Below are 115,343 nucleotides of genomic sequence, written 5' to 3'. Positions count from 1 at the left end.
GACAGCTTTAAGTTCCTTTACGAGTTGAATGCCGCTCCGACACCGCCGACCCTGCCTCTGTCGTTCGATACAGCGCTGGAGAGCCAATTGTGCGTCGTCGGAACGCCGGCTTCCGCCCGGCAGCGGCTTCTTAACCAGATGGAAGAGGCAGGTACCAACTACCTACTCTGCCAGCTAGCATTCGGGAACCTTCCGCTCGACATTTCACTATACACCGCGAGCACGATCAAAGCCGAAATCATCGATAGCTTTGGCTGACATACCTTTGGCTGACTTGTTCAACTTCGCTACTCGGGATGCCCGGCCGCTTCTTGGCATGCCGTACGCGCCGATCGGCGTACGATCAAGGCGTTCTTTCTTGCTCGACGGGAGATCCCAAACCCATAAGGATATAGGCGCGACCTCATGCATCACTTTTCCGGCCGCGCAGCCGATGTCGTCGGCGGCGAAATGATCAGCTTGAACAGTTGGTATGACAAAGTGGCTCAATCCGAATGCGGGTTAGTTTTATGCGTCGTCCAGAGCACGTCGAGGATACCCGCGCGCGCTATCGGCGGACTGGATGCATCCCATCAAAACTTTCGATTTTACGGATTTCGGCCAAATGCACCATAGTCGCTCACCGATTTCCGGCAAGCACCTTTGACGAAGCTCGTGTGACCATGGATCCCCTTTGCTTTCAGCCGAGTCGCAGGTCGGCTCACGCCTTTCGCGCCAACAACGAGATCCGTCAACCTCTGAAACCGTGCCACCAGCGGCCTAGCTTCGGCCGGATGGCCCGCCGAAACGTATGGCCTTCATTCGAAGTCGCCGACAGCAATTTCGGCATCCTAAGGGTGGCCCTCAAAATCAGGTGCTTTGCACGCGCATTGGCCAGGTTCAATGCGTGCGCCGCATAGAAGCCGGGCAGTCGAACTGCCTCTTGCGCCGAACTCGGCAAGGCTTGTCGGCCTGACCAGGTGGACAACGCCGTTATTTCCACGATGTTGCGATTCCCATGCGATGCGACTTCAGGTATCCGATCTCCTCGGACACGAGAAGGACGTGCTCGTGTCAGCGGCGCCTATCGACGTCGATTCCGGCGACGCGAAAGGCTGTGCGGCAGCACTAGCCGCCCACTTACGCCCTTTGATCGCGGGGTTCTCATGCCGCCCTTCCGCTCCACGCTGTTTGGTGGGCTCTGCCTATGCCAACGGCGTTCCAGCGAGGTCCCCCAGCTTGGAGTGCGCCGGCTCGATAGCTCAATCGAGGACGGGCGTTCTACCACGCAGCGCACAGCGCTCTATAGCGTCCATACCTCCCTCCGGTCTTTCTGCGGTGCCTGACTCTCCCTTCCTTCGGTTGCACAGACGCGAGTTACCTTGTCCTGCGGCAATTCGGTCACGCACCGCATCGGCTGCCTCGCAAACCGGAACGCACACAAAACCTACACGTCAATCTCGCTGAATTAGTCTGGAGAAACACTGTGGAACTTGACCCTTCGAATTCACGCATGCAGGAGCTTGAGGATCGCATCGACCTACAGCTCGACATCGTGGCAACTCTCGTACGCGAAGGAAGCAACGAACTCGAGGCAATCCAGCTGCTCAACGCACTCACGAACGAAATGATATCAGCGGAACTGGAGCTCGGCCGGCTCGGCGATACGAGCACCGGTGACCATCCCGGCGACGGGCGAGCAGCGCGAATGAGACGGGACCCTGGCGTCTACAATCCAGAAGAGCTTCAAATCTTGGGGCGCCTTCTCGATCAGGCAGTGGCCGCCTTACCGCCCGCACTGCGCACTCCGGCCAACCAGATGCGGATTGCCAGATTGATTCTGGCACGTGCAGCGGGCTGAGAGCCGTTTTGATCTTCTCAGATTGACGGGCTTCATCGCTAGGCTGACCGTGGCTGTGCACCCCAAACACTTGATCATGGCAGCTTACACGCTCGCAATTTACTCCAAGGCAGATAGGGAGAAGCACGATCCGACATATTCTGGCGCGACACCGCACGGTTGGCCGCGCCTTCCGATATTCGTGTCTTGACAGAAACGCTGCCCCCGGATCCCAGCCGCCGTGTTCTATCGTTGCGCGCCGTCTGATATTTCGTTGCCAGAACGAGCTCCAGGCAGATCAACGCAATTGCGCGATCACTTGTCCCATTTATTTGGTGCGCCCCACCCGAAGCAGCATCGTATCGCAAACGTGGGGCGTGCGAAGGAGCTGGCGGATACGACCAGGTTGTTGACGCATGTCGGGAAGCACACGAACGATTGTCGAGAATGAGCCACACCGCTGGACGCGACATAACCAGCGCATGCGACATCCCCCCGAACACTTCTTAGCCTTGAAATCCGGAAGGTGGCGAACGGCCCGCTCCGCAGCACGGCTTCAGTGCGACTGACGCTTGGAAGTATGGGTGCGGCGAAGGACCAACGCCAGGCAACAAGATGCGCGGCGCAACGAAGCAAATTTCAACGCAGGTCCCTTCAGGCAACTCAGAATCGTTCGACTTGCGCTCGCACTTCGACATTCGGTCATCCGGACTTCAACAAGCGGCATTATAAAGTTCGCTGTAGCGCCGCGAGCAGATCGACACACATTTTTGGCTGTGGCTTCGATTTCTTGGCGGTCACGACGGGCCGCAGCTCGCCGATACGCTGCGGACGAAACGTTTAACTTGTGTCAGGAGTCGAGGAGTTTTGAGATGGATCAGGTCATATCCGACCAGGTGCAAGCGCCAGAGGCTATCGTAAGCATCGCATTTGAAAAAGCGTGGAGCTTTGTCGAGAAGGACCCAGTTCTGGCGCATCATCTCAAGACGTTCCTTCACCGCCGCTTGCGAGCATTACTGGAGTGTTCGATCAGGACCGGCGAACGAAATACCCTGCATCTGGCAAACGAAGCGATACGCAATTTACGAGCGGAACTGGCGTCGCCGAGCAAACAATAGGAGGGTTCGTTCCTCTAGCTCAGCAGTACCCGTGTTATCGACAGAAACGGGATGGTGTCGTCGGCTCCCGAAGGGCCAAGTCGTGGTCGAGCTGAGTTTCTCTGCTCATCTTCTTCTACACCGACGACTGCGTCAGGGAGCCTGCTTGTGTAGCTCTCGTGGCCCCCACGCCAGTAAGGCGACAGGCACGCTTTGCCCCGACGTGACACAATGCGCACCGGATCTGGCAGATTGGTACGCCTCCGAGCAATTTCGATGCGAGCTTCGTCCAGCGCGGTGACCAACATTTTGCGGTAGACGATGTTGGCGGCGCACCGTCGATTGGCTCTCCTGTTGCGGCAAGAGAAGTTACAGCTCGCGCGGATTTCAGGGGATGTCCGGATTCAGATCGATCAATACCTCTGATGGCCCTTTCCGACGTTACCACAATGTTAAGTCGCCTCATGACTTCCTGACCCTAGAAAAATTCCAATCCCACTCCCGATTGGGGCACTTTCATCTTTGCGCTTCATGACGAAACCCGCGGAACGACGCGTAGCCGGACGTATCGCCGAGAACCTGGTTGTAGCGGTGCTTCAGCAAATGCTCACAGCATTGCGTCGCATAGTGCCATCGCGATCGGATCGCCTTCAGATAGAGGCGCAACGAGGCGCCCCTATCAATGTCGTTGCATCGACGCGTCGCAAGCTAGGAGCCTCACAACCTGACGCACCGTGCGTTTCGACCCATTTCTTGCGGAGGAATGTTGTGCCTCAGTTACAGCAATTCGCAATCATGTTGTTAAGACGCACGGCGCCGGGGGGCATCAAAAGGAATGACACTGGAATGAAGAATTTTCTGATTCTGACCGTAAGCATCGCGCTCAGCGCTGCAGCTCCCGCATTCGGCGCTGACCTCGCCGGGCAGCCTGTCAACATCAAGGCGCCCCCATTGCCGGTCGTAGCTCCGATCAACGACTGGAGCGGCTACTATATCGGTCTCAATGGAGGTTGGGGATCGAGTCACAATTGCTGGGACTTCAACGGCGTCACTCCCGAGGGCTGCCATAATTCGACCGGCGGCACCGTCGGCGGCCAGATCGGCTATCGCTGGCAGATCTTCAGAACTGTGTACGGCATCGAAGGTCAAGGCAACTGGGCCGACTTCAATGGCTCCAATGTCAGCACCGCCCTCCCAGCGGACACCATTGGCACCAAGACAGATGCATTTGGATTGCTCACCGGCCACGTCGGCTACGCATTCAATGCCGTTCTGCTTTACGCCAAGGGCGGTGCGGCGGTGACGAGCAACACCTATCACGTCAACTCAGTGGCTGCTGGCACCGAGCTTGGCAGGAACAACGATGTTCGCTGGGGTGGGGCGCTCGGCGCTGGCGCCGAAGTCAGCCTGACCTCGAACTGGTCGGCTGGCCTCGAGTATAATCACTTGTTCATGCAAGGCACTAACGTAAGCTTCCCCACGGCCGCTGGCTTCGATCGCGTTCACCAGGACATTGATCTTGTCACGGCACGGCTCAACTACAAGTTCGGCCCGGCGTTTGCAAAATAGGACCGCGCGCGCCTTGTTGATCGAGAACCCCGACCAATGGTCGGGGTTCTTTTTCCGAAACGCTGCCCCCGCGCGCCCAGCCGGCTGCACTGGCTCGAACTCGTCGAAGCTTAGATCGCTCGCTGGCGGAGCAGACCGCAGGCACCGTCCGTAGTCAACGACCCAGTCGGCTTGACATGCGCCGACGAACTCCAGAACCTCACGCAACGTTAGGTTTACCCTCGCCTGTCTCAACCAAGCACGGCTGGAATAATGGCATGAGCCAGCCAGAGCTTGGCGTCAATGGCTTAGCCAATCAGTCCGTCACTTCCTTGCAGTGAGGATCTCAAAGAATATTGAGGCGAATGGCGATAGCGGTCGCTTGGATCCTGGTGGTCGCACCCAGCTTTCGCATTGCATTCTTGATATGAAAATTGACGGTATTATCGCTAATTCCTAGAATCCTGCCGATTTCCCAGGACGATTTCCCCTCTGCCACCCACCGCATACAGCTGATCTCCCGTTGCGATAATGCAATTTTTTTCCTACAGCCGCTATTAGAGGGTCGAGCAATCTCGCCATAGGCGCTGTGAAAAAGCGAAGCCAGGGCGTTGAGATGACCGATGCGATCCTGAGGATCAGCATCGTCGGACGGAGACGCAAAGGACACTACAGATACTTGGCCCAACGGGCCAAATAGGGGCACGCTCATGCCATGCTTCAGGCCGGCCTCTCTGGCCTCATCCAATACGCGTCTCTCGTCCGGTTGTAGCTGATAATGGTCAGCGAGTTGGTCCCACAGAAACGGACGCGCATGCATCGGCGTCCGCCGGACCACCGGGTCGATGGTGTGGTACTTGTGTTTGAAGTATCGATCGCACCAGGCCGGCGGCCAATTCACAGCGACAGTCGGCGGCGGATACTCAGCCAACCGAAGCGGCTCGACGAAGTTGAGGGCTCCGTAAGCAACTTCACTGAATCCTTCCTCGGTGGCACGGTTTACAAGAAGATCAAACAACGCTCTCAGCGAATGCGTCTGGTTTGCGCATTCGGTGAAGCTAAAGAGATCCACGATGGGCGCATCTGCACGCCGATCCGGTTCGCCATCGCTGCGTTCGATTACGTTTGTTTCAAGCGGAGCCAAATTCCGTTCCATGAGCTGAACTCTTAGGTTGCTCTTCGAGAAGTCTAGAGCGCGCGCTGCGTCAGACGCCATCCCGGGTTTTTCGCCTTCCGCCGGCTACGGCGCGATAATCGTCCTGTCAAACGCCGGGATCCCGCTCGCCGATGACGCGCTGGCCAAGCAGGCGATCACCGCATTGTCATTCGTCTGATGGTCTGTGTCGGCTGCAGCAGCCCCGATGGCTCGTGGTAATCCAGCTGGCGACGCCAACCAGCTATGAATGACAATATCTGCCCTGCTCAGATTGAACGGTGAGGAGCGACCGTGCTGCCCGAAAGACGCCTGGCTTTGCCTCACGGTCGAGCACGACGATATCCTGAACGTTGAACTTTGCGGTTCAAGCGAAACGGAGCACGTTGGCCAACTTGGCGGCGCCGAACTCGACCTACGCAGTTCCGACATTGGCCTTCTGCTTTCTGCGGACAGGAGGGTGACTGTTTCTTCCCCATCTTGCGAATTGCTGTCGCGAATTCCGTCCTCCGTCTTTCGACGGCGTCGGGAACGCGGTCTGCGAGCAACACAGAAGAGCCGCGCCAGCAGGTGACCGCGTGATATGACGGCCCGGGGCCTGATCAGGCGCGTTGAAGAGGTCCAGCGCACCTGAATTGAAGGCACAGATGATCGGCGCGCCAGGCGAGCGACGGGAGATACGCGCAGAAACGAAACCTGCCGGCCGCGGAGGACACCTTGCATGCGCATCTCCAAAAGGGAGAGGACCTAGGCGCGGATCAGCAAGTGTCGTACCAACTGGCGGCCTCACAAAAATCAATCCTCGATACCAGGAATCCAAGGCAAGAGCCCGGTTTCGGCGCACGAGCGCTTGAAGCATTGGCGACATCTGGAGGAAACGCGACAGCGCCACTTGCGCAAGGCTCCCACGGCCTGGAATGAGTGCCGCTCGGCGCGGCGGCTCCCAAGCGCCTTTCAAACAGCCGAGCTGCTCGCGTACTACTTTCGCATCCTGGTCAAGTACCAATGCTGGCAATTGAAGAAGCCGATCGACAAATGGCAATGCTCTAGGAACCTTGGCCGGTGCCAAATGCGGCGTCCGGACGCGCGGCATCCGATTAAGCGCTCGCTTGGACTTCTTCCCTCGCGGAAAGACAATTGGGACTGCATGCAGTTAGTGCAAGACAAGCGAAGAACCTCTCGCAGGTTGGTGAAGTATGCTTTCCCTGTTCTTCGCGGTTATCTCCCTGCTCTATGCAATGGTTGGCCAAGCGGGTGGAACCGCATTCCTAGCGCTTATGGCGTTTTCTAGCTTGCCCTCCACAGAGATGCGCCCGACGGCGCTTGGCCTCAACATTGTTGTCGCGAGTTATTCCACGTGGTTCTTAAACCGCAACAAAGCGATCGACTGGATAGCGCTCCGGCCGCTTCTATTGTCATCAATGCCAGCGGCACTTGCCGGTAGCTTGCTGGTGCTCGGGGAGCACGTTTACAGGACGTTGACCGGTCTTGTCCTCCTTTTGGCGAGCGCTGTGATGATCGTGCGGCGCGGCCGCGTTGCCCATCGTGTTTTCGAAGCTCCGCTCTGGGGAAGCGTCGGCATTGGATCGGTCATCGGGTTGGTTTCGGGTCTGACCGGCGTGGGCGGCGGAGTATTCCTGGCGACCGCGCTCGTGACACTGAACTGGGCGTCCGCCAGACAAGTCACCCTGCTGTCGCCTCCGTTTATCCTAGCGAATTCCATGGTGGGCTTCGTCGGAGTTCTTTTCACCGGCCAGTTTCCGTGTTCGGATTCGGCCATTTACGCAATCGCCGCACTGGGAGGAGCCATCGCAGGAACAGTTATCGGCCTGAAATGGCTGAGCCAAACAGCTATTAGGTTCATCCTTGTAGCGGTTCTGCTCATTGCCGGCGTGCAGTTGGTTCGCACCTAGATGCGGTCCGAACTGCCTTTGCTGCGGCTGTCGTTGCGGTCATCGTGCACCAAACGGGGGCCAGGACAATAGCCGGAACGATTCCAAAACGAACGACCTGTGGCCTTGAAGCAGAACAGACGCGTATCGTCTGACTTGGACGTGCCAGAGAGCGCAGAAGCTGACAATGCCCACGCTTTGCGATTCCGGCCCAGCCTGGGGCCTGGTTGGGAATTGGTGAACTCGCAGCGCTCACAACAGCACGGCCGAATCAAAGCGCCCCGACGCACCTGCCGGGGTGGAAGTGCGCCGGGGCGGCCCCAACATCATCAGTACATCCGTGACGATGCTTGGCTGCAATGAAACAAGCGGCGTGGCGGAATTGAGGCTCATCTATACTTATGAGGCGGAGTGCAAAAATGTTTTTTAGCCGGTTCGACGGCTATTGAAACTCACGTTGCGTCACGTTGTACCATCTCGTACCCTGTGTTTCATCAACCGACGCTGCCTGACTGACAATCCCAGCTCGGAGAGCATTCTACTCGTTGCATCTCGAGGCACCGCGCTAAATACTATCCCTATCTTCGTTCGCGTATGCCATTTTATCCTGCACAACCCCAGTCAGCTCGGACGCAACCCGGAGCACTCCATGGCGTGCCAAAGCGTCTCGCGCCCACGTCGCTGAAAGCATTGCGAACGGGCTCAATCCCGTCTGCGCGGGTTTGAAACGGCGTGACTGACAAAGATTGTGCAGATTCAGTGGCGCGGACTACCAATCGGACTTAGCGTGATTTTCTGACTCGATCGAACGTCTGGGCATCCACATCAGCTTTTCCACTGAAGCCAGTCTGAAAGGCTGAGGCCGACTGGTTCGCCGCCGACAACGCCTTGGATCCTGTCTTTGTCGCAAAAGCCCCTGCGTCGGAGAATGCAGGCGCAATGGGCGCTCCGATAATGATTGTTCCTGCGCATAATGGCTGGGCGTATCGAGCCCGCGCGGCCAAGCTTATGTGGGACATTTGTTCTTTCACCGGGGTGCAAATGATGGCTAGCACCTGACTTCCTCACCGCTCCCAGTTCGTAGGCTGTCCTGGCAATTACATCGAGGAAGGGTCTCGAGCTTCGGGATCAGAGCAGCGCCTTTTGACTTAGCGCAAAGACACAGCAGAGGATATGCATCAGCCTCATACCGTATCAGCGCGGAAAGGTAAGCGTGCAGACCTCACTCCTAAACAAATATTGCGATGCTCGCCTGCCCTGGTACACCATCTACCCAACCGTACCGGATTTCTCTGATGCGGTCGGCGCCACGACCTATGAGGCGTGGTTGCGCCGGCTGCCGCCTGACGAATCCGTATCGCTCTACCTTCACGTTCCGTTCTGCCGTTCGATCTGCTGGTATTGCGGCTTCCCAACAAGCCTCACTCACAGCGAGCGGCCGATTCGCAATTACCTGCTGACGGTACGAGAGGAAATTCGTCTGGTCACAGAGCAAGCGCCTCACGGTCTTCCAGTGAGCGACCTGCATTTCGGCGGCGGCACGCCGACTACCATCCCACCGGTCGATTTCTTGGCTCTGATGGAGCTGCTGCGCCGCTGTTTCGCGTTCAGCAAATCGACCGCGCTCGCCGTCGAGATCGACCCCCGCGCGTTCACGGCCGAGATGGCGGAAACCTTGGGAGCAGCGGCCGTCAGCCGCGCGAGCATCGGCGTGCAAAGCTTCGATCCCGTAGTTCAAAGGGCGGTCAACCGTCTCCAAAGCGAAGCGCAGGTCGCTTTGGCCGTCGAACGCCTTCGCCAGCATGGAATAAGCCGTATCAATTTCGACCTGCTCTTCGGATTGCCGCATCAGACCGTGCAATCCTGCGTGAACTCAGCGCAGACGGCCTTGACCATGCGGCCCGACCGCCTTGCGGTGTTCGGCTATGCCCATGTTCCCTCCTACATGAAACGCCAGCGCCAGATCGACGAAGCGGTGCTCCCTGACAATGTTGCGCGCGCCGAGCAAGCAGCAGCCATGGCAGATACGCTGGTTTCCGCCGGATATCGCCAAATCGGGCTCGACCATTTTGCCCTCCCGGACGACGAACTCGCGCACACGCAGAGAACCGGCCGGCTGCGCCGCAACTCGCTGGGCTATTCGGCCGATACGTGTAACACCGTGATCGGCTTTGGTCCGTCAGCCATCGGCCGTCTGCGCGATGGCTACGTGCAGAACGAGACGGCAACCATTTCCTATAGCAGACAGATTAGTGCTGGCCGTCTGGCAACCTCAAAGGGCCACTGCCTCACCGCCGAAGATCGCCTTCGGGCCGCAATCATCGAGCGGCTGATGTGCGACTTGCAGGCCGACGTGCCGGCAATCTGCTCCGCCCACGGCTTTGCTCCGATGCCCTTTCTCGATTCAGCTGACCGTCTGGGAATGCTTGCCAAAGACGGGATAGTTGACATCGAGCAGGGGTTCATCCGAGTCAAATCAGAGCACCGTTTTGTCATTCGCGCTGTCGCTGCCGCGTTCGACGCTCATCTCGACCGCACGCCCTATTGAGAAGTGACGCATGCGAGCAGATCTCTAATATCAACGCGCATCGCAAAGGAGCAATCGACGAAGCGCCTGTGGCAGCCAGGCCAAATGGTCGTTATGAGGCGGAGCAATCAATCCCTATAACTGACGCCGCCACCTGAAGTAGCCGAACTCCCTTGCCCGCACAGATCAACCGGCGAATACGATATTCCCACGCTGTGGAATCGAACTGCTGTGGCGCTTCTGCTCCTGCTAAGGCTTACTGACAACGGCGCGCCGAGTTGACGAGAGACGCAAATTGCGGGGTCTTGCCGCGGTCGTCAGTAGTACGTTGGCCTCATCTTTTGCAGATGTCGTAGGGGCATCGGCTGCGTGATGCCCCTCCCTTCAGATCTGCCCGAACTGGCAATGATCTGATGACAGACCGTCCCGCGGATATGTCGTTCACGACCTGGTACGCGGAACGCGCTCCGCGACCTAGCAAGAATACCTTCAAAAATCTGGCCCCGTCGAAGCCTTTAGATGATCCCACGGCGACAAGCGGCATCGCGAAACCGGGCCCAAATAGTGGGACCGGTTGGGAGGCTGGTCACGCCTGTAGCCAATCGAAACATCAAGGTGCGCCTGCCATGGGTGCTGCGATCACTGGGGCGCCTCCAACGGAAACAGGTCCTTGTGGTGTGGACTGACCGCGCCGTTTCTTGGCCCGGCTCGAAGCAGCCTGGGCGGACGGTGGGGCAGAAACGGAAGGCGTGGAAGTATTCTGCAGGGACTCGATCCGCGAAGTCAGCACGCTGATCTGATCTAATATCCCCTTGAGGTCCTCCCGCGTGGCATGGATGCTACGGTTCAGTTCTGCGATCTCATCGCTAGCCTTCAGCTGTGCCCACTTTATCTCGGACAGGGCAGCTCTGTCATCCAATGACGACCTCACGATTGGATCGACTCGGTGGCTTTCCGACGGCCCGACAAGCTCTCCGAGGCCAGCCCAAAACCAGGCGCCAGCTGCACTAAAGCTGACGATCACAAGGAGAAGCACCAAAACCCGGAGGATGCATCGTGACGGCTCTCGCAACAGCGGTCGCAAATCCGAACCGACCGCATCGTCGATCATCGCCATCGCTCCTCGTCCAGCGTTCTTCCTTCGAGCGGTCTGTTTCGCCGATCCGAGCGCTTGCGGCGTTCGCGCGGTCCAAAGGTCCCGACTGCCGGCAGCTTCACTCAAGACGCACCGCTTAAGTGACGGCTGATTAAGTGACGGCTGAGCCCTCAATTCCTCATAGGGAGGGCAACCATTGCGCTCGATCAACTACCAATGTCAGCAGGTTGATCGAAATCATGGGCACATGCCAAGCGGGACTAACGAAAGCCGCGCACGGGAAGGACCCATTATGCAAGACAGATTCGGCCGTCCCAGCGGTCCCTACCGAGCGAGCTGCTCGCCCGCCTCCACCAAAGCGGCCCGAAGGCTGTTTCGTCCATTCACCTGGGATGACCAGTATGGGCGTCGTTGTGCGATCGTCGAGCACACGCATTCCAGAGCCGGTCCCAGATCCTGTCGATTGTCTGGCCCAACAGCATCACAAAACTCCATGAACCCGTGGCTCATGCCCCGCGGGATTTGCTTTCTGGCGCCTGCCACTTCGTCAGTAAAGGGGTCTTTCAGCAAGGGCCCCGCCAACGTCGTCCCACTCTGCCCCACTGCGAGCAGCGAGGCTGTGTTCATAAAGTGACAGCGAGGGTAACGGTACTCGTCATGAACCTCTCGCCGCACCAGCGCGCGCTGCTCTCTTTTCGGCCTCCGGCCTGAAGCGCAAGTGAATTGCAGAGCAGATCATCTGCTGCCTCCTCGGGAGCGAAGATGCTGGGATGCCACTGTCGGCCATTCAGGCGACAGTTCGTCGCGTTCATGACTGACTGACACGGACCTGAAGTACGCCATGCGTGATTGGTTTCTTGCGGCGACGTCGCTTCGAACATCTACCGCCGCCTTGGCATCTGCGTTCACGTTTCGGCCAATCCGCAAACGATGTAGACGGGCTATCGCAGTTTCTCTGGCGGCCTGCCTGCTCGGCAACTCCGCGCAGGCACAAACCGAGGACGAGCTCGATTCCGGGAACGACACTGTAGATCAAGCCAGCGAAAGCAGACGAGCTTCCGGTCGGGCGACAAAGTTGCGGACCGGGATGATGCGTCAAGCAATCCAGCCTCGGCGCCCATGGTCTGCGGCACGCGCCGATGCGTCTGGCGAAAAGCGCCGCGGTGTTGATAGATTTGCTCAGACGCGAACGCAAAAGCCCATGGATCCCTTCGCCAGGTACGACAATCTGCGTGAAAAAGGGTTGTGGCTCGCCATACCTGGCCCTGCAGATACGATTGATCAGGAAAATGGCGGCGTTCGGTCTGCGCTGGCAGATGTCGGCATTGGCTATATCGGCTGGACACACAACATGCTTGTAGATAATCAGCTGCCGAATGCAGCGAGAAGCCCAATCGCAAACCAGCTTTACATGGGCCAGAATCCGACCTTCGCTTCGGCGAACTTCTTGATCGTCACTTACGATCTCAGCCGATTTGGCATCCCCGATGGCCAGATTGTCGTCGGAGCGGAGCAGCAATACTGGACGTGGGATCGCCCGGGGCCTGACAGAGTGGGGCTCAACACGCTCGCCTACTACCAGACTTTCCTCGACAGGAAACTCGAACTGAAACTTGGTTACCTGAGAAACCAAAATGAGTTTACCGGCACATTGTTCGGAGGGATGACCGGATCGAACATGTTCGCCTTGATCCAGGCCGGGGTGAGCACCAATGCTGCGCCCACGCCGGCGGTCAACCTGAAGTACAATTTTAACGATCGCTTCTACAACAAGTTCTCACTCCAGCGCTCAATCAGTCCGGATGGCCCCTATGTCGAGATAAGGGAGAATCCCGCCGGCTTGAACTGGAGCACGGCCAATTCGGGCACGCTCTTCATCGATGAAATCGGCTACAGGAGCAAGGCCGCTCCTGGAGCGCCCGACACATGGCTGCGGGCCGGCGCTGGTTTCAACACCAGCCGCTACAGGAATTTGGCAGACCCGGATCAACAGCGAGTTAGCGGCAACAATTTCCGTTACATCGCAGCAGACCGGCAATTCTGGCAAATTGATGCCAATGGGTCGCCGTCTCGCGGGCTCTATGGCGGATTCTCTGTCATGGCAGCTCCGCCTGACCTCAACAGGATCAGCCAGTATTACGAGCTTCGTCTTTATACGAAAGGGCCGTTTGATAGTCGCCCCAAGGATCTGGTTGCTCTTGTCGCCAGTAACACGACCTGGAGCAAATTCGCCGTGGATGCTGCCCTGGCTAAAGGCCAACTTGCGCATCGCGATACCTTGGCGATCACGGGCACATATACTGCCCATCTCGCCCCTGGCATCTATGCAAGCGCCGGACTGTCATACATCCACAACCCGACAAGCATCACACATACGCTTCACACCGAGCACGCCCTCAATCTGCTGGTGTCTACGCTGGTTTTTTTCTGAGACTGGCAAGCGCCGTTCTGCTGCCCTCTTCGCGTGCCCCCGGGGAGCGGAACTCTGCGATCTGCTTGCGGGATCGATCCTGCATCTGCGTTTGATGCGCCGGTTACACCACATGTAAAGGGACACCAGCTGTAAGTGATTACGCAAAATGGACGTCGTTAGGTCTGTAGGGACGATCGAAGGGTTGTCGAGAAGAGGCTGAGACCGAACGCCGTCATTTGCGAGCTTGTCCGCGCGAATAACTGCCCACCACGGAGCCTTAACCACGTCAGGTTCTCGAAAGCTTGCCCGACTAGGCAGACTTGTTCAGGTGATCCTGCAGGAGAGGTTAGCGTGGACCCGCGAGATTTCGACCCGTCTAACGTGCCAGCTTGGCCGCAGGTGCAGCACGACGTCTCGCAAGAGCCGCAGACGAGCCAGGCCGGACAAGAACGCTTTGAGCAGCACTTGGCTGAGACAAGGCAGTCCGAAGCCGCGTCCATCGGCGCTGGAGGCTCCTATCCCCATCTATCTACAGAAGACCGGGACCTTATCGACAGGGCGATTGCTCAATACAAGCCTCAGAAGGACCCACAACCGAACACGGTCAAGCTTTATACTCAGGCACTCCGTCGACTGGTGAATGATCTCCGCAGCCGTGGCCAAACGACGGACCTAAGTGACCACCAGTCCCTGGTTGTTCACCTAGATACTTACTTTCCGAAAGACGCGCTCATGAAGACGGGAGTGAGTGTACTTCGTGCGTATCATGGTTCCGGTCATTCGGTTTCTCGCGGGCGACCGCGCGCGCTCCCCTCAGCGAAAGACGCATCTAACGATGGCCAGCAATCCCCAGACGAAGCGATGGGTCCATGTGCCCCAAGCGAGGATGTCCCCATCAATCATGAAGCTGGCCCAGCTCAACCGAGAGCAGCGAAAAGAAAGAGGACGCCGAACGATCTGGAAGAAGTTCAGGTATATAGGAAACCGAACGCAAGCGCCGCTGCGGGAGGAAGTGGCGGGGCTATGCCGGTCGCTTCAACGGGCGTCATAATCCGGGGTCAGTGGGACAGGCGGCCTCTCTATCCCGAGGATGCTGCCGATATCTTCAGGCTTGAGGAGGCGCTTATTAAGGGGGGCGCGGCCGCCGCAACGGCGAAGCAGCATGCAGGTTCTCTTATTGGCTATAGCCGTTGGCTCTTCGCAAAAAACAAACCAAGCATTGTGGCTCGGCTAGACGGCAAATCGCTGAGCGATGGCAGTGACATGCGCGAGTTCAGCGGTGCCTCTGATAGCGACAGACTCGCTAGAGCGTTAGAGCATCTGCGGACCTTTCGATCGACGGGGGCGGTCGTGCCCATCGTGCGTCCAGGGCGTAAGCGCGCTAAGCTCAACCCTTCCGTTCAGAACGTGGTGCTCATCAATCCCGAAGGCGCTTTACTGACAGAACCGATACGCATCGACAGCGCCGCCGCGCAGCACCGCGGATCGTGCGAAGCTGATCGGCGAGCGGAGCATCAGGAGGGACACGGCAATCAGCCGGTCCCGTCGGCTCCCCTCGAAGGACAGGTCGCGGTCGAGCCAGAGCAGCTTCCTCGGGAGCAGCTTCGGCGCCTGCGAGACCATCTTGATGACCAAGCTATCCTCTCGCCAGTTTCCTTGCCTTCAGAGGAGCTTCAGCAGCCGGAAAAGGAATTGCGTAACGAGCTTCAGCGGCAATCGGAGAATCCCCCTGCTCCCTCGTTTTCCTTTGACCCAGTAGAGCTTATCATTGATCCAGACCAGTTCTCTCCAGCGGAGTTTCGGCGACTGCTCGAGGATGAAGACGCACAGGAGCTTACCGAGGGACGAGATGATCAACCCGCCACTTTCGTCCAGGAGCAAGTCACATCCGATCCAGAGCAGTTCCCTCAGGCAGATCTTCGGCGAGTACTGGATCATCTCGATGATCAACCCAGCGGCTCGCCAGTTTCCGTTCCTCCAGAGGAGCTGCGGCAACTGGAACAGGGCTTGCACGACGCGCTTCACGGACTACGGGATGATCATCACCTCGCTCCTCCTGTCTCCATTGATCCAGACGAATTTACCTTCGAGCTCGATCAGTTTTCTCCAGAGGAGATTCGGCGACTGCTTGATGATGAATAACCAGAGGAGGTTCAGGAAGGGCGAGACGTCAGCTTTCGTGCCAGGCGCATCAGCGCCGCTGCGACAAGCCCCCCCAGGACGCCAGGCTCGACCTGGAGGCACGCGAAGAAGCTGCTCGACCGGGTGACCTTGCTCCCGGAAAGCCGGAGACCCAACAATGCGGCAACATGCCTGCGGGTCAACAGGGGTTTGAGCACCGGCTAAAGCGAGCTACAAATCGATTCCTCTGATCAGCGTTCCGCAAAAGTGGATGGACCGATCCGGCGCCCTGACGTCAGTGTTTCGATGAGGATGATGTACCGACCAGCTGCGAGGTTACCGCTTGGGAAACTGACAGAGCCAACATCGCCGTCGAAATCAGGCGTGTACTCACGCCCCACCTCTGCGATCTGCATCGATTGGGTGTATGGCCGGTCAAGCGCACGCGCGATGGAACGCCTCGCGCGCGCTGCCCGACGAGCATTTGGAATTGCAGCCAACTGTTTCTTCACCGAGGTTCGGGATAGATGCGAACGCGCTGGCGTCCTTCGCTTTCCTCCAACTCGCCCCTATAAGGCATTCCTCGGATCTCGAAATAGCTCGGCCGCCCGGGCGCAGGCATGATGCGCTCGCCTTCCAGAACGCGGACGAGATAAGGCGGAAGGAACCGCTCTCTGTGCTCCCAGCCGCCCCGGATCAGATGGCCAAGATCAACTACACCTTCCCCGGGTCGTCTTGCGCTTACGATCGGCGCTGGGCGGTGTAGCGGCCGGGATGGCCCGGCTTCGTTCATCCCGCCAATGCGCGGGTGATGGATCAGGCGAATATCCCTGCGACCGCCCGCTCCAAATGTCGCCGAATAGCGCTCCCCATTAATCGCAAATTGACTTGGCCCGAACTGGTTTGGCAGCAGATTGATGTTGCCCAACACATCGATCAACACCTCTGAGGCCGCCTGGGAGCCGTGGCGCCAATCCACCCCAACGATCGCTCCGATGTCCCGCAGCTCCGGAGTCGCCCCCGGTGGACCCGCGAACGACGAAGCTGCTGCAAATTCAGGTGGCGCAGAGCGCGCATCGTCGCGCAAATCATGCGGTGTGGGTGGATCCAGATCAACGAAGGACTCGAGACCGCCGTAGATGTTGGACGATCGAGGCCTCAGGGACGAAGGCGATGCAGGTTCTTGCATCTGCTGCCCAAGCCAGGCCCAAGCTCCCTGGCTTGGGGTGGCCGGAGTGGCAGGAAGCTCGAATGGCGGATGAGCCTGCGCGGCCCAGTGCGGCGCAGGCATTGGTGAGGCGGGCCCGTGGATCTGTTCACCAAGCCAATCCCAGGCTCCAGCACTCGGCGTCGCAGGCGTTGCGGGAAGCGGTTGAGATGAGCTGGTCTGCCGACCGCTGTGCGGCGCCGGCGTCGATGAACCGGGCCCGTGCATTTGCTCTCCGAGCCACTGCCAGGCTCCTGCGCTCGGCGTGGCTGGCGTTGCAGGAAATTCCTGTGGTGAGTGGGCCTGTGGAGTAGCCCCCCCAGAAGGCTGACCTGCGTCCTCAGGAGGCGGCAACCCAAGAGCCCTGTTCGCCTCGAGGATTTGCTGGTAGTGCCCAAGCCTCACCAGATCAGCGTTGATCTTGCCGTCCTTGGTTTCTTGCTTGTATTCCTCGACGTCTTGAACGAGTCCAGGGGTAGAAAGTCGGCCGGCGATCGGCTGTCTGTCGTGCGTCTGCAGCCACTCACTCAGCCTGAACATACGGCGAGTTTGCCTATCGATCGTCTTGGGATCGATCCTGCCGGTTGCCTTTTCCGCCGCCGCCCACATGCGGATGAAGCTTGCGTCCTCAGCACGAGGGGCCAGTCGGCGGACATCGGCTGCCAAGGTGTTTCCGGCGCCTACTTCACGAAGCTTCTTCAGGGCCGCCTTGATGCGCCTGCCGCGGTCCTTTGCGTAGGTGTCGACGTCCTCATCGAGCTCAGCTTCCAGCTGGTGGTTTTCCACATCGGGATTTTCCAGCTGCGCATTCTCCAGTTCGCGGCGAATTCGATCGGCAAGCGAGAGCCTGCCGGCGTCGCTCAGGCGCGCGCTCAAATGGCGCAAATCGGCTGCCGCGTTCTTGATCGTGCCGTCGCTGAGATTACCCGCCGCCTTGTTTCGGAAATCCTCGATGAGCTCCTCATCGGCCCGCAAGACCCCACGGGTCCGGCCTGGCTGCCTGGCGTGATCAATTCGTAGATTCGTCGAAATGACGTCAGACTGCCCCGCGTCGCGCGACGACTTTGCGCTGCTGCTCCCGCCAAGGGCCTTGCCAAGTCCCGACTTGAAGCGCGACCATAATCCTCGGCTTTTTCCACTCTTGGCCGACGCGGCAGACTCAGCCTCCGGAAAGCTGTAGCGTGCGCTGCTGAACAGATCATCTCGCAAACTAGACTGCGGTTGCGCCGAAGCGGGAAGCTGAACGCTGGGAATGTCTACGCTCCGGCGCGTGCCGCCTAGCGCGCTCTCCCTAGAAGTGGAATGCGGCGGCGCTCGCATCGAACCGCCGAAATCGTCCCTCCGCACTGCTCGACCACCTGCTGCGGGAGGCCGATCAGGCGAAGTTGAATTCCTTCGATCAGACGGATCGAGGGTCAAGTCATGCAGCCGCCCTTCAAAGTCACCCTGTTCGCTTGGGCTACCCGCCCGTTGCCCAGTCCGCCCCTGAAGGGCGGCGTACTCGCGCATCCAGGCTCCTGAATCGAAGAATGGGTCAACCGGATCCATCCTGCTCTCCTCATGTTTGCATGGACCCTGCAACAACCCGCACATCCTGGATTACAGCCAGGTAGCAGTTCGTTCAGCAAGGGTCGGATTATCTGATTGTTGTAGCCGCAACCTTTCCAAAAGCTGACGAGATCAGGATATTGCTGCGCGCAACAGCGCCTTCGCATCGTCACCCGCCTGACGACAGGACGGTTCGCTCCGGTTTTGCCGAACCTCTTCGCCGGCCGCGAATTGGTCGACGGATATAACAATGGATCGCCTGTCGATCGTGCGCCGAATTCAAACATTACGGCGGGATTTACATAGCCTATACCAGTCTCCGACAGATAATACGTGACGAGTATCTCGTCGTCCGTGGCATCAACTTTGGCGGCGAGCTTGTCCTATTGCAGGCGCTCATTGATGACGGACAACGTCTTTTAGATGACGCAGTTTTGACTGAGAACCGCAAGGCTTCCCGTGCAGTCTCGAGACTGCCCCACTGGAGCGCGCGCACGACCTCACCTGCACGAGGGCTTGTCCATCGTAAGCTGCCGACGCGGCGCATGCTTGAACCGCACGACTTGCTTGCCATGATGGAGCAGGCGGGAGGCGCCCGAAGTCAAATAGACCTGCCGAACAGTTAGCTGCCTCGTCAACCTGAGCCCGTTGGCTGGGCAGCGCCTCCGGAACTGATGATTTCACCGCGGCGCCTTGGTCTCTCAACAGCTTTTCGACCGATGGAGCTCTCGTCCCATAGCGGCTTTCGGCCGTACGCCCTCCCCCGCCTCGCGCGCGGGATTTTCGTCGCTCGGCAAAACCGAAAGGCCCAGATCGACGGCCGCGCACTTTCCAAGGTGCAAAAGCACGTTGGCAGCGATGGAGGAGGCTTCACGATCGATCTTTACGTGCCGCCGCAGAGCAATGATAAACAGCTCTGCGGCGGTCGGAGCATCATAGTTCGAGGCCATGCTCTGCCAGCACGCGCTCCATGACCTCGCGTTTGATCTCGCCAGCGATCTCGTTTCGGACTTGCGCTCCAAGCACCCGCTCGGCATCCGCGTCGCCCGGCAGACCATGCTCGGCCAGTCGCTGACCGAGGCGGCTTTGAAACTCCTCGCCCATGGCTTCGAGCACCCGGTCTTGCATCGTGGCATGTTCGTCTGGAGAGATGCGCTCCAGCACCGTCTCCCAGGGTTGCCAACGGCTTGCCAAGTAGTCGCTGAACTCGCTTGCTTCGCGGCTCCGGACCAGGTCCAGCGCCTCCGTCGCATCATCCTCGCTTACGTCCGAGACCGCCAAGAAGCGCATGTCAAGAGCGACGTGACTGAGCTCCAGCGGCTCGCGCAGCCGATGTTGATAGGCCAAGTAGACCTCGACGTCGTCTACGTTCGGGTTGACGCTAGCAAGCAAGTTGACCCTGTCGCGCGCGATCTCGTCCAGCGCCTCCAGGCGAAACGCGAGACGGCCGCACTGGACCAGTTCGCCAAGCCGGTTGTCATATAGCCCATTCTTGACCTCAGCGTTGATGCGCGCCGTCTGCATACCGTTCCAGTGCAACGTAACACGATCCTCGCAGCTGGTGTTAGCCTCGGAAGCCTGTGCAAAGAACTGCTCGCGCAATCCCTCATTGGCGGCCGCCTGCCGCAGATCATCAGCCACGGCCTGCCGAAACGCGTCATTACCGTAGTTCACAGTGCCACGTAGCCTTCCCAGAAACTGTGCGTAGTCCTGGGCGCCGGGCTCATCGGCAAAGTGCTGCCATTCGGCCAGCGCGTCCGGGTCGTCTGCGAGCCAGTGTGCCGCAGCCTCATGCAGGGATTGCTGCGCAAGCTGGGGTGGTGGCGCTTCAGCCGCCGCCAGATGACCGAGGACGTCGTCCGGCAGCGGGTTATCCCCGAACTCGGGGCTCTGCAGATGCGGGTAGTAGAGGCTATTCATCGGCACGAGAGCATCTAAAAGACCTTCAGGCAGGCTGGTCAGCCGGTTACCGCTGACGTTGAGCGACTGGAGCGTGCTCGGAAGTGGGGCGGGAAGGCTGGCCAATTGATTGCTGCTGACATTGAGTTCAATGAGCCGCGACGGGAGCGACTCGGGCAGATCGGTCAACTGATTGCCGCCGACCGCAAGCGAGGTGAGCCCGCTCGGGAGAGCGTCCGGCAGGCTGGTTAGCCGGTTGTCGTTCGCGTTCAGGATTTCGAGCGCGGCCGGAAGGTTGGCCGGCAGACTGCTCAATCTATTGTCGGCGACCTCCAGCTCAGTGAGGGTCGCCGGAAGGTCGTCCGGCAAACTGGTCAAGCGGTTATGGCTGATGAAAAGACGCCGGAGACCGGGTGGGAACATGGTGGGCAGGCTGCTTAGCTCGTTGTGCCTGGCGCGCAGTTCCTGCAATCTTGGCGGCAGGGCGGCGGGCAAAACGGTCAGCGAAAGCGAGGACAAATCCAGCGAGTGCGAGCCTGTGTTCTCCGTATTCCTGATTCGTGTGCGCCCCTGCCGCCGATTCTCGGCCCCGCCCTGCCCCACTTCGGCAACCCAGTTGTCGATGACCTGCGCGCGCGCGGAAGCCGGGATCCGATAGCCCGTCAAGCTTTCGACCAAATTCGCCACGGCGCGGTTGAAGCCGCCGAGGTAGCTTTCCTGGTCCGCCTCTTCGGAAGGCGCCGAGGAAGAAGAACCTGCGTTCCACTGTGCCCGTACCGCGTCCATCAATTTCTCCATCATCAGAAACAAGAATGCCCCCCGCGGAGCGGGCGGTTGCACCGCGCGAATGTCACTTGATAACCGCTATAAGTGCTCTACGGCCCCGTCCGAGTGGGTACGGGTTCACACGAGTCCAAGCGCGGCAAATGGATCGACATGGATCGGCGCTGCTGCAAGTTTTGCCGCCATTTCGTTGACCAGATAAGTCCGGTAGGACCCGTTCCTGGGGCAGCGTTCCGCCGTTAACAGCCCTACCTGTCGATCAGCTGACGAGTGTCGCTGCAGAACCTCTGGATCGCTCGTTTGCCACTGGGATGAGCGCAGCACGTGTAGGTTGGAGATAACAGCCCTCGGCGGAGATCGAGTCACTGTTCCAGAATCGTCGCAGCGGCAGTCATTCGGCTTCGATGTCGATCGTTGTCACCTGACGGTGAAAGTCTGTCAGCTTATCGAAAGCTAAGTGTCTTAGGTACAAGAGCAGGTCACCATGGGCTGAGTCTGCTCAGTTTCATAAGGAGGGTGAGTTGGATCCTTTTGAGGCAGGACAGATTCAGCGCGGCGGAGGCGTCCCTTCTGCATCTTCCGGACAAGAGGGCGGGCAAAACGGGGCGGCGGCGCAGTGGAACGCAGTCGTGACCGGCTACGCCGCAAACTCCGGGCACTCAGTCCATGCAGAGAACGACGAAGACGAGGTGCTCGAGAATTGGGCTGCTGAACCGCAGGTTGGCCCGCTCGAGGATCGGGACGAAGCAGTACGCCGAGTGAATGCTCTCGGTGAGGCCACTACACTGAATCTTGAATCGCTGTCCCTTACAAGCCTGCCTAGGCTTCCGAGCGCCATCGTTTTGCTTGACCTGCCGTTCAACCGGCTGACCACTCTGCCCGATAGCCTCCCTGCTTCGCTCCAGCGTCTTGACGTCAGGGGCAATCAGCTGACCAGCCTGCCCGCACTTCCGACCGAGCTCAGAGCCCTCGACGCGAGCTTCAACCGGCTGAGGAGCCTGCCTGAGGTCCTACCTGCTGCGCTCGAGCTTCTCGGCCTCAGCCACAATCAGCTGCAGGATCTGCCCGAGGTCCTCCCTGCTTCGCTCCAGTTTCTCTACGCCAACCACAATCAGTTGACGAATCTGCCGGCGGTCCTTCCTGCCACGCTCCAGTTTGTCGACGTCAGCGAAAACCAACTCACGCGTTTGCCAGAGACCCTTCCTGCTTCAATTGAGTTGCTCGATGCCAGCCAAAACCAGTTGACGAGTTTGCCCGAGGACCTGCTAACGCAGTTTCGAGCAAATGGCACGATAGGTCTGACTGAAAATCCGTTGCCCGAGCAGGTGTTAGCGAATCTGGGTACAATACTTAACGCCGGTGACTATGTCGGTCCGACCGTCTACCTTTCGCGCGATGACGAGAGTGAATCGTCCGGGATGGAAGATGAGGCGGCCGATGCTCTCATCGAGAAAGTCGCAGACTGGCTCCGCGGCAATCCACAGGAGGCTGATCGAGAGGTGCTGGCAGCTTGGCAGAGCCTTGCTGAAGAGCCGGGCGCCCGGGAATACACGCTCTTCCTTGGCAAACTGTTCGACTCCGTGAACTCAGGTAATGAAGAATTCCGCCAGTCGGTCGCCGATGATCTGCGGCAGGCGGCGAACGACCCGCAATTGTGCAAGCGCTACTTCCAACTGGCCCTGGACGCCAACCAGAGCTGCGAGGATCGCCGAACTTTGACTTGGAACGGCATGCAGACCGCACGGCTCATCGCAGAAGTCGAGAACGGCGCCTATAACAACAAGGCCCGGCTTCCCGATCTCATCGATCTGGGGCGGGTCATGTTCCGCCTGGACGCGCTGGAGAGAATTGCGCGCGAGAAGGTTCACTCGCAAGGCTCGGGCAACAACGTCGAAGACGTCGACGCCATTGAGGTCTTTCTTGCTTATCAAAATAAGCTCCGCGAGCGGCTGGGATTGCAACACGTCGCGCCGAACATGCGCTTCTTTGAAGTCTCCGGCGTCACCGACGCAGACGTTGATAGCGCAGAGACATCCGTGCGGGACAGGGAGGCGGCGGAATTCGCCGACTATTTGGCGGTGGACTGGCAACCTTGGGACGACGTTGTGCGTCACATCGCCCCCAAAGACCATGCCACGGCGCACGACGAGCTCATTGCTGCAATGGGGCCGGAGTTCGCCAGGCGGCTGCAGCAACAGCTCACCGACAAAGGTTTGATCGGGGTCGAAGCTGACCTTGTCGAGGATGCCAAGCTGGAGTTGGGTGCCGCAGTTCGTAGGGAAATCGCCCGTGAGATCAAGGGCGCTCTCAGAGACAAGGTGCTCAATGATCACGGCCTCAAACTGTAAATCGGCTTTTGCTGCGGGAAGCTGCTAAGTCCCATTGCAGTTTCCCTCTGGTGGATGTCCTCGGCCGCTACCCCGAGTGCCGCATGGATAGAGCGAATTGCCGAAATCACAGAGAAGATGCGCGCCTTTGTAGGGCTCCCGATCCAGGATGGATGAACGTCTTACTCCAACGTAGTTGCCTCGCGGTATCGGCTGACCGAGCCGACCGCTACTGGCTAAGCTACGATGGCCCTGAACATCACCGGCCGAGCGAAGATAGCCGCGAAGCATCAGATCACTTCGTTGTCCGTAGCGCTTGCCGACACTGATCCGCCAAGAGGAACAAGATGATCTGCGAGCTGAAGCGGGCGCATGTGGGCCGACCGCGAACCGATGAGATCGTCGCGTCGGCCCCTTTCTATCGGTTTGACCGCGGCACCAGTGGGTTGCTGTACAAGACTCTCCATGACAACTAGGCTCTCCTCCCGTCATTCATCCGAGGATCACCGTCGAAGCCCTTCGCCCTGAACGCTGCTCTGTGTTCTATCATGATGGTTCGTTGGCAGCCAATCTGTGGCGCCTCCGAAGAACACGCTCAGCGACCATCGCCCAGCTTCGCCATCTGTCAATTGATGGGAGTGAGGCTCGCGGCCTGAGGGGTTGGCCCCGACGCCGAAGGATCTGTATTCAGCATAATAGCTTGTCTTCAACGTATTGGTCTTACCGGGCGTCCATTCGCGCCACCCTTCCGCGATCACGGGGGCATCTATTTTCGCCGACAGGAAGACCACTGTGGCGTAGGGGCGCCAAGGGCGGCCAAGTGCGATATAGCCCGCAACAGGGTCGGCAGTTAGCCTGCAATGATCAAAAACATAGCCACTGTCCTCATCCGGCGCTGCCTTGCTCTGAGCGGTATAGATGACCGCTTGATTGGCGATGCCGTGCAACTCACATTGCCGAAACCAGGCCTTGGCGTTGCCGAATATAAAATCGACATGCCCCTCGATGTAGCACTTCGAGAAGAATTGTCGTGACATTCGGCCGTTCGGTCCCTTGCCGGCAAACAGCGTGTCCTGGGCGCCGAGCAGGCGGACGCGCGTAATGACGTCCCGGTCTCCGGTAACTGACAGCGCTACTGCTTGGGAGGGGGGATTGGCTGGATTGAGGGCGTAGTCGTTCTGGATGGTCAGATTTTCGAGCCGGAAGTCATCGCCAGCGGCATCCAGTGTGGCCGAACGCGCGGTTCCTCCCGCATTGATCGCGCCGTCGCCATACACAATGACCGTATCCTCCGGCTTGTTGCCAGTCCCCACGATATGAATACCGGATTTTGAGGTGTTGACCTTCTCGCGATAGGTCCCCGGCGCGATCCGAACATCCCCGCCTAGCGCCGGCAACGCGTCGATGGCTTCCTGCACGGAGTGATAGTCAGCATTTGCGGCATGCGACACCAATAATGCCTCGGCGTATGCTGCCGGGACACAGAAACATCCAGCCAGAAGCGCGGCGAACATCAAGAACATTCTCATTTGATCTTCCCCTTGGTCGCGTTTGCGGCGCCTTCGCTGCAGTCGATGTAACGCGCGGCCGCGAGCTAACCCTGAGGATCCTGAGCGCAACTCTCTCAATGTCCGCCCTTGCGAACCAGTCGCGCAGCGGGGCGCGCGCCATGAGGCTTTATGCCGCCAATATCGGCAATCCAAGCCCATCGATGCGGCCTCTCCGCTCCGACGTTCCGCACCGGAGTCGTAGGCTTACCGGTCGGTGTCTCGGAATGCGCTGGAACAAGCGTCCGATCCGCGCGACAGCGGTTCTGCAGTTCGCCCCGGCAGCGGCGGCGATACGTCAGAGTGATCGGCGGTCACCTTTGCATGTTCGAGCTGCCAGGTCGCGGAACTGGCAAATCGGACATCCTCGAGTGTTACGTCAAGGGCATGCCGCTCGTCTACGCCACGCATCATCAGCGCGCCATTGTCGCCACGCACATGGCGCAGAACAATCTGCCGATAGACCGGAATCCGCGAGCCCTGTGCACGTGGATCGTATTTCGCATCGAACGCCAGCGGCCACCGGTTGCCCCTCAGGCAGATGTTTTCATAAGTCACGCGCTCGACCAAACCGCCTCGACTGACATCGCTCTTGATGCGCAGACCAGACGTCGTTCCGTCCAGCGTCAGGTTACGCACCATTATGTCGCTGGCCCCGGAATTCACCTCACTACCGATCGACATGCCGTGCCCCCAGCCGAAATAATTATCAATGATGGAGATATGGCTGCTTGAGCCATTATCGCCGGCCTTGATTGCGACGTTGTCGTCTCCCGTTCGGATGAAGCTGCGGGTGATGGTCACATCCTGGCTCGCGCCAGGGTCGATGCCGTCGGTATTGCGGGCGTCCGCCGGGGCATCGATCGTGAGACCCCAAAACGTGGCACCTTCGACCCGGTTCATCGCGATATGAAAATTGGGCGCATTGCGCAAGGTGACACCCGCGAACGTGATGTCTTGCGCATGATCGATCTGGATCAAGCGCGGGGCGTTTTGGTTGCCGCCTTCGGCTTGGGCGCGGCGGGCCAGCTGCCACCAGGTTTCGGCGCCGCCGACCATTGTTGCGCCGCCCTGACCATCGATGATGCCGTCCCCGTAGATACCGCCGCCACGGGTTTTGGAAAAGCTGATGAATGGCCGGCAACCATCGCCCTTGCCCGAGATGCGACCACACTGTCCACGGCCCTTGTCGTAAGCAGCCGGTTCGGGGATGGCGATGAGCTTGGCGCCTCGTCCGATCCATAACGTCACGCCCGATTTCATCTCGATAGGACCAGACCGGAACTCGCCCCGTCCTAAATAAACGGCGGCCCCCGACGGGCATTGGTCGATGGCATCTTGCAAGGTGACCGTATCTTGCTTGCCGGACGGCACGGGCCGGTCGCACACCGTCTGAGGTGCAATAGGTTCGGTAACGATGCGACGATCTTGTGCGTTGGCCGCCGGACAAAGAATGATCCAGGCGATGATGAATAACAGACTGCATGCTCGAAAAGGCTTTGTCATCGACCTCGTCTCTTCGCCGCGTGGATCGGTGCGGCCCTATTGTCTCACGTGCGCGACCTGGTCCGTCGCGGCTCGCCTCACTCGCCGCGCAAGATGACATTTATAAGACGCAGAGGATGCATAGACTTTCACGAGCTCGCAGCAGCATTGCTGCAAGGGACGATGAACGGTCCTGCAAGGGCCGCGTAGGATTTCCAGCTTCATAGCGGGGAGAGGCTTGCACGCCCGTGCCGCCTTGCAGGAAGACTTGCAGGTCGGCCAATAATCCGCTGCCGATGTTTTCAGTCATTGATTGAGAGCCGGTCAGGTGCCGACACAACACTCCCTAGGCTACAAATGCATCTTTATCCAAAGCTCCAAGAGCACTGTGCGCGGAAGCAATCCATTTATCGAAGCAAAGCCGGCTGAAGCCAAGGTGGCACGCTCGATACCGACTAGACGTGCCGTGGCGCGCCGCGAATTAAACAGGCCGCCATAGAGAACTCGGGGCGTCGGCGGCGATGCCTCGTGGTGTCCAATAGCCGGTCGGCAAGCGGCGAGGCGGTTGATGATCCGCGGCTCAGGATGCCGGCTCATCGTCAAGCAATCGCCGAAGCTCTCCTGGTGGCATCTGCTCTTGGTTCAATATGAACCGATCTGGATCCGCGGAGACCGGCAAATTGCCGCCTGGCTGATTTATAGCAATCGGCGCGGGGTGATCATCCAGCAGCGCGCGGAGCTCGCCTGGTGAGAAGGGCATGTCGACAGTGTCGGAACCAGCAGCACAATTGGGCGACTGGCCGGTGAACGGGTCTGCTCTGCCGGGCGCGGGGGCAGCATCAAGCAGTCGACCAGGCTCGTCCGAAGAAAGCGGCAGGGAAGCGAAATTGAAGACATCTGAATTGATCGGGACTGAGAACCGATCTGGGGCAGACGTCATGGAGTCATCATCCAGCAGACGCCAAAGCTCCCCAGGCGAAAACGACGGTGGAGCGATGACAGAGGCTTTTGCATCTGCCGCGCCTGCTGCCTCGTCGGCGAGTTGATTTGGCTGTGGCGGCATGGGTTCATTATCTAACAATCGCGACAGCTCCCCCGGTGAAAGCGGAAGGGTTGCGAAAATAAGCGCCTCCGGATCTATTGGGCCTGCGGCGTCGTCGGCGAACGGAACCGGATTGAACCGAGCGAGCTCATCCAGCAGTTGCGGACGCTCCGCCGGAACAAACTGCCAGGGGCTTAGGGCCAACCGCCCTGGATCGATGGCCGTCAGCGAATGCGGGAATTGACCATCCAGCACTCGTCTTCGCTTTTCCGGCCGCCTGGCGGAACCCTCTGGATATGACCTCAATTCTTCGCCCAGGACGGGAAGCGGCAGGGAGGTCGATTCCGGTCCGACCGCAATTTGCTCCCGAAGCTCCTGCTCCTTGCTCAGAAGTTCTGGAGTCTCGGCTACGACGGACGACTCGTCGAGATCATTAACCAGCAGCTGGTAAAGCTCATTGGGAATGAGATCCGAACTTGACGAGCCGGCGGCGGCCATGCTTTCGGCCCGCTCAACGCCGTCTGATGCGAAAGGCCCGCCCTCCAAAGCTCTCCCCTCTCTTCGATGCTCGCGGAGCGCCCCGAGCGAACCCGTCATTCTCTTCCAGTTCTCTGGGAAGGCTTCCTGAATATATTCGTGCAGCGCATCATCGCTTGTTCCGGCAAGCGTCTCGCGCCGCGTGGCGAGACTCTTCGACAGCTTGCGAAGGGTCGTGTGATGATGCTGGGCGGTAGGCGGCGTCCAGTGCTTGCGCTTGATACCTTCGTTTATGACGCTTTCGATAAGCGGCGCATCAGCCTCAGTGGCAGCAATAGGTGTGCGCCCGGCCCCCGCTGGAGCTGCGGCACGCACGCGCCTGACCCTAACTACCGATGAACCACCGCGCTGTTCTTGAAGCGCCCGCAAAGCGATACCTACGTGCTTGTTCTCCTTGAACACCGTGTCCGAGAGCTGATTGAGTGCATTATCGTCGCTGGCTTCGAGCGACTGGCCGCGCTCGCCGAGGTAATTCGCCACCTTGTAAAGCATTTGAACATACTTTTCGGCCGTCAACGGTGCCAGTTTCCGGCGAGTACTGACACCGCTCATCATCTCGTGAATGTAATGATAGTCCGCGCGCGAGACATTCGGCGGCGGCTTGCGGCCGGGGCGTCGGGCAGGCCCAGCGGGAACGGCCACACGCGCTGCATCCAATTGCCGCTCGAAGGCGTATTGTTCCCCCTGGTTGGGTTGCTGCTCATCTCCAACAGCATGCTGTACCGATGCCGGAGGTGCTGCATGGAATATGTCGAAATTGCGCGAGTCCACGCCAGCCTCTCATCCCGAATCAGTAGGTTAGTCCTTAATCGAGTAAGCTTTCGAGAAGCTGACGAGGCTACGGCCGGCGCCGGGTCGCATTCGCCTTGAGACCCCCTCTTCCTGCGTCTCACGAATTTACGTGACTGCCGCTTACCCGCTCCCTTCCGGATCGCATTGTGATCGCTTGCAGCGACTTGATCATCGACGCGATGCAGGACGAGGCATGGGCGGCATCACCGGTCAGCACCGCCCGGGACATCGTAAGCCTTGCCCCACGGCCGCGGACCATCGTGATCATTGAACGCCCGCTCCAGACACGTCTACCCGCAATTCGAACGACCCGAAGACGAACTAAGACGACCACTCGCCGTGTGTGCAGGTGGAGAGCTTTCAACATCCGGCGAAATCTGCGTAAGCCCCCGAAACAGGAGGCTTTCGTCAAAACGCTACGATACGGTCCTCTACTCCCAGCAGCGCCACGCTTCACAACGTCCGAGCCTAGCGCAGGGCCGCCCCCGTTGCGCAGTTCGCCTCCCGGGTTCGCAACACGATGCATCCAGAGGTCTTCGCCAGGTCCATGACAATACCTCTCGTCCGCGGCGGCAGCTTCAACGGTCCCATGACCAGCTCGAAAACGCCACAGCAGCATTCTGATCAACAGAATCATCGACGCTTCGGGATTCGCGCGGTCGCGTGTTGGGTATTGAACTATTGACTGCAGAGTCGCGCTGGCGTTCATCGATCGGCGACGAGACCGATCGACCCTCAAGTCTCCGCTCGAGCTCCGCCAATTCGGCCTTACATTCGGCTATAACCGATTGGGCACAAAGCATCTTGACCTTGAGCTCGTCCTGTTGCCTGAGAAGTTGCTCAGGATCCCAATCGTCCTGCATCGGCTCATCAATCCTTTGCCAGCGCAAGCTCCGATGCCTCGTCATCGCTCAGCTTCAAGCGAAACGGCTCGGCCTCTCGCCGTCGATCGATGCTCGCGCCTGCGATGTTGGTGAAAGGTCAGGCGGTAGATCGCCTTCGAATGCAACACCTTCAATCTGGTATGCACATTCGTGCCGCGCACCTTGCAAGGTGTTGGTCGCGGCCGTCAAATCTAACCGGGATCTGAAGGTGACAAAACGTCGCCATGCAGGCGCGCGCGGTGGAGCGCGGCCGGTAGGACCTCTGAAGTCGAACGAATCCGGAAAACTTCATTTGAAAACCCGTATGAGTTACTGGAGATACATCATGGCCGCATGAATCTTCTCACATCTTTCAAGCAATCGACATGCCGATGGTGCTTGAGAGTTCTTCACTGAAGAATGATGCGCCTGTCGCAGCATTTGCTCGCTGTAAAGGTCCTGTTGTCGCGATTGAGACAGACGGCGTCTGAAACGCGACAGCCGAAGTCGCAAGCACAACGCTCATAACAACGACTGCTTTCCTTGGCGGCCAAACGCTCTCACCATTTTTGAGCGGAGCGTCATCAATTGAGAACATGCTATCAGCAATGACAGTGCTGATGACCCGACCGTCATTGCAGCGCGAATGTAGTATCAGCAAAGCAATTGGCTGAAGCGCAGAATCCGGAGCGGTGTCATTCAATGAGAAAGACGGGGGACGACACGCACCGATCATCCTGGCGTCACCAGTTGGCCAAATGGGTGACCCGCCATCGCCTCAGTGGCGAGCTCGCCGCAACGGCGACACTCGCGACCCCAATCGCGCTCACGCAACTTGCGCAGATCGCGATGATGGCGACGGATCTGGCCTGGATCGGCCACATCGGCACCGAAGCCCTCGCGGCAGCCGCGCTTGCCGGCATGATCTTATCGGTTGGCCTGACCTTCGCAGCTGGCGTGATCTCGGCAGTGGGGCCACTCGCGGCGCAAGCACGTGGCGCGGCAAACACAGCTCTGGTACGGAGCTCGCTGCGCATGGGGCTATGGATTGCACTCATTCTATGGGCGCCGATCATGGTTTTGCCGGTGCAAGGCGAGCAAATCGTGCTTGCGCTTGGCCAGGAGCCAGCTATCGCGCGCTTAGCTCGGCAATATCTGCTCGGGCTCGCCTGGGGCATCTTGCCTGCGCTGTGGTTTTTGGCGATCCGCAGTTTCATGGCAGCGGTCGATCGCCCGGCGCCGGCCTTGTGGATCACACTCGCCGCCATTCCGACCAACGCACTGCTGGCCTATCTGTTGATCACCGGCAAATTCGGCTTGCCGCAACTTGACTTGTTCGGGGCCGGCCTTGCGACCAGTCTGGTGAACAGTGGGACCTTTCTGGCCGGCATTTGGTTCGTTACATACTGCCGTCCTTTTCGCGACTACCAGGTGCTCCGATATCTTTTGCGTTTCGATTGGCCATTGATGCGGGAGCTCCTCGTGGTCGGCACTCCGATTTCGGTCGCTATTTTCATGGAATCGGGTCTTTTCTCTGCGACCGCCCTCCTGATGGGTGTGATCAGCACCACCGCGGTCGCCGCCCATCAGATCGCATTCCAGGTTGCAGCCGCCCTGTTCATGATCCCGTTTTGCATCGGAATGGCGGTGAGCGTGCGCATCGGGCACGCACTCGGCCGCAACGATCTATCAGCTATCAGACAAGCTGGTTTTGCCGCCATGCTGCTTGGCGTCCTGATCGCGGCGGTCGCTACGATTGCGGTGGTCGGCACGCGCTTTGAAATCGCCGAGCTGTTCGTCGACCGATCGGCCAGCAACGCGGACGCCACGATCAAGCTGACGGCAGCTCTCATCCTTGTCGGAGGGAGCTACTTCATTACAGATGCGCTTCAGAGCATTGCCGCTGGTGGCCTACGCGGCTTAAGGGACACGCGTGTGCCGCTGCTCTTCGCAGGCATCGCTTACTGGCTGATCGGCCTTTCGGTCAGCTACGTGCTCGGCTTGAAAACTGGCCTCGGTTCGATCGGTATCTGGATCGGCTTGTCCATCGGCAAGGCCGTTTACGCGGCGCTCCTTGTGATACGTTTGCGTCTTTTGGCGAACAGGCCTCCTGTAGCAGCCATGAGCCAGGCTTCAGCTCGAGCGGTGAGCCAGCCATGAGCCGAAGCTATGGCCCGCGACCAGAAAATGCGCGTGAAGGACAGGCTCCGCAGTCTGTGGAGCGCCACGGAGCGGTTCCTCATTCTCTTCGGACAACACAGGCAGCCGGCTCCTAGCCTATTCCTGTAGTCAGGCTTCGAGATCCGAATCTCCGGCCCTCTTGTTCCTGAAGTAGAAGAGCCCCTGCCGGACACGGGGGCCTCGAGAAGGAGAGGCTCCAGCCCTATGGCGTCGGCGGCTGAAGCCCCGCCGAAGAGACCCAATCGTCAATGTCTGCTGCAATTTCCGCGGTGCGGGCTCGCTTCAGCAGATTATCTCGCTCCGCTCCCGCAGGCATGGTCGCCGCCATTTCGGCAAGACCTCTTGCGAATATGGCCAGGCGGTCCTGCAGTGACGTTGTTTGCCTCGCATGATTTCGCTTTTTCCTCATTGAAGCGCTTCCTCGTTTCAAGCGTCAGCGTCGTCGCTCTGCGAATCTTCGAGCAGCATAGCTTCCGACGAGATTTTGCGGACGCGATCTCGCTACCGTTTCTGATGCAAAAGACAGGCCACTCCATATTGGCTAGGGTTTTCGAAGTGACTTACCCCATTTGCTTCTTGGGCTAACATGCAGCCGGGGCTTTGGCTTGAGGTGATCGATTGACCGGCATCGCCCATATCGACAAGATCTTTGCCTTCCTGCTTGCCAATAGCAGCCGGAGCAAAGGCGTCGGCTGAAGGATGAACGCGCCTTGATTGACCACATTCCGCCTGCGAGCTGAACCCTTTGTTCGACGGTGAGTCCCTTTGGACGGGATGAAGCAGCTATGGTGTGTTTCTCAGCAGGCGGTCGCGGTCGACGAAAATCCATCCACGGCGAATGCAATGCGCCGCTGCCCCCCGGCATTCAGGACACCCGGGCCGCACATTGCACGATCTCCTGTGCTGGAGCGGGCGATCACAGTACGGCCCCCACGGAAAACAAATGCAAGGATCGGTGCGCCACTTTTTGTAGCCGGGAGGAAGGCCGCCAGCTTCTCGCAAGCTTGCCGGCGTAGCTGTGCTGCCACCGTCCGCGGAGCGAGAAGATCATGGACAATCCTTTCCCATCCAGTCCGGCAGCTTTGATGCAGGTGCAACGGGCCGCCGCGGAAGATCGAAGCGGGCGAGGCGTTCGAGCAGCAGTTGACAAGCGCCGGCGAGCCTCACGAGGAGACCGCGCTGTACGCCGGACCAGTCAGTTTCCCACCAGCAAAACGGTTCAAGGTGACCTGCCTCCGAATATTTCATCCGGATGGAGTTATGGTCCGGCCTGAGCAGCAATCTCGAGACCGATGCAGCGAATATGGAATTGAAATATTTGAGCAGCTGCGCAACGGCGCAGAATCCTCACCGAGCGAATGAAGAGTAGCTTTGCAACCGTTCATGGCGGATGACCTGACGCTCGTCAGCTTATCGACAGCTGAGCTTCGTAGCATACGGACGTCTCGATCTAGCCGACAGAACTGCCTCATCGGCTGAGTCTAAACATGTCATGGAGTTCAATGAATACCGAACGGGCTCAGCCTGGCGCTGGCATACCTTCCGAATCCGAAAGCACCGAGCCAGCGTCTGCGGCCGCCGGGCGCTGTCCCTCATGCCTGCCCCAGTGAGCGTCAGCCTTGACGCGGTGGGCCACAGGAGCGGCCGCCGCCGACCTCGTCTCGTCGCAGGATCGCGTCCTGGCGAGCTGGGCAGCGGAAGAGGGGCAGGGCGAAGACGAGAATCGGCAAGCGGGGGTCAACCGGACGAGAGCATGGCGGGACGAGGGTGATGTCAGAGACGAGTTGGATTTGTCGTCATTGTCCCTGACCGCCTTGCCAGCCTCACTCCCGCCCAGGCTCCGGGCCCTCAACGTCATCGGTAACCAGTTGGGCAGCTTGCCGGCCCAGCTTCCGGGCGGACTCCGGGACCTCTACGCCTCTGACAACCGGCTGACCAGCCTGCCCGCTCTTCCGAGCAGGCTCCGGCACCTCCACCTTATGGCCAACGAGCTGGCCAGCCTGCCGGCAGAGCTGCCATCCAGGCTCCGCAGCTTGACTGTCGATGGCAACCAGCTGACCGATCTGCCCGCCCTTCCGGCAACGATCGAGGAGTTCTCCGCCTGCAATAACCAGCTCACCAGTCTGCCCGACCTTCCAGCCAGGCTCCGCCGCCTGGACGTCAGCGAAAATCAGCTGACGAGCCTGCCCGATCTTCCGGCAAGGCTGCAATACCTGGACGCTGGCAACAACCAGTTGACAAGCCTGCCCGACATTCCGGCCAGACTTCGATACCTGGACGTCAGCGAAAATCAGCTGACCAATCTGCCAGAGACGCTCCCGGTCAGCCTTGAAATGCTCGGCGCCAGCAATAACCAGCTAACCGGCCTGCCCGCGACCGTGCTGACGCAGCTCGGCAGCGCGTCCAGCATCGACCTGCGGTCGAATCCAATACCGGCCCCGGTGCTGGCCGATTTGGCGTCAGCCACGCGAGGTGCGGATTATGCCGGCCCGCAGGTCTTTCTGTCCGGGCCGCTACAACCGGTGGGACATCAGCCGCCACTCCTGCACGAGGTTGTCGCGGATTGGCTCGCGGACGAGCCCGGCGCAGTGGACGCGTGGCAAGGCTTCGCCGAAGAGCCGGGTGCGCAGGACTTCGCACTGTTTCTCGAAAGGCTCGCGGGCACCGTGAACTATGGTCATCAGGGGTTCCGCGACCAGGTGGCCGAAAATCTGCGACAGGCCGCGATGAGGCCTAACCTGCGCGAGCAGTATTTCGAGCTGGCCAATGGAGCGACCGCATCCTGCGAGGACCGCATCACCTTGACCTGGAACGGCATGCACACGGCACGCCTGAACGCTGATGTCAAGGACGGGCTCTATGACAATCGGCTCGACCAACTGGTCCAACACGGCCGTGTCATGTTTCGTTTGGGGGCGCTTGACGACATTGCACGCGAGACGGTCAGCTCGCTGCGTCGTGCCGACCCGGAGGCCGATATCGACGAGATCGAGGTCTATCTTGCCTATCAGACCCAGCTACGGGACCGGCTTGAACTGCGCCACATCGCCCCCGATATGCGCTTCTTGAATCTCGCTGAGGTCACGGCGGACGACATTGCCAGGGCTGAGGCGTCGGTGCGGCAACAGGAAGCGACGGGTTTTGCGGATTTTCTGGCAACGCGCTGGGAGCCCTGGGATGCGGCGGTGAGGCGGATCGCCCCCGATGATCATGCCGCGGCGCGGGATCGGATTGCCGATGCGATCGAAAATGAGTTTCCGGCCCGCTTGAACGAGCGACTCGCGGAGCATGGCCTGAGCGATGATGTCGATGCCCAGAGGGTGGTCGGGGCCCAGATCCTCAGCGAAATCGCTCACGAGATCAAAGGCGAGCTGATGCATAAGGTTCTCCGGGAGCACGGCCTCGAGCCCTGATCGATGCGACCGTGCCCCGGATCAGGCAGTCTCGCTTAATCGCTCCAGGATGAGCGATTGTTCAGATTGAATGGACACGTGCAGTTGCCGTCTGCTGACCGCCTCCGACCACCACTTCGGTGCATTGTTCACTCGCCGGCCGTACCCAGGAACCTGCAATTCTCAACTTGTAAGCGACGCCAGAGTTCAAGGCCATTGCCCGCCTGGATTTCGACGAAGAGACCTTATTCGTCAGGTGCGAATACAAGGCTGTGCCAGGTCACGACTGGCATAGCCCTGGTCGAACTTGATCACGCGCAGGATACTTCGGCAGTGCGGCCAACGAATCTTCTTTCCCGTTGGCGGAGGGTTTCACAGCGCACTCAATGCCCAACGCGATCGTCTGGCGTCGGCTTCGCGGCACACGGCGCTCACCGTAGGTCTGCGACCAGGATCGCTAGTGCACCCGCCGCACAGCTACCGGGCCGGAAGGCTGCCACTGATGACCATCCAATCGGCCCCCGTGCGGCTCGCCATCAGAATGTCGATGATCCAAAGTCACTTCGGCGCTCGGTGCGAAGCCATGCCTGCTGGAAGGCCGATGACGTAGGCGTAACGGACGATCGCAGCCAATGTCGTCCCGTACGAGTGCCAGCAGCAACGTTGCTGCTTCGTCAGCTTTTCGAAAGCTTGTTCTGGTAGAATGTCTGTTCAGGTGAACTTGGACGTGAGGCTACGTGGACCCGCACAATTGTGACCCATCCAATGTAACAGTTTGGTCGCAGGTGCAGCATGCCACCTCGGAAGAACAGCAAGAGGGTCGGCGAGGCACCAGGCGTTTGAGCCGTACTTGGCGACGGCACTCCCAGCCGGCAGCGGTCCATGTCCTCATCAGTCTGAAGAAGACCGGCTCCGAATTGATGACGCGACGAATAACGCAGCAGCTCGGGCTCAGTAACATGCACACATTAAGCCTGCATACCACCGAACTTGGCCGATTGCGGGCATGTTCTCCGCTTTCGACGTCGAGCGTTTGATCTGCGCAATCAGCAATCCTATCGCTCACGTCAACGAATTCCAATAGCCGAAGGATGAAGGCGCCGTTGAGCAATCTTCGCGATTGCTGCGAGCCCGCCGCTCGCTGTGGATTCCACCCAGGCCCCTCAGAAAACGACGAGAGTTTCATTGAAATGATGACGCGTGCCAATCGGCGCAGCGAGGCAGCCCTTGACTCGTATCGCCCCGCTCTGCGCAGATTCTCCGAGGCGCTTCTTTTAGAGGGCCAGACGATATCTGGACTGGACCATGACGCGCGGGTCAAGTCCGCTCGGAGGCTGTTCCCGCACGACAAGAATCTCATCTCCGCGCTGAATTTATTTCGTGCTGCGGAGCTCCGCGATAAATTTGGGTCGTGATGCGGAGCCCGCCTCAGGTCCAAGCGCTTCGAGCAGGCAGATGAGCATTGCAGCTTGGCGGAGTAGTCCTCCATAGTCATTTGCCAGCTTCGGTTGAGTTGGGCGACGCGACACGTGACCACTTTTTGCCTTCAAGAGCATGTCGCTCTGTGGAAACTCGCTCGTGCCGTGGCGTTGGCAATGAACTCACCGTCCGACCTAGCAGGGGCCGATCGGCTCGCGCTGTCCGACAGATGACGGACGATATCCAGGTACGGCGCATCGGCGCCGACGAAGTGGATAAGCGTTTGGAGCGTCTCGCCGACATCCTCATTGACTGCGTCGCCCATGGCGACTCGGTCAGCTTCCTGCCACCATTAACTCGACGACGTGCGCTGGTGTACTGGCGTAGCGTCGCAGACGCGGTCATCAGCGATGGATGCGCATTACTAGCTGCGGAAGATGGCGCAGGTCAGATTGTTGGCACAACCCAAATGATACCTGCCGCGTCTGAGAACCAATTGCATAGCGCCCGAATCGTCAAAGTCCTGGTTGACGGAAGTGCACGCCGCCGCGGCATCGGGCGCCGGCTCATCTCGGCTGTCAGCGACTTAGCACGAAAGGAGGGAAAGACGTTGTTGACGCTCAGCACGACAACAGGTTCTGCCGCCGAGCGTCTTTACGCCAGCGAGGGATGGCAGCGGGTAGGTATCATACCCGGGTGTGTGCTCGCCCCTGACGGAACATATCGCTCGGCGACCTTCTTTTACAAGCATCTCTAATGCCGCGTCGTAGCTGAATTCAGCGTTTGCTATTCACGGCCAAGATCTGTCCGGTCCCGTCCTGATAAATCATCATCGTCGAGGAACATTACTGACATTACCGCGGTATTTTATGGTTTTGTGAACAACGACGATTGGGCTCTCGAGATAAGAAATCGAACGGATCAGACGGTAGATCGTTCAACTGCCGCGCGGCCTGTTCATCACCATGCCGAGCCGACGATCGGAAAGTGACCTCGAATTTCCGCTCTCGATCTCATTCAACGTGCATAGCGCAGGGGCCGCGGAGCCTGTAGCAATCCCTATTGTGAAAGTCACTCCAAGTCGTCCATCCAGAGCGTTTTTGTGTCCATTTGGTTCAACCTTGTATGCCATTGGAACAATCTTCTAGTCGGCAGGAGTCACGACGGGTGCGGCGACGAGCAACTCCCCCCTAATTAAGCGGCCTCTACTTTCGTAGGGCGACGCGCCACACCACCACCGGTTTCGGCGGCCGGTTCAATGACCACAATGCGGCTCCCTACTCCGGTTGGGAGCCGCGCCTTTCCCGGCCTTCTAAGTGCCGGCAGTGATGGCAAAGGTTCGCGGCGGGCTTCGGCTTCGCCGCGAAAGTGTTCCGCCTCTTATTCGTGAAAATCGATGACGCAGCTTGTAGACGTCGGCATCCTGACCATCTGCGACGACGAGTTCGTTGCGGTGCTGGATGCCTTTTCCGGACGAGCCGCGGATCCATAAGAGCCGTCACCGCGAGTACGCGCCTCGCACCGCGGATGTGGACGATGGCCGGCGCTATCGCCTGACTATCCTGCGGCAACTCGAGCAGGGCAACGGCGAGGCGCAAGAAGCCGCTCGCGATGTCTTCGACGACATGCAGCCGTCCCTGATCCTGGTGGTGGGCATCGCCGGCGGGTTACCGTCGGACGACGTCACGCTGGGCGACGTCGTCCTCTCGACGCGCATGCATGATTTCAGCCTGGAAGCCCGGCGCTTCGAGGAGGCGACGGTTTACAACGTCGGAGGCGGGCCCATCGAGAGAACGATTGCCGCCGGCATCGCGAACCTGTCCGCACGCGGCGCGGACATGGGAGATTGGGCGGTCGATCTGCCTGCCAAGCCGGCCGTATCCTTCGGCACGGGCAAGCTGTACGGGCCCAAGGCTTGGCAACGGGATCTTCGAGCGAAACTGCAATCGGTCTACGGGAAGAACGTGGCGCGTCGCGCGCCGCGGTTCGTCGCCGGATCGATCGCGTCGAGTGACCGCCTCATCAAAGACCCGCAGGTCCTCTTCCCTTGGATCGCCACGGCGAGATCGATGCTCGCGGTGGAGATGGAGTCCGCGGGGGTCCTTTCGCTTCGTACGCATGGACGACGATTCACTCACGCCGCTGGACTCGCCGATTGAACGGCCATCGAGCGACCAGGAGATCGAGTGATAAGACTCCAGTTCATCGACGAACCGGCGTCGGCGTTCTTTCAGAACAACAGCGACGTCGACATTCGCGCCGGACTGACTTCGTTCGGCGTCTTCGACAAGGGCAGCCCCACGATCCAGGCCGATCCGCTTGAGAGTGGTCGGCACGACAGCGACCGTCGACCACGTCCGCGACTGGCTTGAAGACTGCAAGAACGGTGTCGCGTCCCAGGAGACGAAGCTCACGACCCTTCGCCCTTCGTTCCCGGGGATGACCACTCAGGTCTTCGGGACGACTCTGGAGCTTTCCGACCTGACGACGCGCGCGGTTTCGCGTCACGAGCTTTCGGCCGCTTTGGCCGGCGAGGAGCCGCTGACCCGCCTGGTCGAGACCTTCATGGACCACGCGCGAGATCTGGCGGCGAAAGCGGGCTCCACGTTCCCATAATCGCGCCGCCTCACGAGGTCTTCGCGCTTGGAGACGGACCTCGCATCTCCGAGGTCGACCCTCCGATCGACGAACTGCAGGAACCCGCTCCGGCGCAGCGGCGACCGACGCCATCGTCGCTGAACTTCCACGATTTGTTCAAGGCGCGTGCGGTAGACTTACCCCTTCCGTGTCAAGTCGTGCGTCCGGACACCTGCGGTTTTTCGCTCGATGGCCGCGCGCGCGACATGAAGCTGCAGGACAAAGCCACGACCGCCTGGAATTTCCATACCGCGCTCTACTACAAGACGGGCGGCATGCCTTGTCCTGATGCCTTCGTGGCAACGACCGCCGCACACCAACGAACGACAGTGTGGTGCTACTGCCGATAATGGCGCCGTGTCACATTCGAACCCACTCTAACCTGGAGACCATTGGCGATTTATAGGCTTGTCCGGGCTCGGACAGCGCCGGGGGCCGCACTTCCAACATGCACTAGACTAGCGATGTCGATCTCTGACTTGCCGCCGCTGCTCGCCAAATGCCGCGCGTGGGTTGAGCCCGCACGTCACGTTTCGCCCGGACGCGGACGCGAGGCACTGCGCACGTGTCTGGTACATGCAATCGCCGGGATATCCGACGCCTCTCCCCTGCACGCACCATGGAAAATCCCTAGCGCTCGCCGGAATACCAGTTACGTACCACGCGATCCCAAACGCCAGAGCGGCAAACAACAGAGACACACGCATTGGTGGCTCCTCAGCTCGAAGCCCGATTGTTCCAACGGAGCGAACGATCCGTAGTTCCACTTAGAAGCTCATTAAAGATGGCTCGGGCCGGCTGCGACTCTCAGCTCTAAAATTCCCGGGTCGGCATGTGCATGCAGAATTCCAGGCGTTCAAGTGCGTGCTCATGCCAATGTCACGATACCCTGCCCGACGCGCCGCATCGATCATCCAATACACGAGCGCATCACATCCATTTGCACTCGACGTGCTTCCCCAGAGCCTTTTTCGGACTCCAGATCCTCGTCCCTCACAAAATTCCGCGACTGCTCGCCGATAGAAGAGGACAAAAACGGGTGTCACTGCATCAACTGTAGCTTGGGGCCCGCCGGCGACTCGCCTTGGCGCAGTCGCTTCCGCGCGTCAGGTCAGGCCATGCTCGGGGCCAGGGCACCAGATCCCCAAAAGATAGGCGAGCGGCAAGTCGTCGACCGATGGGCGGGCGGGCTCGGAGGGCGCCGCGAGCCGAGCCCGGCGAGCTCCCCGGCGGCCATGGTGATACGTATCCTCGGCGGCCACGTGGCTGACGGGTCGCTCGAGACCGTAACCAGGTTCCACATTTTTAATGGTAATCCCTATAATGGGTTGATTATTAATTTCTGGGACAATAGATAGCCCTTAAAGGGGTCGATTGTGAAGCTTACCATACAGACGTTTTTGGGCGGCACATGGCATGACGCCGCCGTCATAACGCTTGCCCAGGCCGAGAGTGGGATCGGAAGCCGGTCGTCGGCCGGCTACGAGATGAGCTATTTCTATGAGCACGGAACGACAAAGAATCCGGTTCGCGACCTACGGGCATACTCGGTAGCCGCGCCAATCGACCTCGAGGACCGGACGGCGGATACTTGGCCGGCCTTCCTGCTGGATCTGATCCCTCAGGGGAAGCAGGCAGACCGTATCGCCGCGTTTCTCGCTCTCAATGCAAGCGATCCAGCGACCCAGATCAAGCTGCTGCTGCGATCGGCGGGGGCTCCAGTTGGCAATCTCCGCATAAAGGAGGCACATGAGGAAGAAGTCCAGCGCATCGAGAAGATGGTCGGGATCGGCGTCTCAATGGACGACGTTCTAGCGCGTACAGACCATTTCCTCGCGATGGCGGACGACTTTGCCCTTATCGCCTCCGGCTCCAGCGGTCTTCAGGGCGACTGGCCGAAGGTCGCGCTCACAAAGTCGATGGCGGACGGACTCTGGTATCCCGATCCGATGGTGGCCGACGATGATGCCGGGGACCATGTGATCGCCAAGTTGCTTCGAAGCGAGGAAGGAATCGATCAGCGGATTCTTCAATCAGAGGCCGCCTATGCGAAGGTCGCAAAGGATTTCGGGTTGCATGTCGAGCGGACCAGCATACACGGCAACGGCGTGCTGGTCGTGCCAAGGTTCGACCGCAGCAGGGATGCCAGCGGACTGATCCGGTACGGTCAGGAAAGCCTCGTATCCGCGATCGGCGTCGCGGCGTTCGGGCATCTGGAGAAGCACGAAACCTATGTCGCGAAGCTCCAAGAGGTCTCCTCTGACCCGCTCGCGGACACGATCGAATATTTGCGGCGCGACATGCTCAATCTCGCGATGGGCAATCCGGACAACCACGGCAGAAACACCGCGTTGCGCAAGTTTCCCGACGGCCAGGTGCGCCTGTCGCCGCTATTCGATTTCGCACCGATGCGCATCTCGCTCGCGGGGATCGTGAGGTCCACGAAGTGGGCCTGCATGGTCTTTGCCGGCGGCAGTGACATCGAGCCGGATTGGCGCCTGATCTGCGACACCGTTGCGAGGCCCGGCGTGCCGGCGGACGATCTCATGGCTGCGCTCGCCGAGAAGGAGGACTTACTTCGCGCGCTGCCTGAGGCGGCGCGGACGTACGGTGTGCCGGACAGCGTCATTGCCAGCGCCGTCGTGCGCGGCGACGATATGGCCGACAAGGTCGCAAGGCTGCGGAATCGACCGACTTACGGATAGACGATGCCGAGAACACGAAAGCCCACTCGGGAGGAGATCTGGGATCGCCGCGCCGCGATCAACGAGAAAGCGCGGAGCGCGCAACTGCGGCTGCCCGAAGGCATCGCCGAAATGCGGCATGCTCTCGGACTTTCTCAAGCTGAATTCGCGAAGGTATTTTCACTCACCACTCGACAAGTCTCCGAGATGGAGCGGGGCGGCGCCAATCCGACGGTAGCGACCCTCGAGCGCATCGGTCGCGTATTCGGTTTCCAGGTCGGCTTCGTACCGCGCGCGACGCCCGGTGCTCCGTGAGAACGTCTTCGACCTCGTCTTGTGGTGGTTGCGAGCGACGACAATCCAAAGATTCTAGCCATTCAATACGAAGATGATGTGGCCTTTGCTCGATTTGTTTGCTGCCCGCTTGGATGGTGAGCGCTGAGGCCCGTTAACCTCGCAATTTCGGCAGTCGTCAATCAGCACCACTATCGCTACGCTTGGTTGCGAGTTTCACTTCGAGAGCCGATTGGCTTTGGCCCAGGCAAGCCAGAGACCAGAGGCACCAAGGCCAGTCGCCAGCGCGACCATTATACTGTCTTTGCGAATTTAGTATAACATCGACTTCGCCTCGAAGATCCGCCACCAAACACCTTGATGGTCATTTCGCTGCCAGCAGATGACTTTGCGTCGGTCCAACCAGCCGCGTCTGCACCGCAAGAAACTGATCATGCTTCTGCAACTGCTCGTACAGCAGAGCGTAATCGGCCGCGATATCGTCATCTGGCAAATCCCTGGCCCCGTCCACGACGCCGGCATCGGCCAGGGCTCGAGGGTACAAACCACGATTTGAAATGTTTGACATCACAAGTCGTGCGGTGTCGACGGAAAATCGAGCACAGATCCGGCACTGCGATGGATATCTGACCGGGAGTCGCAGCAGTCGATAGTGACGTGGGTCATGGCATCTGCTCCTGCGCAACCGAGTCTCGCGCCCCCGCGGCGCTTGAAGCAGCGGGCTCCTCCTTAACCGAGCCAGATTGCCCGGCGTCTAGCCCGCCACCGGCGCAGAGATAGCCGTGCAGCACGCTAAGACAAGCATCCGCGCTCTTGAGTTCCCGCCGGTCCTGTGGGGTAATCGTGAGATTGGCGAGCTCATACACAGGATTGCGCTGCTCCATCAGCTTTGTGATCATTTCGTCCCGGTCTGCGGTTTGTATTTTCGGGCGGTTGGTGTCATGCCGCAGGTTGCGCCTGATCACGTCCCCGTTGGTATTAAGCCAGATCGAAACCGCCTTCTCGCCGACACGACGTCGGACTTCTTCGGACATGAACGCTCCACCACCGGTTGCGAGCACCAGCGGCCCGCGGTCGAGCAGCCGGCTGATTTCATTCGCCTCGAGATCCCTGAAATGCGCCTCGCCGTCCTCCGCGAAAATCTTGGTTATGGACTTGCCAGCCTTCGCCTCGATCGCTTTATCGGAGTCGACGAACGTCAGCCCCAGCTGCTTTGCGAGTGCAGGTCCCACAGTGGATTTCCCGGCCCCCATCATGCCAACGAGCACGATCGGGCGGTTGTCGAGGGCGCCCACAATCTCTGTTGCGCGCGCCGACCGCGCTGCGCGTGTGGGCCGGGCCACGTTCGACACATGAACAGGCCTAGCACCAACGCTGTTGCTGGCTTTGGCTTCCCAATGGGGGATCTCCGTGGCACCCTCTGGGATCACAACCTCGGTGCACGCCCGTCGCACGCGCTCCAGGAGTTGCTCGGCTATAGATTCATCCCGAGGCTCTTCGCTCCCTCGCTGTAGCCGTCTGAGCTTCTGCAGCTCCTTGTACGTCTCATGATTGTCGAGCTTGGCCTTGTAGCTGTCTGCCGTGTGAAACTCGAGCTCAAAACGGTAACCGCCGGGCGTGGCGAGCACTGTCTTGATGCCCGCGAAGGTCCGCGATCGCGTCCTGAACCAGTTAGTCGTGCTGACCTCGCTATACCCGCTCTCCTCGAACGCTAGAATGGCTTTCTTGAAGGCACGTGTAAAATCCCTGTCAGAGAATTCGAAGACATGCCGCACAGCGTTGTTGAAGAGCTGGACGCCGGCCTCAGAGCTGGCCTGGATTCCGGTGAGCTCGTCTGTCATTGAGCTTTGCGATCTAAGACGCTTAGCCAAATGGGGCATCTTCACCTCGATGCCGGCCCCCTTAAGGGCTTCGGCAACCGACATTGCCGTCCGGGTGATGTCTTTCTCTTCGGCTTGAGCGCGGGAAGCCTCCATCTGGGCGCGCTGTGCCGCCTCCTCGCGAGTCAACGTGATTGTGGTGGCGACATCTTCGGCAGCAAGCGTTGGAGCCGAGGGTTCGCGCAGAATCCCCCGCTCGGCGGCAAGCTTGATCGAGGCTTGCATGACCGAAGCCGCCAGCGTCGGATTGTCCTTGAGATCCTCCAAGGCCGCATCGACGTCGAAACGGCCTTGGTTGAGGGTAGCCGCCAAGCCCTTGGTGTATGGAGCCGATTTCAACCCGGGTGTCTGTTGCAGCAGGCGCTGAAGCTGCCTGCTCTTGATCATAAAGGCGTAAGCGCCAGTGTCGGATTTGTAGGCGTCAGTTCCGACCTTGATGCCGATGCTCAGCAGGTTTTTTGCACTTTGCACGAAGTCGTGCGGCCTGTAACCATCCGGTCGGGGGTCGATGCGCGTAGGGTAGCGATCGACCAGAATCTGGACGCGGTCCCGTGGGTGAGCCGTTGCCGGATAGGTCTCGGCTAGCGGCGGAAACAGCTCGCAAAGCTCTTGGCTCATTGCGAGCTGTCTCTCACTCGCAGTGGCGGCAGGTTCGGGCAGGAGTTGAGGCGGAACTTGCTCGTCGAGACCAGCCGCCCACGCCTCGAGTTCGGTGAGAAGCAACTCGACCGTCTCGCGCGCGACGGGATGGTGCGCCAGCTCGATATCGCGCCGCGCCTTCTCGACCTTGTCCCGGACGTCGCGAGCACTAACCTTTTCCTGCTCCAGCAGGCCGCGGATGTCTCGCTTGAGCTCTCGGTCAATGCCTTCGTACGTGCCGAATATGGCACGTTCGGCAAACCACTGCCGGGCTTCATCTGATTGAGCCAGAAAGCCTCGCTGCAGGCCGGTATAGGTTTCCAGAACGTTCCGCGTGGCGGCGAGAATCTGGCTGGCGCGACCGAAATTATAGCGACCGTCCTCAATCGCCGGGGTATGGGATTTTGGCGGCTTGAGCGAGCGGAGGCCGCGAGCTTGCTCCTCTTGGTCGAATTGCCTGACATGCTCGTAAAGCTGCGGCCGGTCGGCAATGATAATGGCCGTATCGCCATCGAAGTCGCCGTCGAGTTTTTTCTGTTCATCAGGCGGGATTGCAACCAGGGACCCCGGAGCGAAGATCTCAGTGGCCTGCAGGATCCCGATACAATCGAGCGCGCTGTCCGCCGTTACGCGGTCCTTGCCCTTGATCCAGCTCGAATGGCACTTGACGTCCTCGGCGGACATCACCAGGCCACGGTCGGCGAAGTCGGCCGGCCATATTTCATCCGGCACCACGATCAGAAGCCCCTTGGCAAAGAAAGTCGGATCATCGACTGCCAGCTCCTCCCCCGACTTCTGGGCGACGTTGAAGCTGTATTGTATGGTCACGCACTGATCGAGAAACGCCGCAGTCGGGTCCCCGTCCGCAGCTGACCTGACGCGATCGGGGGCGAACGGGCGGAGGTTGGGTTGGTCGTAGGGCGATCGCCCGATCAGCACGCCACCACCGGTCAATGTTTCGCTCTTGAGCCTCGGCACGTGCAGACAGCCATCACCGGATGGGATAGCGACGGCGCCCGGACCATTGATGTTCGCGGCTGTTACGACGCGAAACAGCTCCTCCGACGTCAGCTCTTGCTTTACCCGACTCTCAAGCCAGCTCATCGCCTTCTGCCGGGCCTCATCCGCTACTTGCTCGCTGCGCGGATAATGTTGCAAGGCCGATGCTGGCAAGGATGCTCTCGTTCCCTCGGCAAAGGCAGGCACGCGGTCAGGACCTTCCTGCTCGTCGGCGCGGCGGACAGCTGGCATAAGCTTGGCCAGCGAGGCCCGGATGAAGCCGCAGCCGTCGTGCGGTCGCAAAGCGATGGGGCCGTCCGGTCCCCTCAGCTGGAAGGGATGCTCCTCGTTGGCAGGGCGGTCCGGCAGCAGCCCCAGTTTGAAGGCGCCTTCCAGCGCGGAGTCGTGGGGTGATAGGCCTTTGATCGCCGGAGGCGCCGCAAAGCCTCTGCGCTGAGTATAATAATAGGCCTCTTTGAAAGGAGCCCACGCGCGCGACAGCTGCTCGAATGCTGTACCCGGCGCGGTTTCGGCATAGGGAATCGCCAGCAGCTTTCCCCCCGAAGGCTTTGCTTGCACGTCTCGAGCGCGGGTCGCAATTTGAGACACAGTCAATCGTGGCGGCTTTAACCTGCTGCCGCCGAATAGGTCCATCCGGTATGGGATACCGTTTACATTTACCGTACGCGCTAGCATGAAGGCGCTCGGGGGTCCCGGCAGTTGCACCGCGACAACGGGCAGGACCCCCGAAGTCAGGCGATGGAAAATCGAGTATCGCGTCTCCGGCTCCGTGGCCAACGGCCGCCCATGCATGTCCACGACCGGCAACTTCATCCGTCCCGCCTCACCCTGCGGAGGCCGTGGGGCGTGGTCCATGGCTCGCAATAACTGATGCATGTCGAACACCGACGGAGGATGTTGCGCCTGGATCGCCGCCGCTTGCTGCTCCATGAACAAGTCCAGCGCATCCACTGGACTGTCCGCCTCGATCTGCGCAATCAAATTCCAGCTCATGCTGGACAGATCGCCTTGAATCAGGTCGCGAGCGCCCGCCAGGATCTCTCTCGTGCCGCGCTGCAGCTCTTTCTGCCTGGCCCGTAAATCTGCCCCGTTGCCCTCGACATAGGGTGACCTGAACAATCTCTCCAGCGCCGCACGGGCCTTGAGCGTCTGATAGATCGATAAAGCGGGGCTCCGGCTCGCAAGGGGCCCACGGCTCCGCTCCGCATCGTCCGCATTCAGATGCGCTTTGATTTTTTGCTCGAGCAAGGGCTGAAGATCGTTGAGCACGTTGAGGGCCTGCCTGCGGTGCCAGCGCAGTGGCTTCTCTGGGCTGCGCGCGAGCGGCAGCAGAGCAGCACTCAGATTACCCATGGTTTCCAGGTTGTTCTCGGCGGAAAAACCAGGAGCTGAACGCAATTCAGAGAGCCGACTCAAGCCTGTCGGCGCGAGCAAACCGAGATCATCGAATAGGCGAGCCTTACCCAGCGCCTTGAAAATGTTCGTGATGCTCAGAACCTCAGCCTTCAACAGGCGATCATTATCATAGTGCAGGTAGTGGGCGAGCTTGTGCAACCGATCCTTCGGCAGAGCGGCATCCGTTATCTCCCCACTCTCCTCCGCCCTCATGATGGTTCGGGACAGAGCGTTGGCGAGCATAGCCAGCTCAGGCGTGGTGAACACACCAAATCGCTGCGCCCCAGCCCCCAATTCGCGCGCGATGTCCATCGTGGACTGCCCGCATGTCGGCTCCTCAGGCCACTTGCTGAAGCCGTTCAGAAGGTTCGCCACTGCTTGTGGAGGGAAATTAGAGAGCTGATGCTGACGGGTTTCCCCCGCGATTGCCATCGTGGCTTTGAGACAATCCTCATTCTCCGGCCATTTGCTGAAGCCGTGTACGAGGTTCGCCAAGCCCTGCGCAGTAAAATCAGACAGCCGGACATCGCGGCGAAGGACCTCACCCGCAATGGCAAACGCAGCCTTGCGACAGTCCGGCGCCTCCGGCCACTTGCTAAAGCCGTTCACCAGGTTTGCCAATCCCTGCGGGGTAAAATCAGAGAGTTCGGCGCGGCGAAGGACCTCATGCGCGATCGCACACGTCGCGCCGCGACAGTCCGGCGCGTCCGACCACTTGCTAAACCCGTTCACTAGGTTTGCCAGTGCCTGCGCGGCAAAATCGGAGAGTTCGGCGCGAAGGACCTCACGCGCGATCGCAAACGTGGCCTCCGGACAGTCCGGCGCGTCCGGCCATTTGCTGAAGCCGTTCACCAGATTCGCCAAGTGCTGGTGGCTAAAATGCCGGGTACCGCGACGAAGGACCTCACCCGCGATCGCAACCGTGGCGCCGCGGCAGGCCGGCGCATTCGGCCATTTGCTGAAGCCGTTCACCAGGTGCGCAAAGTCCCGACGATTGAAACCAGAGAGTGCGAACTCACCGCGCGCGCCGCGGCGAACGACCTCGCCCGCGATCGCAACCGTAGCGTCACCACAGTCCGGCGCGTCAGGCCACTTGCTGAAGCCGTTCACCAGGTTCGCCAGCTCCTGCGGAGTAAAATGAGAGAGTCGGGCGCCGCGGCGAAGGACCTCATGCGCGATCGCAAACGTGGCCTCGCGACAGTCCCGCGCGTCCGGCCACTTGCTGAAACCGTTCACCAGATTAGCCAGGTGCTGGTGGGAAAAATGGGAGAGTTCGGCACGACGAAGGAGCTCACCCGCGATCGCAAACGTCGCGTCACGGCAGTCGGGCGCGTCCGCACACTTGCCGAAGCCATTCACCAGGTTCGCCAGTTCCTGCGGAATAAAATGAGAGAGCCGGGCGCTGCGGCGAAGGACCTCACCCGCGATCGCAACCGTGGCGCCGCGACAGTCCGGCGCATCCGCCCACTTGCTGAGCCCGTTCACCAGGTTCGCCAGTTCCTGGTAAGTGAATTCAGAGAGCCGGACATGGCGGTCGCGGCGAAGGACCTCACCCGCGATCGCCACCGTGGCGTCGCGCGTATCCGCCTCGTCCGGCCACTTGCTAAAGCCGTTCACCAGGTTGGCCACTTGCTGGTGAGTGAGTTTAGAGAGCCAGGCATAACGGTCGCGGCGAAGGACCTCACCCGCGATCGCAAGCGTAGCCTCACGACAGTCCCGCGCGTCCGGCCATTTGCCGAAGCCGTTCACAAGCATCGCCAGGTGCTGGCTCTCAAAATGCCGAGCACCGCGGCGCAGGACCTCGCCCGCGATCGCAAACGTCGCATCGCGCGAGTCCCGCGCGTCCGGCCACTTGATGAAACCGTTCACCAGACTTGCCAGTTCCTGCGGTTTAAAATGGAAGAGCTCGTCGCGGCGAAGGACCTCACCCGCGATCGCAAGCGTAGCGTCACGACAGTCCCGCGCGTCCGGCCATTTGCTGAAGCCGTTCACCAGATTAGCCAGATTCTGGTGATTGAATTTCGAGAGCCGAGCATGGCGGCCGCGGCGGAGGACCTCACTTGCGATCGCCAACGTGGCCTCGCGCGTGTCCGCCCCGTCCGGCCACTTGCTGAAGCCGCTCACCAGATTCGCCAGTGTCTGCGGCTCAAAATCGGACAGTCCGAACTCACGGCGGCGAAGAACCTCAGACGCGATCGCAAACGTGCCGTCGCGACAGTCTGGCGCGTCCGGCCATTTGCTGAACCCGTTCACAAGCATCGCCAAATGTTTCTGCTCAAAATCAGAGAGCTCGCTGTTGCGGCCGGCACGACGGACCACGCGAGCGATAGCTTCCGTGCCCTCACGAGTTCCCGCCTCCTGCGTCCACTTGCTGAAACCGTTCACCAGCAGCGAGAGATTTTGGCTATTTGCCGCGCCAAGTACCTTGGGTTCGTCACGACAAAACTCGGCAATTCTGATGACTCCATTGCGGCATGTCTTCGACTGCAGTTGCCGACCGAATGATGTCGCGAACAGCGCAAGAGCAGGGGGCTCAAGTTCGCGCAGTAACGAATTGGAAAGCTGCGACACCCGAGATGCCACCGCCTTGCAAGCTTCGAGGCCTTCCTGACCGCCGGCCTCGCGACTCACAGCGTTGCAAGCCGTGGCGTAGCCCCAGGATTTCCTGCGGCGGATATCGTCTTCGAAGTGGGTGATAAATTGGCTTCTGAACCGGGCAGCAGCCTTTTGCATAAAGGCCGCATGGATCTTCTCGTCCACCCGCTGCAGCCGCTTGTCGTTTTCCACCACTGCACGTGAGAATTCGACAATGTCGTGAGCGAAATAAATGGCGTCCAGAGCGGCGTTACATTGCTGTTCTGAAATCGCAGCTTGCGTGCCCTGGGGGGCGACAAAATCCAGGCGCCGCCGCTTTGGCCCTACCTCCAGGCCCGATACAGATTGCCCGTGCAAGGAAGAGGCACCTCGTGAACTCCTGGACTGATCGGCACAGCGGCTCTCGGCACCGGAACGCGACGAACTTTCTTCCCAATTCGGCGCGCCGCGATGCGCCAAATACCGCAAAGCTGGCTCGTCGACATGCGTATTAGGGGAAGGATCGGTTGACGTGCGGCGTCGGGCATCGCTGGCCGAAGTCGGCCTTCGGGCCGAGCCCGCAGCCAGATCCTGATTCTCAGAGCGCAAGCCCTGCAAGACAGAACTGAACTTCGAGCGATCGTCTCCGCCGCCAAGATCTGCTTCAGGGCTGGACCAGTCCATCTCTGATCCGCGGGCTTCCTTCGCGCTCCAGTCGGTTCTCGTCAAAATCAATCTCCCCTGCGAGCTAGAATGCGCCCAATAAGACGGTGGCTGAGAGGCCTGCGGCGCCGGTCTCAACGATTTTTGTTTCAGAGCGGAGGCCCTTGGCCGCGTCGACAGGACCTCACTCGCCACAAACCTGACGTGCGAGTCAGTTTTGTACGATTGTGTGCTCTAGTGCCGAAGATATGCCCTGCACCTGACGTTAGTCTGACTAGTGGTTCATCTCAGTGATTTTGGCTCTTTGGCGGTTGCTGGATAGGCGCGGCCGAGTTTGGCGCGTGCTTTGTCGGTTGTGAACGTCCACCCTGGCGCGCAACGGTGACCCGGAGGCGCCCGACCGCGGTTTCCGCCGCACCATCGCCGCTGCGGCCTATCACCTGGCCGGCTTCTCGGCCGTTGCCTATCGCCCTTCAACGAAACGGCGGAAGACCTCAATGCTTCGCCGGGCGAAACGGCGATCCGACACCTGATCCTGCGCAACCTTGGCCAGTTGCGCGGCTTTGTCCGCGGGTGGCTGGACGATGGGGCGCACGGCGGCCTGGCTTGGGCAACAAATGCAAGAACCCGCATCGAGCATGGTCTGCTGGGCGACGCGGATGCCGAGCGCGATATGCGGGGTAACTAGTCATCTGGAACGTAAGTTCGTCACATTAGTTGACAGGCTCGAATCTCTGTAGAAGAGAGCGTTTGTGGCGAATGCAGGTGGTAGAGGCGGGCCGATCGAGCCGTTGATGCTGAGTAGATCAGGTTGCTGAGGTAATCGAGCGGACATTGCGTACGACGCCACCCCGACGCGACGCACTGGTCGATCCGCTCGATGGCTGCGGAAACTGGCTTTTCTCACACTACGATCCGCCGGATGTGGACGGCGTTCGGCTTGCAGCCGTACCGTAGCGAGAGCTTCAAGCTGTCGAGCGATCCGCTGTTCGTCGATAGGGTGCGCGATATCGTAGGCCTTTACCTATCCCCACCGAACCCGGGCGCTTGTCCTCAGCTCAGCATCGATGAGAAAAGCCAGATTCAGGCTCTCGATCGAGAGCAACCGGTCTTGCCAATGATGCCCGGTGTACCGGAACGTCGCACGCACAGCTACGTGCGGCATGGTACGACCACGTAGTCATCCTGTGGCCCGGTCGCTATCTGAACGCTGCCGTGCGATCCTACGGTGTGCAGATGGCTTGCCAAGCAAGTCTGTGGCTGCCGAACTCGGCATCCATGAACACACCGTTGGCAAGTGGCCCGCCGATTCTTGACGGATGGTTGTGACGGGTCTGCTTGCCACCGAGCGGTCGAGCTCTGGAAGTTTCTCAAAGAGATCGATGTTCAAATCCCTGAAGGGCTCGATGTCCAAATCGTCATGGACAACTACGCCACCCACAAGATACCCAAGATCAATGCGTGGCTCGCTCGCCGGCCGCACTACCGTGTCCACTTCACGCCGACTTCCGCGTCCTGGATCAACCAGGTTGAGCGCTGGTTTGCCGAACTCACCGGGAAGCAGATCCAGCGAGGCGTTCATACCTCCGCCAGGCAGCTCGAGGCCGACATCCGCACCTTCATCGAACTCCACAACAAAAACCGAAGCCATTCAAATGGACCAAGTCCGCCGACCAGATTTTAGATCTACAATCGCTTTGTGCGCTGGCATTATACCCGGTGCTGAAAAGCGGCTGCCGCTGATCCGACTGACCCGAAGTCTACTGGGTAAGGCCGTATGTCCGCCTCTTCCAGTGAGGTGGCTCGCCCTACACTGCGCGTCCGAGGGTTACTCGGGCGTACCGAGCCGATCCTCATCACAGGAGGACGAGCCGTGGCAGATTATGGGGAAGCATTTGTCGGAATCGATGTCGCGAAGCTGAAAAACGCCATCGCGATCGCGGAAGCAGGCCGGGAAGGAGAGGTTCGTTTCTTCGGTGAGGTCGACGCGTCGGCGACCAGCATGCGCCGGGTCCTTGAACGGATCGCCAGCAGGTTTGGTGATGTGCATTTCTGTTGCGAGGCCGGTCCGACTGGCTATGGCCTTTATCGCTCGATCCGGTCGCTCGGCCATGAATGCACCGTGGTTGCGCCGTCCCTGATCCCGAGGTAGCCAGGCGATCGCGTGAAGACAAACCGCCGGGACGCTGTTTCTCTCGCCCGGCTGCTGCGCGCCGGCGAGTTAACGGCGGTGTGGGTTCCCGATGAAGGCCACGAAGCGATGCGCGATCTCGTCCGCGCCCGGGCGGCGGCGGTTGAGGCGCTGCGGGTCCACCGCCAGCAGGTCAAGCACGGTCGCACCTATCCCCGCAAGAAGGGGTGGACGATGCGCTAGTCGCGACGAGACCGGTCGACTTCCGCAGGGGTGCCGACGGGCTCGCCGCGCTGGTCCGCGAGCAGCTCCGCCATGATCCGTTCTCGGGAACGATTTTTGTCTTTCGCTCGAAGCGAGCGGACCGCTTGAAGATTTTGGCGTGGGACGGGTCCGGACTGGTGCTGCTGTGGAAACGTCTGGAACATAGCGCGTTCCGCTGGCCGCCGATCAGCGATGGTGTGATGCGGCTCTCCGCCTCGCAGCTCGCCGCGCTGATGGACGGATTGGACTGGTCACGTCTGCATGTCCACGACGTTGCGCAGCCAACAGTGACATCGTGAGCCGTTGCGACCACTTGAATCCGGCCACTCTTCGCATGCTACAACGTGCCGCGAATCAGATTGAATGGTTGATGTGGACGACATCACGGATCAGCTTCCGACCGACATCGACGCGCTGCAGGCGCTGATCGCGGCAGCGCGCGCGGAGCGCGATGCTGCGATCGCAAAGTGCGACGCTGCGATCGCCGAGCGAGACCACGCGCTGTCGCAGATGGATCGGCTGCGCCACCTCTTGCGGCAGCTGCAACGTGCGCAGTTCGGCCGCCGCTCGGAGAAGCTTGATCCGGAACAACTGCTGCTGGCGATCGAGGACATCGAGCAGGCCGTTGCCGCCAACGAGTCGGCTGAGGATAAGAAGGACCCTGCGGGCGCACGCAAGCGCGCTGATAAGCGACGCGCCGATCGTGGTGCGCTTCCGGCCCATCTGCCGCACATCGATGTGACGGTTGCCCCGGAAGATATCAACTGCCCGTGCTGCCGCGCGCCAATGCATGTGATCGGCGAGGAGACGTCGAAGCGGCTCGACGTCGTTCCGGCGCAGTTCCGCGTGATCGTCACGCATCGTCCCAAATATGCCTGCCGGGCCTGCACGGATGGCGTGGTTCAAGCACCGGCGCCAGAGCGGCTGATCAAGGGTGGACTGCCGACCGAGGCGATGGTCGCCCATGTGCTGGTCGCCCAATATGCCTGGCATCTGCCGCTCTATCGGCAGGCCAGATGCTGCTGGCGCAGGGCATCGATATCAAGCGCGCGGTGCTTGCGTTCTGGGTGGGCTATGCGGCCGCGGAGCTTCATCCGCTCTGGCTGCGGCTGCGCGAGATCATTCTGACCGCGGGCAAGATCGCGGTCGACGAGACCACGGCACCGGTGCTGGATCCCGGCCGTGGCCGCACCAAGAAGGGCTTCTTCTGGGCGATCGCGCGCGACGATCGGCCGTGGGGCGGGGCCGACCCGCCGGCCGTGGCCTACACTTATGCCCCCGGTCGTGGCGCCGTCCACGCGCTCAAGCTGCTCGACGGCTATCGCGGCATCGTGCAATGCGACGGCTATCGCGTCTACAAGACCATTGCCGAAACCGCGCCTGACGCGGCAATCGCGCTGGCGTTCTGCTGGGCTCACCTGCGCCGGCGCTTCTTTGACGTTGCCCAGGCCGGTCCTGCCCCGATCGCCAGCGAGGCGCTCGAGCGTATCGCCGCTCTCTATGCCATCGAGAAGACGATCAGGGGCCGCAGCGCCGATGAGCGCCGTGCCGTCCGCCAGGAACGCAGCAAGCCCCTCATGCTGGCGCTCAAGGCCTGGTTCGAGCAGCAACTCACCCGCGTCTCGGGCAAGGCAACGATCGCCGAGCACATTCGCTACGCCTTGAACCACTGGGACGGGCTCACGCGGCTCCTCGACGATGGCCGCATCGAACTCGACTCGGACATCGTCGAGCGAAGCATCCGCCCGCTTGTCCTCAATCGCAAAAACGCATTGTTTGCGGGGCATGATCAGGGCGCGGAGAACTGGGCCTGCATCGCTTCGCTGATCGAGACCTGCAAGCTCTGTGGCGTCGAGCCGCAGGCCTATCTGACCGACGTCCTCACCAAGCTGGTCAATCTCTGGCCGGCCTCCCGTCTGGACGACCTGATGCCTTGGGCCGGGCCGCCGAGCACGGAAGAAGCCTCGCCGCTTGACGAACTGCGATCCTGGATCGCGCTCGAACCTGAGGGCCTGGTTGCCACCAGCTCGCTCCCATCCGGCAGCTTCAACACGCCGTCGCGGGCCGCGCTGCGCCAGGCAGAAAGCTGCTGCGGCAAGATCTCGTGCCGACGCGCGACCTCCGAGACCACGGCGCCCGGCGCGTAGGACGCCGCTACTACCTGCGCCTTAACATCGTCGCTCCAACGACGGCGCAGGCACCGAGGCTGTGACGCGTCAACAACATTCGAAATTGTGTTGCGATCCGCTCTCTTCATGACGGAACGCATATTGCAAGTCAGCCCGCATACGCCAAGGTGGGAGAAAATAACCGCTTACGCTCTATTTCCGTGTTCGTCAAACCAATCAACGAAGCCCTCGCACATGGCCTTGACTGCATGAACGATTACCGCCCATCGGCTGGGCCGCGGCGCTTCCAGTCGCAGGAAACCGTGCGACCATTTCACTACGCTGGCAACGCCGATCTTAAAGGTCGCAGCCACTGTCCGGCAGCTCTCCCCCGCCGCCACCGCAGCCCCCCCCGCGCAAATCAAGCGAAGAGGCGCGTCCCATGGGATGCTGGCCTCCAGCCCAGCCTGGATCTTCAATCAGAACCCGCCTGATTCGGGAAATCCCAATCGATTCAGCCCCAGACAATCACGCGCTAGGAAGCCAAACGCCGCCAGTTGACTAGTTGACTGAGCCGGCAGCGGCCTGCCCAGAGACACAGTCCCAAAGCGTTATGTCTTCAAGCACCTTCCCGGCGCCCTGAGCTGCAGCCATCGTGCAACAGATCCCTACGTGATCAAATGCAAAGACGACATCTTTGGTTTGATACTTCAGTTTATGCGCTGCACGGAGCACTCCTTCGGCACCAGTTTGAAACGTGGCGTTAATCGTCCAGTAGTCTTGATTTGCGACAGCAAACGCGTGGAATGCCTTCCTGATATCCCAACCAGAGCGCTTGGATAAGATACAAAACACCTTGTTATAAATTCCACTGGAATGGTGTACGTCCAATCTATCATTGTATTTGGAGACGTGGTCTATAGAGACGCCATCCTGTGGCGGGTCGCACATATCTCGGAGGGCCGTGCCAGCTTTTTTCGCAACATCCGCCGCCACCCTCCAGTCAGACCCCGATCTTCCGAATGCATTGCCATACTTCTGGAAGAAATAGTACTCAGCAGCTTCTCCTGCCATGTCGGAAAACGATTCGTTCATTCCACCTGACTGGTACTGATATTCGAGGTTCGAATTCTGCTCTGTGAAACCATGCGACACTTCATGGGCAACAACATCCAATCCGACGAGAGGGTAGAAATACCTTTCCCCGTCGCCAAACGTCACAGAGCTGCCATTCCACGATGCGTTCTCGAAGTTCCTAAGATAGTGTACGCGCAAATGCAGTTTCTGCTTCAAAGGACTGACGCCGTACCAGTCCTTATACATGTCCACAACGACCTTCCCGAAAAATTGGGCATCATTGAGCGGCGAGAACGCGCCATTGGTACCATCCCCAGCGTTGTTGTAACACCTAAACTCAAAGGGCTTGTTCGTAGCTTCTTTTTCTCCAGAGTTGTGCATGTGCTCGGTGAAAACGTCTGGGCTATCCATTTGGCAGGTGGTGCCCTGCTCGCTAACTTCGAAGGGCGGAACCATTTCACTTCCATAAGTGTACTGGCCAGTCTTAGCATTTCCGCCAGGCCCTGTTCCTTTTTGTGCGTGTTGTATATTCTCATACGAACTCACCGTTTCGCCTGTGACAGCGTCGATAAAGAACACAGGACGTGTCTGGCGTGGCCCGGCGGTACCGTTCTGAACAGTTGTATAGAACGAGGTGCGGTACACAAGCCGGACCTCGCCGCTCTTTTGAACGAGATACACGAGCTGGGCCTCTTCATTCTCGTAACTGCTCGCGCGAAGCGTAGGAGCAGAGGAGAGCACAATTTCCTTAGCTTTTTGAAGCGCCTGCTGTTTGGTGATCTTCGCGGTGAGGGCCGGACCTAGATTGTAGGCCGCAGTTCCGCTTACGGCAACAATTCTCGTGCCATCAGCGGATCTTTCGAGAACGATCTGCTGGCCCCACACGGGAATTCTGTTGTGATGCTGTTCAAGGCGGAGAGTGGCGCCGGAACGGTTAGCCAATGGCTTAAGCGAGGAAGACGTATCGAGCTCAAGTAATCCGGCAACAGAGGCCTCGAGCGGTATTCCCTGAGGCGTTACACTTACGGGAGTGTTTTGAGGTACAACCTTGTTCACCTCTCGAATCTCTGCGGCGGTAGCTGACCCTAACGAGGCACTCAATAAAAGGCACGCCAGTCCTTGGGCACGGTTGTGACGCATGACACTGTCCTCAAGCTCGATTGATTAATCGCTTCGCTGCATTGACAGCAGCGGACGTAATTGCCGCCACCTGATCCACCCAACTGATCCGATGTGGGAGCACGAAAAAACAACGGACGCGCCACATCAAAGATGTGGCTTTGCAGGTCCTTTGCAACCGCGCGCGTTGCAGTTGGCATTGCCGGCGGATGGACAGACTCTCATGGCGCACAGACTCAATCCTCGTCTACCCGGCGCGCGCCCATCTTTCGGCCGTCGCTTATGAACTCTCGCTCGAACGTCAATTGCCCGATCTTGGCTTAGAGCTTCACGACCTCATCTCTCTACGCTGAACGAGTTCTAGCCGTTGCAGACGTCGTCTGATGCGCGCTCCACGGTGAGAGACATTGCTGCCAGCTCCGAGACGCCAGACGGGTTTGATTGTCAGACTGTGACAACGCCCCCGCGTCTCAGAACCCGCACTTTGCAGCCGAGGTGCTAAGGCGTTTCGCTGTCGCCGCGCAACCATCAACCAGCACCGCGGTGACACTGCGCTTCTCCTGTTCATGTGGCTGGGTTGAGATTGATACGAGCACACCAACGACGGTTCGATGCTGATCCACCGCGATGGCACGACGCTTTCGCGGCTTTCAATGACATTCTTAACCTGCATATCCAATGTCATCTCTCCCATCATCAGTTGCTATAGCTTTCGCGACCATCGACGCCTTTTGCTGTTTCGATCAGAAATTCAACTGCGAGCTTTGCGAAGCGGACGGCTTTCGCCGGATCCAACTTGGAGACCAAGTCATCCGACGTGTGAATGTATGGATTGCTCCGCTCGAGCGGAGACTCGAACGGCCAGGCTGCGCGGATGCCATTACTCGTCCACGAGACATGATCAGAGCATGCGTAGCAGCCCTCAGTTTCAGCGTGAGTAATCGCATGAGCACCAGAATGGTTGTATTCCTTTAGGAGCTTAGTGAGAAAACCATTTAGTTCGGCGCTGGCTTGATCGTTTACCAGGTAAATGTCCCGGGTGTCCTTGCCTGGATTGAAGCCGGTCATGTCAAACTGCAAGGCCGCAATTATCTTTTGCCCGTCTTTGCTTTTGCTTTCGGCCGCGTATCTGCCCGCGATTTCTGCGGAACCTCGAAGCCCTACCTCTTCTGCCGAGTAGGCCATAAACTTAATAGTCCGCTGCGGTTTGAACCCCGTTTCCATCAGCACACGAAGCGCCTCTGTGACGACCGCGACTCCGGATGCGTCGTCGTCAGCACCAGGTGCGCTCTCTTTGGGGTTCTCTTTATTCTTCCAATTAATAGAGTCGATATGCGCGCCAATCACCACCACTTCATCCGGGCGGGACGCGCCCCGGATTGTTCCGATAACCGAGTTCTGAACCCAGTCGTGCGAAAATAACGCGACGGTGAAGTCTGGACGCTCCTGTCCCAGGCTCTGCCATTCTCTACGAACAAACTCAGCCGCTTCTTGCCCTTTAAACGTTTGGTAGTGTCGCGTCCCGAAACCTTGAAGCATTGTGATCGTGCTGACGATCTTGTCGCCCTTAACCCGGTCAAGAGCGCGGCCAACGGTACTCTGCTGATCAAGCGCCTCCGGAAGGGGAGCTAAGTAGCGAAATCCGGGCTTATAAGCTGGGTTGTCCACCTCCTTGAGGGCTGCCTCACGCGAGGTGTGGACAGTGAAGCCGCCGCAGCGCGGGCATGCGCTGTGCAGCCAATTAGAAAACCTGTCTAGATCTGTTTCAGCGATGTCAGCAACCGACATGCCGTTGACCACTTGAAAGGTGGGAACAACAAGATCGTCCGCATCTGATTGCCGACCCACAAGAGACCGCTGCGCGGCAGCTGCCACATTGTCGCCAGCGACAACCCAAAGCCTTGAGGATTGTGCATAAGTACAGGGACCGCCCACCAGCAACATGGCTAAAGCAGTTAGGATCGTCTTTGAGCGGCTCATTCTTTTCATGTCCAGTTCCTTTAGCCAACGCATGAGCATCTTGATGACGCAACCGCGCTACGCATCGTCACAGTAGCCGCCGGACAACCAGTCGTTCGGCGATGACTCGCGGCGCGTTCGCTTGAAGATGATGTTCTCTGCGAGAATTGTTGTGGTCGCACGAACAGAGCAAGCGGCGTGCCAAATCGAAATTCCAACATTACTGGTGCTTCGTAGCATCTGGGTGGTGTCGCAGCTCGATATTGGCCTAATCCTGACAATCAGCACGGTTAGTGACCGGCAATTTGTTGCAGAGTCAGCGACAAAATCACGACTATTCCGATACTATGCACCGCAGCCGCTGAGCGCACCGAATTGCAGGACCGGGAGCCGACCGTGGGGATCCGGCGCCATTGGGTCTGTCTCAATGGAGAACCGCATCAGTCCTGGCGCCATGTTAAACTCACGCAAATAGCTAGTTTTGTGCTCGAGTTGGATCGTTCGGAACAGGCCGGCGCTCACGGTGGGTTGCGACCAGCGCTGCAGCAATCGAACGCCAGCGGGCGCTTTGTAATGGCCGGGCGGGCTGCGGTCAGCTTTGTCCCGCTCAGCCGCATCGGATTGCTGCTGGTTCAACAGCACCGTTCGCATGAGAGCAGCCCGATTAAAAAACTACTCGAACTCGGACAGCTGCCGGCGTTGCCGGAGCGACGCGGATCATATTTTCACTGCGGCATATTCTGCTAACGCCAGGACCTCGTTGTAAATGCGCGTGCGTTCAATAGATGATCCCCGCAGATCGCCCTGCCAGCGCTACATTCTCCAGACGCGCCGCTTGCGGGGGAGGAGGATAAAAATTGCAATGCGGCACTCCGAGCTCCTGGATCGCCGTTCGCGGCCCATGGCCTGCAGAGCGATCGAGTGAATGTGTCGCTGATGTCGAAATCCTCGTCCGGACTGCCCCGTGTTCGGTCAAACCAGGCAGCCGGACCCGCAGTTAGCTTGCTTGTATGTGGCGAAACCGCCGGCCGCCTCCAACGCAAAGGAGCCGAAACAGGCGATGAGCGGAGATGAACGCCTGATAATGCCTTTGCTCGGGTTGCTGCTCGCAACGGCGTTACGCATTCCCTCGCCGCCGCTGCGCGCGGGGTACCGTCACCCAGCCTTTGCCCCTTGCCGACAGTGCAAGCAGTGTCGCGCCTCAAATTGATTGCATGCCCGTTACGGCCCGGCTAAGCTCTTAGCCTGCCCATGTGCATCCCAATTATACACGCCTGGCACTCTAAGTTCGTCCGAACCGATTTCCCATGGCAACGCGCGCGGTCCCCGGCGCTGGGAAGTTGGGCGGCCGCTTGCCACCCCTCGCCCAGATTGTGAGACGGCGCTCCGTGTCGTCGTCATGCCGCACCCTTCATGACAAATTTGACCAACACGATTTGCAACACGCTGCTGCTATTTGCGTGTGGCTGGCTGATCTGGACGGATCTCCGCCATGGCATCATCCCTGATTGGATCAACGGCTTGATCGCGGCGCTGGGACTTGCGAGGACGTTTGCGATGGAGGGGGCTCTTGCTCCACTGATCGCGGGCAGCCAGGGCTTGATAATAGCTGCCCTGCTCCTGCTGCTGAGAGGACTCTACTTCCGTTGGCGTAGCATACAAGGGCTCGGCCTTGGTGACGTCAAGTTTCTGGGCGCCGCTACGCTTTGGACTGGACTATTCGACTTCCCACTTCTGTTGCTTGCCGCAAGCGTCACGGCGCTGGCCGCTGTCCTCTGTCTCCATGTTGTCGGGCAAGGCGTCACCGCTCGAACGTCGATCCCGTTCGGACCATTTCTGGTCGTTGGCCTATTCGTCGTGCTTATTGTGCAGGGGAGTGTTGCAAGTATCCTTTTCTAGATTTACTGACCGTTTATTCCCGCGAGGCAAATAGCTTGTCGCACATTCACAGCGCACAACGATTGCTTCAGCAGCCGTGCTGCCTCGCCTAGGCGAACGCTCTGTCGCAAGAGAGGTCACGCAATCACGAAAATTGATGTCAACGGCGGTTGTGGCATTCATTGGAATATGAAGGTGCTTCACGGATCCCGAGCAACAACATGCTCGCGAGTAGCTCCTGGATATTGACGAATTAGCGCACTTACCGGAGATCCGACCGAGAACGTCGTCAAGGACTGGCGAGCCGAAGCCGCCGAATGCCCTCGGACATTGAAGCCGCGCAGCGGAAAAGCGCAAAGACGACACTCATTCGTTCCGCGACTTCGCGGATTGCAGTAAGAGAGAACACAGGCGCTGTTGGAGGACCGGATGTTGCATCGGACCACTACTGCAGCTGGCGACGTCCCAGCTCCTGTTCGGCGGGCGTCGACTTCAAAGGCAATAACTGGATATCTCCCTCACTTCCTTTTCCAGGCTGGGGCATAGACATGATCGCCTTGTTGAGAGCCTTTTCCAACATCACCTCCCGGGCTTGCACCTCGCGTAGCAACCAGCCATCGTGCTGTTCGCCGACCCTCATCCGAAGCGGCAGCTTGCTGGATTGGTCGACGAATATCCCGAAGCGCTCGAAACCTCCCACAACGGTTCCAACCAACGAGAGCGCCGGCTTCTCTGGTCTCTTGGAGGACAACGGAGGCACGGGCACAGCGGCAACGGACGTCGATGGGGGAACCAGCGCCCGTCGTGAGGGCGAGAAGATGGGACGATCTCGGGTGGGGGACAGCGAGGTCAATGGAATGCTCCACAAGGGATTGGCACTGGGTGCAGGCTCTTTCGGCGCCGACACCGAGTTGACGTTCAATGAGGGGGGCTCAGGCTTGTCGGCTTCTGCCCCACCCTCCCGCTGCACTATCGGCCCCGTGTCCGTCACTTCCTCGCTTTTCAGAGCCGCCACGGCCGTGCAGACCGACAGGTTTGTCGTGCCCGCTATGATGGCGGCCCAACGGATCATTGCGAGAGGGCGCATCATTCGCCTCCCCGCCACTGCCCCGACAATGTGAGCGAAACGCGCAGCTTTCCTGGCGGGGTGGTCGTGACAGTCAAGAACGTCTCGACCAAGAGCTGCTTCACAAAGAGGAATGGAAGACCGGCTTCCAGATCATAGAGCAGTTGCTGTAGGGCTGGTTGTTCGATCTCGCAACTCGTCGCTACACTAATGAACCCTGCTTTCGAATCGTCGCCCTGCAGTTCGACCTCAGTCGACAGAACGTGGCCCCCAGCTCTTGTGACGGCGCCCACCACCCTTTGCACGAGCGCAGCGCCTGCAACGGTCACAGTCTTTCCTTCGACAAAAGGGGAGCCTCCAGGCGCGGTCAGATTAGGCTCCTCGCGGCGATCAGGCCGAACCGCTCGTCCCTCGAACTGAGCCAATAGCTCTCCAGCGTCGCGGAGCTGGTCGTATCGGGCAAGTAGATCGGTGATGGCGCTTGCGATTACCCAGAGAAGAGCGAGAACTACGATAGCATAGCCTGACGCGGCTGCGGCGGGTGATGACCGAAATGCCACGCGAAAGAGAGCGGATCCCCTCATGTGCTTCCCTTGAAATAGGCATTCACACGAACCTCGATGTGAAACCGCTCGCCGGGCTCGTTCGATGATCTGGTGGTCGGTGCGAAAAATGCGGCTCGGCTGAACTGCGGTGACTGCTCGATCAGCTGGATCAGCGTCGGGGCGTCCTGAGTAAGACCAATCAGTTGCAGCCGTTCTCCCTCGACACGCAGTTTGGTGACGTAGGTACCATCGGGCAGAATGCTCGATAGATGATCCAGAACCAACACCGTCGCTGGCGTAGCCTGCTTACGCCGAGCGAGCAGCGTCTCGGCGGTTGATGCAACATCGCTCGGATCGCCCTTCACTGCTGCCGGCTGACGCGCGATCGTGCTGCGCAGTTCTTGCAATGCTCCGTCTGCTTTGGTGCCGAGCACCATGGTTATTATCAGTACCAATGCAGTCGCAATCCCAGCGCCGAGCAGAAAACACTTCAGGAGCTTCGCGAGGTCTCGGCGACCGCAGATTGCCGAACGAAGGCCTGCGCTGAAAAGCGTAATCGGATGCGGCGACAGCTCGCGATGTGTACGGATCGCGACTGTGGCAGCTCCGACATGATCCGCGAACTGGATTAGCGGCTCTACCGTGGCACGCGACACCGCCGCTAAAATGAGGCTGATGCGCTCATTGGGTACCGACTGAGGCTCACTAAAGCCAAAGAGCGCCTGTTCGGCACTCCAGGGCGTCAGTCGATCGATCCGTGAACGGATCATTCCGTTTAGAAATGGTTCTGCCTGCTTTGGAAAGTCGAGCTGCCGAACCAGAACTTGGTTCGGCGCGAGGTAAATGTCCATTACGCACCCGCGCAGTACCCCAATCCAGTTGCTGGGCAGGGCATGTTCGCTGGCCATCCGAACTTGGGCATTCTCTGGCTGCAGCTTGCGTGCAGAGTATTGCAGCAGCTGTAGCGTCAACCCGTCCGCTCCGTCGTGGCAAGCGCTTACCCGCCGGCGCCGGTGGACACGGTTCGCGATCGCCTCAAGAGCGCTAGCCACCGCCGCACACCACGCTGTAAGCACCGCTTCGATCTTACTTGCCATCTTCATGCCCGACGGCGCACGCCGCGCGCGTCCCGTATTTGCGCGCCCTCATCCTCGTGCGACAGAACTCGATAAGGCGATTTCCCTTCGCCCAATTCAATTACGACCACCGACGATCGTCGCCGACCATCGGCTGCCTCTAATGACACACGCAACCTCCACGCCTTGCTCTTGCCCGCGATGACCCTGGCACTTGAGGGCACCAGCGCCTGCGCAACAGCAGCCGGATCGGCCGATAACGTTTCTCGGGACGCGAGGAAATCCTTCAGGATCAGCGGCGTCATTCCCGGAACTGAAGCGACCACCTCCGCCGGGGCGGCCAAGATGTCTATCCCAGGCGAGCGGCTGAAGACCGTGACAAACGGCATCACTCGGTCAAACAGCCAGGACGGTGGCCCTAGCACCAGGAGTAGCTCGTCGACATGGACGAAGGGCGCCAGCCTCGGTCCATATTTACGTCCCGCCGCTGCATAGAGCGCCTCTTCCGATTGCGCAGCCGCCTTATCCACCGGATTGGTACGCCAGGACAGCACCCTATCAGCATAATCCTGCGCCGCTTCGGCGTCTGCTCCAAGGATATTGAAGAGATTGGCAATCATCTCCTTCGGCGCGGCATTGAGATCGACTCGGGCGGCCTCGGTTAGGAACGAGACCGCCACAATGTCGCCACCGATCCGGATGCTGAATCCACCGCGCCTTGGCCGCTCGTCACTTTTCGCCATGAGCAATTGATAAGCCGCTAGCTCAACCCCGGCGGCGACCAACGCTTCTGCTTGCAAGGCGTCATCATCAATCCGCAAGAGTCGCGCCGAGCTCGAAAGGTACTGTGAGAATATCACGACGAGCGCTGCCAAGCCTGCTAGAAACCATAGCGCCGCCACCAGAATAAAGCCATCCCGAGGGCCACGCTTGCGCGATAATTGCCCTTTCGACTGCAACATCAATCGCTCCGCGCGCCACCGAAATCGGCCTTGAAGGTCGGCTGCGGCTCGTCCGGCCTCGAGCTAACGCAGTCCCTCTCATTTTCAATACATCCCGCGGCCGGAGCATCGACATGAATGCGCACCACTCTCGACATTATGACGACTCCGCCCCGACTACGATCGTGAATAGTCAGGCGAACCGCGGTGGGAAGCCGGCCCGCCTCATGCCAATCCGGCCACCAGGCAAGGCTCGAATCCGCATAGGCAAAGGACAGTCGGAAGGGAGAAGTAAGCAGCACCACTCGATCGGAGAAATGCAGAGTCTCGGAAAGTGAAACGCCGATGGGCAAAGGAGTGAAGGGGGTTCGCGAGCGCACGAGCGCAACATCTGGCCGGTTAGCGGTTTCGCCGATCTGGACGATGTCAAGACCGGGTCCGACATTCGGTCCAATCGCCTTGCGGACAAACGTCACCCCTAGCTCGCCCCCTTCAAACAGCGGCTGCGTCCGCTCGCGATTGGACGGGACAAACTCCGCCGCAGAAAGATCGTTAGCTATTCGGCGCAGTGCCAAACCGAGCATCTCCGCACGTTGAACACGATTGACGCCGCGATTCCACGCTGGAAACCATTGCGAGGCCATCGTCGCGAGCACCGACATCACGAGCCCCGCGACAACAAGCGCAGCCAGCGCCTCAAGCAGGGTGAATCCCGCTCGATCGTCACGATATTCTGATGCCGCACACATCAGCCTGCAGTCCGCGCCAGTCGCACTGTGCGCACATCGACGACGGCGCCCGATGCCGAACGGAGACGCAGCTCTACCATGCGAGGAATCCAGCCCGCCTGACCGGCGGCGACGTCCCAACCCGGCCCGATCGGCGCAATCAGAACAGTCCACTCGCCGGAGTCGGACGCACCGCGCAATGTACCCGGTAGCAGCCGATTACGGTCGGGAACCGCGGTGACGAAAGCTGCGCTCGTCTCCTGGATGATTGAGACCCTCTCCTCGAGCTTACGAATGGCGCGTATATTGGCTGATACGACAGTGCCAATCGACCCAAGCGACAGGCTGAGCACCGAGAGAGCGACCACCACCTCTATCAGGGTGAAGCCAGCGTCACCCTTTTCAGCGATTGACGAGGGAACGAGAAGCAACCTCAATCCTCCCAGTCAGCCAGTCGATCCTGATCTCGAGACGCAGGTCAGCCCGCCAGAGCGCAATCGCACCACCGCAGGACATGCCGTCCGGAAAGAAACTGATCGTCGATAAGACCGGACGTTGGTTGCAGCTGCGTGGCAATATCGCCTCGAATTTGATGTCGTCCGGTACTTGGAAGACGGCGGAACTGGCGACCGAACGAATCGCCCGGCCTGGCAGATCAACCAGAGTATCCACCCTGACGCCACCGGCGACCGACATCGCGCGGTCGCCTTTTAGAATTGAGGCAGCCGCAAGAGCATAGGCCTGCAGCCTTGCCTTGGAGGTCTGCCGCGGCACGGACGGCAATAGCACGGCCACGATCATTCCGGTGATCGCGAGCATGCAAACCACCTCCAGCAATGTGAAACCGCGTTGACCATCACTCATTGCGTGCACTCATCTGCGCACCGAGCGTAATGTCGGCAGCCGTACCGCTGCCTCCCTCGTGAGCGTCGGCGCCGTAGGATTTAATCTCGTATGGGCCACGCTCGCCGGGGGAGCGATAAACATAAGGCGTATTCCAAGGATCGGCGGGGATCGCGCCACCTCTCAGGTACGGGCCATTCCAGGCCGTAATGCCGGCGGGCCGGTTCGCCAAGGCTCGCAACCCTTCTGATGTCGAGGGATAACGACCGGCGTCCAGATAAAAGAGGTCCAGCGCGCTTGCGAAGCTCTGCAACTGGATCTTGGCTGCCTTGACCTTGGACTCACCGAGATAGTTGAGGACTCTTGGCCCGATCAGCCCCATGATCAGGCCTATGATGGTGATCACTACCAGCATCTCAGTCAATGTAAATCCTCGCTCGCCGTCGAAGGCCTCCGCCGGAATACGACATATAAGTCTCGAGCGGTATGCACGACGTTCCACGACCCTCTGGCATTCTGTTGTCATGCTGATCTCCTTGCGCCTCCTCAGTCGACGAGCTGCGTGACGGAAAGCAGCGCCGTCATGATCGAAACGATCAGGCCTCCGACGACAATGCTGATCGTCAGTATTGCGGCTGGCCCGACCATGCCTAACACGCGATCGAGGCTGCGCTGGAGTTTCGCTTCATAGAATTCCGCGATTCGGCCGGCGAGCACCGGCAATTCGCCGGTCTCCTCGCCCAGCCGTAGCATGCGAACCGTCATAGGCGGGAGGACGTTGGACGCGGCCAGCGCTTGCGACAGCTTGCCGCCGTAGCGAACGCGATCAGCCGCTTCGATCCACGGGGCAGGAGACGAGGTCACTGACATCACGTCGACGAGAATGCGCTGCGTTTCGGTGAGACTAACGCCACATCCCAACAACAGTCCCAAGTTCCGACAGAACAGGCTCGTGCGGTGGAAAACAAAGACTCTGCCAATTCCAGGCAGTGCTGAAAGCGCAGCGACGATCGACGCTCGTACCTTGGCTTGCCGCGTGAGCCACCAGCCCCCGGCCAAGAGGAAAGCGCTTGAGATCAGCAGCAAAGCGCGATTGTCTCGCATCAGACCAGAGGCTGCCATGAAGAAGCTAAGTGCCGGGTCGGCCCCGCCGCCAAAATCGCGCAGCACGGATGAAAATTGTGGCAACACAGCCAGAACGAAGAACAGCATAACGCAGCCCGCTGCAAGCAACACGAAGGTCGGATAACGCATGGCGTCGCTGAGCTTCCGCCGAGTTGCCTCAGCCCGATCACGTTCCGCGGCCAGAACCTCAAGAATTTGGCTCAGCGTACCAGAGGCTTCACCGACCTTCATGAGTGCGCCATATATTGACGGAAACAGATCAGGTTGCGCTGAAACTGCATCGCTGAAGCTTTCGCCGCCAAGCACGGCTAACCTCAATCGTCTAATCACCGAATGCAGCCGGCCGACATCGCAATCTCCCGATAAAAGATCAAGAGCGTCATCAAGGCGTGCCCCAGCCTTTAGAAGCAGCGCAAGATCGCGCGTGAAACTTGTGATCTCCGCGTATGAAGGGCGGCTAGACCAAAATCCGCTGCGAAATACCGAAGCGGAACCGATCTCCTCCACCGCTTCAATCGGCAGCAGATGCATATATGAAATCCGGCGCTCGGCCTCTGCTTGCGTCGGTGCGTCCAACGAGCCGACAACGATCTTTCCGAGATGGGTTAAGGCTCGATAGCGGAAACTTGGCATAATCCTGACTCAGCGTGCAGCAACAACACGAACAATTTCAGCCGGCGCTGTGATTGCAGCTCGGCATTTCGCAATCCCATCGTCAAGCATCGTCGTCATCCCCCCACCGATCGCCGCCTTTTCGATTGCCAGCCCATCGGCATTATCTGCGATCAGCTCACGCAAACCGCTGATGAGTTCGAGGACCTCAAATACTCCGATTCGACCGCGATAACCGCTCTGACCGCAGCGTGCGCAGCCCCGCGGCTGCCACACCGTTTTCCCTACAGATAGTCCGAGGCGGCTCACTCTGATGTCCTGGGACTGTTCATCCTCGCCGAATGGCGTCGGCGCCTTGCAATGATCGCAGAGTTGTCGCACCAGCCGCTGCGCGATGACGCCTCGCAAAGTGGATCGCAAAAGATAATCTTCCACACCAAGATCAAGCAGTCGCGGCACGGCCGCGGCGGCCGTTTCGGCGTGCAGCGTCGTGAGCACAAGATGTCCCGTGAGCGCGGCATGAACGGCGACATTCGCCGTCTCCGAATCTCGGATTTCACCGACCATGATCACGTCGGGATCCTGGCGAACAAAGGAGCGGAGTGCGCTCGCGAAAGTAAGGCCGATGGCAGGCTTGATTTGCGACTGATTGATCCCGGGAATGTCGTACTCTACGGGGTCCTCGACTGTCAGGATTTTCCGTTCCGGTACATTGAGCATCGACATTATGGTGGCGAGAGTAGTTGTTTTTCCGCTGCCAGTCGGTCCTGTGACCACGATCATTCCGTGCGGAGCCGTGATCAGCCTGCGCAGAACAGCCTCATCGCGCTCAGAAAGCCCGAGACGGTCTACTGCAAGCTGGGAGCGATCCTTCGGCAGAAGGCGCAGAACCGCAGACTCGCCATACTGCGTCGGCATGATAGCAACACGTACGTCGATCTCGCGGCCGACCCGAATTCGCGCACCTCCGTCTTGCGGCAGACGACGTTCCGCGATGTTCAATCCCGCGATGATCTTGATGCGAGAGATGACTGCCTGGGGCAGCACACCCGCTGGCGGCTGAGTGGCACGAAGCAGCCCATCGATCCGTAACCGAACCGTAAGCCCGGCTGAGAACGGCTCGATATGAATGTCGCTCGCGCGCATTTCGAGGGCTTTTTCGATCAAATCATTGACCGCGCGCACGACTGGCGCGCCGCTCGCCAGGTCGCGCAGACTTTCGATGTCGTCCTCGCGTAGCTGCTGAACGGCGGACTGCCCCCCGTCTTCCGCAACCCCGAGCTTCTGATCGAGAAGGATCCCAATGTCCTCTATCGAAGCTACCTTAAACGAGGTCGGTACCCCGAATACGAGCTCCGCGGCTCTACGCGAGGGCTGATCGGTGGGATCCGCCATGGCAAAGACGGGTGTGCCGTCCGAAAGGCGGTGAGGAAAAGCGGCCGCTTCGCGAAGAAAGGCCGACGCAAACTGGTCGGTTGCAGGAGCGGCGGCCATCATTTCCGGCAGCGCAATACGTTCGAGACCAGAAAAGCGGGCGGCTTCGTCCGCAAATGACTCTGCCGATAGGTCAAACATCTCCCAAGTTCTCGTCGGCCGCTCACCGGTTTGAGCGACACGCTCCGGGTGCGCCGAACATACCCGCCGGAGATGCTCGATGAATTGCGCAGACGATGTACCGCACATAACGTGATCCGCTCGCGCCCAGGGGTCGGACTCGGACCCGAGCCGACTTGTCAAACATCTCTGGCAAGCCACATGCCAAATTGTGAGAAAAGCGCGTAGTTTGTTTAGACAGATCGTCCGAGGGGGTGCTGCGTTATTCATCGGCTCGAATGCGCGAATGTGGGATTCGAACAAAGAAGGGGAGCAAGGTCTTTAATCCGCCAGCTCCGTCGCGAACGCGACATATCAGAAAAGTGCCATGCCGCCCTGCAGATTGGTATAGTGCTTGCAGAACTCCTAAAGCTGAATCGGCCCTGAGACTCTGAGCGATTGGCCGGTTTGACTTGGGCCGCCCCGCAGAAACCGACAGAGGAGAGAATGACGCAGAGCACGAGACGAAAGATTGCGCTGAATAACGAACATCGCGCTGAAGGAGCTGCAGAGGCATGCGAAAAAGGCCAATCTGGCGCAGCGCTATCGGCTGCATTCGGGCCAACTAAAGCGGCAACTTCTGAAGCAGGTGGCACGCACGTTCGAGAGCGGCGGTGGCGAGTATGGCCGAGCTATTATGGAACGCCGAAGGTCGCTGTCGTTGCAAGCTGCTCGGTCTTGTCCGCTCAAGCGTCTATGGGCCGCCACGCATCGCTAGCCAGGCGATAATCCGGCGCTGATGCGGCGGATCGATGAACGTTCGCAAGTTGGCCACGGTTACTCCTGGGCGACATTGGCGCTTGCGTTGAGTCTAGAACGATGCTGGTGACCGCGGCCGGCGGGCGGGACGCGTTGTCAAACCAGCAAAAACACGGAACGCGGTCCGCTCGATGGCCCTCGTGTCGGGAAGGCGTCGAGTGCTACCAACCCGCCGGGCGCGAGCGCCAACGACAGCGTTCCTATAGCCGCGCTTCGATACGTGCTCTCCGACTGTGGGAGCCACTCAAACGATACGAGAAAATGACTGTGACGAACTGCACCCGCAAACTGGGCACTAGCCGCAACGGTGATCTCATTTGTGACCATTGCGCCTCTTCACGGTCGCGATCCGGCTATTCAGTAACGTAAATGTGGGCGAAACGACTTCAAGCGAGTCATACTGCAACCGGCAAACAGGTCATCCGTTCCTCCGCACTCCGAAGAAGACGTGGCCGGCTATCGATGACGGGATGAGTCAGCCGATCATAAGGGATCAAACTCGTGCTTCGGCGAGAGAACGTGGTGGCGAGATCACCCACCCGCCGGCGCAATCGGCTTCAACTTCAAACAATTGGCTATCGACATGGAAGTGGTTAATCGCGGCGGACCGGCGCACCGAACTTGCCGGCTTCTCGAACGTGGGACAGTAAATCTGCCGCGGAGCTCCCAGCCACATTGCATCAATTGCCTAAGTGGATCGGCAATCCAGTGAGTCTTTCAGTGAGTCGAAGTCAGTGCGGTGAGGTCGCCCGCAACATGCTGCTTGTCGGGGCAATGTTTCTGTGTGCGTCGTGTGGCATTGCCACGAACGGCAGTCCCACCACAGCCCCCGCTGATGGGGAAGTGCTCGACAAAGTTCGATCGCTCGACATCCTTCCGCGCGGCGAACAGCCGATCGCCGCTTTCCAAGCATCGCCTAAGCCAGATGATGTAGCAATCAGGACCTATTGGGGTTCGGATATCCCTGAAGCTACGGAGGCGGGGCCGCTGCAGACACCAAATGGCCCCGGCTACGATCTGAACTTCGAGAACGCGCCTGTCGCCACTGTTCTAAAGGTGATGCTCGGCGACATTCTCGGTCTCGGCTATACTATCGATCCACGCGAGCAGGCCACAGTCAGCCTGGTGTCCGCACGACCGGTGCCTAGATCTGACATCGTCTTCGTGCTCGAAAGCGCGCTGCGACTTTCCGGCCTTGCGCTGGTACGTGATGGTGGCGGATACAAAGTGACGCCCCTCGGCAATGCCACTGGAGCCGGCCACGTCAATGTCGAAGCTCGTCGTTCCGAAGCCGGCTATGGAGTGTCAGTGGTACCGCTGCAATATGTTGCAGCGAAAACCATCCTCAAGCTATTGGACAGCTTTGCAACCCGCGCAGGAAGCGTACGTGCGGACTCCACGCGAAACCTACTTCTGATACAGGGGACCGGACCCGAGCGGCGAACGGCCGTCGAAACCGCCTTGACCTTTGATGTCGACTGGATGAAAGGCCAATCGGTGGGCATCTATCCCATTAACAATTCCGCGCCCGAGCCCCTGATCGCAGAGCTTGAGACTATTATCGATTCCGGCGACAACGGGCTCAATCATGACCTTGTGAAGCTCCAGGTCATCTCTAGGTTGAACGCCATCATGGTCGTAACGCGCAAGCCGCCCTTGCTTCAGACCGTAGCGACTTGGATCCACCGGCTCGATCAGGCAGACTTGGCTCAAACCGGCGTTCGCGTCTATCGTGTCCGTTATGGTGACGCCCGCCACTTGGCCAAGGTGCTGACCCAGATGTTCGGCGGTAACGCATCTACGTCGATCGACATCGCCGATAAGGAGGTGGCTCGCACGGCCTCGGTTGCCGAACGGCTGCCTGCCAATATGTCCGCGTCATCCGCCAGCTTGTCCACCCCCGCGTCGGGCGGCAACGTCGTAAGTACCCCATCCCCATCAAGCTTGAATTCGTCGAGCGGAAAGGATGCCAGCAATGGACTCGACACACCAACCGGTGGCGCGCCGTCGGTGATGTCCAACGTACGGATTACCCATGATACCGTGAATAACTCTGTCTTGATCTATGCCAGTCGCGAAAACTATCGGATCATCAGTTCCACCTTGAAGCAGCTCGATCAGCCCGTGCTGCAGGTCGGCATCGAGGCGACGATCGCGGAGGTAAAGCTCACCAACGAGCTGAGTTACGGTGTCCAGAGTTATCTGACCAGCAAGCAGCTTGGATTGAAGGCCGACCAGGGTTCTATCCTTGCATCAACCTCGACCAGCGGTGCAGTGAGCAAGGCAGCGAACGCGCTGCTAAATCGCGCAATTCCGGGCTTCAACTTCCTGATCGGATCGGAGTCTAAGCCAGCCATTATCCTCGATGCGCTGCACGGGGTGACCAGCGTCAATGTGTTGTCCAATCCGTCACTCGTTGTCACCAACAACCAGCCCGCCACCCTTCAGGTCGGCGATGTCGTCCCGGTCCAGACTAGCAACACGAGTTATCCATCGCAAAACGGCGCTATGGTTAGTACTATCGACTACCGCAACACAGGCATTATTCTTCGTGTTGTGCCGCGTATCACCACAAGTGGAAACGTCAGTCTCGAGATCGAACAGGAAATCAGCCACGTATCCTCGGCCGGTTCATCCGCGCTTACGCCGACCGTGTCCCAACGCAGGGTGAAGAGCGCGGTCTCTGTGGCAAACGGCCAAACCGTGGTGCTGGCCGGATTGATCAGTGAAGACCACAAGGGGGATCGCAGCGGCATTCCGCTACTTGACGAGATTCCCGGTCTTGGCGATGTGTTTTCACACCAGAGCAAAGAGGGCCAGCGGACGGAGTTGATCATCTTCATTCGGCCACAGATCATCCAGACCGGCAGCGATGCGCATCAGCTGGCAGAGGAGCTACGCTCGAAGCTTCGCGGTGCAGTCGGCGCGAGCATTACAGATGACCTACGTGTCCGTAATGCCCGCTGATCATTGTCACATCCCACTATTGGCTCGACGCAACATCTGGTTCGTGCTGGCGCAAATAATGGCTCTGCTTGTCGCGTTGGCGCCAGCACGCGCAGAAGCCATTGCATCGGCAAGGAGCGCCTATGCACAGGGGGATTATCAGAGCGCAGTCCGCCAGCTCACCCCACTTGCTTTACGGGGCCACGCGCAAGCACAGGCGATGCTTGGTTTCATGTACGAAAACGGCTTCGGCGCACCAAAAGCCTACGATGCTGCAGTCGGCCTATATATTCAGGCCGCAAATGGCGGAATTCCATTTGCCCAGGCGATGCTCGGCCTGATGTATGACAAAGGTCATGGCGTCCCGCAGGATGTCGTTCTCGCTTACAAATGGATGAATATTGCGGCAGCTCAGGCCCGCAGCGCTCAAAGGGATTATTTTCTCCGCTTGCGCAACGCGATTGCTTCCAAAATGTCCATGCATCAGATCGCGCAGGGGCAGGCAGGCGCGCTGGCCTGGACATCAGGTCTATGGTCAGGCCGGACGCGCAGCTCCCCCTTGCAGTTCTCGAAGGACGAAGGGGCGCGCCGGGCTATTCGATCAAGAGGCGCTCGCGGCGGTACAGCCGGGAAGCCCTAGCTGAACCCACAGCGAAGCCGTCGCGCCTTCCAGCCGGAAAGGTCTTCTGCGGCGGTTGGGGTGATTGTTACCTGCGGATTCGGTGCAACCTAAGTTCCCCTTGGTGGTGCTCCGGCTTGAAGAACCAGCGCGGCGAGCTCCACAACCATCTCTCAGACTACAACTTCGCCAGCGACGACTCAAAACTCTCAAAGGCCTCACACCGTTTCGAGTTCATCTGCAGGGTCTGGACAAAAGAGCCACAACGATCCAACCTCAATCCGCTCCAGTAACTGGCGAGACTAAAAATTCCTAAGCCATCATTGCAAATGGCACTCGCTAAAATTGAGCAGAGCTGGATCTATGCTGCTCTCGTTTCCGAATTTTGAGAGCATACCTGTTGTGCAATCGAAGACTGCCCGGTTGCGGGACCCGCAGCATCTGACGGTACCATCCCTTGTCGGCCAGCAACCGCTCGGCCTCAGTTATCGCGGAGTCTCCAGGTCTGCCGGTTGCGCGACGGCTTCCTCCGAGAAGGCCTCTGAGACTTTACCACATCGCCGACTCCCTGGTGTTCAAAGCCGTGGGCCTGCTCCACATCCCAGATCATGTCCGCCGCTCCTAATCGATGCCCGAACAAGCTTAGCTCGGCGGCACCTGCGATTGCTGCCGACGGTCTGGTGAATTGGTTAAGGCCATCGAAAGGCATCGAGCCAGAACTCGGCGGTTTTCTGGGATGCTCATCATCGTCGTGTGGTCCCCCGGAACGGACACGGCGTGAATGGCTTCGGCACGCAAAACCCTGTCCCACCCCCGCGAGGGCGAACTTGCTTCCTTACCTATTGGATCTCGTGCACGACGGTGGCAGACAGGCGCGTTGACATAAAACTGGTTGATCTCGATTCCAAGAGGTGGAGCTTCATACAAGTCCAGTGCCCTTCGGAACTGCGCGGCCTTTTCATACGTCAGAAGAAGGCTTTCTAGGTCACGATCCAGGGGTATCGCCCCAATTTGCTGTGCCTTTTGAATCAGTTGGTCAATCGAGCTTTGGTCGGCAAATCGTTCCAAGACTCGGAAGCTCTCATCTTCCAAGAATTCCAAAGAATCCAGTAGCACTTCCCGTACCATTTGAGTCGGCGATAAGCTTCGTCGATTTGCAGGTAACGCAGCATCCACGAAGGCTAGGAACGACACATCTTCATCCAGATTCAGTAAGTGCTGCGCAATTGCGTAGGCCAAGATTGCCCCTGATGAGTATCCAGCAAAGCGGTATGGTCCATGTGGTTGGATCTCTCTAACTGCCAGGATTACTTCCGCGGCAATTGCCTCAAGAGTTGGTGGACGTACGTCGTCGAAATGCGGCCATGGCAAAGCATAGACCGGAGAGTCGATGTCCATTTCCTTCACGAGGGGGAGGACATAGGAACAATCGCCCAATCCCGTGGGAACAAAGAAGAGCGGTGGCTGTGATCCCGTTTCCAGAACGGAAATCACTTGCGGGCTGCTGGGCTGTCGTTTCAAATGAATCTTCGATGCAAGCTCCCTCAGAACAGGGGCTTGGAAGAGGTCGGCAGCGCTAAACGTCAGTCCAGCTTCTAGTGCTCGACTGAGCAGCTGCACCGCCAAGAGCGAGTGGCCGCCCAGTTCGAAGAAGTTGTCGAGCCGTCCGACCCGCTCCACACCGAGAAGCTCGGCCCAGATCTGCGCCAGTGCCGTCTCGATCTCGCCCTGCGGCTGCTCGTAAGCGCGATGCGCATACGCCTCATCGTCCGGCGCCGGCAGCGCCTTGCGATCGAGCTTGCCATTCACCGTCAGCGGCAGGGCCGCCAGCCGCACAAACGCCGCCGGCACCATGTAGTCCGGCAGGTGTGCGTCCACATGCGCCCGCAACGTGGCGGCCAGCTCAGCTCCAGCGCCATCCAGCTCATCCGACTGAGCTTCAGACGCACACACCACATAGGCCACCAGCTGCTTCTCGCCGGTACCATCCTGCTGCGCCACCACCACCGCATCGCGCACCCAGGCATGCTCGATGAGCCGCGCCGCAATCTCGCCCGGCTCAATCCGGAAGCCGCGGATCTTCACCTGATCGTCGTTACGGCCCAAAAACTCAAGATTGCCGTCCGGCAGATAGCGCGCCAGATCGCCGGTGCGGTACAGCCGGTCGCCGTCCACAAACCGGCTCGCGATGAACCGCTCCGCCGTCAGCTCGGGCCGGTTCAGATAGCCGCGCGCAACTCCCGCCCCGCCGATGTAAAGCTCCCCCACCGCACCAAACGGAACGGGCTGGCCAAATCGATCCAACACGTACAGCCGAAGATCGGGGATGCGTCTTCCAATCGGACTACCCGAGTTGGAAGTGTCGGACTGATCAAGCGGCCGATAGGTCACATGCACGGTCGTTTCCGTAATCCCGTACATGTTGATCAGTTGGAGGGCGCAATCGGAATGCCTTGCATACCACGGCTTCAGTATCGATGGCTCCAGAGCCTCCCCACCAAAAATCACGTATCGAATGCGGCTTCGAACACTGCTCTGAGAATCCGCCTCGATGAGAGCTTTAAAAGCCGAGGGGGTCTGGTTCAGAACTGTGACGCCCGACTTGCAGATGAGATCATGGAAGTCAGAAGCAGAGCGAGCCGTATGGCTCGGCACGAGAACCAAACGTCCGCCATAGCGCAGTGCGCCCCATAACTCCCAAACTGAGAAGTCGAACGAGAAGGAATGGAACAGGCACCATACGTCGTGTTCGGTGAAGCCATACCAGCTCCCGGTCGCCTCGAACAAACGAACAATCTGGGCATGCTCGACCATGACGCCCTTGGGCTTGCCTGACGATCCCGAGGTGTAGATCACATAAGCGAGATGGCGTGAGGTCAGGCCAAGCGCGCGCACATCCGGATCCGTCGCCGGCAGCGCCGCCCACGCCGGCGTCGCCGTCTCCAGATCGACCACCGTCAGATCGAGCAGCGCATCGGCGCCCAGCGCCGCGCGGCCCGCCGCATCGGCCAGCACCAAAAGCGGCGCCGCATCCTCGAGCACCTGGCGCAGCCGCGCCGACGGATAGGCCGGATCGAGCGGCAGATAGGCGCCGCCCGCCTTCAGGATCGCCAAAAGCCCCACCACCATCGCCACGCTGCGCTGAAGGCAGATCGCGACCGGCTGATCCGGCGTAACCCCGAGCCCGATCAGATGATGCGCCAGCCGGTTGGCCCGTGCATTGAGCTCGCCATAGCTCAAGCACTCGTCCTGATAGACCACCGCCACTGCATCCGGCGCTTGGCGCACCTGCGCCTCAAACAGCTCATGGATGCACCGCTCCGTCGGATAGGCCGCCGCCGTCCGGTTCAGCTCCTCCAAGAGGTACGCGCGCTCAGCGGGTGGCAGGATATCCAGCTCGCGCACCGGCCTGTTGGGTGCCCGCTCCAGCGCCTCGGCCAGTTGCTCGAGCGCGTGCTGCATGTAACCGCAGATCCGATCCGAAGAGACGGGCTCCGCCGCTTCTGCAACTAGACCGAGCGCCTGACCAAAATCGTCCACCGACAAGGTCAGGGGATAGTTGGTGCGTTCCCTCTCGCTCAGCCATTCCACGCCGGACAGCACATCATCGGTTCCGGAAGTGACCGCCGGCGTGGTGTGGCGGTAATTGAACAGCGAACTGAACAGCGGCGCCGGCGCCGCAACGGCGCTGCAGCGTTGCGCCAAGGCCAGCGAGGCGTGCTCGTGCGCCAAGAGTTCGGCCAGCCGGGCATGTGTGGTCCGCACGCTCGCCTCGACCGCGGTGCCGTCAAGGTCAAGCCGCAGCGGCAGGGTGTTCATGAACAGGCCCATCGGGCGGTCGGCGCCGGCGCCGCCATGCATGCGGCCGAACAGCACCGTGCCGAACACCACCCGCTCGCGGCCGCTGCTGCGTGCCACCACCTGCCCCCACGCCAGATGGCACAGGCTGGCCAGGCTCACTCCCAGCCGCCGCGCTTGGCTGCGCAATCGCGCGTTGAGCGCCTGCGGCAGCATCCGCCGCGCCTCATGGGCCCGGCTGCCGTCGCCGTGGACCTCGCTCAGCCCGAACGGCAGGGTCGGCTCATCGACGTCTGCGAGCAGACCTCGGAAGAACTCTTCATGCGCCTTTGCTCCAACCCCCAGCCGCGCCTGCGCGACCAGATTGCGGAACGGCTGCGGAGCTATCAGCTCATGCGCCCGCCCCTCCAGCTCGGCCCGCATCTCGGCATGCATCACTTCCGATGTCGCATGATCGCCGATCAAATGGTGCTGCAGCTGCAGCAATAGCCAGCGCGCGCTGCCGGGCTCGCGGGCAATCACAAACCGCAACAGCGGCGCCCGGCCAAGATCGATGCGGTGCCGGCGCGGATCAAACCGATCCTTGAGCTGCGCGGGGCCAGGACCCTCAGAGCCATCCAGCTCGACCTCGCTCACCTCCAGCGGGGCGTTGCGCCACACCACTTGGGCCGGGCGCGAGAGCCCCTCCCAGACAAAGGACGTGCGCAGAATGTCGTGCCGATCCACCACCCGCTGAGCCGCGGCAAGATAGCGCTCCAACAGCCCCCGGTCGGCAAATGCCATCTGACCGACCAGCAGGTACGGATCGCCTTGGCTGGCCAGCAGATGATGGAACAGGATGCCGTCCTGCAGCGGCGACAAGGCATAAATATCCTGGATGTTGCCGATGCCGCCGGGCACCGTGGCGACGATCCGATCGATCTCTCCCTGCGTCAGCTCAATCAGCGGCAGCATCTCTGGCGTGATCGCCGTGCTCTGTTCGCTGATCAGGTTGGCCGGGACCGCCACCTCTTGATGACTGCCGAGGCTCGCGGCCAGATCCGCCAGCACGGGCTTTGCAAACAACGTCCGCACCTCGACCCCCAGCGACCGCCGCCGCAGCCGCTCCATCAGCTGAACTGCCAACAGCGAGTGCCCGCCGAGTGCAAAGAAGTGGTCGTGGCGCCCGACCCGCTCCACACCGAGAAGCTCGGCCCAGATCTGCGCCAGTGCCGTCTCGATCTCGCCCTGCGGCTGCTCGTAAGCGCGATGCGCATACGCCTCATCGTCCGGCGCCGGCAGCGCCTTGCGATCGAGCTTGCCATTCACCGTCAGCGGCAGGGCCGCCAGCCGCACAAACGCCGCCGGCACCATGTAGTCCGGCAGGTGTGCGTCCACATGCGCCCGCAACGTGGCGGCCAGCTCAGCTCCAGCGCCATCCAGCTCATCCGACTGAGCTTCAGACGCACACACCACATAGGCCACCAGCTGCTTCTCGCCGGTACCATCCTGCTGCGCCACCACCACCGCATCGCGCACCCAGGCATGCTCGATGAGCCGCGCCGCAATCTCGCCCGGCTCAATCCGGAAGCCGCGGATCTTCACCTGATCGTCGTTACGGCCCAAAAACTCAAGATTGCCGTCCGGCAGATAGCGCGCCAGATCGCCGGTGCGGTACAGCCGGTCGCCGTCCACAAACCGGCTCGCGATGAACCGCTCCGCCGTCAGCTCGGGCCGGTTCAGATAGCCGCGCGCAACTCCCGCCCCGCCAATGTAAAGCTCGCCCGCAGCGCCAAACGGAACGGGCTCACCATGACCGTCCAGCAGGTACACCCGCGTGTTCGCAATCGGACGGCCAATCGGAGGCAATTGCGGCCAGCATGATGGATCAGCCGCCAGATGGTGCTCAGTAACAACGTGGGTTTCCGTGGGCCCATACTGATTTATCAACCTTGCTCTCGGGTGCGTTTCGAAGAACGACTTGATCTCGGGGGTGACTCGTAATTGCTCACCCGCTGTATAGACTTCCCTCAAAGACGGCAGCAGCGTCCCCCGAGCGCACCAAACTTCGGCAAAATGATTCAAGGCCACGAACGGGAGGAAAAGCCTTTCGATCTCTTCTCTCCACACAAAGTCCAACAACTCGGAGAAATCGGCACGGATCTCTTCCCGCACTAGCACGAGTAGCCCGCCGTCCCTCCAGCAACAGAACAATTCCTGGAAAGAGACGTCGAAGTTCAAAGTCGTGAACTGAAGTGTACGTCGTTTTGGCGCGTCACAGTCCGGCGAGGACCAGAGCAAATTCATAAGCGACCTGTGGGGCATTTCCACGCCGTTAGGCATGCCTGACGACCCCGAGGTGTAGATCACATAGGCGAGATGACGCGAGGTCAGCCCAAGCGCGCGCGGGTCGGGATCCGACGCCGGCAGATTTGCCCATTCCGGCGTCGCCGCCAGATCGACCACCGTCAGGTCGGCCAGCGCCTCAGCGCCGAGTGCAGCGCGTCCGGCTGCATCGGCCAGCAGCAACTGCGGAACGGCATCCGCAAGCACCTGGTGCAGCCGCGCACTCGGATAGGCCGGGTCCAGCGGCAGATAGGCGCCCCCCGCCTTGAGGATCGCCAACAGCCCCACCACCATCATCGGACTGCGCTGCAGGCAGATCGCCACCGGCTGGTCCGGCGTCACCCCAATTGCGATCAGATGACGCGCTAGGCGGTTGGCCCGCGCATTGAGCTCGCCATAGCTCAAGCACTCGTCCTGATAGACCACCGCCACCGCATCCGGCGCACGGCGCACCTCGGCCTCGAACACCTCATGGATGCACCGTTCCGACGGATAGGCCGCAGCCGTCCGGTTCAGTTCCTCCAACAGATACGCCCGCTCAGAGGATGACAAGAGTTCAACCCGCCACACTGGCTGCTGCGCATCGGCCTCCACAGCACACAACAAATTCTGCAAATGCTGTGTCATATGCTCGATCTGATTGGGCTGCAGGCGACTTGCATCAAAGTGCCATCGGAAGCTCCCATCCAGAGCGCAAATCTCGAGCGTTAGCAACTCACCGGAGCGCGCTATCGCAGAACTGGAGCTCGAAGCCGACTCTTCAGCAGCAGAACAGCCCTCTCCGGTAACCGTAACGCCAACCAGCCAAGGACGGCGCAATCGTAGCGCCTCCACAGCGCGCAACGTCGGGCATCGCGCAATAAGATCCCGCGCAAAGGTATCCTGCTCGTTCAGCTGAACGAATTCGGCCGCGACCGCCGTGCGCACCTCTGCGAAATTATTATCGAGATCGATGGTAATTGCCATCGGCACGACAGACGCGACAAGCACCTCGAGCGCTTTCACGCCGGCTCGCGATTTATTCGGCGCGGGAGTCCATCCCAATTGAAGCTCTGATTCCCCCGTGATGCGGGCGAGATAGACCAGCCAAGCAGTTAGCAAGAATTCCGCGCGATCACTGGGAGATAGCTCAGCCAACGCACTCGGCATGAGCCAAGCGCTCGACTGCCATGTCGCCGGAGCCTTGCCTTCTAACGACGAAAACGGAAGCTGAACTATCTTGAACTGCTCTAGTCGCTGTCGCCAGAACTCTTCACGAGATGCCAAAATTTCATGGGCAGCTGTGCTCCGCACCTCAGCTTCGCTTAAGATCGGGAGGCGGTGGCCTATATCCATGCCGCAATTCCTCGCGAGCTCCGGCGCATCCACGAGCCGACCATCTGAGCCACCGAACCAAACATGAACATCCTCCGTACCTATCGCCACACGCCAATGGTCGGGGTGATTTCAAGCAGAGAGCCCGCCGATAAGCTCGAGCGGTTAGACGACACCTCCAAGCACCTGATTGCGACAACGTCATCGCTCCTACATTTGGATCGATGAGAACCTCTAGTCCGAACTGTTTGGCAGCGCCTACGAAGCGAGATGATCGTCACAGAGTTCTACGCATCTTAAGCAACCGACGTGCCAACGACGTTGCGCGAGAGTTCCTCAAAGAACAACGCGCCTATAGCCGCGAAAGAGGAGTTTCACTGTTCGACTCGAGGCATCGATGTGGTGAACCAGACACAGCTCAAACAACAACACCGACGACAGGGCGACGAGGGCGAAGATCCGTAAGCACCCATAGGCGTTGACAATAGATGTTGCACGCAGGCGTCGGATGAGTTCTGCCTTCGGCAGCTCTCCAGGAAGAATGAGAGCCTGCGGTCCCAAGCCTTACAGCTTCTGGCTTCCCTGAAGCCAGGCTGGAGGCAGCGTAGCATGGGTGATGGCTTCGCTTCGCAGATAATCCGACAGCTTGTTAACAGCTTGACGGAACTCATCCGCAAGCAAATGCAATGCGGCTCCCGAGCCAAACGCGACTATGTATGCGCCGACGCATATCTGGGACCGTCATATTCCGACCGCGGGATCGTCGGATGGTTCCAGGGGCGGATTGAATGGAGACCGCAGGCGCTGGGAAATCGCAGTCTGTTGGCGGCCCCCCCGCAACAAAGCGGTGCGCGAACTGATGAACGTGAAAGTGAAGCACCGCAAGCGCTACCGCCCTTTCTGTCCTAGCGTCATCTGCGGCGTGCCTTTGCCTGCTCCGACCAATAACATTTCGTCCAGACGATCAGCGCCGGACCACAACTCTGCGCCGAGCTTGCCCGCGCCGGCTTCGATCGCGGCCAGCATCGGGATGATCCGCTCTTTCTCGCATTCGGGATGCAGCAGCGTCAGCTTCAGAGCTGCGAGACCCCGGTAAACTGTCTTCCCGATGACGACGATTCGATCATTCCAGAGGCGGCCAGGAAGCTGCCGATTGACCTTGTTGATGAGCGCGTCCGGCAGGCTCTGCCCAGCGGGTCGCCATCGGAACAATACGATATTGGTTTCGGGCCGGACCAGCAATTCGAGCTCCGTCGATTTCTCAATCTCGTCCGCGGCAAATTGCGCTTGCGCAAGCATCAGGTCGAGCAGTTCGCCCACGCGTTTCCTGCCGAGCGCCCGCAGCGACATGAACACCTTCAAGGCATCGAACCGGCGCGTCGTTTGCAACGACTTCCCGACCAGATTCGGTCCGAGACTATCGGCCTTATCGCTCGGGCTGAGGTAAGCGATCGACCGATCGAGGATCGACAGCGTCGCACGCCTGCGAACCATGAAGACTCCGCAGCTGATGGACTGGAACAGCAGCTTGTGGAAGTCGATTGAGACGGAATCGGTGAGTTCGATACCGCGCAAAAGCGGCGCGTGATCGCTCAACAGCAGCGCGCCGGCGGCGGCAGCATCCAAGTGAACCCACACGTTCGCGCCGTGGGCCACAGGCATGCATTCCTCGATTCGATCGATTGAGCCGCATTCGGTGGTGCCGGCCGTCAGCGCCAGCGCGATCGGACGATGACCTCGATTGACCTCGGACCGTATCGCCCGGTCGAGCCTGTCCGCGCTCAACTTGCCATCGCGCTCGGCCTCGATCGGCACGACTGCGGATTCGCCGAGACCCAGGATGTGGGCACTTCTGGCGACTGAGAAGTGCGCAAGCTCCGAGCACAGAATGCGCCACCCCCGTGCCTCGGCCGGCAAGCCGGATATCCTCACAGTGTTCTGTTCGCTCGCCTGGGCGTGATCGCGCGCCAGCATCAGCCCCATGAGATTAGCCTGCGTTCCTCCACTCGTGAACACGCCATCACCGGCCGCGCCGAACCCCACGAGATCGCTCAGCCAGCGCACCACATGGCATTCCAATGCCGTTGCGGATGGGCCTTGGTCGAACGAATCCAGCGACTGGTTGCTCGCGCTGATCAGAAACTCCGCAACCAACGACGGCAACATTGGCGCGGAGTGCACATGCGCGACATAGTGAGGATGCGAGACCGAGACGAAGTGCGGCATGATCCGCTCGCGCACCTCCAGCATGACGGCATCGAGACCGCGGCCCGCGGCCGGGCACACTTCGAGCGACGCCAGCAAGTGCTGGAGCTGGTCAAACTTGATGCCGCTCGTCGGAGCAGATTGCTCGTCCCAACTTTCCATCACGTGATCGATGACGCGCTCCATGGCGTAGACGAAAGCGGCGTGGGTGCTTTCATCGGTCGCCGGGAACGGACTCACGTGATACGCTTCACCGGTCGGCACCGTCAGCTCCTTACTGAACGCCCGCCCGTCGCAACAGGCGAGGAGGTATCGGTTATGTCGGCGGCTGTCGCGCCTTGACGCGGCTCCTGGAAAAGGTCGCACGGCGCAAGACCAAGGGAGGAACGAACGGTCGTACGAAAACGGCTATTCCTGCGGTTGATCACCCGCTCCGTTTCGACGGTCTTATGGTTGTCACTGCTCATTCAACACTCCCTCTACTTTTCAGACGGCGTTTGCGGTGGTTGAGAAGGGACGGGCGACTGCACCACGCAGCGAGAGCCGAGGTGACTGGTTGACGTGTCGATCGGCTTGGTTTGCCGAGTCGCGGGGCGATAGCGCCGGCAGTAGTTCGGCGCATACAGATGCGAGCCCCCTTCAGGACCTTGCGCGGAATCCTGATCGCGGGCTGGCAGGGATCGTAGCTCGCCGCCGCGCGGCCGCCGCGCGGATTCTGCGGAATCGCCGGTGCACTCCCAGACATTGCCGATCATGTCGCATACGCCGTATCCGTTCGCTGGGAATGCTGTCACCGGCGAGGCGCGATCGATGCCGTCTTCGCAGAGATTCTGGATCGGAAAGTTGCCCTGCCAAATGTTAGCCATGAGCTTGCCGCCGGGCGTCACGGCATTGCCCCAGGCGTACTCCTCGGCTTCGAGCCCACCGCGTGCAGCGAATTCCCATTCGGCTTCAGTGGAGAGTTCCTTGCCTCCCCATTTGGCATAGGCGGGCGCGTTCGAATATGCGACGTGGACGACGGGATGATCGCCGAGCACATCGATATTGCTGCGCGGACCGTAAGGACGGCGCCAGTTCGCGCCCCGCATATAGGTCCACCATTGGCCCAAGTCCCCTAGGTTGTGCCCCCGGTGCGGCGGCTCAAACACCAGCGAGCCGGCGTAAAGCATATGCGGCAGCGCACCGGAATAGTGTGCCGGATCCGGTGCTGTCTCGGCCACCGTGATGTGGCCGGCCTGGTTCACGAACGAGCGAAACCGCGCGTTGGTGACCGGGGTACGGTCAATCCAGAAGGCGTCGACCCTGACCCGGTGCGACGGAGCTTCCTCCCGATAATGATGATCGGAGCCCATGCGGAACGTGCCGCCCGGAATCCAGACCATCCCGTCGGTCCGAATAGCCAGCGGAGACTCGGCGCGCGCGAGGTCGATCTGCAAGATGGCGGTCCACCCGCATATGCTTATCGCGGACAGGAAGTCCTGCGTCTTGGATGGATCGGCGTAGTACCAGCACATGCCCGGCGCCGGCGGCGCACCCGCCCATGTCGCCGCAGCCGCAGCTCCGACAGAGCCAATCGCCGCGCCCTCCGCCACTGCTCCCCCAATCGGCCGGCCATACCAGCCATGGTCGCGCTCACGGGCCAGGCCGCGCGCGTTTTCTTGCCGTTTTTCACCTGCCGCCCGGATCCATCTGTTCTCTCTATGACGCGCAAATTCTACGCCGATCACAAACACGCTGTTCACAGCGTTGAAAGTTAGCGGCGACGTGACAAGAGGCCCGTCGACATCGGCCGAGCAGGCGCCGTCCCTGCCTTATGTCACGTGCCGCAAACCTCACCGGCCAGGCAGGGCCTCAACTTGCGATGGTAGTTATGCCTAAGGGAGGGAGATTGCCCGAGGCACGTTGAGGCTATGCATTGTTCGTGCCAGCGAATACTCGAAAGTTAGCACCACTTTGTGCTCGCTTTGTCCGCATTCCGACATTTTCAGATCTCGATCGTTGCAGTCCGGCTTATCCAGTGATTTCGACGCGCGTGGTGCGGGATCAGAGTAACCGCGATCTTCGCGTTCAAGAGGTGTCGCGCTAAAGCCTGGGCGACCTTTGACTACTGTGAACCGACGTTAGCAACATGGCGCCGGTTCTGCCGGTTGTTCGGCATGGACGACTGCGATTCCCGGGCTTTTTGGAGCCGCGCCGGATGGCCGAGAAGGCGCTCACCGCCGTGGTGCAAGAAGCCTACGTGCAGGGCGTCTCGACCCGCTCGGTCGACGATCTGGTGCAGGCGATGGGGATGAGCAGCATCTGTGAAGGTGCGCCAGCAGGGACGCATCGTGTTGGTCGCGGTGATCGCCGCGGTCGGCGTCAACAGTGATGGCCGGCGCGAAGTTCTCGGCACGGACATTGGCCCCTCGGAGGCTGAGACCTTCTGGACGGCTTCCTGCGCAAGCTCGCTCGCCGTGGCCTGCGCGGCGTCAAGCTGGTCGTGTCCGACGCCCGTGAGGGCATCAAGGCGACCGCCGCCAAGGTGCTCAATGCCAGTTGGCAGCGCTGCCGCGTGCTCGCACGCCGGCAAGAGCGGACGACGTGTCCTCTCTGCCTTCCTCGCAACCGCCTTTGACCCAGGACGATGCGGAATCCGCACGAGCGCAACGTCGGAAGGTCGCCGACGACCAGCTCCGCCCCAAGCTGCTCAAGCTTGCCGGCCTCCTCGATGAGGCCGAGACCGATGCGCTGGCCTATATGATGTTCCCGCCGCAGCACCGGACCAAGCTGCACTCGGCCAACCCTCTCGAGCGCCTCAACGGTGAGATCAAGCGCCGGACCGAGGTCGTTGGCATCTCCCCCAATGAAGACGCCATCGTCCTTCTAATGGGCACGATCCTGCTCGATAGAACGATGAATGAGCCGTCCAGCGCGCCCGCTACATGACGCTGGAAACCATCGCGCGGATGGCCGCCAAGGCCTCGATCACGGCCCGCAGGCGTGAGAAAGTGTTCCTCCGCCATTACCCGGTGCAGCATGCGCCTATGAGGCCGCTCGATCATCGGCTCTGTCACTTCCGGTTGGCGCTCCAGCTTCGAGCATGCCCATGTCGTGCGCCGCGGCGAAAGCTTCGTCGCTCTGGCCGAGGGCTTGCAGAAAGCCCCGTGGGCGCTCGGCGGCATCGCAGCGATAGCCTTTCAATGTCGTTCCGGAATCCGGCAGCCGACGCGCGGGAGGATCTGACACAGCGCTATGCCGCGCCGCATCAGACATTGTCAGAAGTCCGACAAAGGAACGCTTTCTAAGCCCGACAACAGCTGCCCGTCAGCTTGCCATCAGCTTGTCTGGGTATCCTCGCAGCAGGGCCTAAGCAGCCCGAATTGATCCGTAGAGACTAGCGCAGCACAGAAGGTAAATCGTCATGTATGATCGAATCAGTGGCTCGTCCCCATGCACTAGACAAGCTGACGAACCGAGTCAGTCGGTGGATAGCAGCAGCTTTACGGAAACACTTGCAGGTCTCGCGCCTCGTTGGAGCTCGCAACCGGGGGAGTTGCCCGACAAGATGGGGGCCTGCTGCAGCAAGCCACATACCTCGGATGCAAACGTTCACACTTCTAGCGCCTCCGACCCCAGTACATCCTCTCCAGAGAGTCCGGCCACCTCCTTGTTTGAATACAGAACCGCCGACTTGCGTGATGCGAATGTGGACGGCATCTGCGTTGGACTGACTGCGGAGTGGTTCCGCAATCTTAACAACAGCCCATCAACCCGAATGAGTGCGCTCACACCCGGATCGCAAACGCACGCCTCAGCGGCTGAACGGCAGCAGCAATATCAAAATCTCAAGGATCAGTTGCGCAGCAGGGGAGCAGAATCTTCTCAGGCCGACCTTCAGGCACAAAATACCATTTTGGAGAACGCAGGCTTGGAACCGGCTGGAGAAGAGAAGAGATTCGCATTCGGCAAGCCTTCGAACGTCAAGCGCATGGTGAACGAAATCAACGAAGATGGATCGAACCATTTGCTCAGCTTGTATTTCGCCGAAGGCGGCGCACACACGATCGCGACGTCGGCCTCGAATGGAAGGACCACGGTTTTTGACCCTAACTATGGAGAATTTACTGTTCGGTCAAATCCGGACCAGATGGCTTCATTGTTACAAAGCCTCGCCAATCGTTACAGGAATCCCAACGGGCAGCATTTATCGACAATCACGACGCAAAGGATGCAGTGAGTTGGGCCTTCTTGCCGGTGGTGATTGGCGCCTTCTGTGAAGGCTCGGATTCGTCGGCCGGCGGTCGTTGTATCGGGGGCCAAATCTGCGGCGGATAGCCGGCTGCGTGCCGGCTGGCGAGTGTGCCGGCATTGATAGCGGGGGCGCCGGCCCCCGCTATCCATGACGGCCGGCACAAATTGCAATTCTGTTTCGGAATGACCGCCTGCGGTTTCTCTGTTTCTCTCAATTGACGTCGCCAAGAAGCAATTGTTGCGGCGACAATCCATGCCGTCCGCTATCAAACCACGCGCTTGATCCAGACCGACTGTGCGCAGGGTATGACTTTCCACGACATCAGCTTTCGTTCGAAGCCCGTAAAGCCGATCGCATCGACAATGGTTCAGCCAGGATGTGACCTCACAAGCAGCCGCGGATCGGCAAGCTCCGCGTTTGCGATGCGATCTGGATCGTCGAGCGGAAGAACTCAGCATCGCGCTCCCTGGGCTTTAACCTAATGACGCGGCCGTTTCCATTCGGATCGCCGGTCTGCAGATGGAGTTATGGATCGCCTGCCCGATTTTAGCATCCGCCAGGTCCCGGAGGACGCAAAGGAAGATCGTTATGGTCGTAAGGCGCCGCTCGGTTAACCGATCGAGGATCTCGCGCGCCGAGCGCGGTGTTCCGGGTCGCTCGACCGGGTTGACCGCGGCGAGAAGCGTGTCGTGCGAATTGCACTCCCGCATGAGCGCGTGATCGTCGGGTTCCCGGAGTAGCCGCCATCCCAATAGGGCTCGCCATCGATCTCTATCGCTCGGAATAGAGTCGGCAAGCAGGCGGAAGCAAGCAGAACGTCGGGTGTAAGCTCGGCATTGCGAAACACACGCCCGCGGCCGGTATGAACGTTGGTCGCCGTCACGAACAAGCGGATCGGCGAACCCGCGAGCTGTCGAAAATCGACCGACTCGGCGAGGACCTGGTGCGAAGTGGTGCTGCCCCTACTCCGCGCGTGATGCACGACCGAAACTAAGCACAGACCCGAAACTCTCTTGCCGCCCAATCATGCACGCAGCTTCACAAGCCCGAGGTGCTTTTAACGCTCGGTACAATTAAGTAAGCGACATTGTCACATGTGTCTCGAACCAGCACTCGCCACAAGCCTGTCTGCTGCGCTCTTCTGAGTTCGACCCGTGCGACAAAAAGCCGTCATTTATTTGCGAAGCGCAGTTGTCAGGATACGTTCATGCGAGGGCATAGCTCGCCAATTTCTACCGATATTGTTGAAATTTGCGCATAAGCTAGACGACATTCGCTGACTGCTGCTTGGCGCGCGCTACACTGCGCCGGCCGTTAACGCCGATGGGCACCTCACCAGCTATGGCCGCGCGACGGACAAGGCGAGGTTGGTCTCCGTAATCCCTGGCCGCATAATGCATAGTAGCTCGGTTGTCCCACATGACCACGTCATCCTGCTTCCAATTCCAGCGCAGTGTGTTTTCGGGCGCGATGATGTGAGACTCGAACAAGTCGAATAGCCTCTGGCCGTCATATCTCGGGACGTCAACGAGGCGTTTCGCATACATGCCCAGCACCAGCGCGCGCTCGCCGGTCTCGGGGTGAACACGTACAAGCGGATGCTCGGTCTCCAGCTTTGCTTTAAGGACTCTGTCATAATGCTTCTTGTCAGCTTCGGTCGGCCGAGAAAATATAGCGGGATCGAACGCGTTGCTGTGAACAACCAACAGGTCGTCGGCAAGCCGTTGCAGCGGCGGAGGCAAATCGAGGTATGCGGTCGCGGTGTTTGCCCATACCGTGTCGCCGCCGGTAGGTGGAATTACAACGCCTCGGAGCACTAAAATCTTGGGATAGGCCTCCATGTAGGCCATATCGATGTGCCAACAGTCAGCTCGGAGACCGCGCACCGTATCAATCTCAATCATCGAAATCGTTCCCTTGAGAGTACTCACCGTCGGAGCCGGCGGGAGAGCTTTCCCAAATCGACAAGCGAAGCGTTCCTGTTCTACGTCGTCCAGATGACCCTGCTCGCGGAAAAAGATGACCTTGTATTCGAGCAGCAGACCGTTGATCGCAGCGATGGTCTGCTCCGGCAAATCGCCCGACAGCTTGATGTTCAGTATTTGGGCGCCAATACGTCCCGAACGTTTGACGACATCGGCAGGTGCAATGACGCTATCGATCAAAGCTCTCCTCACTCACGGCAGCATTCTCCAAGTAGCTAGACGGCTTGTTGGTACTGTTGTTGCTTCTACTATATAGTGTTTCTCTATTTCCATTGCAGCTATCTTTTCTGGTGGTTGATGGCACCTATCGAAGCGCGATGTGATCTGAGGCCGGCAAACTGGACCACTTGGGTTAGCGTTTTCGCCACCGAATCCCATCGGCTTGGAGGTGCGAAGGACGATGAAGGCCTTGAGATTTTCGGACGCCCAGAAGGTGTTCATCCTCAAGCAGGGCAGTGACGGGATTGCGGTAGCGAAGATTTGCCGTAAGGCCGGGATCAGCCAGGCGACCTATTTCAACTGGAAGAAGTAGCACGACAGGCCGCTGCCGACCGAGATGCGACCGCTGAAGCAGCTCGAGGAGTAGTACGGCAAGCTGAAGCAGCTGGTGGCGGACCCGTCGTTCGACAAGGAGATGCTGCAGAACGTGATCCGCCGAAATGTATGGTCCACTCCGTCCGTGCAAGGCTTTTCGGTCTCGTAACGAGCACAGTCTGCTTAAATGTATCCGGCCTCTCGCGAGTGAGCTGCGGTTGCAGCCAGGCCAAGATGAGATACGCGCGCGCTGTTCCTGGATAGCTTCGTCGTGCTGGAGCACGCTTTCGGCAGGAAGGCTTACAGTGCGCCGATCAACTGTCTCGTCATCGTTTCCTCGAGCCTCGCAGTCTGTCGACCTAGAACTCTACGCCACCGTGGGATCACGGCGTTCGTAGGTTGCTCCCGGCCGATTGAGAATCACCCATGCGACGCGAGCGATCTTTGCCGCCAATGCAACCGTGACTTTGTTGATGTGCATGCGCTTCTGCAAGGTGTCGATCCAGGCGCCGAGCCGGTCTCGGCTGCGATCAAGGTGGATGACACAGGATCGTGCGCCGTGGATGAGCAAGCGCCGCAAGTAGCGGTTCCCTCGGCGGCTGATTCCCAGCAGTGTCGTCTTTCCGCCAGTGGAATGCTGTCTTGGGACGAGGCCCAGCCAAGCTGCCATGTCTCGTGCCGTGCGGAACTGCCGACCGTCTCCAGCCGAAGCCAGGATTGCGGTGGCGATGAGTGGGCCGATGCCGGGTACGGTCATCAGCCGTCGAGATCGCTCGTCCTGTGCAGCATTTGCTTCAATCTCACGGGTGACTTCGGTGATCCGCTCTTCGAGATGGCACAGATCGCCGAACAGATCTCCCAGCAGCCGGCGCATCATCGGCGTCAGGTCGTTTTCCTCGTTGGCCAGTACTCGCGGCATGTCGGCCTTGAATTTACCCACACCCTGATGGATTGCGACGCCGAACTCGATACACAGCGCTCGCATCTGGCAGATCAGCCGGGTTCGCCCGGTTACCATGCGGTCGCGGATACGGTGAAGCGCTTGCAGCTCCGCCTGCGTCTCCGTCTTGATCTCAACAAAGCGCATGGTCGGCCGCGTGACAGCCTCGGCGATCGCAGCCGCGTCGATCACGTCGTTCTTATTCGACTTGACATAGGGCTTCACAAATTGGGCGGGAATGATGCGAACACGATGCCCAAATGTCTGCAGGTGACGTGCCAGCCATTGTGAACCGGGGCAGGCCTCCATACCAATCAGCGCTGGTTGAGCCTCTCTAAAGAACTGCAGCAGCTTATCGCGTCGGAATTTCCAGTTGCCGATAATCGCGCCATCGGCATCGGCTCCTGCGATGTGGAAGACGTTCTTGCCAAGATCGACTCCATAGACCGCCACGTTCGTTGGTTTGCGATGTGCCATGACCACTCCTCCTTGTCTGCACCGCCATTGTTGCACTGGGAGGACGGAGTGGACCATCCCATTAGCTATGAAGCCTGGCCGGACCCTCAAGCTGGTCGACGAGGTCTGTGGCGCGCGGCAGGTGTTGATCCGCAGAACTTATGACGCTCTCGAGTTGGACCGCTCGACCTATCACTACAAGTGCCGCAGCTCCGGCCAGGCCGCCCGCGGATTGCTTGCGAGGACGCCCTCGGCTGATTTTCGGCCGATATTTCTGTCGCGCCGGTCCGATTGAACAGGACGACGTTTACCAGTGGCGGCATGCAACGCTCTGCGATTGCTTTTGCTTCTTCCGGCTCCGCCATAAACTTTCGTATCGTCAGGCGCTCCCCTTGAGGTGCCTAATTTTTACCAAGGTTCGATTGAGCCGCTGGTCACGATCCTCTTAGCTGCATGTGCGGCTGGCTACAACGACAACTCATTCGTCTTCGCCGGTTTCGTCGACTGATAGCTGATCGGGAGGTCGTGAATTCTATTTTTCGTTGGAATGGTAGCCTTTGCCGAAACGTGGATAGAAATACTGATGGAACCGTTCGAGCTTGCGTGGTGCGAGCTCGAATACCAACGGGTGCTCAGATGCCTCGAAGAGATGGAGAACAAGGGAGACGACGCGTGACCTAAGTGTTGTCCGGTGCCTTTCTTCCAACCATCGGTGTTCATCCATTCATATCAAATCAGCGCGCAACTGCACCAAAGGTCAGTCGGATAATCAGCCGTCGCTGTCTGCCGTCCTGGGGCGACTTCACAGCCCGAGCAGATGAACTGGCCGCTAATTTATGTCGCGCGCTCGGAAAGGACGCCACGTGCGCGACATCGCCGGATCCTTGGATCATTCGTATCTGGCGATAAGTTCGCCCGCTTTTAGCTCAAGGCCCCTCAAATCGACCTCCCCGAGTTCGGAGTTCGCGATCGTTGGCTCACCCACCCTGGCCACCAACGGTGCCGCCACGGCATCCGCCTGACCAGGCATTGCGAAGGCATATACGGCGTATAGAAGCTTGTCGTTCTAGACGCTACCTATCGAAACCATCCACCCGGCTGCCATCGCAGTGTTCATCCGATAGCCAGGTAAGCGATCACATTGCGCCCCCACTTGCTAGCAGCCAGCTCCCAATTCTACAAAAGGGAAGAGCCTAGAGGGCCGAATTATCGATCGCTAGGATGCTGCTCGGCGCCACGAACGACCACACCGAGCGTCTGGCCTTACGGCTCGATCAAAAGTTCGCCCGCGAACCTTCGATGACGCGCGCCAGTCGCCATGAGCGCTCGTGCTTTCGCCTGTAATCCTCGCGCGCTGCAGTGATCGTGCCGCGCTGGTGATGTTGGCACCGTCAACACAGACCAGCCGCCTGCTGAAGCAAGCTTAAGCGGATGATCCGCTATTGTGATCAAGGCTCCCGTAATGGCGGCCTTCTTGTGCCACACATGCCTACGGCGGACCACAACGGAATGATAGCAACAATGAGACCACTACGCCGAGCGCGCAAGCAATTACAGCACGTCCATCTGGTCTGAACCGAGCAGTCTGCCCCAAGCGATTTGGCGCAAGCTTTCAACGAGGAGGACAAATCAAATGGCGAAATCCTGGAAGAGCCAACGATCTTGTGCCTAAGCCGGATAAGAATGATACCGCTTGCGATTTGACCTCGGACGACTACGATTTCTGTTCGGCTCAGCGTGCGGCGGATCTATACATCGCCGCGTCAGCCCAAACGGGCGGCATCGTGTTTGCTTGCATCCATCCCTTCTCCGCCCCGACTGAACCGATCTAGCTGCAGGCATTTCGAGTTCGAGCGGCTAGCGCTGGTTCCGAAGGTAGTGCAAGGCTCCGCCTCGATCAGCTGGAGCCGGAGCTATGTGGTGCGCGTTGATCTCCCGTACTTGCGTGATTTTAATGGCGCCTGCTTCGCTCGCCATCGTATCGGCCGCGATATTCATGCAATTAGCTAGTTCGGTCTCCGAATCCATTGGCTCCGGAATTCCCGAGGCTCGGTAGCGCGTAGACGACGCCTACCGGGAGCGCAGCACAATGGATGGTTGGGTAGTGACAGTTGCTGTGTTCAAGGAGGACGGCGACGACGAAGAATTCAGACACGTATACGCGGTTGCCGTCGCTGACCCGTCCGAAGCAGTGCGGATTACGTTAGCAAACAGCGGCGCAAGGGCCGGAATGCTTAATTGTCCGCTGCAAAAGGAGCAATTACAAAAGCTCGGCCTGAAAGCCGGCAAACTGATCGCGATACAAGATGGCAATCATCCGAGCCCCTCCCTCCCTGGGCGTCATTAGAGCATGATTGGTTCATGTTGAAGCGTATCCGGCGTTTGCGATGTAGTTGGCGCATTCCTGGGGCGTGAAGCAGTTGAGTAGAGCGCCGATGCGCATCCAGGTTGCTTCGACGGTTCGCTCGGCAGCTTTTCGGAGCAAGGTCTTGAGCTTGGCGAAGACCTGCTCGATCGGATTGAGATCCGGGCTGTAGGGCGGCAAGAAGAACAACTTTGCGCCGGCGGCGCGGATGACGCGACGGACGGTCTTGCCTTTGTGACTGCCGAGGTTGTCGATGATGACAATGTCGCCAGGCTTAAGTGTCGGAACCAGCATTTGCTCGACGTAAGCCAGGAAGCTCTCGCCATTGATCGGACCATCGATCACGCAGGGCGCCTCGATGAGATCATGGCGCAGGGCGGCCAGGAAGGTCAGCGTCCGCCAGCGGCCATGCGGGGCCTTGGCGATCAGTCGCTCGCCACGTGGCGCACGGCCGTGGGTGCGCGTCATGTTGGTTTTGACCCAGGTTTCGTCGATGAAGACCAGCCGGGAAGGATCAAGCCGTCCTTGATATTTTCGCCATTGCGCCCGCCGCCGGGCGACGTCGGGGCGATCCTGCTCGCTGGCGTGCAGTTTTTTTGAAGCTGATGCCTTCGTGTTCGAAGAAGTGCCACACCGCGTAATAGCTGACCTTGATCCCGCGCTCGGCCAGCTCCGCCAGCAGGGCGCGCAACGTCACGTCCGGCTGTTCGGCAAGCCGCTTGAGCAGCCAGTCGCGTTCGGAAGACAGCGCGTAGGGACGATTGCCGCCCATCTGCCGCGCCGCCGCGCTTCCGGTCGCGCGAAACCGCTGCGACCACTTCACCACGCTCGCAACACTGACCTTGAAGGTGGCAGCCACCGACCGGCAGCTCTCTCCCGCCGCTACCGCGGCAACAACGCGCTCGCGCAAATCAAGAGAATAGGCCCGTCCCATCAGATGCTGGCCTCCTCCAGCCAGCATCTTGAATCAGAACCCCGCTGATTTGGGAATCCCCAATCGATTCAGACCAAAAGGATCACGCTCTAGCCGCTCGTCTGCTTTCGTTCAAACCCGTCGGGTTGACGACAGTGACGCACCGATGCATGCGTTAAATTCAATCGTTTCTCGCTTCATGACTGGCACGCCGGTTGCTGAGCCAGGTGTAGCTTGGTCCTTATTGAATGACCCTCGTGAGGGCCAAGCCTGTTCGCGGCGCGACGGCGTGCGGGCGGTCGTGAGTAGCCGCCCGCACGCTTTTCATAAATCAAGACCATCTGGCACACGAGTTGCTGAGAGGGTTATCGGCTTGGCTGTTTATCTTCACGCAACCCCAGACAGACCAAGCTTGGCGTAGCAACCTTCGCGCGGGCGGTACCTCCAGACGCCCGCGCGTCTTTTCCGCAGGCCGCACGGCCTTGGGCGGCAGAGTGCTGTGGAGATCGTTCCATGACCCGTGATGAGGCTGCAATGGATCGTCTCACATTTGTACCGACTTTCGAAGCCGCTCTCCGTTCCGCTGATGCCGAGAAGCTCGTCGCACTCCGGGAGGGTGTCCGCCAGAGGTGGCCCAGATGAGTTCGCGCTGGCGACTCCGGGACTTATGCGACAAACATCAGCTCACGCTCTTCAGGTTGATCTCGATCATCTCCGACGCTGCTCATGAGGAGCACCGCCCATGAGTATCCTCCCGCCCAAACCATACCATTGTCATCGCCGACGCGGCGGCATCGGTCGCCAATGTGGCTTGGACAGCACGGCGATATATGTGCCGGCAAATAAATCGGCCGAAGACATCGATCAGCGCGAAAGGCGTGCGCAATGGCCGGCCCCATCCATCTTCGACGGCGTGACGTGCTCAGCGCAATTTCGCCATGATGAATGAGTGTGAGGTCCGTCGCCATGTCGCCATTAATCGTTATTGTCGCTTCGATGCACCTGAGCCTGTTAGCCACGATCAACATCACTGCTCAGCGCGCAGACAATATAGACGAGTGCAGGACGATGGGGGAGGCAGCAATCAAAGCCGCGACTATGAAGCCCGGCTCTTCCGCTTCCTATGTCTGCCACCATACCACCCTCAAACGAGAATTGTCCGGCGCGTTAGGCATCGTTGCCTATCAGAACGAGGATGGCGGAATAACGATCCTAGAGGGATACCTGGCAACGCTATCGGACTGCAAAGTTGCTGGAATGGTAGTAGTCGGCAGCAAATTTGTTCCCGGCGCAACGGCTTGGGCGTGTTACGAGCTGACTAGCTTTACGCGCTGAGCCGTGATTGGTCATGCAAGCATGCTCTTCGAAGCTGCCCGCTTCAGTTGGGTCGGAGACGAAGACCTCCAACTAACCCAGCAATATCCTTCTGGCTCGACCGGAACGACTGATGCGGTCAACACCTGCGGTCGGACGACTCGCTAATCTACAGGTCGCGCGGGCTCGGTGGATAACCTGTCCGAACCAACGATCCAGGAAATGCCTCGAGAGAACTATTATGGATAATCGAAAGCTCCACCAAGGCGCGTACTTTTCTCCTCATATAGACTCTGCCTTGCTGCCGAAGCCCGTCGATCTGACGCCGAATATCCCTTCGCGTTTGTTCTGCCACCCCTTGCCTGATCGGATCTCTGCCTCCTCTGCGATCCCAGTGGCTGCGATGAACCGGAAATCCCGTCTCGCTAAAACCCTTCAATTTATCTCAAACGTCGCGGCGACTACACATTGCACGCAAGCCTATGCGACGGACCGGCGCCAAGATTGTCTTGGTCGTCATTCAGCTAGTCGTCTCCACCTGGTGTTTGGATCCGATTGTGACCAGATAGTCCCATCAGCTTCGACTGGATGCGAGCTAGTGCGTCGCTGAGCCTCGCAGCTTCATTAAAGCGTGTTTCCGAGTATGGCGGAAGCACGGACGCGTCGTGCGCGAGGGCCTCCGCTGTATTCGAAAGCCGACCTAGGGGCGTCCCGAGCCACTGTGCCGCACATAAGAGCAGCGCTAGTGTGGCAATCGCGCACGCACCGAAACTAATCCAGAACGATCGGATCAAATCACGGGTGGACGCAAGCGCTTCGTCGGCACTCTGCCGAACCAGAAGAGACCAGCCAAAGCTTGGAAGGTTCGCGAAGCTGACCGTCGGAACGATCACCGTGAAGTAGTCCCTGCCGTTCGGCCAACGCTCGCGTAGAGACGCAGTCGTGACGCGGCTAGCCGCAATCGCCGAGCCGATGTTAAGCGGCTTGTTGATGAGATCCGGCGGGCCAAACAGGATGGTTCGATCACCCGAAAGCAGCAGCACGTCAATGCCGGGTACCTGTAACGAGTCCATGCCTTCTGCGACCCATTTCCAGTCAAGATGAGCGCCGATGACTCCGGCAACGGAGCCGGCGTGGTGCAACGGCGCAGCCAGGTCGATAAACCGATATGGCTCACGAGCTGCGGGCAACTGGGTGGCCAATAATTGAGCAGCATGGACATCGATAGCCGTCGGCGAGACAAGGCCCCGCCTAAACCAGGGCCGCTGTGCAACGCTCACTCCTTCGAGCATGCCGTCTTTAGCCACAAGAATGGTCCCTTCGATATCCGCCACGCCGAGCCAAGTGTAGCGCGCATCAAGGCGGCTCAAGAAGTCTATTTGTTCCCGTGCATTTTTAAGATCCGTTAGGTCAATGAGCTGAGCGGACCGAGCTACATCCATCCAGACGCCATAGAGCCGGCGTGCCAGCAGCGCGGAGCTTAACTCGCCGCGAATCCTTAACGCGTCGAATTGCAGCTGCTCTCCCCGCTGCTGTAGCAAAGCCGTGTAGACCGTTGCGGTCACCATCGCAGGGACCAATATGAGCAAGGCGCCTCCAAAGAACACCAAGGAAAGTAGGCTCGGTCTTTTAGGCATCTCGCGCTCCTCACCTCGTTAGAGCTCGCGCCAACTCCCGGATCATTTGCCAGATGTTCCCTCGATCGGCTCCTGGCATGGCGGATTCGGTATGAAGCTTCTTGATAAGTTTCGCCCTTTGCGCGGGAGTTGGAGAGAACTTAAGTCGATAGCCGTCACGCGTTGTCGCAGCAACATGCGCGTCTACTCCGCTAATTCCAGGCAGGTTGAGCTTCCCTGCTGCTCCGGTGGATAGTCCGGACGGACCACTGATTCGCGCGCCCCCTCGGCCCAGATTAAGAAGCCATCCGCGGTGCTTCTCACCTTGGATCACCAGGGTGATCGGTTCTGGGATCTGGCGCTGAGGTCGATCGTATCGCGGTCGTTCGATGCACACCACGACTGCCACGAGCAACACCAGAATGTTGTAAACCGTCCAGAACATCACGACAGCCGTGCCGTCGCCGGCTGTCGCAGACGTATTGAAGACGAAATCGGAGTTCAGTGGCACGATCAGGCCGCCGATCGTCAGTCCGAGCAGGAGTAAAAATGGTCGCATCAAAGACCATTGAACAACTACTTTGGTTCGGTCGCCGCCTTTGGCCGTCACCGAGAATTTATGCGATCCTCCGGTCAGCAACCCGAGAGCAGCCGCCTGGCTGATGGGCCAGGCCGCAATCAGCTGAGCCGTATCGTTGAGAAGCGGGACAAACAACCCCTTTGAAAGCCAGTTCAGGGACATCAGAACCATCAGGTAGTACGGTACGTAATATTTGATGATGTCCACCAATGACGCATTCACGATGGTGATGCCGAACCACCAGTACAAGAGAGGGAGAATCAGGCTGGCAAGCCGGAAGGGAAAGGTACTGATCCAGTAGAGCAAGGAATCAACGATGCCGATTCGATGCATCAGACCAAGGCTGCGCATGCCAAAGGGGCTATAGGCGTTGCGGACGATCTGCATCAAACCAAGGCACCACCGTCCACGCTGAGTGATATATTCTTTCAGCCCTTCGGGAGCCAAGCCTTCACTTAAGGGCTCGTTAAGGTACACTGTTTGCCAGCCGTTTTCCGCGAGCTTAAGCGTGAGCAGGAAGTCCTCGGTTACGCTTTGTGTCGGAATCCAGCCAATCTGCTCGAGGGCCTGGACCCGCATTACGGATGAGGTTCCGCAGCAGATGGCGATGCCCCAAGCATCCCGCGCCGGCTCAACGTTGTCAAAGAAATGACGTTGCTCATCCGGATATGCGGTGCTTATTCCCAGGTTGTGTTGGATCGGGTCGGGATTGAAGAAGTGCTGCGGGGTTTGCACGAGCGCCACGCTTGGCTCGTGAAACAACGCTAGCGTCCGCTCGATGAAGTCCGCATGGGGAACGAAATCGGCATCAAGTACAGCAACAAAGGCTGGCGGTGCGGGATCTCGAGCGCGCGCGCGAAGTGCATGGTTGATGTTCCCTGCCTTAGCGTGCTCTTTATTCGCGCGAGCGAGGTATCCGATTTCGTGCAGTTCGCAAAGTTGCCGCACCCAGTTTCTGGCACCGTCGTCGAGAACGAAAATCCGAAGGCGTGGATAGCGGATTTCCGTCGCACCAACGATCGTGCGCTCGAGTACTTCCGAGGGCTCGTTGTAAGTCGTGATGAAGACATCAACGTGCGGCGCTTCTCCCGGCAGCCACCATTCGGAGTACTGGTCTGCTTCGGCCGTCCGGTCTTTCACCCGCGACAATATAAAAAATGCGATGGTAGACGACAGCACGGTCAGAGCTTCGAGCACGGCAAATCCCCAACTGAACAACGCGTCAGCAGTCCAGTCGAGCGGCGCCAGCGTTTCGCTGAAGCGCCAAGTCGTATAACGCCAAGACAGTAAAGCAGCCGTCCCTAGGACGAGAGTGCGCCAATACCACTTCATCGGATTAAGCAACGGGAAGACAGTAAAGCAGAGGCCAACTATGAAAGCGGCGCCTGCGAAGGCAGCAGCGATTGGTGACAGCAGAAGCATCAGAATCCGTACCGCGTAAAAAACCGGCGGAATTGAGCGATTGGGCCACTTGTGAAGATAACGCGTCCAGTACGCCCAATTGCGCAGCTGAGATCTGGCTCTGTTGCGAGGTCTGAAATAGTCACGGTGACATCAAAGCGCTGGAGATGTTGTGCACTCGGACCCACCGCAAGATTGGTGTAGAGTGAAGCTGCACCGGATCCCCCAAGGCGGGTTATGGTCCCATTGAAAATGCGATCATCTCCAAACAACCGAAATTGGACGGCCGTTCCCACCGAAAGACTATCGTATAGAGATTCGCTGACGCCCGCGGTGACGATAAGCGTATTGCAGTCGACGACCTTGACAAGATCCTGGCCGCGCCGCGCATATTGGCCATCGTCTATTAGTATGTCCCAGACTAGACCAACGACGGTGGCATTAAGCGTAGCGAAGCTCAGACTATTGACACGAAGACGCTCGGCATCGATTTGCCGATCGAGCTGGACAATACGCGCTTTCACCTGTTCGTTGTCGACATTCAGTTCGGCCAGTCGCTGCTGGAGCTCTCTGATACGTTGAGCCGAGGAGGGAGCGTCGTTATACGACTCCCCGATGAAGACGCCGTCGCGAGCGGACGTGAGTTCCGTCTCTAGGTAATTTACTCGCTGCTGCGCACTCTCCAGTTCTTGTTGCGCGACGTCGTAAGTTGCGCGAGCGCGATCCAGATTCGCCGCCGTCTGTACACCACGCGTGCTCAGTTCGTTTGCTCGCTTGAATTCTGCGTCAGCTTGACGAAGGCGCGCGGCCGCAGCGTCTTGAGCTGCTTTGGTTTCGGCAATTCGGGCCTCGATCTGCCGAACCCTGCCACGCTGGTATTCAGCCGCTTGAGTATCGAACCGGGACCTGGATGCCGACAAAGCCTCTCGCTGGCCAAGAAGGCGGTTGAGCTCGATATGCTGGTTTGCGCGATCGCGATCGAGCTCGAGTAGCCTCGCGATATCAAAGCGTTGGTCGTTGATTTCTGCTACGAGCTCTCCGGGGTTAATGCGCGCACCGATGCTCTTTGTCGCAAGCGTTACTTTTCCTTCGATTGGGGCGCGAACGATGTTGAGTCGAGCATTGAGCGTTGCGTCCGCCGATGTTCCAGCGAAGTGTTCACCGATGACAACGTACAATCCCACTGTCAACATGGCCAAGCCGACGATTGCACGTAGGAGCTTCATAAGGACATTCCAACTACGTCTATGATGGGAAGGTCGCACAGACGTATTGCCAGCCCGGCGCAAACATAGACTGACCAGCTTGAGGTCGAAACGTCCTCCTCTAACCGACCCTCCGCCCCCACTCTGGATTGGCAAGCCAAGTGCCGCTCTAATACGAGTGCCAGCGGCTCAGGCGTCATTGATCAGACTAACAGGCTGGTAAAGAATAGCTTCGTGATCTCAGCGACAGGGGGATCCTTCTCGTCAGAATTGACAACGGTGACGAATTCGTTCCTGCAGTTCCAGCAGCGCCAAAGATACTGGACCTCCCGCGAACCGACGCGTTCATGCCACTCAAGGTGGACCAATGCGGAGCCACATTGAGGGCAGGCTTTGTGACGTGCAATTGAAATCGACTCCATGTGGTAGCTCGTATCATTGCGAACAAATGGCCATAGCCGAAGACGCGGTGTTGCAGCCTCGGTCCACGAGCGACTGCGGCCGATGCCCCTTTACCTTCAAACCTTGTGCCATTTGCGAGGGCTTGATCAGTAAAGTAAATTTTCTGAGTAAGCGGATTAGACCGGTAGCCTGTCAGAAATCGGACAGTCTATGTCATGTCCTCCCGCGAGACCGAAAGTCAGATTAGGTTTCGCATTGGGAGCCTTGTCTGCTAGTTCGTTTGGTGTTGAGTGATACGGCCTCGCGGGCGTCACTGATTATCGATGCCCCGTCGGGAGGGTTCCGCCTGCGCACAACTGGGTGCCAATGGCAGTGTGTTAAGCGGGTGCGCGTACGACAGTGCTTGGCGCGGTCAGGAACCAGACTGGAACATTGAGCTCCGGCACTTCAGTCGGAGGGGTATCGGGCGCATTAGACGATGTCTGAACGACAGATGTCTGACCGTAGTCCTCCACCATTGCGCATCTGCACACCGCCGGGGCGAAGAGAGTTGGTCGAAGATCAGGCTTGGCCGCTCGTGCGGCCTGAGGAAATAGGACCGTTAGCGGAGTCCCTGCGCGTTCACGCGAGTTGTTGAAAAAGGTGAGCCACCCGCCCAACTATCGGGCCGATGTGATTTCTTAAAAGCTGCCGCCTACCCAAGAGAATGCGCTTACCCGGAGCAACAATGCAATTTCGGATGCTGTATGCAATGTAGCGTCGAGAATCTAACGCCCCCTTTCTGATTAAGCCCCCGAGCAGGTTCGAGGTGTTCTGGGGACCAGCGTGACTTTTTCGCAGCCCACTTGTGGCGGACGCTCCTCAAGAACTCAGCACGTCGACTCTGGCAAGCAGACGTCCTGCTCCATCATCAGTAACCGCTCTGCGGCCGGCCTCTCGATCAAGCAGCGCGGGAATACCCGCGGCTGTAACGGCACCACTGAATAGATAGCCTTGTCCTTCTGTACAACCATTAGCCGCCAGATAGACCAACTGGCGTTCGTCTTCGATCCCCTCGGCCGTCGTCGTCAAACCAAATCCCCTAGCAAGGTTAAGTATAGCACGAACAATCACCCGGCTGTCGGTACTATTGTCGAGATCCGACACAAAGCTGCGGTCGATCTTGATCTTGTCAAGACGAAACGAAAGCAGCTGGCTGAGCGTAGCATAACCTGTTCCGAACTCATCGAGCGCGACGCGGGGGTTTCTGCCAGTAGTGCTTCGGAGCCGGACCTCCTCCCAATTGCCTGGCGAGCCGATCGATGACCGCGGGCGCGCACGCGGGACGCTGACCTTCGCAGCATGAGGTGATCGGCAACTGAGCGATCGACGGAGCGAAGGCGATCGAGCGCCGTTGAAAAGCAACGACATGGCAGCTCCCGGCAGCTAGTTGCCGCAACCGGTTGCGGTGCGAACTCACCTGCAAACATTTCAATTGCTGGACCATGACCGAATGCTTGTTAGTGGGGCGCGGCTCTTTCTCGGAGAAATGACAGCGAGAGCCGGCGTAGGGCCAAGGCGGATTGAGACGAAGTGCACGGTCTACGATAACCTAAGCGACTACAACTCGGTTGCGACCTTCAAATTTTGCGCGATAGAGCCGCTGGTCGGCGACGTTCAAGAATTGGTCGAGCGTGTCGCCATCGCGCCCGAACTCCGACACTCCAACACTGATAGTGACGCCAACCGGCGGTTCGGCTCCGACGTCGAATGCAGTGCGCTCGATCGCGGACCGAACGCGCTCGGCTACCGCGCTAGCCGCGTCGAGCGTCGCCCCCGGAAGCAACACCATGAATTCTTCGCCACCCACGCGCGCGATGGAGTCGTAAGGCCGAATCGCCTCCAGACACTTTCGTACGAATATGCGCAGGACTTCATCGCCGACGCTATGGCCGCGTGAGTCATTGATATCCTTGAAATGGTCCAGATCGAGCGATAACAGAGACAATGGGGAACAGGTCCGCTTGGCCCGCGCGATCTCGGCGCCGATATGCTCGATGAAGTGGCGCCGATTCCCGGCACCAGTCAGCGGATCGGTGGCGGCAAGTCGCTCCAACCTTTGATTGCTCAGCTGCACTTGCTGGAGCGCCTTTTGAGTATCGGCCATCGATTGAGCTAGGCGGGCCGTCATTTCTTCCTGGCTATAGATGGTCGCGAACGATTGCGTCGTTCGGAAAGCCCGGACAACTCCGTAGCTGAGCAAAAAGAACCCGCCAGCAAAGATCGCGTGGGCCAGCCACCACATATGATTCCATGGCGCCGCTAGAATGAATGCGAGCGACGATAGCGCGAACCACGCGACGGAAACGCCAAAAACAAGCATCAGCGGCGAGTGAATCCGTCGCATGAGCATGACCAAGACATTCAACACACTGAATAGCAATGCGCCGCCCTCCATGGACAAGCGGACCGCTGGGTGCCCCGCATACGAGGAATAGGCGATCAGTGCGACACCGATGTCCGTAGCTAGGAACAGGCCAATCCACATCAACCATGCGCGCGCGTCCGAACGCTTCTCGAACTCGTCTGACGGCTGATTGTAGCTGAGCAGCCCGACCAAGAGCAAAATCGACATTGCTAGACGCGAAGCCGGCCCATAGAGCAGAAACAGCCAAATATTGTGGTGTGCCATCCCAGTGAAGGCACCGTGTAGCGAATAGATCAGCGCGAACGCCAGAAAGCCAAGCGTCAACCAACGCAGCAGAGGCTCGCCTGAAGACCGGTAGCAACGCCAGGTCACATATGTGACGAACAGCCCCTCGAGGGTGGCGACGGCGATGGCGAACTCGTGGAAGAGGTGATCCTCAAACTTCAGCGCGGGATCTTGCTGGAAATAAAGATAAGCGATGAACTGAGTGGGCAGCAGGGCGAAGCCGATGATGAGCAGGCTCGTATAGGCCTCTGTGACCAGCCGCAACGTTTTGGGCGGACCATGCACTGCGAGATTGGTACTCATATGCTATACCGTCATTCCAAGATGACTCCACGCGGTCCTTTCATGAACTCCGGGGCTTTTTTCAGATACCTTCCGGTCCTGCTGTGCAAGGTGAAGATATCACTGGTTCGCCTCCGCCGGAGGCCATCTAACAGGCCGACGCGAATGATCGCGGCAGACGAGCGCAGAGGGCATGAGCTTCACCTTTCGGTCCATCTGCGGCACCAGCAGGACGGCGGAGCGACAAACATCAGCTTGCCATCCACGAGCGGTCAATTTCCGTCGCGGCGCTGGCGCCGTGACGGGTCATGTGTTCGAACCCACAACGTTCAGTCCACCCGCTCCGCTAAAGGTAAGCGTATCGTGCGTGTTTAGTAGGGTATCCCAGTTGCTGCCTCGAGCCGTCACGATCTGGGACCCATTCGAAAACGCACCATCGGACGATGAGGAGATCACAAGCCCATTGAGAAAAGGATTCTGCGCATTACCGTACTCAATCGTCTGCTTCCCGCCCACCGGTAGTGCCGCTGGGACGATCGGCCCGGACTGGTTCGGCTCTGAGCCGACGCGCGTGATGAGCAACACCGTAAGTGTCAGCCCACTTTGATTGACGAGTTTCTTGTGTGCCATGTGGCCTCCGTTATCTGCCGGTGGTCCCGCGCCGAAACGCGGGACAGAGGTTCAGCTATATACAAAAGCTGGTTGAGCTAGGCCCTGCCAACTCTTGTAGGCAGCTAATATTCGGCTAGCGAAATGCGGTGCAGCTTCGGTGTAAGCGCCCAATCGGGCAGTGTTGCCGAAATCCGGCATGCCCGCTTAGTTGGCACTGGCCAAGCTGGTCGCCCAGAAACGCTAATACAAAAGTCGGCACAGGCACCAGGCGGCAGCACATTAATTTTGTGTTGCCACCCTGTCTGGTCGAAAACGGCAAAGTCAGAAATCCGACATGATTATTCTTCCAGTCTGTATTCAAGCAAGGCTTCCAAGCGGTTTTCTACGCGCTGCGAATTTCTGCTGGCATGCCTTTAATTGGGTCCCCGAAAGACGTAAGACGTGGCGCAATTGCTGCTCATGATCTCTGCAGTGATGGACTGCGGAGCTGTACTTCACGAACATTCATTGCACGGGTCCGTGTCGGCCCGCCGATTGCGCTGACTGATATTCTAACCGCTGATATGCCGGAAACCGTTATGTTCTCTGCCTCTCCCTTTTCCGTCTAGAATCAGCTAAGCAAACGGCTCCTGGCAAAGCCTATTTGATCGGAACAGGCCCATTGCCGCCTTGGCCGCAGCGGCCTACCTCCTCCAGGAGGACGGGCTGTCGGGCCCGGATATCGTCCTTTTCGAACAAATGGAGCAGTTCGGCGGGAGCCTCATCGCGCATGGCAATCCTAAGGATGGATATGTCATGCGTGGCGGGCGCATGTTTGAGGAAACGTTCAACTGCACCTACGGCTTGTTATCCTTCATTCCTTCGATTGCCGCCCGACGAAGTCGGTTAAGGACGAACTGATGGAGTTCCATCAGGAGTTCTTCTGGAAGGAGCGACGACGTCGACCATTTGCTTGATCGCCACAGCGCTTCAGCGTTTTCCCCTGACGGTTGGGCCCAGCACAGAAATCGACGCGATCCTTCCAAGTTGCGCCTGCAGCCGCGGCGCAGCCAGGCACTTAAGCGATGCGGTTCGCTGCTACGAGCGCGGCCTTATGCAAGGCGCGGGCACCAATGCCCGGCCGGCTTTGCTGTCTTTGCAATCGTGTCCGTTTTCAGCAATGGCGGCAATGAGCTGACCGCTCGACAAATGCTTCGCCTCTACCGAAGGCGCGTTGCAATCAGAATTATCTGATCAGGCGATCTTGGGGAATATTAGGCGACCGCCCCAAGGTCTTCACCTATATCAATTCGACTGCTCACCGCTGATGTTGTTGTATCTTGAGATTATCCAACAACTTCGATCCTTCACTAAACGACCTCGACCAGGATCGCTCTGCCAAGTCCAGATAGCTTTTCAGCAACTCGGAGGGACTTTTGACCTCGGCAACGACTTTTAGAAAATTGGCATGATCTTGCAAAGAGGAAGCAGTCAATCTGAATCCATCTTTCAACATCGCCGCGAAGAAGTTGGTCGTTACTTCGATCGACTTCTGCCATTCTGGAAACACGAATGAAGCGCGCGAGGCTGCCGTCGATTCTTTAGTGTGCTCAGCGGCGCCACCTGGGCCAACGGGCGATGTCTGGGCCACTTGCGGCCCTTGTTGTGTACGGCGTTTCTCGTCTTCGGCTATACTCGTTGCCATTGTGCGTCTCCTCTTTCAAGAAACTGTAACGTTGTGATTGGGTTTCGAGGCCCAACTCTCATCAATCGTCGGAGGGTAACACGATCTTCAATATGTGATACTTACCTTTTTTGGTAGGTTTGACCTGCCCCTGAGTATTTCCTCCAGATGGAGTTAGAGTCCGGCCCGAGCAAGGACGGACAGATGAAGCGAGCAAGGTTCACGGAAGAGCAGATTATCGCAGTGTTGAAGGAGCATGGGGCTGGGGCGACGACAGCTGACCTGGCTCGCAAACACGGAGTCTCCGAAGCGACGATCTACAATTGGAAGGCCAAATTCGGCGGCATGGAAGCTTCCGAAGCCAAGCGGCTGAAGTCGCTGGAGCAGGAGAACGCGAAGCTGAAGAAGCTTTTGGCCGAGCAGATGCTCGACGCGGCCGCCCTTCGCGAGCTTCTGTCAAAAAAATGGTAGGGCCCGCCGCCAAGCGCGCAGCTGTGGCGCACCTGAAGGCCGTGATGGGCCTGTCGGAGCGACGGGCCTGCACGATCGTCGACGCGGATCGGAGGATGGTCCGTTACCGATCTTGCCGCCCTCCGGATACGGATCTTCGTGCCCGGCTGCGCGACCTTGCTCACGAGCGCCGACGGTTCGGCTACCGTCGACTGTTCGTCCTGCTGCGGCGGGAGGGCGAGCCATCAGGCATCAACCGCATTCACCGGATCTATCGGGAAGAAGGGCTGACGGTCCGCAAGCGGCGGGCTCGCCGCAAGGCCATGGGGTGCCGGGCACCGATCCTGGTGGAAGCAAAGCCGAATGCGCGCTGGTCGCTGGACTTCGTCCACGACCAGTTCGCCAATGGACGACGCTTCCGCATCCTCCACATCGTCGACGATGTCACCAAGGAATGTCTGGGCGCCATTCCTGACACGTCGATCTCGGGCCGGCGTGTGGCGCGGGAACTGACGACGATTGTCGCTCGCCGCGGCAAACCCGGCCTGATCGTCTCCGACAACGGCACCGAGCTCACCTGCAACGCCATGCTCGCCTGGTGCAAGGAAACCGGCGTCGACTGGCACTTCATCGCACCGGGCAAACCGATGCAGAACGGCTTCGTCGAGAGCTTTAACGGCCGGATGCGCGACGAGCTCCTCAATGAGACGCTGTTCTTCGATCTCAACGACACCAGGACCAAACTCGCGGCATGGGTCGCCGACTACAATGGCGAGCGACCTCATTCCTCGCTGCAATACCTCACGCCCGCGGCCTACGCCGCCACTCTCACCGCAACGGACGCTCGGCTGCGCAACCCCGACCAGCTCCGCCGATCGTCCGTTGCTCCACCCGCGCCACTTGGCGTACAAACCACCGAGACTCTAAATGCCGCTGGATGAAAGTTCAGTGGCAGGTCAGGTTTGATCGGCAAGACTGACTTCATACAACGTGAACATGTTGTGGCGAAGTTTTTTGGCCTGCCGGACCCTAGCAGGTCCCCGATGGCAATTTTTGGAGCGATTTGGCGATCAGAGGCGATACAGATTCCTGACCGCCGCGTTGTTTAGGACGCGAACGTCAGGCCGACTACGCTGACACCAATTTGTTCGAGAAGCAGGGGCAGAAGCACGATGCGAGATCGTTTGCATGGTGCCAATTTTCGTTTTCAACGGCTTCTCGATTTTTGCTCAAGGTTCGCCATAGCGGGCCGGAACCCGCGTCGCATAGATGACGATATGTTTCTGTGCGAGGTCGGAGACGAAGATGTCGTCGAGCTCGTCGCCGCGTCGAGCATCGCCTGCTGCGGCGGCGGCTCCTCAGCGCCAGCTTCCGGCTTGCTCGTCCCATTCGGCCGCGAATACGCCACCCCGACTAGATTCTTAGAAATAAGTAACTCGAGCGAAAACGCGCGATTGACCTTGGACACGTGTCCTGATCGCGCGAAGATATCAATTTCCACGTCCTGGAACTCAAGAAACTGGCAATCCATTGGAAAGCACGCCTTATACACCGCCTCTTTCAAAACGAAGAGATCGCGCCGCTCGAGCGTGTTTAGATCGTACATTCGCCGTTCATTAGGAGTGGCAATCAATTCGATCAGGTCCTCCGGCAGAGGTTCATTAGGCTCGATGTCGATGCCGAGAGCTGCAATTTTTTTCGTTCCTGCAATAGCAGCGGCTGCGACTGTATCGTGGTGTGCCAAAGATCCGACCACGCCGGCTGGCCAGAGCGGAACACCAAAGCGCGTCTTCGGAATCGCCGTTGGTGGGAATCCCAATTGTCCAAGAAGTGTTCGGGCAGCTACTCTTGCGGCAGCGCTTTCGCGACGGACTTTGGCAACGGCGCGTCCCAAGGACATCACTTCGGAAGCGTACAGGGTGGATTCGTCGCAGGGTTTTATCGGACGGATACCGACCATGATGTTCTGTTGATCAATTGTGACAATCTCCATCACTTGGTCCCGCTTGCTTTTCGAACATTTGAGGGTCGACCAGAGCGGGCGGCGGCCGCCCACATATGGACCGCTTCTGATCTGCGCCTGAATTTGATCCGGCGGCAGTTAGAGTCTCGGTGGTTTCGCGGCGAGACCGAAGTCTGGACCACTGAGCCACTTGCCGACCTGTGGGGTATTTTGGGGGCTTGAGATACCTTCGAGCCCAAGCAGAGAAAGTCCTTGTCTATCTAAGAGTCCGCACTTAGCGCCCTTGAAATGGCCCCGGCCAGAACTTGCCGGTTTTCTGGATTGTTCACCATTGTCGTGTGGTTACCTGGCATCGGGACCGGATGAATGGCCGCTGCATCCAAAACCAAGTCCCAACCCTTCTTTGGCGAGTTTGCATTGCGATGCAGTTGTTCGTCAGGTGGTACCCCAGGGCTGATAAGAGGCTCACTGGCATAAAACTGATGTATCTCGATCGGGAGCGACGGCCCTCGGTACGATTGTAGCGCCCGGTGAAATGCCGCGGCCCTTTGATACATCGAAACATCGCGGTGGAGATCGTGCTCTGGAGGTAACGCTCCTATTTGCTGCGCCTTTTCGAGCAACTCAGAAACAGAACATTGCTCCGTGCATCCTTCGAAAACCTCGCCATATTCATCGCGCGAGATTCCACAGCGCTCCAAAACAAATTCTCGAGCCAAATTGATATGTGATGCGTTTGAAGAATCTGCAGGTGAACTAACATCGATGAACGCCATGAATGATACGACTTCGTCGATGCTCAGGAATTGCTCGGCGATTGCATAGGCCAGGATTGCACCTGATGAGTATCCAGCAAAGCGGTATGGACCTCGTGGCTGGATCTCTTTAATTGCAAGGATCACCTCTGCGGCCATCGCCTCAAGCGTTGGTGGACGAACGTCATTGAAGGGCGGCCATGGCAGAGCGTAGACGGGGCAATCTACATCCATTTCCGCCACCAAACCGAAGACATAGGAATAATCCCCAAAACCTGAGGGGACAAAGAAGAGTGGTGGCTGCGATCCGGTTGATCGAACGGAAATTACCCCTCGGCTACCGGGCTGTGGCTCCACATGAACCTTTGATGCAAATTCCTTCAGGATAGGGGTTTGGAAGAGGTCGGCAGCGCTAAAACTCAGCCCAAGTTCTAATGCCCGACTGAGCACCTGCACGGCCAGGAGCGAGTGGCCGCCCAGTTCGAAGAAGTGGTCGTGGCGCCCGATGCGCTCGACACCGAGGAGCTCGGCCCAGATCTGCGCCAACGCGGTCTCGACCGCGCCCTGCGGCGGCTCATAGGCCGCCAGCGCATAGGCTTCATCGGCCGGCGCCGGCAGCGCGTTCCGATCGAGCTTGCCGTTCGGCGTCAGCGGCAGCGCCGCGATCGGCACGAACGCCACCGGCACCATGTAGTCCGGCAGCCGGCTACTCAAGTGCGCGCGCAAGGCGCCCGCAAGCCCGCCCCCATCGGCCTCGTCCGTAGCTTCCGGCGCGCAGACTACATAGGCGATCAGATGCTTGTCGCCGGCGCGGCTCTGGCGCGCCACCACCACCGCCTCGCGCACAAAGGCGTGCTCGCAAAGCTTTGCTACGATCTCGCCCGGCTCGATGCGGTAGCCGCGGATCTTCACCTGGTCGTCATTGCGGCCCAAAAACTCAATATTGCCGTCCGGCAGATAACGCCCGAGGTCACCGGTCCGGTACAGCCGATCGCCCTCGACAAAGGGACTGGCGATGAACCGCTCGGCTGTCAGTTCAGGGCGGTTCAAATACCCGCGCGCCACCCCCGCCCCGCCGATGTAAAGCTCGCCCACCGCGCCAAACGGCACAGGCGCGCCATGACCATCCAGCAGGTACACAAGCGTGTTGGCAATTGGGCGGCCGATCGGGACCACCGATCCATCAAAATCAGCCGGACAAGTCCAGGCCGTCACGTCGATAGCAGCTTCCGTGGGACCGTATAGATTGTGCAGATCGGTCCAAGGCAAGACGCGACGAACCTTCTGCGCAAGGGAAGTAGACAGCGCCTCACCACTACAGATGAGACGCTTCAGCGATGTGCAGCGATCAACACCCTTTGCGTCCATGAAGCTGATCAGCATGGATGGTACAAAATGTGCTGTGGTGATGCGTTGGCTGACTATCAAGTTGACAAGCGCATCAGGGTCTTTGTGCGCACCGGGAAGCGCCAGCACCAGGCTCGCCCCTTCAAGCAACGTCCAGAAGAACTCCCAGGCCGAGACATCGAAGCCAAATGGGGTCTTCTGCAAGACAACATCAGTCGCATTGAGTGCGTAGGCTTTTTGCATCCAGATCAGGCGATTGATAATAGCCCGATGCTCATTCTGCGCGCCTTTGGGCGTTCCGGTTGAGCCTGAGGTGTAGATCACATAGGCAAGATGACTGGATGTGAGGCCAAGCGCGCGCGGGTCAGGGTCCGAATCCGGCCGGTCGGCCCAGGCCGGCGTGGCCGTCGCCAGATCGACCACCGTCACGGCATTCAGCACGTCCGGGCCGAGTGCTGTGCGGCCGGCGGCGTCGCACAGCAGCAGCCGCGGCGCGGCATCGTCGACAACCTGCCGCAGCCGTTCGCTGGGATAGGCCGGGTCCAGCGGCAGATAGGCACCGCCCGCCTTGAGGATCGCCAAGAGCCCGACCACCATCGCCAGGCTGCGTTCCAGGCAGATCGCCACCGGCTGGTCCGGCTTGACCCCGAGGGCGATCAAATGATGCGCCAGGCGGTTGGCCTTCGCGTTGAGCTCACGATAGCTCAGCCGCTCAGCTTCGCAGACCAGCGCCACCGCCTGCGGCGCCTTTTGCACCTGTGCCTCAAACAGCTCATGGATGCACCGTTCCGACGGATAAGGTGCCGCAGTCCGATTCAACTCCTCCAGCAGATAGCTGCGCTCATCAGTCGACAGCAGCTCAATGCGGCGGACCTCTTGCTGCGCATCGGCAGCCATTGCGCGCAGCAGCGCCAGCAGATAACCACGCTGCCGCTCGATAGTCGCGCGATCGAACAGCGCCGTGGCATAACCCAGTGTTCCGGCGATCTCCTCGCTATGCTCGCCAAGGCTCAGCTCCAGGTCGAACTTGATCTGATCGATCTCTTCGGAGGCAGCCTCTATACTCAGCCCCGGCAGGTCCAGTGACCCAACCGCATTGTTCTCCCAGGCCAGCATCACCTGCAACAACGGCGTGTGATCAAGAGCCCGGGGCGGCTGCACGATCTCCACCACCTGCTCGAATGGCAGGTCCTGATGCTCCTGCGCAGCCAGCACCGTGCGCCGCGTCCGCTCCAGAAGATCCGACACGCTCGGCTCGCCCGACAGGTCCAACCGAAGCGCCAGGGTGTTGACGAAGAAGCCGATCAGCTCTTCGATCTCCCGGCGCCCGCGATTGGCGCTCGGCACACCGATCACAAGATCGTCCTGCCCCGACAGACGCGAAAGCACCGCCGCCCAGGCCGCCAGCACCGTCATGAACAACGTCGTGCCATGCTGCCTGCTCAACCGCTTCAGCGCCCGCGTCAGATCCGCATCGATGACGATCGGGACCGTGGCCGCGGCAAACGACTGCTGGGCCGGCCGCGCACGGTCGGTCGGCAAGACAAGACGGGTCGTGCCGGCCAGGGCGCTGCGCCAATACTGCGCCTGCTTCTGCAGCCGTTCCCCCGACAGCCATTGGCGTTGCCAGGCGGCGGTAATCCGGATACTGGATTGCCAACGCCGGCAAAGGATCGTCCTGCCCGGCCGCGAATGCCCGGTAGAGCTGGCTGAGTTCACGCAGCAGCACGCCCATCGACCAGCCGTCCGAGACGATGTGATGCTGGGTCAGCAGGAAGACGTGCTCATCATCCGACATCCGCACCAGATGCCCGCGGATCAGCGGCCCGCGCGCAAGATCAAAGGGCGTACGCGCCTCTTCATGGCACAGATCCAACAGCGCCGCTTCCGCATCAGCACTGTGCCGAAGATCGTGGTCGACTATCGGCAATCCCGCATCCGGCGGCAGGACCTCGACGCGGGGCTTGCCTTGCGTCGCGACAAAGACGCTGCGCAGCGCCTCATGACGTGCAAACAGACGGTCAAGGCTGCGCTGCCAGGCGCTGCGATCGAGCGCTCCGCGCAGTCGCAGGGCCAGCGGAATGTGATAATTGGTGCTGTCTTCGTTTAGCTGCGCCAAGAACCAGAGCCGCTGCTGCGCAAACGACAGCGTAAGCGGCTCATGCCGCGACACGACTGCAATCGACGGCAGCTGTTGCGGACCGGAGCGGCTCAACAGCTCGACGATGCTTGCCGCCAGGTCAGTCAGCACCGGCCTTGCGAACAGTGTCGACAGCGGCAGTTCGACCCCGACAGCCTGTGACAGCCGGCTCGACACCTGCACGGCCAGGAGCGAGTGGCCGCCCAGTTCGAAGAAGTGGTCGTGGCGCCCGATGCGCTCGACACCGAGGAGCTCGGCCCAGATCTGCGCCAACGCGGTCTCGACCGCGCCCTGCGGCGGCTCATAGGCCGCCAGCGCATAGGCTTCATCGGCCGGCGCCGGCAGCGCGTTCCGATCGAGCTTGCCGTTCGGCGTCAGCGGCAGCGCCGCGATCGGCACGAACGCCACCGGCACCATGTAGTCCGGCAGCCGGCTACTCAAGTGCGCGCGCAAGGCGCCCGCAAGCCCGCCCCCATCGGCCTCGTCCGCAGCTTCCGGCGCGCAGACTACATAGGCGATCAGATGCTTGTCGCCGGCGCGGCTCTGGCGCGCCACCACCACCGCCTCGCGCACAAAGGCGTGCTCGCAAAGCTTTGCTACGATCTCGCCCGGCTCGATGCGGTAGCCGCGGATCTTCACCTGGTCGTCATTGCGGCCCAAAAACTCAATATTGCCGCCCGGCAGATAACGCCCGAGGTCACCGGTCCGGTACAGCCGATCGCCCTTGACAAAGGGACTGGCGACGAACCGCTCCGCTGTCAGTTCAGGGCGGTTCAAATAGCCGCGCGCCACCCCCGCCCCGCCGATGTAAAGCTCGCCCACCGCGCCAAACGGAACGGGCGCGCCATGGCCGTCCAGCAGGTACACAAGCGTGTTGGCGATTGGACGCCCGATCGGGACCACTGCCCCATCAAAATCAGCCGGGCAATTCCAGACCGTCGCGAAGGTCGTCGTCTCGGTGGGCCCGTAGCAGTGAACGAGACGTACAGGGCCTTGTTCTTTCAGCAATCTCAGAAATGAGGCAAGATCACCGCGCTCACCCCCACAGAGGAGGTATTTCAGCTGCGCCAACGTCGGAGCAATCGATGACGTATATTGGTTGAACAATGCTGTTGTCAGAAACAGTGATGTCACGCGGTGCTGTTCTAGCGCCCGGGCAAAACTGGGAGCATCCCTGACGGTGGCGGCATGCACTGCAACAATGCAACCACCGTTAAGCAGCGGTGCCCATACTTCGAATGTGCTTGCATCGAAGGCGGGATTGCCAGCCCATGCCACCCGATCTCCTGCATTGACCTTCACATACCCACTGTTGATCACGAGCCGGTTGACGGCGCGATGAGGAACAACGACTCCTTTGGGAAGGCCAGTTGAGCCGGAGGTGTACATGACGTAAGCGGCAGTTTCAGCGCTCAACGCCAGCCCAGGAGCGGAACTACATCCCGTTCCAGCTATGAGCGGCTCAATAGAAAGAACAGGTATCGTCGCCTCAACCAGATCATCGCCGCAAAGCACCAGGCGTGCAGCACAATCGGCCATCAACAATTGTTGTCGCGCTGGGGGAAGGGCGCGATCGATTGGTACATACACGCCGCCCGCTTTCAAGATCGCCAGCTGCGCCACCACAAGAGCGGCGGAGCGGTCCAGCACGGTTGCAATGCGCTCCCCAGGCTTGACCCCAAGGGTGATCAAATGATGCGCCAGGCGGTTGGCCTTCGCGTTGAGCTCACCATAGCTCAGCCGCTGATCTTCGCAGACCAGCGCCACCGCCTCCGGCGCCTTTTGCACCTGCGCCTCGAACAGCTCATGGATGCACCGTTCCGACGGATAAGGTGCCGCAGTCCGATTCAACTCCTCCAGCAGATAGCTGCGCTCGTCGGCCGGCAGGATGTCGATGCGGCCGATCACCTGGCCTGCATCGGCAGCCATTGCGCGCAGCAGCGCCAGCAGATAACCACGCTGCCGCTCGATGGTCGCGCGATCGAACAG

General features: G+C 59.5%; 66 protein-coding genes and 10 pseudogenes (2 of these 76 cut by a window edge). 35 read left to right on the top strand and 41 right to left on the bottom strand.

Annotation, left to right across the window (positions count from 1 at the left end; genetic code table 11):
• From ACVISU_RS29685 to ACVISU_RS29670, 4 genes are all read left to right on the top strand, one after another.
• Positions 1-258 carry the 3' end of an LLM class flavin-dependent oxidoreductase gene (locus tag ACVISU_RS29685; protein WP_456709287.1) on the top strand. It extends 771 nt beyond the left edge of the window, so the window shows 258 of its 1,029 coding nt (coding positions 772-1,029); its start codon lies beyond the left edge, outside the window; it ends in the stop codon at positions 256-258.
• Between the two features lie 1,207 nt (positions 259-1,465).
• Entirely contained in the window at positions 1,466-1,840 is a 375-nt protein-coding gene (locus ACVISU_RS29680; protein WP_456709286.1) for a NolY, read from the top strand.
• 851 nt (positions 1,841-2,691) lie between these two features.
• Entirely contained in the window at positions 2,692-2,937 is a 246-nt protein-coding gene (locus ACVISU_RS29675; protein WP_456709285.1) for a hypothetical protein, read from the top strand.
• An 825-nt stretch (positions 2,938-3,762) separates the two neighbouring features.
• Positions 3,763-4,485 carry an outer membrane protein gene (locus tag ACVISU_RS29670; RefSeq protein ID WP_456709284.1) on the top strand — a complete coding sequence of 241 codons (723 nt, stop codon included), beginning with the start codon at positions 3,763-3,765 and terminating at the stop codon, positions 4,483-4,485.
• A 325-nt stretch (positions 4,486-4,810) separates the two neighbouring features.
• Here ACVISU_RS29670 and ACVISU_RS29665 read toward each other — a convergent pair whose 3' ends face one another.
• A complete protein-coding gene (locus tag ACVISU_RS29665; protein ID WP_456710933.1) occupies positions 4,811-5,536 on the bottom strand; it encodes a helix-turn-helix transcriptional regulator in 726 nt (241 codons plus the stop codon).
• Between the two features lie 1,277 nt (positions 5,537-6,813).
• Here ACVISU_RS29665 and ACVISU_RS29660 point away from each other — a divergent pair.
• Positions 6,814-7,530 carry a sulfite exporter TauE/SafE family protein gene (locus ACVISU_RS29660; RefSeq protein ID WP_456709283.1) on the top strand — a complete coding sequence of 239 codons (717 nt, stop codon included), beginning with the start codon at positions 6,814-6,816 and terminating at the stop codon, positions 7,528-7,530.
• A gap of 1,192 nt (positions 7,531-8,722) precedes the next feature.
• A complete protein-coding gene (hemN, locus tag ACVISU_RS29655) occupies positions 8,723-10,057 on the top strand; it encodes an oxygen-independent coproporphyrinogen III oxidase (RefSeq protein ID WP_456709282.1) in 1,335 nt (444 codons plus the stop codon).
• A 589-nt stretch (positions 10,058-10,646) separates the two neighbouring features.
• Here hemN and ACVISU_RS29650 read toward each other — a convergent pair.
• Positions 10,647-11,153, bottom strand: coding sequence for a hypothetical protein (locus ACVISU_RS29650; protein ID WP_456709281.1), 507 nt, complete (start codon positions 11,151-11,153; stop codon positions 10,647-10,649).
• A gap of 820 nt (positions 11,154-11,973) precedes the next feature.
• On the opposite strand from ACVISU_RS29650, the gene ACVISU_RS29645 reads away from it, so the two are divergent.
• The gene (locus ACVISU_RS29645) at positions 11,974-13,563 is read left to right on the top strand and encodes a carbohydrate porin (protein WP_456709280.1); all 1,590 of its coding nucleotides are present in this window, start codon (positions 11,974-11,976) and stop codon (positions 13,561-13,563) included.
• A gap of 1,005 nt (positions 13,564-14,568) precedes the next feature.
• Positions 14,569-15,687: a hypothetical protein gene (locus ACVISU_RS29640; RefSeq protein WP_456709279.1), complete on the top strand. Its 1,119-nt coding sequence runs from the start codon at positions 14,569-14,571 to the stop codon at positions 15,685-15,687.
• Positions 15,688-16,174: 487 nt separating this feature from the next.
• On the opposite strand, the gene ACVISU_RS29635 is transcribed toward ACVISU_RS29640, so the two are convergent.
• Entirely contained in the window at positions 16,175-18,082 is a 1,908-nt protein-coding gene (locus ACVISU_RS29635; RefSeq protein WP_456709278.1) for a hypothetical protein, read from the bottom strand.
• A 1,272-nt stretch (positions 18,083-19,354) separates the two neighbouring features.
• Positions 19,355-21,118 carry a T3SS effector NEL-type E3 ubiquitin ligase NopM gene (gene nopM, locus ACVISU_RS29630; protein WP_456710932.1) on the bottom strand — a complete coding sequence of 588 codons (1,764 nt, stop codon included), beginning with the start codon at positions 21,116-21,118 and terminating at the stop codon, positions 19,355-19,357.
• A 506-nt stretch (positions 21,119-21,624) separates the two neighbouring features.
• On the opposite strand from nopM, the gene ACVISU_RS29625 reads away from it, so the two are divergent.
• The gene (locus ACVISU_RS29625; protein ID WP_456709277.1) at positions 21,625-23,451 is read left to right on the top strand and encodes an NEL-type E3 ubiquitin ligase domain-containing protein; all 1,827 of its coding nucleotides are present in this window, start codon (positions 21,625-21,627) and stop codon (positions 23,449-23,451) included.
• A gap of 482 nt (positions 23,452-23,933) precedes the next feature.
• Here ACVISU_RS29625 and ACVISU_RS29620 read toward each other — a convergent pair whose 3' ends face one another.
• From ACVISU_RS29620 to ACVISU_RS29605, 4 genes are all read right to left on the bottom strand, one after another.
• Positions 23,934-24,959, bottom strand: a complete 1,026-nt coding sequence (locus ACVISU_RS29620; RefSeq protein ID WP_456709276.1) for a pectinesterase family protein — start codon at positions 24,957-24,959, stop codon at positions 23,934-23,936.
• A 225-nt stretch (positions 24,960-25,184) separates the two neighbouring features.
• The gene (locus ACVISU_RS29615) at positions 25,185-26,483 is read right to left on the bottom strand and encodes a glycoside hydrolase family 28 protein (protein WP_456709275.1); all 1,299 of its coding nucleotides are present in this window, start codon (positions 26,481-26,483) and stop codon (positions 25,185-25,187) included.
• Between the two features lie 100 nt (positions 26,484-26,583).
• A complete protein-coding gene (locus ACVISU_RS29610) occupies positions 26,584-26,772 on the bottom strand; it encodes a hypothetical protein (protein ID WP_456709274.1) in 189 nt (62 codons plus the stop codon).
• Between the two features lie 270 nt (positions 26,773-27,042).
• Complete coding sequence (locus ACVISU_RS29605; RefSeq protein WP_456709273.1) at positions 27,043-28,812, bottom strand: hypothetical protein; 1,770 nt, start codon at positions 28,810-28,812, stop codon at positions 27,043-27,045.
• Positions 28,813-30,446: 1,634 nt separating this feature from the next.
• Between ACVISU_RS29605 and ACVISU_RS29600 the strand changes: the two genes are divergently transcribed.
• The 6 genes from ACVISU_RS29600 (at position 30,447) to ACVISU_RS29575 (ending at position 39,304) form a co-directional block, all read left to right on the top strand.
• Entirely contained in the window at positions 30,447-31,856 is a 1,410-nt protein-coding gene (locus ACVISU_RS29600) for an MATE family efflux transporter (protein WP_456709272.1), read from the top strand.
• A 2,000-nt stretch (positions 31,857-33,856) separates the two neighbouring features.
• Positions 33,857-35,290, top strand: coding sequence for an NEL-type E3 ubiquitin ligase domain-containing protein (locus tag ACVISU_RS29595; protein ID WP_456709271.1), 1,434 nt, complete (start codon positions 33,857-33,859; stop codon positions 35,288-35,290).
• Between the two features lie 1,627 nt (positions 35,291-36,917).
• Entirely contained in the window at positions 36,918-37,445 is a 528-nt protein-coding gene (locus ACVISU_RS29590) for a GNAT family N-acetyltransferase (protein ID WP_456709270.1), read from the top strand.
• A gap of 703 nt (positions 37,446-38,148) precedes the next feature.
• Complete coding sequence (locus tag ACVISU_RS29585) at positions 38,149-38,847, top strand: phosphorylase family protein (RefSeq protein WP_456709269.1); 699 nt, start codon at positions 38,149-38,151, stop codon at positions 38,845-38,847.
• 27 nt (positions 38,848-38,874) lie between these two features.
• Positions 38,875-39,060 carry a hypothetical protein gene (locus ACVISU_RS29580; RefSeq protein WP_456709268.1) on the top strand — a complete coding sequence of 62 codons (186 nt, stop codon included), beginning with the start codon at positions 38,875-38,877 and terminating at the stop codon, positions 39,058-39,060.
• A gap of 67 nt (positions 39,061-39,127) precedes the next feature.
• Complete coding sequence (locus ACVISU_RS29575; protein ID WP_456709267.1) at positions 39,128-39,304, top strand: hypothetical protein; 177 nt, start codon at positions 39,128-39,130, stop codon at positions 39,302-39,304.
• Positions 39,305-39,783: 479 nt separating this feature from the next.
• On the opposite strand, the gene ACVISU_RS29570 is transcribed toward ACVISU_RS29575, so the two are convergent.
• Positions 39,784-40,032, bottom strand: a complete 249-nt coding sequence (locus ACVISU_RS29570; RefSeq protein ID WP_456709266.1) for a DUF3551 domain-containing protein — start codon at positions 40,030-40,032, stop codon at positions 39,784-39,786.
• A gap of 669 nt (positions 40,033-40,701) precedes the next feature.
• On the opposite strand from ACVISU_RS29570, the gene ACVISU_RS29565 reads away from it, so the two are divergent.
• Entirely contained in the window at positions 40,702-42,030 is a 1,329-nt protein-coding gene (locus ACVISU_RS29565) for a type II toxin-antitoxin system HipA family toxin (protein WP_456709265.1), read from the top strand.
• Between the two features lie 3 nt (positions 42,031-42,033).
• Entirely contained in the window at positions 42,034-42,324 is a 291-nt protein-coding gene (locus ACVISU_RS29560) for a helix-turn-helix domain-containing protein (RefSeq protein ID WP_456709264.1), read from the top strand.
• 343 nt (positions 42,325-42,667) lie between these two features.
• On the opposite strand, the gene ACVISU_RS29555 is transcribed toward ACVISU_RS29560, so the two are convergent.
• Together ACVISU_RS29555 and ACVISU_RS29550 are read right to left on the bottom strand one after the other, a co-directional pair.
• Positions 42,668-42,871, bottom strand: a complete 204-nt coding sequence (locus ACVISU_RS29555) for a hypothetical protein (protein ID WP_456709263.1) — start codon at positions 42,869-42,871, stop codon at positions 42,668-42,670.
• Between the two features lie 94 nt (positions 42,872-42,965).
• Complete coding sequence (locus tag ACVISU_RS29550; RefSeq protein WP_456709262.1) at positions 42,966-50,540, bottom strand: shikimate kinase; 7,575 nt, start codon at positions 50,538-50,540, stop codon at positions 42,966-42,968.
• 738 nt (positions 50,541-51,278) lie between these two features.
• Between ACVISU_RS29550 and ACVISU_RS29545 the strand changes: the two are divergent.
• From ACVISU_RS29545 to tnpC, 5 genes and pseudogenes are all read left to right on the top strand, one after another.
• Positions 51,279-52,217: pseudogene (locus tag ACVISU_RS29545) on the top strand (helix-turn-helix domain-containing protein); the annotation flags it as partial.
• 130 nt (positions 52,218-52,347) lie between these two features.
• Positions 52,348-52,845, top strand: a pseudogene (locus ACVISU_RS29540) (IS110 family transposase); the annotation flags it as partial.
• Positions 52,833-53,168 (top strand): IS66 family insertion sequence element accessory protein TnpB, encoded by a 336-nt coding sequence (gene tnpB, locus ACVISU_RS29535; protein WP_456709261.1) that lies wholly within the window; start codon positions 52,833-52,835, stop codon positions 53,166-53,168. The pseudogene ACVISU_RS29540 and the gene tnpB, both read left to right, overlap by 13 nt.
• A 64-nt stretch (positions 53,169-53,232) precedes the next feature.
• A pseudogene (locus ACVISU_RS29530) lies at positions 53,233-53,550 on the top strand (transposase domain-containing protein); the annotation flags it as partial.
• Between the two features lie 105 nt (positions 53,551-53,655).
• Positions 53,656-54,752 (top strand): annotated as a pseudogene (tnpC, locus tag ACVISU_RS29525) (IS66 family transposase); the annotation flags it as partial.
• On the opposite strand, the gene ACVISU_RS29520 reads toward tnpC, so the two are convergent.
• The 3 genes from ACVISU_RS29520 to ACVISU_RS29510 form a co-directional block, all read right to left on the bottom strand.
• Complete coding sequence (locus tag ACVISU_RS29520) at positions 54,734-55,126, bottom strand: transposase (RefSeq protein ID WP_456710931.1); 393 nt, start codon at positions 55,124-55,126, stop codon at positions 54,734-54,736. The pseudogene tnpC and the gene ACVISU_RS29520 sit on opposite strands and share 19 nt — an antisense overlap.
• Positions 55,127-55,538: 412 nt before the next feature.
• Positions 55,539-57,194, bottom strand: a complete 1,656-nt coding sequence (locus tag ACVISU_RS29515) for a M4 family metallopeptidase (RefSeq protein ID WP_456709260.1) — start codon at positions 57,192-57,194, stop codon at positions 55,539-55,541.
• Between the two features lie 675 nt (positions 57,195-57,869).
• The gene (locus ACVISU_RS29510; RefSeq protein WP_456709259.1) at positions 57,870-59,162 is read right to left on the bottom strand and encodes a M20/M25/M40 family metallo-hydrolase; all 1,293 of its coding nucleotides are present in this window, start codon (positions 59,160-59,162) and stop codon (positions 57,870-57,872) included.
• 366 nt (positions 59,163-59,528) lie between these two features.
• Here ACVISU_RS29510 and ACVISU_RS29505 point away from each other — a divergent pair, with 366 nt between their 5' ends.
• Together ACVISU_RS29505 and ACVISU_RS29500 are read left to right on the top strand one after the other, a co-directional pair.
• Complete coding sequence (locus tag ACVISU_RS29505) at positions 59,529-59,879, top strand: hypothetical protein (protein WP_456709258.1); 351 nt, start codon at positions 59,529-59,531, stop codon at positions 59,877-59,879.
• Between the two features lie 666 nt (positions 59,880-60,545).
• Positions 60,546-61,031, top strand: coding sequence for a prepilin peptidase (locus ACVISU_RS29500; RefSeq protein WP_456709257.1), 486 nt, complete (start codon positions 60,546-60,548; stop codon positions 61,029-61,031).
• A 424-nt stretch (positions 61,032-61,455) separates the two neighbouring features.
• Here ACVISU_RS29500 and ACVISU_RS29495 read toward each other — a convergent pair whose 3' ends face one another.
• The 10 genes from ACVISU_RS29495 to ACVISU_RS29450 form a co-directional block, all read right to left on the bottom strand.
• Positions 61,456-62,100: a hypothetical protein gene (locus tag ACVISU_RS29495; RefSeq protein WP_456709256.1), complete on the bottom strand. Its 645-nt coding sequence runs from the start codon at positions 62,098-62,100 to the stop codon at positions 61,456-61,458.
• Entirely contained in the window at positions 62,097-62,660 is a 564-nt protein-coding gene (gene gspM / locus ACVISU_RS29490) for a type II secretion system protein GspM (protein ID WP_456709255.1), read from the bottom strand. The genes ACVISU_RS29495 and gspM overlap by 4 nt, the downstream gene beginning before the upstream one ends.
• Positions 62,657-63,592, bottom strand: coding sequence for a PilN domain-containing protein (locus ACVISU_RS29485; RefSeq protein WP_456709254.1), 936 nt, complete (start codon positions 63,590-63,592; stop codon positions 62,657-62,659). Before ACVISU_RS29485 ends, gspM begins: the two co-directional genes overlap by 4 nt.
• A gap of 128 nt (positions 63,593-63,720) precedes the next feature.
• A complete protein-coding gene (locus ACVISU_RS29480) occupies positions 63,721-64,659 on the bottom strand; it encodes a general secretion pathway protein GspK (protein WP_456709253.1) in 939 nt (312 codons plus the stop codon).
• A complete protein-coding gene (locus ACVISU_RS29475) occupies positions 64,659-65,387 on the bottom strand; it encodes a PulJ/GspJ family protein (protein WP_456709252.1) in 729 nt (242 codons plus the stop codon). Before ACVISU_RS29475 ends, ACVISU_RS29480 begins: the two co-directional genes overlap by 1 nt.
• Positions 65,387-65,797: a prepilin-type N-terminal cleavage/methylation domain-containing protein gene (locus tag ACVISU_RS29470; protein ID WP_456709251.1), complete on the bottom strand. Its 411-nt coding sequence runs from the start codon at positions 65,795-65,797 to the stop codon at positions 65,387-65,389. Before ACVISU_RS29470 ends, ACVISU_RS29475 begins: the two co-directional genes overlap by 1 nt.
• Entirely contained in the window at positions 65,769-66,230 is a 462-nt protein-coding gene (locus ACVISU_RS29465; protein WP_456709250.1) for a prepilin-type N-terminal cleavage/methylation domain-containing protein, read from the bottom strand. Before ACVISU_RS29465 ends, ACVISU_RS29470 begins: the two co-directional genes overlap by 29 nt.
• Entirely contained in the window at positions 66,223-66,735 is a 513-nt protein-coding gene (gene gspG / locus ACVISU_RS29460) for a type II secretion system major pseudopilin GspG (protein WP_456709249.1), read from the bottom strand. The genes ACVISU_RS29465 and gspG overlap by 8 nt, the downstream gene beginning before the upstream one ends.
• Before the next feature lie 20 nt (positions 66,736-66,755).
• Complete coding sequence (locus ACVISU_RS29455) at positions 66,756-67,967, bottom strand: type II secretion system F family protein (RefSeq protein ID WP_456709248.1); 1,212 nt, start codon at positions 67,965-67,967, stop codon at positions 66,756-66,758.
• Positions 67,968-67,976: 9 nt separating this feature from the next.
• On the bottom strand, positions 67,977-69,629 hold the full coding sequence (locus ACVISU_RS29450) for a GspE/PulE family protein (RefSeq protein ID WP_456709247.1): 1,653 nt from the start codon (positions 69,627-69,629) through the stop codon (positions 67,977-67,979).
• 1,512 nt (positions 69,630-71,141) lie between these two features.
• Here ACVISU_RS29450 and gspD point away from each other — a divergent pair.
• Together gspD and ACVISU_RS29440 are read left to right on the top strand one after the other, a co-directional pair.
• Complete coding sequence (gene gspD / locus ACVISU_RS29445) at positions 71,142-73,265, top strand: type II secretion system secretin GspD (RefSeq protein ID WP_456709246.1); 2,124 nt, start codon at positions 71,142-71,144, stop codon at positions 73,263-73,265.
• A complete protein-coding gene (locus ACVISU_RS29440) occupies positions 73,237-73,884 on the top strand; it encodes a tetratricopeptide repeat protein (protein ID WP_456709245.1) in 648 nt (215 codons plus the stop codon). The genes gspD and ACVISU_RS29440 overlap by 29 nt, the downstream gene beginning before the upstream one ends.
• Positions 73,885-74,505: 621 nt before the next feature.
• Here ACVISU_RS29440 and ACVISU_RS29435 read toward each other — a convergent pair.
• Positions 74,506-81,321, bottom strand: coding sequence for an amino acid adenylation domain-containing protein (locus ACVISU_RS29435; RefSeq protein ID WP_456709244.1), 6,816 nt, complete (start codon positions 81,319-81,321; stop codon positions 74,506-74,508).
• A 588-nt stretch (positions 81,322-81,909) separates the two neighbouring features.
• Here ACVISU_RS29435 and ACVISU_RS29430 point away from each other — a divergent pair.
• Positions 81,910-82,209 carry a carbamoyltransferase C-terminal domain-containing protein gene (locus ACVISU_RS29430; protein WP_456709243.1) on the top strand — a complete coding sequence of 100 codons (300 nt, stop codon included), beginning with the start codon at positions 81,910-81,912 and terminating at the stop codon, positions 82,207-82,209.
• On the opposite strand, the gene ACVISU_RS29425 is transcribed toward ACVISU_RS29430, so the two are convergent.
• Together ACVISU_RS29425 and ACVISU_RS29420 are read right to left on the bottom strand one after the other, a co-directional pair.
• Positions 82,189-83,769, bottom strand: coding sequence for a pyridoxal phosphate-dependent decarboxylase family protein (locus ACVISU_RS29425; RefSeq protein WP_456709242.1), 1,581 nt, complete (start codon positions 83,767-83,769; stop codon positions 82,189-82,191). The two genes, ACVISU_RS29430 and ACVISU_RS29425, sit on opposite strands and share 21 nt — an antisense overlap.
• Positions 83,770-83,984: 215 nt before the next feature.
• Entirely contained in the window at positions 83,985-85,238 is a 1,254-nt protein-coding gene (locus ACVISU_RS29420; RefSeq protein ID WP_456709241.1) for a formylglycine-generating enzyme family protein, read from the bottom strand.
• Positions 85,239-85,645: 407 nt separating this feature from the next.
• Here ACVISU_RS29420 and ACVISU_RS29415 point away from each other — a divergent pair.
• The 3 genes and pseudogenes from ACVISU_RS29415 to ACVISU_RS29405 form a co-directional block, all read left to right on the top strand.
• Positions 85,646-86,450: pseudogene (locus ACVISU_RS29415) on the top strand (IS256 family transposase); the annotation flags it as partial.
• 87 nt (positions 86,451-86,537) lie between these two features.
• Positions 86,538-86,741, top strand: a pseudogene (locus tag ACVISU_RS29410) (IS21 family transposase); the annotation flags it as partial.
• A gap of 167 nt (positions 86,742-86,908) precedes the next feature.
• Positions 86,909-87,724: a YopT-type cysteine protease domain-containing protein gene (locus ACVISU_RS29405; protein ID WP_456709240.1), complete on the top strand. Its 816-nt coding sequence runs from the start codon at positions 86,909-86,911 to the stop codon at positions 87,722-87,724.
• 563 nt (positions 87,725-88,287) lie between these two features.
• On the opposite strand, the pseudogene ACVISU_RS29400 reads toward ACVISU_RS29405, so the two are convergent.
• Together ACVISU_RS29400 and ACVISU_RS29395 are read right to left on the bottom strand one after the other, a co-directional pair.
• Positions 88,288-88,679 (bottom strand): annotated as a pseudogene (locus ACVISU_RS29400) (patatin-like phospholipase family protein); the annotation flags it as partial.
• Between the two features lie 322 nt (positions 88,680-89,001).
• Positions 89,002-89,904 carry a TauD/TfdA dioxygenase family protein gene (locus ACVISU_RS29395; protein ID WP_456709239.1) on the bottom strand — a complete coding sequence of 301 codons (903 nt, stop codon included), beginning with the start codon at positions 89,902-89,904 and terminating at the stop codon, positions 89,002-89,004.
• Positions 89,905-90,124: 220 nt separating this feature from the next.
• Between ACVISU_RS29395 and ACVISU_RS29390 the strand changes: the two are divergent.
• A pseudogene (locus ACVISU_RS29390) lies at positions 90,125-90,382 on the top strand (transposase); the annotation flags it as partial.
• A gap of 243 nt (positions 90,383-90,625) precedes the next feature.
• On the opposite strand, the gene ACVISU_RS29385 reads toward ACVISU_RS29390, so the two are convergent.
• The gene (locus ACVISU_RS29385) at positions 90,626-91,675 is read right to left on the bottom strand and encodes an IS110 family RNA-guided transposase (RefSeq protein WP_456709238.1); all 1,050 of its coding nucleotides are present in this window, start codon (positions 91,673-91,675) and stop codon (positions 90,626-90,628) included.
• A gap of 2,068 nt (positions 91,676-93,743) precedes the next feature.
• Between ACVISU_RS29385 and ACVISU_RS29380 the strand changes: the two genes are divergently transcribed.
• Entirely contained in the window at positions 93,744-94,001 is a 258-nt protein-coding gene (locus tag ACVISU_RS29380; RefSeq protein WP_456709237.1) for a hypothetical protein, read from the top strand.
• 12 nt (positions 94,002-94,013) lie between these two features.
• Here the strand turns inward: ACVISU_RS29380 and ACVISU_RS29375 are convergent.
• Positions 94,014-94,953, bottom strand: a protein-coding gene (locus ACVISU_RS29375; RefSeq protein WP_456709236.1) for an IS630 family transposase whose coding sequence is annotated in 2 segments (ribosomal slippage) — positions 94,014-94,605 and positions 94,604-94,953 — 942 coding nt in all. Because the reading frame shifts where the segments join, the coding sequence is not laid out codon by codon here.
• A gap of 945 nt (positions 94,954-95,898) precedes the next feature.
• On the opposite strand from ACVISU_RS29375, the gene ACVISU_RS29370 reads away from it, so the two are divergent.
• The gene (locus tag ACVISU_RS29370; protein ID WP_456709235.1) at positions 95,899-96,267 is read left to right on the top strand and encodes a hypothetical protein; all 369 of its coding nucleotides are present in this window, start codon (positions 95,899-95,901) and stop codon (positions 96,265-96,267) included.
• A 503-nt stretch (positions 96,268-96,770) separates the two neighbouring features.
• On the opposite strand, the gene ACVISU_RS29365 is transcribed toward ACVISU_RS29370, so the two are convergent.
• From ACVISU_RS29365 to ACVISU_RS29340, 6 genes are all read right to left on the bottom strand, one after another.
• Complete coding sequence (locus ACVISU_RS29365) at positions 96,771-97,883, bottom strand: cache domain-containing protein (RefSeq protein ID WP_456709234.1); 1,113 nt, start codon at positions 97,881-97,883, stop codon at positions 96,771-96,773.
• 10 nt (positions 97,884-97,893) lie between these two features.
• The gene (locus ACVISU_RS29360) at positions 97,894-99,864 is read right to left on the bottom strand and encodes a glycosyltransferase (RefSeq protein WP_456709233.1); all 1,971 of its coding nucleotides are present in this window, start codon (positions 99,862-99,864) and stop codon (positions 97,894-97,896) included.
• Complete coding sequence (locus tag ACVISU_RS29355) at positions 99,864-101,069, bottom strand: HlyD family secretion protein (protein ID WP_456709232.1); 1,206 nt, start codon at positions 101,067-101,069, stop codon at positions 99,864-99,866. Before ACVISU_RS29355 ends, ACVISU_RS29360 begins: the two co-directional genes overlap by 1 nt.
• 1,242 nt (positions 101,070-102,311) lie before the next feature.
• Positions 102,312-102,860 (bottom strand): EAL domain-containing protein, encoded by a 549-nt coding sequence (locus ACVISU_RS29350; protein ID WP_456709231.1) that lies wholly within the window; start codon positions 102,858-102,860, stop codon positions 102,312-102,314.
• 181 nt (positions 102,861-103,041) lie between these two features.
• Positions 103,042-104,445 (bottom strand): sensor domain-containing diguanylate cyclase, encoded by a 1,404-nt coding sequence (locus ACVISU_RS29345; protein ID WP_456709230.1) that lies wholly within the window; start codon positions 104,443-104,445, stop codon positions 103,042-103,044.
• Positions 104,446-104,730: 285 nt separating this feature from the next.
• Positions 104,731-105,054 carry a hypothetical protein gene (locus ACVISU_RS29340; RefSeq protein ID WP_456709229.1) on the bottom strand — a complete coding sequence of 108 codons (324 nt, stop codon included), beginning with the start codon at positions 105,052-105,054 and terminating at the stop codon, positions 104,731-104,733.
• Positions 105,055-105,705: 651 nt separating this feature from the next.
• Between ACVISU_RS29340 and ACVISU_RS29335 the strand changes: the two genes are divergently transcribed.
• Positions 105,706-105,936 (top strand): oleate hydratase, encoded by a 231-nt coding sequence (locus ACVISU_RS29335; protein ID WP_456709228.1) that lies wholly within the window; start codon positions 105,706-105,708, stop codon positions 105,934-105,936.
• Between the two features lie 397 nt (positions 105,937-106,333).
• On the opposite strand, the gene ACVISU_RS29330 is transcribed toward ACVISU_RS29335, so the two are convergent.
• Positions 106,334-106,720: a hypothetical protein gene (locus ACVISU_RS29330; protein ID WP_456709227.1), complete on the bottom strand. Its 387-nt coding sequence runs from the start codon at positions 106,718-106,720 to the stop codon at positions 106,334-106,336.
• Between the two features lie 183 nt (positions 106,721-106,903).
• Here ACVISU_RS29330 and ACVISU_RS29325 point away from each other — a divergent pair.
• Positions 106,904-108,090, top strand: a protein-coding gene (locus ACVISU_RS29325; RefSeq protein WP_456709226.1) for an IS3 family transposase whose coding sequence is annotated in 2 segments (ribosomal slippage) — positions 106,904-107,156 and positions 107,156-108,090 — 1,188 coding nt in all. Because the reading frame shifts where the segments join, the coding sequence is not laid out codon by codon here.
• A 266-nt stretch (positions 108,091-108,356) separates the two neighbouring features.
• Here the strand turns inward: ACVISU_RS29325 and ACVISU_RS29320 are convergent.
• The 3 genes and pseudogenes from ACVISU_RS29320 to ACVISU_RS29310 form a co-directional block, all read right to left on the bottom strand.
• Complete coding sequence (locus ACVISU_RS29320) at positions 108,357-109,142, bottom strand: 4'-phosphopantetheinyl transferase family protein (RefSeq protein WP_456709225.1); 786 nt, start codon at positions 109,140-109,142, stop codon at positions 108,357-108,359.
• 230 nt (positions 109,143-109,372) lie between these two features.
• Positions 109,373-110,152, bottom strand: a pseudogene (locus ACVISU_RS29315) (thioesterase domain-containing protein); the annotation flags it as partial.
• 75 nt (positions 110,153-110,227) lie between these two features.
• Positions 110,228-115,343: pseudogene (locus ACVISU_RS29310) on the bottom strand (amino acid adenylation domain-containing protein); its annotated part runs 3,189 nt beyond the window's last position; the annotation flags it as partial.

The organism is Bradyrhizobium sp. USDA 4452 (assembly GCF_054063575.1).
This window is presented reverse-complemented; position numbering and strand designations above follow the sequence as displayed.

Excerpts from the sequence above, each read along its gene's own strand:
- ACVISU_RS29450 (WP_456709247.1), bottom strand. The coding sequence starts at position 69,629 with ATGTGCGGTACATCGTCTGCGCAATTCATCGAGCATCTCCGGCGGGTA.
- ACVISU_RS29560 (WP_456709264.1), top strand. The coding sequence starts at position 42,034 with ATGCCGAGAACACGAAAGCCCACTCGGGAGGAGATCTGGGATCGCCGC.
- ACVISU_RS29455 (WP_456709248.1), bottom strand. The coding sequence starts at position 67,967 with ATGCCAAGTTTCCGCTATCGAGCCTTAACCCATCTCGGAAAGATCGTT.
- ACVISU_RS29670 (WP_456709284.1), top strand. The coding sequence starts at position 3,763 with ATGAAGAATTTTCTGATTCTGACCGTAAGCATCGCGCTCAGCGCTGCA.
- ACVISU_RS29515 (WP_456709260.1), bottom strand. The coding sequence starts at position 57,194 with ATGCGTCACAACCGTGCCCAAGGACTGGCGTGCCTTTTATTGAGTGCC.
- ACVISU_RS29590 (WP_456709270.1), top strand. The coding sequence starts at position 36,918 with ATGACGGACGATATCCAGGTACGGCGCATCGGCGCCGACGAAGTGGAT.
- ACVISU_RS29660 (WP_456709283.1), top strand. The coding sequence starts at position 6,814 with ATGCTTTCCCTGTTCTTCGCGGTTATCTCCCTGCTCTATGCAATGGTT.
- ACVISU_RS29555 (WP_456709263.1), bottom strand. The coding sequence starts at position 42,871 with ATGTCAAACATTTCAAATCGTGGTTTGTACCCTCGAGCCCTGGCCGAT.
- ACVISU_RS29570 (WP_456709266.1), bottom strand. The coding sequence starts at position 40,032 with ATGCGTGTGTCTCTGTTGTTTGCCGCTCTGGCGTTTGGGATCGCGTGG.
- ACVISU_RS29620 (WP_456709276.1), bottom strand. The coding sequence starts at position 24,959 with ATGAGAATGTTCTTGATGTTCGCCGCGCTTCTGGCTGGATGTTTCTGT.
- ACVISU_RS29405 (WP_456709240.1), top strand. The coding sequence starts at position 86,909 with ATGTATGATCGAATCAGTGGCTCGTCCCCATGCACTAGACAAGCTGAC.
- ACVISU_RS29365 (WP_456709234.1), bottom strand. The coding sequence starts at position 97,883 with ATGCCTAAAAGACCGAGCCTACTTTCCTTGGTGTTCTTTGGAGGCGCC.
- ACVISU_RS29320 (WP_456709225.1), bottom strand. The coding sequence starts at position 109,142 with ATGGAGATTGTCACAATTGATCAACAGAACATCATGGTCGGTATCCGT.
- ACVISU_RS29350 (WP_456709231.1), bottom strand. The coding sequence starts at position 102,860 with ATGTCGTTGCTTTTCAACGGCGCTCGATCGCCTTCGCTCCGTCGATCG.
- ACVISU_RS29640 (WP_456709279.1), top strand. The coding sequence starts at position 14,569 with ATGCCGGTCGCTTCAACGGGCGTCATAATCCGGGGTCAGTGGGACAGG.
- ACVISU_RS29500 (WP_456709257.1), top strand. The coding sequence starts at position 60,546 with ATGACAAATTTGACCAACACGATTTGCAACACGCTGCTGCTATTTGCG.
- ACVISU_RS29520 (WP_456710931.1), bottom strand. The coding sequence starts at position 55,126 with ATGAAGAGAGCGGATCGCAACACAATTTCGAATGTTGTTGACGCGTCA.
- ACVISU_RS29645 (WP_456709280.1), top strand. The coding sequence starts at position 11,974 with ATGCGTGATTGGTTTCTTGCGGCGACGTCGCTTCGAACATCTACCGCC.
- nopM (WP_456710932.1), bottom strand. The coding sequence starts at position 21,118 with ATGGAGAAATTGATGGACGCGGTACGGGCACAGTGGAACGCAGGTTCT.
- ACVISU_RS29480 (WP_456709253.1), bottom strand. The coding sequence starts at position 64,659 with ATGTTGCAGTCGAAAGGGCAATTATCGCGCAAGCGTGGCCCTCGGGAT.
- gspM (WP_456709255.1), bottom strand. The coding sequence starts at position 62,660 with ATGAGGGGATCCGCTCTCTTTCGCGTGGCATTTCGGTCATCACCCGCC.
- ACVISU_RS29495 (WP_456709256.1), bottom strand. The coding sequence starts at position 62,100 with ATGATGCGCCCTCTCGCAATGATCCGTTGGGCCGCCATCATAGCGGGC.
- ACVISU_RS29430 (WP_456709243.1), top strand. The coding sequence starts at position 81,910 with ATGGGTGATGGCTTCGCTTCGCAGATAATCCGACAGCTTGTTAACAGC.
- ACVISU_RS29355 (WP_456709232.1), bottom strand. The coding sequence starts at position 101,069 with ATGAAGCTCCTACGTGCAATCGTCGGCTTGGCCATGTTGACAGTGGGA.
- ACVISU_RS29650 (WP_456709281.1), bottom strand. The coding sequence starts at position 11,153 with ATGGCGATGATCGACGATGCGGTCGGTTCGGATTTGCGACCGCTGTTG.
- ACVISU_RS29595 (WP_456709271.1), top strand. The coding sequence starts at position 33,857 with ATGGCCAACGAGCTGGCCAGCCTGCCGGCAGAGCTGCCATCCAGGCTC.
- ACVISU_RS29575 (WP_456709267.1), top strand. The coding sequence starts at position 39,128 with ATGACCACTCAGGTCTTCGGGACGACTCTGGAGCTTTCCGACCTGACG.
- ACVISU_RS29615 (WP_456709275.1), bottom strand. The coding sequence starts at position 26,483 with ATGACAAAGCCTTTTCGAGCATGCAGTCTGTTATTCATCATCGCCTGG.
- gspG (WP_456709249.1), bottom strand. The coding sequence starts at position 66,735 with ATGACAACAGAATGCCAGAGGGTCGTGGAACGTCGTGCATACCGCTCG.
- ACVISU_RS29510 (WP_456709259.1), bottom strand. The coding sequence starts at position 59,162 with ATGAAAAGAATGAGCCGCTCAAAGACGATCCTAACTGCTTTAGCCATG.
- ACVISU_RS29385 (WP_456709238.1), bottom strand. The coding sequence starts at position 91,675 with ATGGCACATCGCAAACCAACGAACGTGGCGGTCTATGGAGTCGATCTT.
- ACVISU_RS29440 (WP_456709245.1), top strand. The coding sequence starts at position 73,237 with ATGACCTACGTGTCCGTAATGCCCGCTGATCATTGTCACATCCCACTA.
- ACVISU_RS29610 (WP_456709274.1), bottom strand. The coding sequence starts at position 26,772 with ATGACTGAAAACATCGGCAGCGGATTATTGGCCGACCTGCAAGTCTTC.
- ACVISU_RS29435 (WP_456709244.1), bottom strand. The coding sequence starts at position 81,321 with ATGGATATAGGCCACCGCCTCCCGATCTTAAGCGAAGCTGAGGTGCGG.
- ACVISU_RS29340 (WP_456709229.1), bottom strand. The coding sequence starts at position 105,054 with ATGGCACACAAGAAACTCGTCAATCAAAGTGGGCTGACACTTACGGTG.
- ACVISU_RS29465 (WP_456709250.1), bottom strand. The coding sequence starts at position 66,230 with ATGAGTGATGGTCAACGCGGTTTCACATTGCTGGAGGTGGTTTGCATG.
- ACVISU_RS29330 (WP_456709227.1), bottom strand. The coding sequence starts at position 106,720 with ATGGCAACGAGTATAGCCGAAGACGAGAAACGCCGTACACAACAAGGG.
- ACVISU_RS29360 (WP_456709233.1), bottom strand. The coding sequence starts at position 99,864 with ATGCTTCTGCTGTCACCAATCGCTGCTGCCTTCGCAGGCGCCGCTTTC.
- ACVISU_RS29370 (WP_456709235.1), top strand. The coding sequence starts at position 95,899 with ATGTCGCCATTAATCGTTATTGTCGCTTCGATGCACCTGAGCCTGTTA.
- ACVISU_RS29345 (WP_456709230.1), bottom strand. The coding sequence starts at position 104,445 with ATGAGTACCAATCTCGCAGTGCATGGTCCGCCCAAAACGTTGCGGCTG.
- ACVISU_RS29475 (WP_456709252.1), bottom strand. The coding sequence starts at position 65,387 with ATGTGTGCGGCATCAGAATATCGTGACGATCGAGCGGGATTCACCCTG.
- ACVISU_RS29380 (WP_456709237.1), top strand. The coding sequence starts at position 93,744 with ATGGATGGTTGGGTAGTGACAGTTGCTGTGTTCAAGGAGGACGGCGAC.
- ACVISU_RS29585 (WP_456709269.1), top strand. The coding sequence starts at position 38,149 with ATGCCTTTTCCGGACGAGCCGCGGATCCATAAGAGCCGTCACCGCGAG.
- ACVISU_RS29675 (WP_456709285.1), top strand. The coding sequence starts at position 2,692 with ATGGATCAGGTCATATCCGACCAGGTGCAAGCGCCAGAGGCTATCGTA.